General features: G+C 69.3%; 97 protein-coding genes, 1 pseudogene and 2 riboswitches (2 of these 100 cut by a window edge). Of the genes and pseudogenes, 56 read left to right on the top strand and 42 right to left on the bottom strand.

The window, feature by feature from the left end; genetic code table 11:
- The 4 genes in view from glgA to E3U25_RS08310 are tightly spaced (at most 10 nt apart) and all read left to right on the top strand, a layout consistent with a single transcriptional unit that may run on beyond the window.
- On the top strand, positions 1-1231 hold the 3' portion of the coding sequence (glgA, locus tag E3U25_RS08325; RefSeq protein WP_036753389.1) for a glycogen synthase GlgA. The gene continues 173 nt to the left of window position 1, outside the view; 1231 of the gene's 1404 nt are visible here — the last part of the coding sequence; its start codon lies off the left edge, out of view; the stop codon is at positions 1229-1231.
- Positions 1231-3324 (top strand): glycogen debranching protein GlgX, encoded by a 2094-nt coding sequence (gene glgX, locus E3U25_RS08320; RefSeq protein ID WP_116220668.1) that lies wholly within the window; start codon positions 1231-1233, stop codon positions 3322-3324. The genes glgA and glgX overlap by 1 nt, the downstream gene beginning before the upstream one ends.
- Positions 3317-5152: a 4-alpha-glucanotransferase gene (locus E3U25_RS08315; RefSeq protein ID WP_116220669.1), complete on the top strand. Its 1836-nt coding sequence runs from the start codon at positions 3317-3319 to the stop codon at positions 5150-5152. Before glgX ends, E3U25_RS08315 begins: the two co-directional genes overlap by 8 nt.
- A 10-nt stretch (positions 5153-5162) precedes the next feature.
- Positions 5163-6794, top strand: a complete 1632-nt coding sequence (locus E3U25_RS08310) for an alpha-D-glucose phosphate-specific phosphoglucomutase (protein WP_116220670.1) — start codon at positions 5163-5165, stop codon at positions 6792-6794.
- Between the two features lie 21 nt (positions 6795-6815).
- On the opposite strand, the gene E3U25_RS08305 is transcribed toward E3U25_RS08310, so the two are convergent.
- The 5 genes from E3U25_RS08305 to E3U25_RS08285 all read right to left on the bottom strand — a co-directional run bounded on the left by E3U25_RS08305 (position 6816) and on the right by E3U25_RS08285 (position 9927).
- Positions 6816-7154, bottom strand: coding sequence for a carboxymuconolactone decarboxylase family protein (locus E3U25_RS08305; RefSeq protein WP_036753378.1), 339 nt, complete (start codon positions 7152-7154; stop codon positions 6816-6818).
- Between the two features lie 99 nt (positions 7155-7253).
- Complete coding sequence (locus tag E3U25_RS08300; protein WP_116220671.1) at positions 7254-8399, bottom strand: alpha-D-ribose 1-methylphosphonate 5-triphosphate diphosphatase; 1146 nt, start codon at positions 8397-8399, stop codon at positions 7254-7256.
- Positions 8400-8580: 181 nt separating this feature from the next.
- A complete protein-coding gene (locus tag E3U25_RS08295) occupies positions 8581-9261 on the bottom strand; it encodes an NAD-dependent deacylase (protein WP_116220672.1) in 681 nt (226 codons plus the stop codon).
- A gap of 7 nt (positions 9262-9268) precedes the next feature.
- Positions 9269-9574 (bottom strand): hypothetical protein, encoded by a 306-nt coding sequence (locus E3U25_RS08290; protein ID WP_072462232.1) that lies wholly within the window; start codon positions 9572-9574, stop codon positions 9269-9271.
- A 167-nt stretch (positions 9575-9741) separates the two neighbouring features.
- Positions 9742-9927, bottom strand: a complete 186-nt coding sequence (locus E3U25_RS08285) for a heavy-metal-associated domain-containing protein (protein WP_036753366.1) — start codon at positions 9925-9927, stop codon at positions 9742-9744.
- A gap of 104 nt (positions 9928-10031) precedes the next feature.
- Here E3U25_RS08285 and E3U25_RS08280 point away from each other — a divergent pair, with 104 nt between their 5' ends.
- The 5 genes from E3U25_RS08280 (at position 10032) to E3U25_RS08260 (ending at position 15326) form a co-directional block, all read left to right on the top strand.
- Entirely contained in the window at positions 10032-10937 is a 906-nt protein-coding gene (locus E3U25_RS08280; RefSeq protein ID WP_116220673.1) for a DMT family transporter, read from the top strand.
- A gap of 41 nt (positions 10938-10978) precedes the next feature.
- On the top strand, positions 10979-12778 hold the full coding sequence (gene lepA, locus E3U25_RS08275) for a translation elongation factor 4 (RefSeq protein ID WP_036753359.1): 1800 nt from the start codon (positions 10979-10981) through the stop codon (positions 12776-12778).
- Between the two features lie 51 nt (positions 12779-12829).
- Entirely contained in the window at positions 12830-13333 is a 504-nt protein-coding gene (locus E3U25_RS08270; RefSeq protein WP_036753356.1) for a hypothetical protein, read from the top strand.
- Positions 13334-13762, top strand: a complete 429-nt coding sequence (locus tag E3U25_RS08265) for a hypothetical protein (protein ID WP_116220675.1) — start codon at positions 13334-13336, stop codon at positions 13760-13762.
- 130 nt (positions 13763-13892) lie between these two features.
- Positions 13893-15326 (top strand): NAD-dependent succinate-semialdehyde dehydrogenase, encoded by a 1434-nt coding sequence (locus tag E3U25_RS08260; RefSeq protein WP_116221665.1) that lies wholly within the window; start codon positions 13893-13895, stop codon positions 15324-15326.
- On the opposite strand, the gene E3U25_RS08255 is transcribed toward E3U25_RS08260, so the two are convergent.
- On the bottom strand, positions 15323-15901 hold the full coding sequence (locus E3U25_RS08255; RefSeq protein WP_036753347.1) for a cupin domain-containing protein: 579 nt from the start codon (positions 15899-15901) through the stop codon (positions 15323-15325). The two genes, E3U25_RS08260 and E3U25_RS08255, sit on opposite strands and share 4 nt — an antisense overlap.
- Before the next feature lie 143 nt (positions 15902-16044).
- Here E3U25_RS08255 and gabT point away from each other — a divergent pair, with 143 nt between their 5' ends.
- Positions 16045-17325, top strand: coding sequence for a 4-aminobutyrate--2-oxoglutarate transaminase (gene gabT, locus E3U25_RS08250; protein ID WP_116220676.1), 1281 nt, complete (start codon positions 16045-16047; stop codon positions 17323-17325).
- Between the two features lie 177 nt (positions 17326-17502).
- On the opposite strand, the gene E3U25_RS08245 is transcribed toward gabT, so the two are convergent.
- A complete protein-coding gene (locus E3U25_RS08245; RefSeq protein WP_166435483.1) occupies positions 17503-18405 on the bottom strand; it encodes a LysR family transcriptional regulator in 903 nt (300 codons plus the stop codon).
- 110 nt (positions 18406-18515) lie between these two features.
- Here E3U25_RS08245 and E3U25_RS08240 point away from each other — a divergent pair, with 110 nt between their 5' ends.
- Positions 18516-19709 carry an acyl-CoA dehydrogenase gene (locus E3U25_RS08240; RefSeq protein ID WP_116220678.1) on the top strand — a complete coding sequence of 398 codons (1194 nt, stop codon included), beginning with the start codon at positions 18516-18518 and terminating at the stop codon, positions 19707-19709.
- Positions 19709-20854, top strand: coding sequence for a CaiB/BaiF CoA transferase family protein (locus E3U25_RS08235; RefSeq protein WP_116220679.1), 1146 nt, complete (start codon positions 19709-19711; stop codon positions 20852-20854). The genes E3U25_RS08240 and E3U25_RS08235 overlap by 1 nt, the downstream gene beginning before the upstream one ends.
- Before the next feature lie 185 nt (positions 20855-21039).
- Here the strand turns inward: E3U25_RS08235 and E3U25_RS08230 are convergent, their stop codons facing one another.
- Complete coding sequence (locus E3U25_RS08230; RefSeq protein WP_116220680.1) at positions 21040-21996, bottom strand: AraC-like ligand-binding domain-containing protein; 957 nt, start codon at positions 21994-21996, stop codon at positions 21040-21042.
- Positions 21997-22302: 306 nt separating this feature from the next.
- Between E3U25_RS08230 and capB the strand changes: the two genes are divergently transcribed.
- The 9 genes from capB to E3U25_RS08185 all read left to right on the top strand — a co-directional run bounded on the left by capB (position 22303) and on the right by E3U25_RS08185 (position 35162).
- The gene (gene capB / locus E3U25_RS08225; RefSeq protein WP_036753335.1) at positions 22303-24051 is read left to right on the top strand and encodes a caprolactamase subunit beta; all 1749 of its coding nucleotides are present in this window, start codon (positions 22303-22305) and stop codon (positions 24049-24051) included.
- Between the two features lie 94 nt (positions 24052-24145).
- Positions 24146-26269: a caprolactamase subunit alpha gene (gene capA / locus E3U25_RS08220; protein WP_072462225.1), complete on the top strand. Its 2124-nt coding sequence runs from the start codon at positions 24146-24148 to the stop codon at positions 26267-26269.
- Between the two features lie 89 nt (positions 26270-26358).
- Positions 26359-27681: a purine-cytosine permease family protein gene (locus tag E3U25_RS08215; RefSeq protein WP_116220681.1), complete on the top strand. Its 1323-nt coding sequence runs from the start codon at positions 26359-26361 to the stop codon at positions 27679-27681.
- Positions 27682-27799: 118 nt separating this feature from the next.
- Entirely contained in the window at positions 27800-29629 is a 1830-nt protein-coding gene (locus E3U25_RS08210; protein ID WP_244294869.1) for a sensor histidine kinase, read from the top strand.
- A complete protein-coding gene (locus E3U25_RS08205) occupies positions 29626-30972 on the top strand; it encodes a sigma-54-dependent transcriptional regulator (protein WP_036753328.1) in 1347 nt (448 codons plus the stop codon). Before E3U25_RS08210 ends, E3U25_RS08205 begins: the two co-directional genes overlap by 4 nt.
- 191 nt (positions 30973-31163) lie before the next feature.
- Positions 31164-32138 carry a tripartite tricarboxylate transporter substrate-binding protein gene (locus E3U25_RS08200; protein WP_036753325.1) on the top strand — a complete coding sequence of 325 codons (975 nt, stop codon included), beginning with the start codon at positions 31164-31166 and terminating at the stop codon, positions 32136-32138.
- Positions 32139-32194: 56 nt separating this feature from the next.
- Positions 32195-32659 (top strand): tripartite tricarboxylate transporter TctB family protein, encoded by a 465-nt coding sequence (locus E3U25_RS08195; protein ID WP_036753322.1) that lies wholly within the window; start codon positions 32195-32197, stop codon positions 32657-32659.
- A 7-nt stretch (positions 32660-32666) separates the two neighbouring features.
- Positions 32667-34175, top strand: a complete 1509-nt coding sequence (locus E3U25_RS08190) for a tripartite tricarboxylate transporter permease (RefSeq protein WP_036753319.1) — start codon at positions 32667-32669, stop codon at positions 34173-34175.
- A 21-nt stretch (positions 34176-34196) separates the two neighbouring features.
- Entirely contained in the window at positions 34197-35162 is a 966-nt protein-coding gene (locus E3U25_RS08185) for a Bug family tripartite tricarboxylate transporter substrate binding protein (RefSeq protein WP_116220683.1), read from the top strand.
- Positions 35163-35199: 37 nt separating this feature from the next.
- Here E3U25_RS08185 and E3U25_RS08180 read toward each other — a convergent pair whose 3' ends face one another.
- Positions 35200-36012 (bottom strand): FCD domain-containing protein, encoded by an 813-nt coding sequence (locus E3U25_RS08180; RefSeq protein WP_036753313.1) that lies wholly within the window; start codon positions 36010-36012, stop codon positions 35200-35202.
- A 148-nt stretch (positions 36013-36160) separates the two neighbouring features.
- Here E3U25_RS08180 and E3U25_RS08175 point away from each other — a divergent pair, with 148 nt between their 5' ends.
- Genes E3U25_RS08175 through glcF form a run of 3 tightly spaced genes read left to right on the top strand, consistent with a single transcriptional unit; the run spans position 36161 to position 40042 of the window.
- Entirely contained in the window at positions 36161-37615 is a 1455-nt protein-coding gene (locus E3U25_RS08175) for an FAD-linked oxidase C-terminal domain-containing protein (RefSeq protein WP_072462221.1), read from the top strand.
- Positions 37612-38745: an FAD-binding protein gene (locus tag E3U25_RS08170; RefSeq protein ID WP_116220684.1), complete on the top strand. Its 1134-nt coding sequence runs from the start codon at positions 37612-37614 to the stop codon at positions 38743-38745. Before E3U25_RS08175 ends, E3U25_RS08170 begins: the two co-directional genes overlap by 4 nt.
- A gap of 1 nt (position 38746) precedes the next feature.
- Positions 38747-40042 carry a glycolate oxidase subunit GlcF gene (gene glcF / locus E3U25_RS08165; RefSeq protein WP_116220685.1) on the top strand — a complete coding sequence of 432 codons (1296 nt, stop codon included), beginning with the start codon at positions 38747-38749 and terminating at the stop codon, positions 40040-40042.
- A gap of 92 nt (positions 40043-40134) precedes the next feature.
- Here glcF and cysN read toward each other — a convergent pair whose 3' ends face one another.
- Both cysN and cysD read right to left on the bottom strand, forming a co-directional pair.
- Positions 40135-42057 (bottom strand): sulfate adenylyltransferase subunit CysN, encoded by a 1923-nt coding sequence (gene cysN, locus E3U25_RS08160; RefSeq protein WP_036753300.1) that lies wholly within the window; start codon positions 42055-42057, stop codon positions 40135-40137.
- A gap of 1 nt (position 42058) precedes the next feature.
- Positions 42059-42994: a sulfate adenylyltransferase subunit CysD gene (cysD, locus tag E3U25_RS08155; RefSeq protein WP_036753297.1), complete on the bottom strand. Its 936-nt coding sequence runs from the start codon at positions 42992-42994 to the stop codon at positions 42059-42061.
- 454 nt (positions 42995-43448) lie between these two features.
- On the opposite strand from cysD, the gene glpD reads away from it, so the two are divergent.
- The 8 genes from glpD to glpK all read left to right on the top strand — a co-directional run bounded on the left by glpD (position 43449) and on the right by glpK (position 52668).
- Positions 43449-45041, top strand: a complete 1593-nt coding sequence (gene glpD, locus E3U25_RS08150; RefSeq protein WP_116220686.1) for a glycerol-3-phosphate dehydrogenase — start codon at positions 43449-43451, stop codon at positions 45039-45041.
- Between the two features lie 14 nt (positions 45042-45055).
- On the top strand, positions 45056-46135 hold the full coding sequence (locus E3U25_RS08145; protein WP_116220687.1) for an ABC transporter ATP-binding protein: 1080 nt from the start codon (positions 45056-45058) through the stop codon (positions 46133-46135).
- A gap of 1 nt (position 46136) precedes the next feature.
- The gene (locus tag E3U25_RS08140) at positions 46137-47225 is read left to right on the top strand and encodes an ABC transporter ATP-binding protein (RefSeq protein WP_116220688.1); all 1089 of its coding nucleotides are present in this window, start codon (positions 46137-46139) and stop codon (positions 47223-47225) included.
- Positions 47225-48112 carry a carbohydrate ABC transporter permease gene (locus E3U25_RS08135; RefSeq protein ID WP_036753283.1) on the top strand — a complete coding sequence of 296 codons (888 nt, stop codon included), beginning with the start codon at positions 47225-47227 and terminating at the stop codon, positions 48110-48112. The genes E3U25_RS08140 and E3U25_RS08135 overlap by 1 nt, the downstream gene beginning before the upstream one ends.
- Complete coding sequence (locus E3U25_RS08130) at positions 48112-48915, top strand: carbohydrate ABC transporter permease (RefSeq protein WP_036753280.1); 804 nt, start codon at positions 48112-48114, stop codon at positions 48913-48915. Before E3U25_RS08135 ends, E3U25_RS08130 begins: the two co-directional genes overlap by 1 nt.
- On the top strand, positions 48915-49340 hold the full coding sequence (locus E3U25_RS08125; protein WP_166435384.1) for a DUF2160 domain-containing protein: 426 nt from the start codon (positions 48915-48917) through the stop codon (positions 49338-49340). Before E3U25_RS08130 ends, E3U25_RS08125 begins: the two co-directional genes overlap by 1 nt.
- A 38-nt stretch (positions 49341-49378) precedes the next feature.
- Positions 49379-51100, top strand: coding sequence for an ABC transporter substrate-binding protein (locus tag E3U25_RS08120; RefSeq protein ID WP_114536599.1), 1722 nt, complete (start codon positions 49379-49381; stop codon positions 51098-51100).
- Between the two features lie 80 nt (positions 51101-51180).
- A complete protein-coding gene (gene glpK / locus E3U25_RS08115; RefSeq protein WP_116220689.1) occupies positions 51181-52668 on the top strand; it encodes a glycerol kinase GlpK in 1488 nt (495 codons plus the stop codon).
- Between the two features lie 16 nt (positions 52669-52684).
- Here glpK and E3U25_RS08110 read toward each other — a convergent pair whose 3' ends face one another.
- From E3U25_RS08110 to E3U25_RS08090, 5 genes are read right to left on the bottom strand one after another with little or no spacing between them, the layout of a single operon-like run.
- Positions 52685-53689 carry a DUF6925 family protein gene (locus tag E3U25_RS08110; protein WP_208861510.1) on the bottom strand — a complete coding sequence of 335 codons (1005 nt, stop codon included), beginning with the start codon at positions 53687-53689 and terminating at the stop codon, positions 52685-52687.
- Positions 53686-54447, bottom strand: a complete 762-nt coding sequence (locus E3U25_RS08105; protein WP_166435385.1) for an ABC transporter ATP-binding protein — start codon at positions 54445-54447, stop codon at positions 53686-53688. The genes E3U25_RS08110 and E3U25_RS08105 overlap by 4 nt, the downstream gene beginning before the upstream one ends.
- Positions 54444-55442 carry a FecCD family ABC transporter permease gene (locus tag E3U25_RS08100; RefSeq protein WP_116220691.1) on the bottom strand — a complete coding sequence of 333 codons (999 nt, stop codon included), beginning with the start codon at positions 55440-55442 and terminating at the stop codon, positions 54444-54446. Before E3U25_RS08100 ends, E3U25_RS08105 begins: the two co-directional genes overlap by 4 nt.
- Positions 55439-56287: an ABC transporter substrate-binding protein gene (locus E3U25_RS08095; protein WP_116220692.1), complete on the bottom strand. Its 849-nt coding sequence runs from the start codon at positions 56285-56287 to the stop codon at positions 55439-55441. Before E3U25_RS08095 ends, E3U25_RS08100 begins: the two co-directional genes overlap by 4 nt.
- Positions 56281-58185, bottom strand: coding sequence for a TonB-dependent receptor plug domain-containing protein (locus E3U25_RS08090; protein ID WP_116220693.1), 1905 nt, complete (start codon positions 58183-58185; stop codon positions 56281-56283). The genes E3U25_RS08095 and E3U25_RS08090 overlap by 7 nt, the downstream gene beginning before the upstream one ends.
- A gap of 135 nt (positions 58186-58320) precedes the next feature.
- A riboswitch (cobalamin riboswitch) is annotated at positions 58321-58538 on the bottom strand.
- A gap of 139 nt (positions 58539-58677) precedes the next feature.
- Here E3U25_RS08090 and E3U25_RS08085 point away from each other — a divergent pair.
- The gene (locus E3U25_RS08085) at positions 58678-60453 is read left to right on the top strand and encodes an SLC13 family permease (protein ID WP_116220694.1); all 1776 of its coding nucleotides are present in this window, start codon (positions 58678-58680) and stop codon (positions 60451-60453) included.
- Positions 60454-60487: 34 nt separating this feature from the next.
- On the opposite strand, the gene E3U25_RS08080 is transcribed toward E3U25_RS08085, so the two are convergent.
- On the bottom strand, positions 60488-61708 hold the full coding sequence (locus E3U25_RS08080) for an aminotransferase-like domain-containing protein (protein WP_116220695.1): 1221 nt from the start codon (positions 61706-61708) through the stop codon (positions 60488-60490).
- Positions 61709-61826: 118 nt separating this feature from the next.
- On the opposite strand from E3U25_RS08080, the gene E3U25_RS08075 reads away from it, so the two are divergent.
- Complete coding sequence (locus E3U25_RS08075) at positions 61827-62795, top strand: bile acid:sodium symporter family protein (protein WP_116221667.1); 969 nt, start codon at positions 61827-61829, stop codon at positions 62793-62795.
- Here E3U25_RS08075 and nrdF read toward each other — a convergent pair.
- From nrdF to nrdH, 4 genes are all read right to left on the bottom strand, one after another.
- Positions 62792-63763, bottom strand: a complete 972-nt coding sequence (gene nrdF / locus E3U25_RS08070; protein WP_036759269.1) for a class 1b ribonucleoside-diphosphate reductase subunit beta — start codon at positions 63761-63763, stop codon at positions 62792-62794. The two genes, E3U25_RS08075 and nrdF, sit on opposite strands and share 4 nt — an antisense overlap.
- Positions 63764-63825: 62 nt before the next feature.
- Complete coding sequence (gene nrdE, locus E3U25_RS08065; protein ID WP_036759266.1) at positions 63826-65952, bottom strand: class 1b ribonucleoside-diphosphate reductase subunit alpha; 2127 nt, start codon at positions 65950-65952, stop codon at positions 63826-63828.
- The gene (gene nrdI, locus E3U25_RS08060; RefSeq protein WP_116220696.1) at positions 65934-66350 is read right to left on the bottom strand and encodes a class Ib ribonucleoside-diphosphate reductase assembly flavoprotein NrdI; all 417 of its coding nucleotides are present in this window, start codon (positions 66348-66350) and stop codon (positions 65934-65936) included. Before nrdI ends, nrdE begins: the two co-directional genes overlap by 19 nt.
- Before the next feature lie 8 nt (positions 66351-66358).
- Positions 66359-66580 carry a glutaredoxin-like protein NrdH gene (gene nrdH, locus E3U25_RS08055; RefSeq protein ID WP_036759261.1) on the bottom strand — a complete coding sequence of 74 codons (222 nt, stop codon included), beginning with the start codon at positions 66578-66580 and terminating at the stop codon, positions 66359-66361.
- Between the two features lie 92 nt (positions 66581-66672).
- A riboswitch (cobalamin riboswitch) is annotated at positions 66673-66863 on the bottom strand.
- A gap of 670 nt (positions 66864-67533) precedes the next feature.
- Here nrdH and E3U25_RS25025 point away from each other — a divergent pair.
- A pseudogene (locus E3U25_RS25025) lies at positions 67534-67983 on the top strand (alpha-hydroxy acid oxidase); the annotation flags it as partial.
- On the opposite strand, the gene E3U25_RS08045 reads toward E3U25_RS25025, so the two are convergent.
- Entirely contained in the window at positions 67973-68803 is an 831-nt protein-coding gene (locus E3U25_RS08045; protein ID WP_116220698.1) for a DUF6635 family protein, read from the bottom strand. The pseudogene E3U25_RS25025 and the gene E3U25_RS08045 sit on opposite strands and share 11 nt — an antisense overlap.
- Positions 68804-68870: 67 nt before the next feature.
- Positions 68871-69890 (bottom strand): YeiH family protein, encoded by a 1020-nt coding sequence (locus E3U25_RS08040; RefSeq protein ID WP_116220699.1) that lies wholly within the window; start codon positions 69888-69890, stop codon positions 68871-68873.
- 102 nt (positions 69891-69992) lie between these two features.
- Here E3U25_RS08040 and E3U25_RS08035 point away from each other — a divergent pair, with 102 nt between their 5' ends.
- Positions 69993-70925 (top strand): LysR family transcriptional regulator, encoded by a 933-nt coding sequence (locus E3U25_RS08035; RefSeq protein WP_116220700.1) that lies wholly within the window; start codon positions 69993-69995, stop codon positions 70923-70925.
- Between the two features lie 103 nt (positions 70926-71028).
- Here the strand turns inward: E3U25_RS08035 and E3U25_RS08030 are convergent, their stop codons facing one another.
- Entirely contained in the window at positions 71029-72348 is a 1320-nt protein-coding gene (locus tag E3U25_RS08030; protein ID WP_036759250.1) for a C4-dicarboxylate transporter DctA, read from the bottom strand.
- Between the two features lie 172 nt (positions 72349-72520).
- On the opposite strand from E3U25_RS08030, the gene E3U25_RS08025 reads away from it, so the two are divergent.
- The 3 genes from E3U25_RS08025 (at position 72521) to E3U25_RS08015 (ending at position 76274) form a co-directional block, all read left to right on the top strand.
- On the top strand, positions 72521-73417 hold the full coding sequence (locus E3U25_RS08025; protein WP_052096186.1) for a LysR family transcriptional regulator: 897 nt from the start codon (positions 72521-72523) through the stop codon (positions 73415-73417).
- A 51-nt stretch (positions 73418-73468) separates the two neighbouring features.
- Positions 73469-74029, top strand: coding sequence for a DinB family protein (locus E3U25_RS08020; RefSeq protein WP_116220701.1), 561 nt, complete (start codon positions 73469-73471; stop codon positions 74027-74029).
- A 145-nt stretch (positions 74030-74174) separates the two neighbouring features.
- Positions 74175-76274, top strand: a complete 2100-nt coding sequence (locus E3U25_RS08015; RefSeq protein ID WP_116221668.1) for a DEAD/DEAH box helicase — start codon at positions 74175-74177, stop codon at positions 76272-76274.
- Here E3U25_RS08015 and E3U25_RS08010 read toward each other — a convergent pair.
- From E3U25_RS08010 to E3U25_RS07990, 5 genes are all read right to left on the bottom strand, one after another.
- Positions 76271-77509, bottom strand: coding sequence for an Hsp70 family protein (locus E3U25_RS08010; RefSeq protein WP_116220702.1), 1239 nt, complete (start codon positions 77507-77509; stop codon positions 76271-76273). The two genes, E3U25_RS08015 and E3U25_RS08010, sit on opposite strands and share 4 nt — an antisense overlap.
- 82 nt (positions 77510-77591) lie before the next feature.
- Complete coding sequence (locus E3U25_RS08005) at positions 77592-78017, bottom strand: GlcG/HbpS family heme-binding protein (RefSeq protein ID WP_072463759.1); 426 nt, start codon at positions 78015-78017, stop codon at positions 77592-77594.
- A 29-nt stretch (positions 78018-78046) separates the two neighbouring features.
- Entirely contained in the window at positions 78047-79234 is a 1188-nt protein-coding gene (locus tag E3U25_RS08000; protein WP_116221669.1) for an MFS transporter, read from the bottom strand.
- A gap of 17 nt (positions 79235-79251) precedes the next feature.
- Positions 79252-79725, bottom strand: coding sequence for a nucleoside deaminase (locus tag E3U25_RS07995; RefSeq protein WP_116220703.1), 474 nt, complete (start codon positions 79723-79725; stop codon positions 79252-79254).
- A gap of 11 nt (positions 79726-79736) precedes the next feature.
- Positions 79737-80405, bottom strand: coding sequence for an ankyrin repeat domain-containing protein (locus E3U25_RS07990; protein WP_116220704.1), 669 nt, complete (start codon positions 80403-80405; stop codon positions 79737-79739).
- Between the two features lie 293 nt (positions 80406-80698).
- Here E3U25_RS07990 and E3U25_RS07985 point away from each other — a divergent pair, with 293 nt between their 5' ends.
- Positions 80699-82087, top strand: a complete 1389-nt coding sequence (locus E3U25_RS07985; RefSeq protein WP_072463756.1) for an L-cystine transporter — start codon at positions 80699-80701, stop codon at positions 82085-82087.
- 84 nt (positions 82088-82171) lie between these two features.
- Here E3U25_RS07985 and E3U25_RS07980 read toward each other — a convergent pair whose 3' ends face one another.
- Entirely contained in the window at positions 82172-83125 is a 954-nt protein-coding gene (locus E3U25_RS07980; protein ID WP_036759231.1) for a LysR family transcriptional regulator, read from the bottom strand.
- A gap of 123 nt (positions 83126-83248) precedes the next feature.
- Here E3U25_RS07980 and araD1 point away from each other — a divergent pair, with 123 nt between their 5' ends.
- From araD1 to E3U25_RS07965, 3 genes are read left to right on the top strand one after another with little or no spacing between them, the layout of a single operon-like run.
- Positions 83249-84238, top strand: coding sequence for an AraD1 family protein (araD1, locus tag E3U25_RS07975; protein WP_116220705.1), 990 nt, complete (start codon positions 83249-83251; stop codon positions 84236-84238).
- A gap of 9 nt (positions 84239-84247) precedes the next feature.
- On the top strand, positions 84248-86005 hold the full coding sequence (gene araD / locus E3U25_RS07970; RefSeq protein ID WP_116220706.1) for an L-arabinonate dehydratase: 1758 nt from the start codon (positions 84248-84250) through the stop codon (positions 86003-86005).
- Entirely contained in the window at positions 86005-86916 is a 912-nt protein-coding gene (locus E3U25_RS07965) for a Gfo/Idh/MocA family protein (RefSeq protein ID WP_116220707.1), read from the top strand. The genes araD and E3U25_RS07965 overlap by 1 nt, the downstream gene beginning before the upstream one ends.
- A gap of 252 nt (positions 86917-87168) precedes the next feature.
- On the opposite strand, the gene purL is transcribed toward E3U25_RS07965, so the two are convergent.
- Together purL and E3U25_RS07955 are read right to left on the bottom strand one after the other, a co-directional pair.
- On the bottom strand, positions 87169-89340 hold the full coding sequence (gene purL, locus E3U25_RS07960) for a phosphoribosylformylglycinamidine synthase subunit PurL (protein WP_116220708.1): 2172 nt from the start codon (positions 89338-89340) through the stop codon (positions 87169-87171).
- 307 nt (positions 89341-89647) lie between these two features.
- On the bottom strand, positions 89648-90568 hold the full coding sequence (locus E3U25_RS07955; protein WP_116220709.1) for a LysR family transcriptional regulator: 921 nt from the start codon (positions 90566-90568) through the stop codon (positions 89648-89650).
- Positions 90569-91057: 489 nt separating this feature from the next.
- On the opposite strand from E3U25_RS07955, the gene E3U25_RS07950 reads away from it, so the two are divergent.
- The 7 genes from E3U25_RS07950 (at position 91058) to E3U25_RS07920 (ending at position 96890) form a co-directional block, all read left to right on the top strand.
- Positions 91058-91870, top strand: coding sequence for a glutamate racemase (locus E3U25_RS07950; protein WP_036756470.1), 813 nt, complete (start codon positions 91058-91060; stop codon positions 91868-91870).
- 18 nt (positions 91871-91888) lie between these two features.
- A complete protein-coding gene (gene ccmE / locus E3U25_RS07945) occupies positions 91889-92332 on the top strand; it encodes a cytochrome c maturation protein CcmE (RefSeq protein WP_036756472.1) in 444 nt (147 codons plus the stop codon).
- 76 nt (positions 92333-92408) lie between these two features.
- Positions 92409-93020: a holin-associated N-acetylmuramidase gene (locus E3U25_RS07940; RefSeq protein ID WP_116220710.1), complete on the top strand. Its 612-nt coding sequence runs from the start codon at positions 92409-92411 to the stop codon at positions 93018-93020.
- Complete coding sequence (locus E3U25_RS07935) at positions 93011-93544, top strand: holin family protein (RefSeq protein WP_243785851.1); 534 nt, start codon at positions 93011-93013, stop codon at positions 93542-93544. The genes E3U25_RS07940 and E3U25_RS07935 overlap by 10 nt, the downstream gene beginning before the upstream one ends.
- A 90-nt stretch (positions 93545-93634) precedes the next feature.
- Positions 93635-95596: a heme lyase CcmF/NrfE family subunit gene (locus E3U25_RS07930; RefSeq protein WP_036756478.1), complete on the top strand. Its 1962-nt coding sequence runs from the start codon at positions 93635-93637 to the stop codon at positions 95594-95596.
- 3 nt (positions 95597-95599) lie between these two features.
- Positions 95600-96052, top strand: a complete 453-nt coding sequence (locus tag E3U25_RS07925; protein ID WP_116220711.1) for a cytochrome c-type biogenesis protein — start codon at positions 95600-95602, stop codon at positions 96050-96052.
- A gap of 67 nt (positions 96053-96119) precedes the next feature.
- Positions 96120-96890, top strand: coding sequence for an enoyl-CoA hydratase-related protein (locus tag E3U25_RS07920; RefSeq protein WP_036756483.1), 771 nt, complete (start codon positions 96120-96122; stop codon positions 96888-96890).
- A gap of 19 nt (positions 96891-96909) precedes the next feature.
- Here the strand turns inward: E3U25_RS07920 and E3U25_RS07915 are convergent, their stop codons facing one another.
- The 3 genes from E3U25_RS07915 to E3U25_RS07905 form a co-directional block, all read right to left on the bottom strand.
- Positions 96910-97626: an NUDIX hydrolase gene (locus E3U25_RS07915; RefSeq protein WP_116220712.1), complete on the bottom strand. Its 717-nt coding sequence runs from the start codon at positions 97624-97626 to the stop codon at positions 96910-96912.
- Between the two features lie 5 nt (positions 97627-97631).
- Positions 97632-98066, bottom strand: coding sequence for a DUF983 domain-containing protein (locus tag E3U25_RS07910; RefSeq protein ID WP_036756488.1), 435 nt, complete (start codon positions 98064-98066; stop codon positions 97632-97634).
- A 103-nt stretch (positions 98067-98169) separates the two neighbouring features.
- Positions 98170-99558 (bottom strand): diguanylate cyclase, encoded by a 1389-nt coding sequence (locus tag E3U25_RS07905; protein ID WP_116220713.1) that lies wholly within the window; start codon positions 99556-99558, stop codon positions 98170-98172.
- Positions 99559-99672: 114 nt separating this feature from the next.
- Between E3U25_RS07905 and E3U25_RS07900 the strand changes: the two genes are divergently transcribed.
- Complete coding sequence (locus E3U25_RS07900) at positions 99673-99942, top strand: DUF3572 domain-containing protein (protein WP_114536948.1); 270 nt, start codon at positions 99673-99675, stop codon at positions 99940-99942.
- A 15-nt stretch (positions 99943-99957) separates the two neighbouring features.
- Here the strand turns inward: E3U25_RS07900 and E3U25_RS07895 are convergent, their stop codons facing one another.
- The 6 genes from E3U25_RS07895 to E3U25_RS07870 form a co-directional block, all read right to left on the bottom strand.
- Positions 99958-101319: an aminotransferase gene (locus E3U25_RS07895; RefSeq protein ID WP_036756611.1), complete on the bottom strand. Its 1362-nt coding sequence runs from the start codon at positions 101317-101319 to the stop codon at positions 99958-99960.
- A gap of 234 nt (positions 101320-101553) precedes the next feature.
- Positions 101554-102909 (bottom strand): cytochrome P450, encoded by a 1356-nt coding sequence (locus E3U25_RS07890; RefSeq protein ID WP_116221671.1) that lies wholly within the window; start codon positions 102907-102909, stop codon positions 101554-101556.
- The gene (locus E3U25_RS07885; protein WP_116220714.1) at positions 102906-104105 is read right to left on the bottom strand and encodes a hypothetical protein; all 1200 of its coding nucleotides are present in this window, start codon (positions 104103-104105) and stop codon (positions 102906-102908) included. The genes E3U25_RS07890 and E3U25_RS07885 overlap by 4 nt, the downstream gene beginning before the upstream one ends.
- 53 nt (positions 104106-104158) lie before the next feature.
- A complete protein-coding gene (locus E3U25_RS07880; protein WP_036756498.1) occupies positions 104159-104845 on the bottom strand; it encodes a M48 family metallopeptidase in 687 nt (228 codons plus the stop codon).
- A 27-nt stretch (positions 104846-104872) separates the two neighbouring features.
- Positions 104873-106054, bottom strand: coding sequence for a vWA domain-containing protein (locus tag E3U25_RS07875; RefSeq protein WP_036756501.1), 1182 nt, complete (start codon positions 106052-106054; stop codon positions 104873-104875).
- Positions 106054-106278, bottom strand: a complete 225-nt coding sequence (locus E3U25_RS07870; protein ID WP_140846490.1) for a hypothetical protein — start codon at positions 106276-106278, stop codon at positions 106054-106056. The genes E3U25_RS07875 and E3U25_RS07870 overlap by 1 nt, the downstream gene beginning before the upstream one ends.
- Positions 106279-106348: 70 nt before the next feature.
- Between E3U25_RS07870 and E3U25_RS07865 the strand changes: the two genes are divergently transcribed.
- The 3 genes from E3U25_RS07865 to gshB all read left to right on the top strand — a co-directional run bounded on the left by E3U25_RS07865 (position 106349) and on the right by gshB (position 109328).
- On the top strand, positions 106349-107473 hold the full coding sequence (locus tag E3U25_RS07865; RefSeq protein WP_072463064.1) for a Ppx/GppA phosphatase family protein: 1125 nt from the start codon (positions 106349-106351) through the stop codon (positions 107471-107473).
- A 2-nt stretch (positions 107474-107475) separates the two neighbouring features.
- Entirely contained in the window at positions 107476-108228 is a 753-nt protein-coding gene (locus tag E3U25_RS07860; protein ID WP_036756507.1) for an RlmE family RNA methyltransferase, read from the top strand.
- 149 nt (positions 108229-108377) lie between these two features.
- Positions 108378-109328, top strand: a complete 951-nt coding sequence (gene gshB / locus E3U25_RS07855) for a glutathione synthase (RefSeq protein ID WP_116220715.1) — start codon at positions 108378-108380, stop codon at positions 109326-109328.
- Positions 109329-109697: 369 nt separating this feature from the next.
- Here the strand turns inward: gshB and E3U25_RS07850 are convergent, their stop codons facing one another.
- A complete protein-coding gene (locus E3U25_RS07850; protein WP_036756512.1) occupies positions 109698-111212 on the bottom strand; it encodes a YifB family Mg chelatase-like AAA ATPase in 1515 nt (504 codons plus the stop codon).
- A 146-nt stretch (positions 111213-111358) separates the two neighbouring features.
- On the opposite strand from E3U25_RS07850, the gene coaBC reads away from it, so the two are divergent.
- On the top strand, positions 111359-112633 hold the full coding sequence (gene coaBC, locus E3U25_RS07845; RefSeq protein WP_116220716.1) for a bifunctional phosphopantothenoylcysteine decarboxylase/phosphopantothenate--cysteine ligase CoaBC: 1275 nt from the start codon (positions 111359-111361) through the stop codon (positions 112631-112633).
- Positions 112630-112893, top strand: partial view of a cysteine desulfurase family protein gene (locus E3U25_RS07840; protein WP_116220717.1) — the 5' portion only. It continues 810 nt past the right edge of the window; 264 of the gene's 1074 nt are visible here — the first part of the coding sequence; the start codon lies at positions 112630-112632; its stop codon lies beyond the right edge, outside the window. Before coaBC ends, E3U25_RS07840 begins: the two co-directional genes overlap by 4 nt.

Raw genomic sequence — 112893 nt, 5'->3', positions numbered from 1 at the left:
GCGCGAGATCCCGGAGCTGTTCGGCGGCCCGGCCCGCATCCGGCGCGGCGCGCTGGGAAAGGCGGTGCTCTACATCCTGGACGCGCCGCATCTTTTCGACCGGCAGGGCGGCATCTACCTGGGCCCGGACGGCCGCGACTGGCCCGACAATCCGCAGCGTTTCGCCGCGCTGTGCAAGGCCGCCGCCCTGATCGCCGCCGATGGGGTCGAGGGCTGGCGGCCGCAGGTGCTGCACCTGCACGACTGGCAGGCGGGGCTGACCCCGGTCTATCTGCGCCAGGCGGGCGTGCGGGACGTGCGGACGCTGCTGACCATCCACAACATCGCCTTCCAGGGCCTTGCGCCGGCGCATATGCTGTCGGCGCTGCAACTGCCGGCGCATCTCTTCAACCCGCGCGGCTTCGAATATTGGGGCCGGATCTCGGCGCTGAAGGCGGGGATCGTCTTTGCCGACAAGGTCTCGACCGTCAGCCCCACCTATGCCGAGGAGCTGATGACCCCCGAATACGGCATGGGGATGGAGGGGGTGCTGGCCGACCGCGCCGCCGACTTCACCGGCATCCTGAACGGCATCGACCTGGACGCCTGGAAGCCGCCCTATGCCACGCCCGAGGGCAAGGCGCCCCACCGCGCCGCGCTGCGCGACGAGTTCGGCCTGCCGGATGCGGATGGGCCGCTTTGCGTCGTCGTCTCGCGCCTGACCGGGCAGAAGGGGCTGGACCTGCTGATCGAGGCGCTGCCCACGCTGCTCGACAACGGCGGCCAGCTGGCGGTGCTGGGCTCGGGCGACCCTGGGCTCGAGGCCGCCTTTTCCCAGGCTGCCGCCCGCCATCCCGGCGTGGCCTTGCGGCTGGGCTATGACGAGCCGCTGTCGCGCCGCATGATCGCCGGCGGCGACGCCATCCTGGTGCCCTCGCGCTTCGAACCCTGCGGGCTGACCCAGCTTTACGGGCTGCGCTTCGGCACCCTGCCGCTGGTGGCGCTGACCGGCGGGCTGGCCGATACCGTCATCAACGCCTCGGCCGCCGGGCTGGCCGCGGGGGTGGCGACCGGGGTGCAGTTCCACCCGGTCGATGCCCAGGCGCTGTCGCGCGCGCTGTCCCGGCTTTGCGCGCTCTGGCGCCAGCCGGCGGTCTGGAGTCGCATGATGGAAAACGCCATGGCGCATCCGGTTGGCTGGGACGCCTCGGCCCGCGCCTATGCCCAGCTGTTCGGGGCGATGGCCGCCTGATGACCCTGCTGCGCATCCTCGAGGGCCGGGCGGAACCGCTGGGCGCGACCTTCGACGGCGAGGGGGTGAACTTCGCCGTGTTTTCCGAACATGCGCGGCGGGTGACGCTGTGCCTGTTTTCCCCCGACGGCCGGACCGAGACGCACCGGCTGGACCTGCCGGAACGCGACGGCGACGTCTGGCACGGCTATGTCCCCGGCCTGCGCCCCGGCCAGCTTTACGGGCTGCGCGCCGACGGCCCCTATGCGCCCGCCGAGGGGCACCGCTTCAACTATCACAAGCTGCTTCTCGATCCCTATGCCAAGCGGCTGACCCGGCACCCGGTCTGGCACGACGCGCTGATGGGCTATACCGTCGGCGCGCCCGAATCCGACCTGAGCTTTGACCGCCGCGACAGCGCCCGCTTCATGCCGCGCTGCGTGGTCGAGGATCCCTCCTTCGCCTGGGGCCCCGACCAGCCGCCGCGCCGCGACATCGCCGAGACGGTGATCTACGAGGCCCATGTCAAGGGCCTCACCGAAGCGCACCCCGATGTCCCGTATCGCGGCAGCTTCCTGGGCCTCGCCTCGGACCCGGTGCTGGAGCATCTGCAATCCTTGGGCATCACCGCGCTGGAGCTGCTGCCGGCGCAGGCCTTCCTCAACGACCGCTTCCTGCTGGAAAAGGGGCTGGTGAACTATTGGGGCTACCAGACGCTCGGCTTCTTCGCCCCCGATCCGCGCTACCTGGCCAAGGATCAGATCGCCGAGTTCCAGCACATGGTCGCCCGCATGCATGCCGCCGGCATCGAGGTCATCATGGACGTGGTCTACAACCACACCGGCGAGGGCAACGAGCTTGGCCCGACGCTGAGCTTCCGCGGCCTCGACAACCGCAGCTATTACCGGCTGCAGGAGGATCCGCGCTATTACATCAACGACACCGGCACCGGCAACACGCTGAACGTGAACCATCCGATGGTGCTGCGCATGGTCATGGACTCCTTGCGCTATTGGGTCGAGGTCATGCATGTGGACGGATTCCGCTTCGACCTCTGCGCGACGCTGGGGCGGCGGGCGCGCGGCGGCTTCGACCGCAGCGCCTCGTTCTTCGACGCGATCCGGCAGGATCCTGTGCTGACGCGGGTCAAGCTGATCGCCGAGCCCTGGGACATCGGCCCCGGCGGCTATCAGCTGGGCGGCTTCCCCCCGCCCTTCCTGGAATGGAACGACAAGTATCGCGACGGCATCCGCCGCTTCTGGCGCGGCGACGCCCGGCAGGTGCCCGAGCTTGCCGACCGCATGGCGGGTTCCGCCCGGCAGTTCGACCATTCCGGCCGGCCCGCCACGGCCTCGGTGAACTTCCTGACCGCGCATGACGGCTTCACGCTGATGGACGTGGTCAGCTATTGCGAAAAGCACAACGCCGCCAATGGCGAGGAGAACCGCGACGGCCATTCCGAGAATTTCTCGGACAACATGGGCGCCGAGGGGCCCAGCGACGATCCCGCGATCCTCGATGCCCGCGCGCGGCGGCGCCGCAACCTGCTGGCGACGCTGCTTTTGTCGCAGGGCACGCCCATGCTGCTGGCCGGGGACGAGCTGGGCAATTCGCAGGCCGGCAACAACAACGCCTATTGCCAGGACAACGAGATCGGCTGGGTGCAATGGGACGGCGCCGACCCGGCCTTCCTGGACTTCACCCGCAAGCTCATCGCCTTTCGCCGCGCCCATCCGATCCTGCGGCAGAAACGCTTCCTGCATTCGCGCCCGCGCCTGACCGACGGGCTGCCCGACCTGTTCTGGCTGCGCCCGGACGGGGCCGAGATGACGCCGGCCGACTGGGGCAACCCCGAGCTGCGCGTGCTTTGCGCCGAGCTGCGCATGGCCGCCGGCACCCCCGAATATGCGCAGCGCGAAGAGGCGCTGTTCCTGGTCTTCAACAACGGCGACCCGCTGGAGGTGGTGCTGCCCGAACGCCCCGCGGGCTGGCGCTGGCGGCTGCACCTGGACACCAGCCGCCCCGACCTGGCCCCGCATGTGGTCGAGGCCGAGCGGCTGGCGGTGGATGGCCAATCCGTCCTGGCCTTCGATCTGGAGCGCGAGGATGACTGACCCGCGCCTGGCCCTGGCGGAGCGGATGGGGGTGCTGCCGGGTTTTCACGACCTTGCCGGGCAATGGCGCGCGACCTCGGTCGAGACGGCGGTGGCGCTGCTTGCCGCCATGGGCCTGGCCGTGCCGACCGCGGCCGAGGCGCAGGCGGCGCTGGACGACCATGCCGACCGCCTGCCGCAGGACGTGATCTGCGCCGCTGGCGCCCGCCCCGACCTGTCCTTCGGCGACTGGCAGCTGACCTTCGAGAATGGCGCCGAGGCCGAGGGCAACGGCCCCTTGCCCGAGCTGCCGCTGGGCATCCATCGCCTGCGGGCTGAGGGGCGCGAGCTGACGCTGCTCGCCGCGCCGCCGCGCCTGCCCGAGCCGGCGCGCTGCTGGGGGCTGGTCGCGCCGCTTTACGGCATCTCGGAAACGGGGATCGGCAGCTATGCCGACCTTGCGGCCCTGGCGCGGGGCATGGGCGGGAAGGGGGCGGCGTTTCTGGGCATCAACCCGGTCCATGTCGGCTTCCCGACCGTGCCGCAGCTTTTCAGCCCCTATACCCCCTCGCACCGCCGGCGGCTGAACGTGATTCACCTGTCCGGCGGCGCGGGCACGCCCGGCCCGCGCGTCGATTACGCCCGCGACATTCCGGCCCGCATGGCGGCGCTGCGGGCGGAATACGACGCCTTCCCCGGCGATCCCGGTTTCGACGCCTGGCAGGCGGCCGAGGGCGAGGGCCTGCAACGCTTTGCCCTGCATCAGGCGCTGTCGGCGCGGCTGGGTGCCTTCTGGGGCGATTGGCCGGCGACGCTCGCCTCGCCCGACACGCCCGCTGCCATCGCCGCGCGGGCGGAACTGGCCGCAGAGATGCGCTTTCACGCCTGGCTGCAATGGCGGGCCGAGCGGGCCTTGGCGGCGGCCGGGCAGGCGGCGCGCGACGGCGGCATGGCGCATGGGCTTTACCTGGACCTCGCCGTCGGCACCCATCCCTTCGGCGCCGAGACATGGGAGGATCGCGCGAGCTTCGCCTTCGGCGCCTCGCTGGGCGCTCCGGCCGACGCCTTTGCGCCCGAGGGGCAGAACTGGTCGCTCGCACCCTTCAGCCCCTTGGGCCTGCGCGCGCGGGCCTATGCGCCGCTGGCGGAAACCCTGCGCTGCCAGCTGCAATTCGCGGGCGTGCTGCGCATCGACCACATCCTGGGCTTCGAGCGCGCCTATTGGGTGCCCGACGCGGCCCCCGGCGCCTATGTCGCCATGCCGCGCGACGCCATGCTGGCCGTGGCCCGGATCGAGGCGGCGCGCGCCGGCAATGCGGTCATCGTCGGCGAGGATCTGGGCAATATCCCCGAGGGGCTGCGCGAGGCGCTGGCGGCCTCGGGCATCCTTGGTTGCCGCGTGGCGATGTTCGAGCGCGACGGCTGGCATCCGCCCGCCTTTCGCGCGGCCGAATCCTATGACCGCGGCGCCATCGCCAGCTTCTCGACCCACGACCTGCCGACCTGGCGCGGCTGGCGGCAGGGCGCCGACATCACCGCCCGCGCCCGCATTGCCGGGCAGGAAACCGCCGCCGGGCAGCAGGAACGCGCCGAGGAAGTCGCCGCCTTCGACCGGCTGCTGCCCGATCCCGGCGTCGATGCGCTGCACGATTTCCTGGCCCGCACGCCGTCGCTTCTGGTGGCGGTGCAGGCGGAATTGCTGCTCGATATGGCCGACCAGCCGAACCTGCCCGGCACGGTCGGCGAATATCCGAACTGGCAGCTGCGCCTGCCGGCGGCGGCCGGGGATTTCCCGGCATTGCCCTCGGTCGCGCGGACTGCCAGCATCATGCGCGACCACGAACGCTAAGGAGAGGTCCATGACCGTTCACACCGTCCCGACCCAGCCCATCGCGGGCCAGAAGCCCGGCACCTCGGGCCTGCGCAAGAAGACCCCGGTCTTCATCGAGCCGCATTACCTGGAAAACTTCGTCCAGGCGATCTGGAACGGCACCGGCGGCGCCGCGGGCAAGACCTATGTGCTGGGTGGGGACGGGCGCTATTTCGGCGACCGCGCCGCACAGGTCATCCTGCGCATGGCGGCGGCCAGCGGGGCGAAGAAGGTGATCGTCGGGCAGAACGCGCTGCTGTCCACCCCCGCCGCCTCGCACCTGATCCGGCTGCGCGGCGCGGACGGCGGCATCATCATGTCCGCCAGCCACAACCCCGGCGGCCCGACCGAGGATTTCGGCGTCAAGTACAACACCGCCAACGGCGGCCCCGCGCCCGAGCCCGTGACCGAGGCGATCTTCGAGGCGACCAAGGCGCTGACGGAATACCGCATCCTCGACGCGCAGGACGTGGACCTGTCCAGGCCGGGCACCACCACCCTGGGCGGCATGGAGGTCGAGGTCGTCGATCCCGTCGCCGACTACCAGGCGCTGATGGCGCAGATCTTCGATTTCGCCAAGATCCGCGCGCTGTTCGCGGACGGCTTTCGCATCCGCTTCGATGCCATGCATGCCGTGACCGGCCCCTATGCCAGGGCGATCCTGGAAGGGGCGCTGGGGGCGCCCGCGGGCTCGGTGGTGAATGCCGAGCCGAAACCCGATTTCGGCGGCGGCCACCCGGACCCGAACCCGATCTGGGCCAAGGATCTGATGCAGGCGATGTTCGGCGAGGGCGCGCCGGATTTCGGCGCCGCCTCGGATGGCGACGGCGACCGCAACATGATCGTCGGGCGGGGCTGCTACGTCACGCCCTCGGACAGCCTTGCGGTGCTGGCGGCCAATGCCACGCTGGTCCCGGCCTATGCCGGCGGGCTGAAGGGGGTGGCGCGGTCGATGCCGACCTCGCGCGCGCTGGACCGGGTGGCCGAGAGCCTTGGGATCGCCTGCTACGAGACGCCGACCGGCTGGAAGTTCTTCGGCAACCTGCTCGATGCCGGCCGCGCCACGCTCTGCGGCGAGGAAAGCGCCGGCACCGGCTCGGACCATGTGCGGGAAAAGGACGGGCTCTGGGCGGTTCTGTTCTGGCTGAACCTGCTGGCCGAGCGCCGGCAGTCCGTGGCCGAGATCATGGCCGACCATTGGGCCCGATACGGCCGCAACTATTACTCGCGCCACGATTACGAGGCGGTGGATGCGGCGGCCGCGGCCGAGCTGATGGCGGCCCTGCGCGACCGGCTGGCCGAATTGCCGGGCCAGAGTGCCGCCGGGCTGCGGATCGAGGCGGCGGACGAGTTCGCCTATGACGACCCGGTGGACGGCTCGCGCAGCGAGGGGCAGGGCCTGCGCATCATGACCGAGGGCGGCGGCCGCATCGTGCTGCGCCTGTCGGGCACCGGGACCGAGGGGGCGACGCTGCGCGTCTACCTGGAGCGGGTCGAGACCGACTCGGCCCGGATGCAGGACGACCCGCAACAGGCGCTGGCCGCGGTCATCGCCGCCGCCGAGGAGATCGCCGGCATCCGCGCCCGCACCGGCCGCGCCGCGCCCGACGTCATCACCTGAGCGCGCCTTGCGGCGGCGGGATCAGCCCGCCGCCAGCTCGTCCCAGCAGGCCAGCGCCCGGCCGGCATACATCAGGCCGGGCCCGCCGCTCATCTGGATCGCCATGGACAGCACGTCGCCCAGTTCCTCGCGGGTGGCGCCGGCCTTCATCAGCGCCTCGACATGGAACAGGATGCAGGGCTCGCAGCGCTGGACGATGGCCATGCCGACGGCGATGAACTCCTTGGTCTTGGCGTCCAGCACGCCGCCGTCATGCACCGTCCTGGTCAGCGCGCCGAAGCCCTTTGTGGTGTCGGGGATGGCCTTGTTCATCACCCGCAATTCGCCGCGCATCTCGTCGATCTTTGCCTTGTAGCTCATGGTTCGCACTCCTTCTGGGCCGGGCATGGCTAGCCCGGTGCCGGCCGGAACGGCTTGATCCAGGTCAAGGAAATTGCGAATTTTCGCAGGTTCGCGGCATCAGACCCGGCGCCCGCGCACCCAGGTCTCGCGCATGACCGGCGTCACCTCGTCCAGCATGGCAAAGCGGATCAGGTCGGCGCGCAGCCCCGGCGCCAGGCGGCCGCGATCGTTCAGCCCGGCCGCCTGCGCCGGATTGGCCGTCACCGTCGCCATGGCGCGCGGCAGGTCGTCCCAGATCCGCGCCAGGATCAGCGCCCCGGCCAGGAGCCCCGAGGGCACGTAATCCGAGGACAGGATGTCCAGGTGCCCGGCCCGCGCCAGCTCCGCCGCCGAGACATTGCCGGAATGGCTGCCGCCGCGGATCAGGTTGGGCGCGCCCATCATCACCATGATGCCGTGGTCGTGGCAGGCGGCCGCCGCCTCGGGCGTGGTCGGGAACTCGGCCAGCCGCACGCCATGGCCGGCCGAAAGCGCGACATGGGCGGCCGTGGTGTCGTCATGGCTGGCCAGCACCGCGCCCAGCCGATGTGCGATCTCGACTGCCGCCGCCTCGTGCCGGTCGCCGAAGCGGGCGCGCAGGTCTTGCAGCCGGGCGACATGCTCGGCGAAGGCCGCGTCCGAGAGCTTGTACTTGCCCTGCACGTATTGCGCGAGCTTCGAGATGTCGCGGAACTGGCGCTGGCCGGGGGTGTGGTCCATCAGGCTGATGATGCCGACCCGGTCCTCGGGGCCGAATTCGTCCAGCTCGGCCAGCAGGGTTTGCGAGCAGATCTCGGCGCGCAGGTGCAGGAAATGGCTGATGCGCAAGGCGCCCCGCGCCCGTAGCGCGGCGAGTTCATGCGCCAGCTCGCGGGCATATTTGTCGTAATCCTGGTCCGGCCCCTCGTTCGGGATCGAGCCCACGCGCATGGCGTCGAAGACCGTGGTGATGCCGCAGCCCGCCAGTTCGGCGTCATGGGCGAGGATGGCGCCGGCATGGGGCCAGTCTACGCCGGGGCGGGGGCGGATGTGGCGCTCCAGGTTGTCGGTATGCAGCTCGACCATGCCGGGCGCGATGAAGTCGCCCTGCATGTCCAGCGCGCCGGCCGGCACGGCGTTGCCCGGCTGGATCGCGACGATGGCGCCGTCTTCCAGCACCAGCGCGCCGGGGGTCACGGTCTCGGGCAGGATCAGGCGGGCATTGGCAAGGATGGTGCGGGTCATGGCGGGCCTTGGGGTTGCGGGGCGCAGGCCAGGGGTGGCCGATTGCGCCGCCCTGGTCAAGCGCGGTGCGGGTTGCAGGGGGCGCCTGGGGGCGCTGCCCCCACGCCGGGCCGACCCCTCGATGGGGTCGGCCCGGCGTTCCCCCGGGGTATTTTCGCAACGGAGAAAAACGCGGGAGGGGTCAGCCGCAGAGCGCATCGACCCATTCCGGCACCACCAGGGTGGCGGGGCCGGTGCGGCGGTCGGAGAAGTCGCGGCTGACGGCCGAGGTCGCCAGGTTCAGTTCGATCGTCTCGGCGCCGTTGCGGCGGGCGTGCTGGGCAAGGCCCGCGGCCGGATAGACCAGGCCCGAGGTGCCGATGGCGGCGAAGAGTTCGGCGCTTTCGACCGCCTGCCAGATCCGCTCCATGTGATAGGGGATCTCGCCGAACCAGACGATGTCGGGCCGGGCCAGCGCCTGGCCGCAGGCCGCGCAGGGATCGGGCGGGCGCATCACCAGCGCCGCCGGCCAGCGGTGCCCGCAGCCGGCGCAGAGCGCGCCGAGCAGGCTGCCGTGCATGTGGATCACCTCGGGCGAGCCGCCGCGTTCGTGCAGGTCGTCCACGTTCTGCGTGACCAGGGTCAGCTCGTGGCGCTGCGCCAGCCGCGCCAGCGCCCGATGCGCCGCATTGGGCCGGGCGCGGGCGGCATCGGCGCGGCGCTGGTTGTAGAAGCGATGCACCAGCGCCGGGTCGCGGCGGAAGCCCTCGGGCGTCGCGACATCCTCGATGCGATGCTCTTCCCACAGCCCGTCGGTGGCGCGGAACGTCCTGATCCCGCTTTCGGCCGAGATGCCGGCCCCCGTCAGCACGGTGATGCGCATCCCCGCCTCAGCGCGTGCAATAGGCCTCGGCCGCGGCGGCGAAACTCTTGTAGCGCGCCCAGAAGGCGTTGTCGGCATCGCTTTTCGACATGCGCACTTCTTGCGCCGCATCGGCGTCGCGGAAGAAGCGCGCCGCGCGCCGCTGGTCCGAGCGCGACAGCGTCTGGTCGGCGACCTGCTGGATGCAGCGGCAGGCCTGGCCGTTGCGGGCGCCGCGTTCCGAACGGACGCAGGCGGAATCGATCGGGCCCGCCACGGCGAGCGGCGTGGTCAGCACCACCGCGGCGGCGGCGATCATCAATCGGTTGAACATCTCTGTCTCCTCGGCTCCTGCCACGGCAGCGGGGCTGGGCACCCTCTTTCGGCCGCGTTCTTGTCCGGCGCAGCTTAGCAGAAGCCGCCCCTCGCCTCAATTGCGGCGGGGCGGCGCAGGGGATCCAAGGATGGCGGCTGCGGGCGCGCGCGCCCCAAGATATGCGCTCAGGCCGGTTCCGGCGTATAGCCGGCTTCGCGAATCACCTCGGCCGCGCGGGCGGCATCCAGCCCCTCGACCGTGACGCTGCGGCCGGCGAGGTCGGTCGCGGCCCTGCCGCCCGCCTCGGCCACCGCCTTTTCGATGGCGGCGGTGCAATGGCCGCAGCTCATGTCCTCGACGCGGAATTTCATCGGTGCATCCTTTCGCCTGCCCGGACCTTTCGCCTGCCCGGCAACGCGGCTATGATCGCGCCAAGGCGCCGCGGGCGCAACTCCCCCACATGAGGCTGCGACCGATGGTCACTGAAAACTTCCGTGGCGCGATCCTGATGGTCCTGTCCATGGCGCTGTTCGCCTTCGAGGACATGTTCGTCAAGCTGATGACCATGGGCCTGCCCTATGCGCAGGTTCTGGCCATGGTGGGCGGCATGGGTTTCCTGGCCTTCTGGGCCTCGCTCCTGCGTCGGCGGCGACGCTTCTGGACGCGCCAGCTGCTGCATCCGCTGCTGCTCTTGCGCAACCTGGGCGAGGTGGTGGGCGCCATCGGCTTTACCGTGGCGCTGGCGCTGAGCGAGCTTTCCTCGACCTCGGCGATCCTGCAGGCGCTGCCGCTTTTCATCGTCCTGGGCGCGGCGCTGTTTCTGGGCGAGCCGGTGGGCTGGCGCCGCTGCAGCGCGATCGCCGTGGGCTTCGCGGGCGTGCTGCTGATCGTGCGGCCGGGATTTGCGGGCTTCCAGCCGGTCTCGCTGATGGCCCTGCTTGCCGTGGTGGCGCTGGTGGTGCGCGACCTGGCGACGCGCCGCATCCCCGACAGCATCCCCTCGGACCAGATCGCCGGCTCGGCCTTTCTGGCGATCATGCTGGGCGGGCTGGCCATGTGGGCCGCCCTGGGCCAGCCGCTTGCGCGGCCCGGCGCGGTGCAGCTGGGCCAGCTGGCGGGCTGCATGGTCGTCGGCGTCGGCGGCTATGCCCTGCTGGTCGCCGCCACCCGCATCGGCGAGGCTTCGGCCATCGCGCCCTATCGCTATTCCCGGCTGGTCTTTGCGCTGATCCTGGCCTTCCTGGTCTTCGACGAACGTCCCGACCTGCCCACGCTTCTGGGCGCCGGGCTGATCGTCGTCTCGGGCTGCTATACCATGTGGCGCGAGGCCGCGCTGCGCCGGCGCCGGCTGCGCGAGGCCGGCTTTGTCACGGCCGCATGAACCCCCTTTCCGCAACGCCAAAGCCCTTGTATAGCCCGGCCATGACCGACCTTGACCTCATCCGCAATTTCTCGATCGTGGCCCATATCGACCACGGCAAATCCACCCTGGCCGACCGCCTGATCCAGTTGACGGGCACGGTCGCCGAACGCGACATGAAGGCCCAGCTGCTCGACAGCATGGATATCGAGCGCGAGCGGGGCATCACCATCAAGGCCAACACCGTGCGCATCGAATACCCGGCGAAGGACGGGCGCACCTATGTGCTGAACCTGATCGACACGCCCGGCCACGTGGACTTCGCCTATGAGGTCAGCCGGTCGATGCGCGCGGTCGAGGGCTCGCTTCTGGTCGTGGACGCGACCCAGGGGGTCGAGGCGCAGACGCTGGCCAATGTCTACCAGGCCATCGACGCCGGGCACGAGATCGTGCCGGTGCTGAACAAGATCGACCTGCCCGCGGCCGAGCCCGACCGCGTCAAGGAACAGATCGAGGACGTGATCGGCATCGACGCCCAGGACGCCATCGAGATCTCGGCCAAGACCGGGCTTGGCATCCCCGACGTGCTGGAGGCCATCGTCACCCGCCTGCCGGCCCCCAAGGGCGACCGCGACGCACCGCTGAAGGCGATGCTGGTCGATTCGTGGTATGACCCCTATCTGGGCGTCGTGGTGATGATCCGGGTCATGGACGGGGTGATCCGCAAGGGCGACCGCATCCGCATGATGCAGACCAACGCCGTCTACGGCATCGACAAGCTGGCGGTGCTGCGCCCGCAGATGCAGGACATCGCCGAGCTGGGGCCGGGCGAGATCGGCGTCTTGACCGCCTCGATCAAGCAGGTGCGCGACACCCGTGTCGGCGACACCATCACGCATGAGCGCAAGGGCACCGACAAGCCGCTGCCGGGCTTCAAGCCGGCGCAGCCGGTGGTCTTCTGCGGCCTCTTCCCGGTCGATGCCAACGACTTCGAGGCGCTGCGCGATGCCATCGAGAAGCTGGCGCTGAACGACGCGAGCTTTTCCTACGAGATGGAGACCTCGGCCGCGCTGGGGTTCGGCTTCCGCTGCGGCTTCCTGGGCCTTCTGCACCTCGAGGTGATCCGCGACCGGCTGGAGCGCGAATACGACCTTGACCTGATCACCACCGCGCCCTCGGTGGTGTTCCGCCTGCACATGCGCGACGGCGAGGTGCGCGAGCTGCACAACCCCGCCGACATGCCCGACCTGACCCATGTCGACCATATCGAAGAGCCGCGCATCAAGGCCACGATCATGGTGCCGGACGAATACCTGGGCGACGTGCTCAAGCTCTGCCAGGACCGCCGCGGCATCCAGATGGACCTGACCTATGCCGGCAACCGGGCGATGGTGGTCTATGACCTGCCGCTGGCCGAGGTGGTGTTCGATTTCTACGACCGGCTGAAATCCGTGACCAAGGGCTATGCCAGCTTCGATTACCAGCTCTCGGAATATCGCGAGGATTATCTGGTCAAGATGTCGATCCTGGTGAATGACGAGCCGGTGGATGCGCTGTCGATCATGGTCCACCGCGACCGCGCCGAAAGCCGCGGCCGGGCGATGGTGGAAAAGCTGAAAGAGCTTATCCCGCGCCACATGTTCAAGATCCCGATCCAGGCCGCCATCGGCAGCCGGGTGATCGCGCGCGAGACGCTGTCGGCGATGCGCAAGGACGTGACGGCGAAATGCTATGGCGGCGACGCGACGCGCAAGAAGAAGCTGCTGGAAAAGCAAAAGGCCGGCAAGAAGAAGATGCGCCAGTTCGGCAAGGTCGAGATCCCGCAGACGGCATTCATCCAGGCGTTGAAGATGGATGGATGACACATTCCCCGGATTGTGGCAGCATGGATTCGCGCCACATCGGGGAATGGTATGCGTGTTGCATTCGTTTTACTGGCGGGTTTTTCCCTGGGCACGGGAGCTTTCGCCCAAGAGGGCGACGATTTCGGCTTCCCGGTCCCGATCAATGTGCAGACCCAGCGGCAGCTGCTGAGCGAAGCCTTTCCGCAAGTCGATAACAGCCTGAAAAAGCTGGACAGCCTGATCAAGTATCGCCGGGATCTGGAGCTTTACCGGGTCACCTATCTCGAGGCGTTCAACGAGTCGATAGACCAGATCTGCCGGGATCTGCTTATTGTCGAGGCCAGGGTGAATGCCGCCGCCGGCAGGGGCGACCTTTCCCCGAACGAGAAAAGCAATTACGACTACCGGATCGCCGAGGAACGCGGGCAATGCTCGGTGTCGAACAAGTCCTCCAGCCGGTATTACAGGCTTTATGACCAGTTCATGGGCATCTATCGGGACGAGGCCGCCAGTTCCAGGGATCGCCTGAACAGTTGCTATGCCAGCGATCCTTGCCGGCTGGGGCAGGAATAGATGGCGTTGAACTGGGGCAACATCGCCGAACGGGCCGAACTTTCGCTTTTCAATTTCCTTTTGGCGCTTTCGGACCTGCTGCCCGCCATATTCTTCGCGATCGCCTTTCCGCTGGTGCTGCTGCTTTTCATCCGCTTCGATGAAGGGGAAAAGGTTCTCGCCCCATTCGAGCTGACATTCTTTTCCTTTATCGGGCTGCTGGTCGCCTATCTGACCTATCTGAGCAAGGATACCTTGCTGGAAAACCTGCTGCCGTCCTTTGTGGTGATCCTGGCATTCTTCTTTCAGCTGTTCGGCCGGACCAGGACCGGGGCAGAGGTGCCGCTGGGAACCAAGATGACGCTGGCGGCGGGGATTGTCACCGTCGGCTCGTTCGTCATCGGCTCGCGATTCTTCAACCTGCTGTTCGGCGGCGGTGGCGGAGGCTAGGGCAGGGCCCCTGCCGATGCGCAATCATGCTGCAAGCTACCGTTCAGGATATTGAGCAAGCGGATTGAAAACCGCCCCGCCTTGCCCTATGACCGAAGCGGCCGACGGCCGATTCCAGCAGGGGGACAGGATGAGCTATCCGAACACGCAGCTTTTCATCGACGGAACCTGGCGCCCCGCGCGGGACGGGCGCAGCCTGCCGGTGCTGAACCCGGCCACCGGCGCCGAGATCGGCCGCGTCGCCCATGCCGGCATCGCCGACCTGGACGAGGCGCTGGCCGCCGCCGACCGCACCTTTGCCGAATGGAAGCGCAGCTCGCCGCTGCAGCGCTCGGACCTGATGCGCAAGGCGGCGGCGCTTTTGCGCGAGCGCGCCGAGGCCATCGCCGCGCTGATGGTGGCCGAGCAGGGCAAGCCCTTGGCCCAGGCGCGGGTCGAGACCATGGCCGGCGCCGAGATCATCGAATGGTTCGCCGAAGAGGCCCGGCGCACCTATGGCCAGGTCATCCCGCCCCGCGTGCCCGGCGTCACCCAGCTGACGATCCGGGAGCCGCTGGGCCCGGTCGCCGCCTTCACGCCGTGGAATTTCCCGATCAACCAGGCGGTTCGCAAGGTCTCGGCTGCGCTGGCGGCGGGCTGCACCATCATCGTCAAGGCGCCCGAGGAAACCCCGGCCTCGCCCGCCGAGCTGATCCGCTGCTTTGCCGATGCCGGGGTGCCGGCGGGGGTGGTGAACCTGGTCTATGGCGACCCGGCCGAGATCTCGGGCTACCTGATCCCGCATCCGGTGATCCGCAAGGTGTCCTTCACCGGCTCGACGGCGGTGGGCAAGCAGCTGGCCTCGATGGCCGGGCTGCACATGAAGCCCGCCACCATGGAGCTGGGCGGGCACGCGCCGGTGCTGGTCTTCGACGATGCCGATGTGGATGCGGCGGTCTCGGCCATGGCGGCCGCGAAGCTGCGCAATGCCGGGCAGGTCTGCATCTCGCCCACCCGCTTCCTGGTGCAGGAAGGCGTGGCGGATCGCTTTACCGAAGGCTTCACCGCCGCGCTGGCCGCCGCCAAGGTCGGGCCGGGCACGGACCCGGACAGCGCCATGGGACCGCTGGCCAACGCCCGCCGCATCCCCGCCATCGAGCGGCTGATCCGCGATGCGCTGGACCGCGGCGCGCGGCTGGCGACCGGCGGCGCGCGCATCGGCAACGAGGGCTGGTTCTTTGCTCCGACCGTGCTGGCCGACGTGCCTGCGGATGCGGCGGTGATGAACGAGGAACCCTTCGGTCCCATCGCCGTGGTCAACAGGTTCCGCAGCGATGACGAGGCCTTTGCCGAGGCGAACCGGCTGCCCTATGGCCTGGCCAGCTATGCCTGGACGGGCAGTTCGGCCCGCGCGCAGCGGTTGCAGGACGAAATCCAGGCCGGGATGCTGACCATCAACCACGTCGGCCTGTCGCTGCCGGAACTGCCCTTTGGCGGGATCGGCGATTCCGGCATGGGCACCGAGGGCGGTTCCGAGGCGATCGGCGCCTATCTGCAAACCCGCCTGGTCACTCGCAAGGGCTAGAGATAGGGCGGCGTGCAGGCGCTGACCACCACCGCCTCGCGATCCGAGACATTGCGGAAGCGATGCGGCTGGTTCGAAGCAAAGAGATAGCTGTCGCCGGCCTTCAGCACCCGGCTCTGGTCGCCCACGGTCAGCTCGATCTCGCCGGCGATGACGATGCCGCCCTCGCTGCCGTGATGGGCCAGCATGGTCTCGCCGGTGTCGGCACCCGGCTCATAGCGTTCGTGCAGGACCTGCAGGTTGTGCAGCCGCGCGTCGCCGACCTGGCGCAGGGTCATGCGCCCGACCGGCCCCTGCGTCGCCGAGTAAAGCCGCGAGGTCAGGTCGCGCAGCTCGGCCGGGGTAAAGAAGGGCTGCGGGCTTTGCGGCAGGTCCGGCTCGAAGAACTCGGACATGGTGACGCCCAGCCCGCCAAGGATCTTGCGCAGCGAGGCGACCGAGGGGCTGGAGCGCCCGGTCTCGATCATCGAGACCTGGCCATGCGGCACGCCGGAAGCCTCGGCCAGCTGCCGCTGCGACAGGCCCGCGCCGCTGCGCAATTCCTTCAGCCGTGCGCCTACGTCGAAATCGCTCATCCTTGCCCCGATGCCGTTTTGCGCAGGTTATCAGGGCTGGCGACTGCGCACCAGCATTGCGGGCATGCGAGGATTCCAAGAAACCTGTTGCTCAAGATATTGAGCATCGTGTATTGCGATTGCGTCAGCATGGAGGTGTGCACATGGAATCGAGACAGTTGATCGACCGGCGCAAGGCGGCGGTGGCGCGCGGCGTCGGCACGCGGGACATCTATGCCGTCCGGGCCGAGAATGCCGAGCTTTGGACCGCGGACGGCCGGCGGATGCTGGATTTCGCCGCCGGCATCGCGGTGAACAACACCGGCCATCGCCATCCCAGGGTGATCGAGGCGGTCCAGCGCCAGATGCAGGACTTCACCCATACCTGCTTCCATGTCGCGCCCTATGAAACCTATGTCGCCCTGGCCGAGCGGCTGAACGCGCTGACCCCCGGCGATTTCGCGAAAAAGACCATGTTCGCCACCACCGGCGCCGAGGCGGTCGAGAATGCGGTGAAGATGGCGCGGGCCTTTACCGGGCGCTCGGGCGTGATCGCCTTCAACGGCGCCTTCCATGGCCGCACGCTTCTGGGCATGGCGCTGACCGGCAAGGTCGCGCCCTACAAGGCCGGTTTCGGCGCCATGCCGCCCGAGATCCATCACGCGATCTTCCCGAACGCCATGGCGGGCGTGACCACGGCGCAGGCGATTGCGCATCTCGAGACGCTGCTGGCCTCGTCCATCGACCCGCGGCGCGTGGCGGCGATCATCGTCGAGCCGGTGCAGGGCGAGGGCGGCTTCAACGTCGCCCCGCCCGAGTTCCTGGCCGCGCTGCGCCGGATCTGCGACAGCCACGGCATCGTGCTGATCGGCGACGAGATCCAGGCCGGCATGGCCCGCACCGGCCGCATGTTCGGCTTCCAGCATTCCGGCGTCGCGCCCGACCTGGTGACCATGGCCAAGGGGCTCGCCGGGGGCTTTCCGCTGTCGGCGGTGACGGGGCGGGCCGAAATCGTGGACGCGCCGGCGCCCGGCGGGCTGGGCGGGACCTATGCCGGCAACCCGCTGGCTATCGCCGCCGCGCTTGCCGTGCTGGAGGTGGTCGAGGACGAAGACCTTTGCGCCCGCGCCGAGGAAATCGGCCTGGCCATCCGCGCGCGCCTGCAGAAGCTGGCGGGACGCTTCCCGGCCATCGGCGACGTGCGCGGGTTGGGGGCGATGAACGCCTTCGAGCTGGTGCAGGCCGGCGACCGCAGCCAGCCCGACCCGCAGCTGACCGCCGCCATCGTGGCCGAGGCCGAGGCGCGGGGGCTGGTCCTGCTGTCCTGCGGCACGCGCTATAACGTCATCCGCCTGCTGCCGCCGCTGACCATCCCCGACGCGCAGCTGTCCGAGGCGCTGGTGATCCTGGAAGCGGCCATCGAGGCGGCGCTGGTCCCGGCCTGAAAGCGGGCGGCCCCTTAACAGGCTGCTGAAAAAGGATTTTGAGAGAGCGACGCAGCGGAAATCGTTCTGGATCCAGCTAATATTGGCCAGAAAATGGGGTGTTTTCGACAAATTTGAGGCGGATTTCCCGGTTCCCTGCCCACGCTGTCCTGTCCCAAGGACTTTTTCAGCAGCCCCTTAACCCATGCCGTCCCGCGCCATGCGGGCGGCGATCCAGTCGCGAAAGGCCGCCAGCGGCTTCAGCCCGGCCTTGCGCGCGGGCCAGGCCAGCCAATAGGCGCCGCTACCCGGCACCCCCTGCCGCAGCACCGGCGCCAGCCGGCCCTCGGCGATCTCGACCTGGGCCAGGTAGTCGGGCAGCAGCGCGATCCCCAGCCCCGAGATCGCCGCCTGGATCATCATCGAGAACTGGTCCATCATCATGCCCTCCAGCGGCGCCGGCGGCTCGGCCCCCTGGCCCCGGAACCAGGCCTGCCAGGCATCGGGGCGGGTCGGCAATTGCAGCAGCACCATCCCGGCCAGGTCGGCGGGCGCCGTCACCGGCCGCCGCGCCAGCAGATCGGGCGCGGCGCAGGCGGTCAGCCTTTCGTCGAACAGCTTCAGGTGCTTGGCCCCTGGCCAGTCGTCCCGGCCGTAGAAGATCATCGCGTCGAACGGCTCTTCGTCGAAGCTGAAGCGGCGAAAGCGCGTCGTCAGGTTGATCGACACGCCCGGATGCGCCGACAGGAAATCCGGCAGCCGTGGCGCCAGCCAGCGCGTGGCAAAGGTCGGCAGCACGGCCAGGTCCAGGCTGCCGCCGTCGGGGTTGGCGATCAGCGACATGCTGGCGCGCTGGACCAGGTCCAGCGCCGCGGAAACGTCGCGGAAATAGCGCTCGGCCGCTTCGGTCGGGGTCAGGCGCTTCTTGTGGCGGATGAACAGTTCCTGCCCCAGTTGCGCCTCAAGGCTTTGCAGCAGCCGGCTGACCGTGCTTTGCGTCAGCCCCAGGTCCTGCGCCGCGCCCGTGACCGAGCCGGTGCGCATCACCGCGTCGAAGGCCAGCAGCAGGCTGAGGTTCGGAAGAAAGCGCCTTTGCCGCAAGAACATTCATCCCATGCATGAAGTAATGAGGATTATCCATTTTCCGGCCCGGTTTGAAAGCGGTAATGAATGAACCGACAAGCATCAGCGCATGAGGCATCACCGTGACGATGAAATCGCACAAGGGCGGCCCTTTCTCGTGGTCCGACCCGTTCCTGTTCGACGACCAACTGACCGAGGAAGAGCGGATGATCCGCGACAGTGCCGCGGCCTTCGCCGCCGACCGGCTGGCACCGCGCGTCGAGGCCGCCTATCTGAACGAAGAGACCGATCCCGAGATATTCCGCGAAATGGGTGCCTCGGGCCTGCTGGGCGTCACCGTGGACGAAGCCTATGGCGGCGTCGGTGCCTCTTACGTCGCCTATGGGCTGGTCGCGCGCGAGATCGAGCGCATCGATTCGGGCTATCGCTCGATGGCTTCGGTGCAAAGCTCGCTGGTCATGTTCCCGATCGAGGCCTATGGCAGCGAAGAGCAGAAGCAGAAATACCTGCCGAAACTGGCCTCGGGCGAGTTCATCGGCTGCTTTGGCCTGACCGAGCCGGACGCGGGCTCGGACCCCGCCGGGATGCGCACGGTGGCCCGCAAGACCGGGGACGGCTATGTGCTGAACGGGTCCAAGATGTGGATATCGAACGCGCCCATCGCCGATGTCTTCGTGGTCTGGGCCAAGTCCGAGGCGCATGGCGGCAAGGTGCGCGGCTTCGTGCTGGACAAGGGCACGTCCGGCCTTTCGGCGCCCAAGATCGAGGGCAAGCTGAGCCTGCGCGCCTCGATCACCGGCGAGATCGTGATGGAGAATGTCGAGGTCGGCGAGGATGCGCTGCTTCCGAATATCGAGGGCATGGGCGGTCCCTTCGGCTGCCTGAACCGCGCGCGCTACGGCATCAGCTGGGGCGCCATGGGCGCGGCCGAGGATTGCTGGTTCCGCGCCCGGCAATACGGGCTGGATCGCCACCAGTTCAACCGCCCGCTGGCCGCGACGCAGCTTTACCAGAAGAAGCTCGCCGACATGCAGACCGAGATCGCCTTGGGCCTGCAAGCCAGCCTGCGGGTCGGGCGGCTTTTCGACGAGGGCAAGTTCGCGCCCGAGATGATTTCCATCGTCAAGCGCAACAATTGCGGCAAGGCGCTGGAGATCGCGCGGCAGGCCCGCGATATGCATGGCGGCAACGGCATCCAGATCGGCTATCACGTCATGCGCCACGCGCAGAACCTGGAAACGGTGAACACCTATGAGGGCACGCATGACGTTCATGCGCTGATCCTGGGCCGGGCGCAGACCGGCATCCAGGCGTTTGCGTGATGGATCAGCCGGCGCTGAAGGGGCTGCGCGTCGTCGAGCTGGCGCGCATCCTGGCCGGCCCGTGGATCGGCCAGACGCTGGCCGACCTGGGCGCCGAGGTGATCAAGGTCGAGGCGCCCGAGGGCGACGACACCCGCCGCTGGGGTCCACCCTTCATCGAGCGGCCGCGCGCGGACGGGATGACCGAACGGGTCGCGGCCTATTTCCACGCCGCCAATCGCGGCAAGCGCTCCGTCACCTGCGACTTCAACGACCCCGCCGATCTGGAGCGGCTGCGGGCGCTGATCGACCAGGCCGACGTGGTGATCGAGAATTTCAAGCTGGGGGGCCTGCGCAAGTTCGGGCTGGACTACGAGACGCTTTCGGCGCGCAATCCGCGGCTGGTCTATGCCTCGATCACCGGCTTCGGGCAGGACGGGCCGCGCGCGGCGCAGCCGGGCTATGATTTCCTGATCCAGGGCATGTCGGGCATCATGGACCTGACCGGCGATCCGGCGGGCGAGCCGCAGAAGGTCGGCGTGGCCTGGATCGACATCTTCACCGGGCTTTACGGGGTGATCGCCGTGCAGGCGGCGCTGGCCGAGCGGGCGCGCTCGGGCCTGGGCCAGCATCTGGACCTGTCGCTGCTGGATTGCGGCGTCGCCGTGCTGGCCAATCAGGCGACGAATTACCTGCTGGGCGGCACGGTGCCGCACCGGCTGGGCAATGCGCACCCGAATATCGTGCCCTATCAGCTGTTCCCGGCCTCGGACGGGCATCTGATCGTCGCCTGCGGGAATGACCGTCAGTTTGCAGCGCTGTGTCGAGTGCTGGAACTGCCCACACTGGCGGATGACCCGGACTTTGCCACCAACCCCGCGCGGGTGGCGAACCGCGCGCGGTTGGCGCCGCTCTTGGCCGATGCCACGCGCCGCTTCACCCGGAGCGCGCTGATCGCCGCGCTGGAGGGGGCGGGGGTGCCCGCCGGCCCGGTCAACGACGTGGCCGAGGCCCTGGCCGAACCGCAGGTGCAGGCCCGCGACCTGCGCATCGCCCCCGAGGGCATTGCCGGCCTGCGCAGCCCGCTGCGCTTTTCGCGCAGCCCGCTGGTGACGGAACGCGCCGCCCCGGCGCTTGGCGATGGCGAATGGTGCTTCCAAGGGTGAGCCCTGGGTGTTTGTTCCGATGATTTGATGGGGCGATTCCCGCCAATGAATGGAGCGGTTCGTCGCAGCCTGCAGCCTTGCCCGCAGGGGCAAGACGCTGAACGGCCTCATGCCATGGGAATGCTTCGGCAAGGACCACACCGATTCATCGGTGATCCGATCCGCCAGATGCAGAAACCGAACGGCTAGCCCTGCCGCCCGGCGCGGCAGGCGGCGCGATAGCTGCTGGGGGTCTGGCCGAACATGGCCCGGAACAGCCGCGAGAACTGCGCCTGATCGCTGAAGCCGAAGCGATAGGCGATGGCGGCCAGCGACAGGTCGCCCGGCATCTGCAACATGTCCCGCGCCGCCTTCAGCCGCGCCTCGCGGATGAATTGCGCGACCGTCGTCTCGGTATCGCCGAACAGGTCGTGCAGATAGCGTTTCGAGATGCCGCAGGCCGCCGCCACCGTCTGGGGCGACAGGGCCGGATCGGTCAGGTTGCGCAGGATCGTGTCCTGCGCGCGCTTCAGATGCGCGGCGCGGATCACCGTGGCGGCGCCGGCATCGGTCTCCGCCTGCCGGTCCAGCGCCAGCGCCAGCAACTCGACCAGCTGCCGGCCCAGCACCTCCGAGGCGGCGGGGTCCGCCGGCATGGCATGGGCGCGGCGCACCGTCTCGGCGAACAGCCCGCCCAGCCCCTCGCGCCCGTCGAAGACCGTGGCGCACAGCCGGTCGGGCTGGCGCAGCCTTTCGGCCAGCGCGCCGCGGGCGATCTTCATCACCAACAGGTCGTTGCGCGCCTGATAGGCGAAGCGATAGGGCTCGTCGCCGCGCTCGACGATGAAGCCGCCGGGGGCGCAGGTGATGTCGCGGCCCAGCTGGCGAAACAGCACCGGGGCAAGGCTGGGGATGGTGACCAGGTATTCCTCGGCCTCGCCCTGCCGGATCAGGCCGGGCACCCGTTCATAGCGCGCCGGCTCGGTGCGCAGCCGCGACAGCGACACCCGCCCCATGCCGCGCCGCTCCAGCCGGCCCTGGAAGGTGGCGGGGTCGCGATAGCTCAGGTGCAGCGGGAAATAGGTATCCGCGATGATCGCCGACCAATGCGCCGCGCGCTCGGGCGGGGCGATGGCGGCCGTGCCGTAGCTTTCCAGGGTCATGATGCGCCTCCCCGCATCGCTTGGGCGATTCGTAGCGCGCCGCGAGCAATCGGGCAAAAGAAAACTGGCGCGGCGGGCAGGAGGCTGCGCCGCGGCGGCCGATCCTGCCGCTTGGATCGGCAGGACTGCACCCGGCGACAAGTTTATCCGCACCCAGCGCCAAGACCGGCCGCCGCCCAGGCCGCACCATGGTCCGACCGAAAAGATGCCGCGCCAGGCGGCACGCCGCAGGGAGAAGACCGTGACCAGCCGATTCCCGGCTGCCCTGCCCGTGTGCGCCCATGCGGCCCCAGACAGGGAAAAGCCATGACCAGACCCAAACCCGACCCCATCACGCTTTCGGTGGTGCGCGGCGTGCTGGAGACCACGCAGCGCGAGATGACGCTGACTCTGGAACAGACCGCCCGCAGCTCGGTCTTCAACCTCGCGCATGACTATTCGACCGCGCTCTTCAACCACACGCCCGAGATGATCCTGCAAGGCCAGGACATCCCCATCCACTTGGGCAGCCTGATCCCGGCGATGAAATCGGTGGCGCAGTTCTTCCAGGGCGACATCCACGAGGGCGACCTGATCCTGCACAACGACCCGGCCCATGGCGGCAGCCATATCATCGACACCTGCATGTATTACCCGGTCTTCTACCAGGGCGAGCTGGTGTTCTGGACCGTCTGCAAGGGCCACCTGACCGATATCGGCGGCCCGGTGCCCGCCGGCTACAACCCCAACGCGACCGAGATCTATGCCGAGGGGCTGCGCATCCCGCCGGTCAAGCTCTGGGACCGCGGCAGGCCGCGCCATGACGTGATGAACCTGATCCTGACCAACATGCGCGCCCGCCGCGACCAGGAGGGCGACTTCAACGCCCTGATCGGCGCCTGCCAGGTCGGCGCCCGCAACCTGGTCCGGCTGATGGACAAATACGGCAAGCAGGTGGTGCAGGACTGCATCGCCGAGCTTCTGGACATGGCCGAGGCGCATATGAGAAAGCTCATCGCCCAGGTGCCCGACGGCACCTATACCGGCACGGCGGTGCTCGAGGATGCGGGCCACGGCTTCGGCGACATGGACATCACCGCAACGGTGACGATCCAGGGCGACGGCTGCCACATCGCCATCAGCTCGCCGCCGCAGGTGCCCTATTTCATCAACAGCTACGAAGGCAACAGCCATTCCGGCGTCTACCTGGGGCTGATGATGTTCGCGCAGCTGCCGCCGCCCTATAACGAGGGGCTCTATCGCTGCGTGACCACCGACATGGGGCCCAGGGGCACGCTCTGCAACGCGAAATCCCCGGCGCCGCACATGAACTGCACCACGACGCCGATGGAGACGCTGACCGATGCGGTGCGGCTGGCCTTCGAACAGGCCGCACCCGCCAAGGTATCGGCCAGCTGGGGCCATGCCAACGGCTGCAACATCGCCGGCTGGGACAAGCGCCATGACGAGGAATACGTGACCATGGTGCTGGCCTCGATCATCTCGGGGGCGGGGGCCACGGCCAGCCAGGACGGCTGGCACGCCTGCGGGCCGGAATGCTGCTTCGGCGCGCTGACCTCGGGCGACATCGAGATGCTGGAGCACAGCTATCCGATCATCATCCACCGCTATTCCCTGATGCAGGATTCGGGCGGCGCCGGCCAGTTCCGCGGCGGCTCGGGCACCTGCTGGGAGGTCGAGCCGCTGGACAGCCCGATGACGCTCGTCACCTTCGGCGAGGGCCGCCGCATCCCGGCCATGGGCGCGGCCGGGGCGAAATCGACGCTGATCCCGCCCAAGGTCGGCCGGCTGGAAGTGACCCGCAATGGCCAGACGCAGGTCATCACCGAAAACGTCATCGAGACCATCCAGCCGGGCGAACGCGCCGCGAACCGCAACCCCGGCGGCGGCGGCTACGGCAACCCCTACCAGCGCCCGGTCGAGAAGGTGGTCGAGGATGTCAGGAACGGCCTCGTCAGCCTGGAGGGGGCGCGGCTCGACTACGGCGTCGTCATCGCCGATGCCGCGACCCTTGCCGTCGATCACGCCGCCACCGCGCGCCTGCGCGCCGCGTAAGGCTTTCTCCGTTTTCCAAATACCCCGCGGGGGTCCGGGGGCGCGAAGCCCCCGGCGCCGGACCCGCGGACCGCAGCCACAGATGGAACCCGCCATGAAACACCAATATCGCCTCGGCATCGACGCCGGCGGCACCTTCACCGATTTCATCCTCGCCGACCGCAAGGGAGAGCTGCGCATCTTCAAGGCGCTCTCCACCCCGCAAGACCCGACGCAAGCCATCCGCAACGGCCTCGCCGTGATCGAGGAAGAGACGGGGATCGCCCCGCGCGAACTGGTCTCGAACGCCGATCTCTGCATCAACGGCACCACGGTCGGGCTCAATGCGCTCATCACCCATACCGGCGCCAAGACCGGCCTGATCGCCACCAAAGGCCACGAGGACAGCATCGAGATCCGCCTCGGCCACAAGGAGGACGGCTATCGCTACGACCCGGACTATCCGCCCGCGACCATGCTGGTGCCGCGCTACCTACGGCGCGGGATCAGCGAGCGGGTGATCTCGACCGGCGCCGTCCACACCCCGCTGGACGAAGACGAGCTGCGCGAGGCCTGCCGGCATTTCCTGCGCGAAGGCGTGCAGTCGGTCGCGATCAGCTTCGTCTGGTCCGTGCTGCATCCCGATCACGAATTGCGCGCCGCCCAGATCGTGCGCGAGATGATGCCGGGCGTGCCGCTGACCGTCGGCAGCCAGCTCTATCCGCAGCTGCGCGAATACACCCGGACCTCGACCGCGGTGGTGAACGCCTATCTGGCGCCGATCCTGTCGTGCTACGTGCAGGCGGTGGACGGCTATTTCCAAAGCCTCGGCGCGCGCCAGCCGGTGCGCTACTTCCAGTCGAACGGCGGGCTGGCGCTGGGCTCGGTGGTCTCGGACCGTTCGGTCTATGCGATCAACTCGGGCCCGGCCTCGGCGCCGCGGGCGGCGCTTTACCTGGGCGAGCCCTATGGCCTGAAGGACATCATCACCGTCGACATGGGCGGCACCAGCTTCGACATCACCCTGACCCGCGACGGCCAGGCCAATGTCTCGAAGAACATCGACTTCCTGCGCTATCGCATCGGCATCCCGATGATCCAGGTCGAGACCCTGGGCGCGGGCGGCGGCTCGATCGGCTGGATCGACTCGATGGGGCTGATGCAGATGGGGCCGCAATCTGCGGGGTCCGAGCCCGGCCCGGCCTGCTACGGCAAGGGCGGCGAGATGCCGACCACGACCGACGCCAACCTGGTGCTGGGCTACCTGAACCCGCAGGGGCTGGTCGGCGGCCGCCTGCCGCTCGGTGTCGAAAAGGCGCGCGAGGCGATCCGCAAGCACCTGGCCGAGCCCCTGGGCATCAGCGTCGAGACGGCCGCCTACGGCATGTTCACCATCGTCAACAACAACATGGTGAACGCGATCCGCCGCGTCTCGGTCGAGCGTGGCTACGATCCGCGCGACTTCGTGCTGAATTGCGCGGGCGGCGCGACCGGCGCGCATATCACCGCGCTCGCCCGCGAGATGGGGATCGGCAAGGTGCTGGTCTCCAAGCTCGCCTCGGGGCTTTGCGCCTTCGGCCAGATCATCTCGGACGTGAAATACAACTACATGGCCCCCATCGCCGCGCGGCTGGAAGGGGCCGAGGCGGCCAAGCGCCTGGACCAGACCTTCGCCCGGCTGGAAGACAGGGGCCGGGCCGAGCTGATGGCCGACGATTTCGCCCCCGAGCGGATCGGCATCCGCCGCAGCCTCGACATGCGCTATGTCGGGCAGGTGCATGAATGCACGGTCAGCGTCGATCCCTTCCCGATCGACGAGGCGGCGCTGGACCGGCTCAAGGCCGCCTTCCACGCCCGCCACGAGGAGCTTTACACCTATGCCGAGCCGCACAGCCCGGTCGAGGTGGTGAACGTGGAAAGCGCTGTCTCGGGCGCGGTCGAGCGTCCGGCGCGGATGCGCATCGCGCAGGGCGCAGGCGCCCATGCGGCGCTGTCGGGCACGCGCGAGATGATCTTCGACGCCTCGGGCCGCAAGCACGAAACCCCGGTCTATGACGGCGCCAAGCTGGGCGCGGGCGATGTCGTCACCGGCCCGGCGGTCATCCAGGAGGTGACGACCACCATCGTCATCGAGCCGGGCTGGGTCGCCGAACTGGACGGCAACGGCGTCTATGTCGTGACCGCGACCAGCGGCGCGGCGCCGGCGCACAAGCAGGCCAGGGCGCTGGCCGAGGCCTGACCCCAAGGCCGGGCCCAAGGCCGGGCGGGGCCGCGCAAGGCCCCGCCCATCCCCATCCAATCACAAAAATCATGCAGGGAGCTTCAGCCATGGCTGGATCTTTGGACAATTCGGAAGAACTGGAATTTTCGGACCGGCCGGTGCCGCGCGACCAGCGCATGGGCCGGCTGCCCCTGACCATGGCCTGGTGGTCGGTCTGCTCGGCCATGTTCTATCTCGTCATCGCCGCCTCGCTGGCGCTGGCCTATGGGGCGCGCAACGCCATCATCGGGCTGGTGCTGTCGGTCATCGCCTATGCGGCGGTGAACGCGGTGCTGGTGCGGCACGCGATCCGCACCGGGCTCAGCGTATCGCTGTTCTCGCGCATCCTGCTGGGCCGCAGCGGGGCGGCGGTGGCGACGCTGATCTTCTTTGCCACCGCGATCTATTACGCGGTGTTCGAGGGCTCGGTGATCGCCGTCGCCCTGCGCGAATATGCCGGCATCTCCTATCCGCTGGCGGCGCTGGTGGTGGCGGTCTATTCGGTGGCGCTGATCTTCGGCTCGATCCAGAACTGGCTGGACAAGTTCAACGGCGTGCTTCTGCCCTTCTACCTGCTGGGGCTGGTCGCGGCGGTGGCGCTGGCGGTGGCGGAATACGGCTATTCGGACGCCTGGCTGAACCTTGGGCCACAGGGCGGCGCGCCCGCCGGCGGCTGGTGGGATTGCTTCGTCGCCTATATGGGCGTCTGGATCCTGATGATGTTCACCTATGACTATGCCCGCTTCGGCCGGCCCGAGGACGCGCGTTTCCACGCCACCATCAACTTCGGCGCGCCCTTCTATGCCGTGGCCTTCCTGCTCAACGGGCTGGTCGGCATCTTCCTGGCCGCCAGCCTGCCGACCGAGGGCGGGGTTTCCGAGGTCTCGGTCGTCTTCGCGCTGGTGCAGCTGATGGGCGTGGGGGGCCTCGCCTTCGTCTGGATCTCGCAGACCCGGATCAATACCGCGAACTATTACCTCGCCGCGGTGAACATGGAGAGCTTTGCCCAGACCGTCTTTCGCCTGCACCTGCCGAAATGGGTCTGGGCCTGCGTGGTCGGCGCCGTCACCTATGCGCTGATGCTGGCCGATGTCTTTGCCTATATCCTGCAGGCGCTGGCCTATCAGGGCATCTTCGTCGTGGCCTGGGTCGGCATCGCGCTGGTCCATATCGCGACGGATCGCGGCGCCGGCGACGCCGATCTGGCGCAGGCGCGCGCGGTCAACCCGGCGGGGCTGGGGGCCTGGCTTCTGGCCTCGGGCGCGGGGCTGGCGCTGCATTTCGTCGGCGGCACGGCGGCTTCGCTTTCGGCGCCGTCGACCTTCCTGGTCGCGGCGGCGGGCGATGCGACGCTGGCGGGCCGGGCGGCGGCGCGCCGGGCGCTGTCCTGACCCCTGGCACAAGGCCGGTTGCGCGCAGCCGGCCTTGCTGTCAGATTCCGCCGCGGAGGAAGGAAGGGGGCGGAGCCATGCCTTGGATGCACGGGCCCAGATGCGGATAGGGCCGGCCTTGCGCAAGCCGGTTGCGGGCTGCTGGCCGCTGGCGCTGTGCCTGGCCTGCGTGGCGGCCGTCCTGTGGCTGGGGGCGCAGCTGGCGCATCAGCATTACTTCCACGAAGGCCACGCCCGCGCCACCACCGCGCTGCGGCTGACGGTGAACGCGCTCAACGCCGACCTGGCCCGCTACGAGGTGGTGCCGCAGCTGGTCGCCGACCTGGACCTGATCCGCCAGCTTGCCGCCGATCCCGGCAATGCCGCGCTGCGCCGGCAGACGAACCGCTGGCTGGCCGAGCAGAACGAGGCCGTGCAGGCCTCGGACATCTACCTGATCCTGCCCGATGGCGAGACCATCGCCCATTCCGGCTACCTGGGCCCGGCCAGCTTCGTCGGGCAGAACTTCAGCTACCGGCCCTATGTCATCGACGCCATGGCGGGCGGGCAGGGGCGGTTCTACGGCATCGGCACCACCTCGGGGGTGCGGGGCTATTTCTTCTCGGCCCCGGTCGAGGACGATGCCGGCCGGATCAGCGCCGTCGTCGCGGTCAAGATCGGCGTCGACCGGATCGAGGCCTCCTGGCGCGGCAACCAGTATCGCGTGCTGGTGACCGACCCCGAGGGCACGGCCTTCCTGTCCTCGGAGCCGAGCTGGCTTTACCACAGCATCCGGCCGCTGACGCCCGAGCGGCTGGCGCGCACCGAATCCTCGCGCCGCTATGCCGGCACGCCGCTGGCCGAATTGCCGATGCAGCGGCTGGCGCTGCATGGCGCGCCGGTGTTCCGCCTGCCGCCCGCGCTTGGGGGCGAGGAGGCGCGCAGCCACGACTATATCGCCGCCTCCGAGGACATGCCGGGGGCGGGCTGGACCGTGCATGTGCTGCTGGACAGCGCCGACTTGCGGGCCGAGGCGCGGCTGGCGGTGCTGAGCCTGGCGCTGCTGATCGCCGTCGCCGGCATCGGGCTGATGATGTGGCGCCAGCGCCGGGCGCGGATCGCCGACCGCCTGGCCGCCACCGCCGAGCTGGAGCGCCGCGTGGTCGAGCGCACCGCCGACCTGGCGCGGGTCAACAGCCAGCTGGAGCAGGAGATCGCCGAGCGCCGCGCCACCGAGGCCGAGCTGCGCGCCGCCCAGGCCAGCCTGGTGCAGGTCGGCAAGCTGGCGGCGCTGGGGCAGATGTCAGCCTCGCTCTCGCACGAGATCAACCAGCCGCTGGCGGCGGCGCGCAACTATGCCGACAGCGCCGCCATCCTGATCGAGCGCGGCGACCTGGCCCGCGCGCGCGAAAACATCGCCCAGATCCTGGCGCTGGTGGACCGCATGGCCGCCATCGGCAAGCACCTGCGCCATGCCGCGCGAAAGCCCGACGACCGGCTGGGCGCGGTGGCGCTGGCCGGGCTGCTGGACGAGACCCGCACCATCGTCGCCGCCCGGCTGGCCAGCAGCGGCGCGGTGCTGGAGCTGGACGTGCCGCCCGACCTGCCGCCGCTGCGGGCGGGGCCGACGCGCCTGCAGCAGGTGCTGGTGAACCTGATCACCAATGCCGCCGATGCGGTCGAGGGCGGGGCGGACCGCCGCATCACGCTGTCGGCGCGGGCCGAGGCGGGCCGCATCGCCATCCGGGTGCGCGACCGCGGCCCCGGCGTGCCCGCGGCCATCGCCGCGCGCATCTTCGACCCGTTCTTCACCACCAAGGGCATGGGGGCGGGGCTGGGCCTGGGCCTGTCGATCACCGCCAATATCGCGCGCGATTTCGGCGGCGAGATCGCCTGCCGCAACATGGACCCCGGCGCCGAGTTCTGCGTGACCCTGCCCGCTGCCGCGGCTGCCGAGGCCGCCGCATGACCCGGCGCGTGCTTCTGGTCGAGGATGACGAGCAGATGCGCAGCTCGACCGCGCAGGCGCTGGAGCTGGCGGGTTTCGCCGTCGAGCCGCTGGCCTCGGGCGAGGAGGCGCTGGCGCTGGCCGGGCCGGGCTTTGCCGGCGCGGTGGTCAGCGACATCCGCATGCCGGGCATGGACGGCATGACCCTGCTGGGCCGGCTGCACGAGGTCGATCCCGAGATCCCGGTGATCCTGGTCACCGGCCATGCCGAGGTGCCGCTGGCGGTCGAGGCGATCCGCGGCGGCGCCTATGATTTCATCGAAAAGCCCTTCGTGGTGCAGGAGCTGGCCACGGTGATCCGCCGCGCCATCGACCATCGCGGGCTGGTGCTGGAAAACCGCCGCCTGCGCGCCGTCGCAGGCAAGCGCGACGATGTCGAGGCGAGGCTGCCCGGCCGCACCCAGGTCATGGTCGACCTGCGCTATCGGCTGCGCGCCATCGGCGCCTCGGACGCCGATGCTCTGGTGATCGGCCCGACCGGCGCCGGCAAGGAGGTGGTGGCGCGCACGCTGCACGACATCTCGGCCCGCGCCGGGCGGCCCTTCATCGCCATCAACTGCGCCGCCCTGCCCGAGGCGCTGATCGAATCCGAGCTGTTCGGCCACGAGGCCGGCGCCTTTCCCGGCGCGCTGCGCCCGCGATACGGCAAGTTCGAACATGCGCGCGGCGGCACGGTGCTGCTGGACGAGATCGGCTCGATGCCTTTGGAGTTGCAGGCCAAGCTGCTGCGGGTGCTGCAGGAACGCACGATCACCCGGCTCGGCTCGAACGACCCGGTGGCGCTGGACGTGCGCTTCATCGCCGTCAGCAAGGCCGATCTGGAGGGGCTGGTCGCGCAGGGCCGCTTTCGCGAGGATCTGTTCTGGCGGCTGAATGTCGCCGTGCTGCACGTCCCGCCGCTTTCCGCCCGGCGCGAGGACATTCCGCTGCTGTTCCTGCAGCTCTTGCGCGAGGCCGCCGCCCGCCACAACCTGCCCGAGCGCCAGGCCCCCGCCGCCTTCCTGTCCGGCCTGGCAGCGCGGGAATGGCCGGGCAACGTGCGCGAATTGCGCAACCTGGCCGAGCGTTTCGTGCTGGGGCTGGAAGGGGTCGAGCTTGGCCCGGTGCAGGGCGCGCGCCTGGCCGACCGCGTGGCCGCCTTCGAGCGCAGCCTGATCGCCGGCGCCATCGCCGCCCATGACGGCAAGCTGCGCCCGGTCTACGAGACGCTGGGGATCTCGCGCAAGACGCTTTACGAGAAGATGCAGAAATACGGGCTAGACCGCCGGCTGATCCTGGATGCGCCCGAGGACGAGACGGGCTGAGCGAAAAATGGGTGGAAATCCACCCATTCCTGCAGGGCGATGTTCCCCTTTCCACCCATTTCCGGCGCATTGCGGCAATATGCGCCGCATGGTCTGCGTTTTTGATTTGTGCCGCGGTCCGGCCCGCCGCAGGCTTCACCCGGTAGCCGCGCCGGGCAAGGCGCCGGCCGGCATATCCTTGGGGAGGGAACATGGCTTATCCGAAGCTTCTGGGCGCGCTTTGCGCCGCGACATTGCTGGCCGCGCCGGCCTTTGCGCAGGACTGGCCGCAGCGCCAGATCACCATGGTCGTGCCGTTCTCGGCCGGCGGTCCGACCGATACGGTCGCGCGCATGGTGGCCGAGCGCATGTCGGCCGACCTGGGCCAGCAGATCATCGTCGAGAATATCGGCGGCGCCGGCGGCACCCTGGGCGCGGCCAATGTCGCCAAGGCCGATCCGGACGGCTATACGGTGCTTTTGCACCATATCGGCATGGCGACCTCGGCCACGCTTTACCGCAACCTGGCCTATGACACGCTGAACGCCTTCGAATATGTCGGGCTGGTGACCGAGGTGCCGATGGTGGTGACGGCGCGCAAGGATTTCGAGCCGGCCGATTTCACCGCCTTCAAGGACTACGTCAAGGCCAATGCCGACCAGCTGACGCTGGCCAATGCCGGCATCGGCGCGGCCAGCCACCTGTGCGGCATGCTGCTGATGCAGGCGCTGGAGGCGCCCTTGGTGACGGTGCCCTACAAGGGCACCGGCCCGGCGATGACCGACCTGCTGGGCGGGCAGACCGACATCATGTGCGACCAGACCACCAACACCACCCAGCAGATCAAGGGCGGCACGATCAAGGCCTATGCCGTGACCTCGCCCGAGCGGCTGGAGCTGTTCCCCGACCTGCCCACCGCCAAGGAAGGCGGGGTCGAGACGATGGAATTCGGCATCTGGCACGGCATCTATGCCCCCAAGGGCACGCCGGCCGAAGTGACCGAGCGGCTGTCGCAGGCCCTGCAGGTCGCGCTGGCCGACGAGGGCGTCGCCAAGGCGATGGCCGACCTGGGCACCGCGCCCGAGCCGGCGGAAAACGCCACGCCGGCCGCGCTCAAGGCCAAGCTGGAATCCGAGATCGCCCGCTGGAAGCCGGTGATCGAGGCCGCCGGCGTCTATGCCGACTGAAACGGAAAGCGGCCCCGCCCCTTGCGGCGGGGCCCGTCACTCGGGGGGAGGAACGCATGTCCGCAAAACCCAAGGATACCACCGACATCGTCGCCGGGCTTTCGATGATGGCGGCGGCGGCATTCTTCGGCTGGCACACGGCCGGGCTGGAAATCGGCACTTCGCTGCGGATGGGGCCGGGATATTTCCCGATGGTCCTGTCCGGCCTTCTGTTCGTTCTGGGGCTGATCATCCTGCTGAGATCCTTCGGGCGCGAGGATGACGAGCCCTTCGGCAAGGTCGCCTGGCGCGGGCTGCTGTTCATCCTGCCGGCGCCGATCTTCTTTGGCCTGACGGTGCGCGGCCTCGGCTTCGTGCCGGCGCTGTTCTTCACCACGCTGATCGCCTCGCAGGCCTCGATGCGCATGCGGCCGCTGGCGGCGCTGATCCTGGCGGTGGCGGTGACGATCCTGTCCACGCTGATCTTCAGCTACGGCCTTGGCCTGCCCTTCCGGCGCTTCGGTCCCTGGCTGGGCATGTGAGGGCGCGATGGAACTTTTCAGCAATCTCGCCCTTGGCTTTTCGGTCGCCTCCTCGCTGGAGAACCTGGCCTTCTGCCTGATCGGGGTGCTGCTCGGCACGCTGATCGGCGTGCTGCCCGGCATCGGTGCCACGGCGACCATCGCCATGCTCTTGCCGATCACCTTCCAGCTGGAGCCCGTCAGCTCGCTCATCATGCTGGCCGGCATCTATTACGGCGCGCAATACGGCGGCTCGACCACGGCGATCCTGATCAACATGCCGGGCGAAAGCTCGTCGGCCGTCACCGCCATCGACGGCTACCAGATGGCCCGCAAGGGCAAGGCCGGCACCGCGCTGGCGCTGGCGGCGCTGGGGTCGTTCTTCGCCGGCTCGGTCTCGACCTTCCTGGTGGCGCTGTTCGCCCCGCCGCTGACCGCGGTGGCGCTGAAATTCGGCGCGGCCGAGTATTTCAGCCTGATGGTGCTGGGCCTGGTGATGTCGGTGGCGCTGGCGCATGGCTCGGTTCTCAAGGCGCTGGCCATGGTGGTGCTGGGCCTGCTTCTGGGCATGGTCGGCACCGACATCTATACCGGCGCGCCGCGCTTCACCCTGGGGATCACGCAATTCGCCGACGGGCTGAACTTCGTCGCCGTCGCCGTGGGGGTCTTCGGCATCGCCGAGATCCTGCGCAATCTCGAGGACGAGCATGACCGCCAGGTCATGACCAAGAACATCAACCGGCTGTTCCCGACGCGCGAGGAGTTGCGCCAGATGATCGGTCCCGTCCTGCGCGGCACCGGCATCGGCTCGATCCTGGGCATCCTGCCGGGGGGCGGGGCGATTCTGGCCAGTTTCGCCAGCTACACGATCGAGAAGAAGGTCTCCCGCCACCCCGAGGAGTTCGGCAAGGGTGCGCTGGCCGGCGTCGCCGGGCCGGAGAGCGCCAATAACGCCGGGGCGCAGACCAGCTTCATCCCGCTCTTGACGCTGGGGATTCCGGCGAACCCGGTGATGGCGCTGATGATCGGCGCCATGATCATCCAGGGCATCGTGCCGGGGCCGAACGTGGTCAGCGAACAGCCCGCGCTGTTCTGGGGCATCGTGGCCAGCATGTGGATCGGCAACCTGATGCTGGTGGTGCTGAACCTGCCGCTGATCGGGCTGTGGGTCAAGCTGCTGAGCGTGCCCTATTACGTGCTGTTCCCGATCATCATGGCCATGTGCTCGATCGGGGTCTATTCGGTGAACTCGAACAGCTACGACCTGTTCGCCGTCGCCTTCTTCGGTCTGCTTGGCTATGTCATGTCCAAGCTGCGCTGCGAGCCGGCGCCGCTGCTGCTGGGCTTTGTCCTGGGCCCGCTGCTGGAGGAAAACCTGCGCCGGGCGATGATCCTGTCGCGCGGCGATCCCACGACCTTCCTGACCCGTCCGATCAGCGCCACCCTGCTGGTGATGTCGCTGATCGTGCTGGTGCTGGTCTTCATGCCGCAGATCCGCAAGCGCCGGGACGAGGTCTTTACCGAAAGCGACGCCTGAACATTCAACTGGGAGGAAACCATGACCGCATCCATCACCCGCCGCCTGCTGCTGGGCGCCACCATGGCGCTTGGCCTGGCCGGCGCCGCCGCCGCCGAATACCCGGATCGCCCGATCACCCTGGTCATCCCCTTTGCCGCCGGTGGCTCGACCGACGTGGTCGGGCGCATCGTCGCCGAACGGATGAGCCAAGAGCTGGGCCAGCAGGTCATCGTGCAGAACGTCGGCGGCGCCGGCGGCAGCCTGGGCGCGGCCCAGGTCGCCAAGGCCGATCCCGACGGCTATACGATCCTGATGGCCACCGTCGCCACCCATGCGCTGAACCCGCTGATCCTGAAGCAGAAACCCTACGATCCGGTCGCGGATTTCGCGCCTGTGTCGCTGTTGGTGCTGGTGCCGAACGTGCTGGCGGTGAACCCGGAGCTGCCGGTGAACACGGTGCAGGAACTGATCGACCTCGCCAAGGCCGAGCCGCTGGCCTATGCCTCGTCAGGCAACGGCACGCCGCTGCACCTGTCGGGCGAGCTGTTCAAGGCCATGGCCGGGGTGGACATCACCCATATCCCCTACAAGGGCTCGGGCCCGGCGCTGACCGACGTTCTGGGCAACCAAGTGCCGATCATCTTCGACAACCTGCCCTCGGCCTCGGGGCATATCGCCTCGGGCAAGCTGCGGGCGCTTGGCGTGACCACCGCCGAACGCGCGCCCAGCTTCCCCGACATCCCGGCCATCGCCGAGACCCTGCCGGGATACGAAACCTATACCTGGAACGCGCTTTTCGCCCCCGCCGGCACGCCGCCCGAGGCGGTCGAGGCGCTGAACAAGGCCGCGCTGGCCGCCATGGCCGACCCGGCGGTGGCCGAGCGGATGAAGGAGTTCTCGGCCACCATCGTCGCCTCGTCCCCCGAGGAACTGGCCGAGCATGTCAAGGCCGAGATGGCGAAATGGGAGCCGGTGGTCCGCGACGCCAATGTCAGCCTGGACTGAGCGGGGATAAAAGGGCCGGAAACCGGCCCTTTCGCCCCTAGCCCCCTGCGGCGGGGGCGGATGATCTGGCGCCGGCCGCGCGCGTGCCGGCGCCGCCGCCGTTCAGCCGGCGCAGCGACAGGTCCAGCCGCGCCTCGGCCTCGCGGATCTCGCGGCTGGCCTGGCGCAGATAGCCGATATGCTCGCCCGCTGCCTGCCGGGCGGCCTCGGCATCGCGGGCAAGGATCGCCTCGGCGATGGCGCGGTGCTGCTGGCGCAGCAACTCGCGGATGGCCGGCACCGCGAACAGCCGGCTGCGGTTCTGGATCACGTCTGAGCGCAGCACCCCCGCCAGCGCCTGCATGATCTGCAAGAGCGTCAGGTTATGGCTCGCCTCATAGATCAGCAGGTGCAACTCGGCATCCGCCTCGGCCTCCTCGCCGGTATCGGCGCGGGCATGGGCGCGGTCGATGCGGCCAAGGCAGTCGCGGATGCGCGCCAGCTCGATCTCGGTGGCGCGCTGCGCGGCCAGCCCGGCTGCCGCGCTTTCGACGATGCCGCGGAACTCCAGGTAATCGTCCGCCGCCTCGGCATGGCGGGCCAGCATGGCGATCAGCGGATCGGTGATCGCCGCGCTGCCCAGGGCTGCCACCCGGCTGCCGCGCCCGCCGGCGCTGGTCAGTAGCCCGCGCTCCTCAAGGATCTTCAGCCCGTCGCGCAGGGTCGAGCGCGAGACGTTCAGCCGCTCGGCCAGCTCGCGCTCGGGCAAGAGCCGCTCGTCGGGGCGCAGCGAGCCCTCAAGGATCAGCGATTCGAGATGCTGGGCCACGGCCTCGGCGGCGCGTTCGGATTTTACGGAAGCGTTGGTCATGGGCGCTCGTGCGATTTTGTCGGATCGCTGCCATGTAAGCACAAATCCGGCGCGTTGGTCCAGAAAAATACCGATTGACTAATGTGGTCTGAAAATTATACCAAGAATGCAGGGGCAGAGGACGGCCCCGCCACCAAGGGAGGAGAGCTTGTCCGGTATCGCCATGCCCAGCCCCGATGCGGCCATTCTTGCGCGCGCGCCGCAGATCGTCGCCGCCCTGCGCGACGTCCTGCCCGCGGATGCCGTGATCTCGGACCCCGAGGAGACGCGGGCCTATGAATGCGACGCGCTGACCGCCTATCGCTGCCCGCCGCTGGCCGTGGTGCTGCCGCGCACGACCGAGGAAGTCGCGGCCGCCATGCGCATCTGCCACGAGATGCGGGTGCCGGTGGTGCCGCGCGGTGCGGGAACCTCGCTGGCCGGGGGCGCGCTGCCCACGGCCGATTCGGTCATCATCGCCACCCTGCGCCTGCGCGAGGTGCTGGAGATCGACACCGCGAACCGCATCATTCGCGTGCAGACCGGCGTGACCAACCTGTCGGTCAGCGCCGAGCTGGAGCCGCATGGCTTCTTCTATGCGCCCGACCCGTCCTCGCAGCTGGCCTGCACCATCGCCGGCAATATCGCGATGAACTCGGGCGGGGCGCATTGCCTGAAATACGGCGTCACCACCAACAACCTGATGGGCGCCACCGTGGTGCTGACCACCGGCGAGGTGGTCGAGCTGGGCGGGCCCGAGATGGGGCCGATGGGCCTGGACCTGATGGGGCTGATCTGCGGCTCGGAAGGGCAGCTGGGCATCGTGACCGAGGCCACCTTGCGCATCCTGCCGCGCCCCGAGGGTGCGCGCCCGGTGCTGATCGGATTCGACGGCGCCGAGGTGGCCGGCGAATGCGTGGCGCGGATCATCCGCTCGGGCGTGCTGCCGGTCGCCATCGAATACATGGACGACGTCTGCCTGCGCGCGGTCGAGGCCTTTGCCCATGCCGGCTATCCCGATTGCGCCGCGGTGCTGATCGTCGAGGTCGAGGGCTCGCCGGCCGAGATCGACCACCAGATCGCCCGCATCCGCGAGATCGCGGGTGCCCTGAACCCGGTCGAGTTCCGCGAAAGCCGCAATGCCGACGAAGCCATGGCGATCTGGAAGGGCCGCAAGTCGGCCTTTGGCGCCATGGGCCGGCTGGGCGACTATATCTGCCTGGACGGCACCGTGCCGGTGGGCCAGCTGCCCTATACGCTGAAGATGATCGGCGAGCTTTCGCGCCAGCACGGGCTGGAGGTCGCGAATGTCTTTCATGCCGGCGACGGCAACATGCACCCGCTGATCCTGTTCAACGCCAACAAGCCCGGCGACCTGGAGCGGGCCGAGGCTTTCGGCAACGACATCCTGCGGCTTTGCGTCGATGTCGGCGGCTGCCTGACCGGCGAGCATGGCGTGGGCATCGAAAAGCGCGACCTGATGGGCAAGCAATATGACGGCCCCGACCTGGAGATCCAGATGGCGGTCAAGGACGCTTTCGACCCGCGCTGGCTGCTCAACCCGGCCAAGGTCTTTCCGCTGGACGCAAGCCAGCCCTGGCGCGAGGAGGCAGCCGCCCGATGACCCCCGACAACCCCAGCGGCGCGGGGCTGAGCCCCGCCAGCGAGGCCGAGCTTGCCGCCCTGATCGCTGAGCGTTTCGCCGCCCGTCTGCCCCTGCGCATCGCCGGCGGCGGCACGCGGGTCGAGACCGGCGCCGTGCCGGGCGAGCTGATGTCCACTGCCGCGATCAGCGGCGTCGTGACCTATGAGCCGGGCGAGATGACGCTGATCGCCCGCGTCGGCACGCCCCTGGACCAGATCCGGGCCATGCTGGCCGCCGAGGGCCAGGCGCTGGCCTTCGAGCCCGCCGACATGCGCGGCGTGCTGGGTCGTAACGGCACGCCGACCATCGGCGGCGTGGTCGCGGCCAATGCCAGCGGCCCGCGCCGGTTGCTGGCCGGGGCCTGCCGCGACCATCTGCTGGGGGTGCGCTTCGTCGACGGCCAGGGCCGGGTGCTGAAGAACGGCGGCCGGGTGATGAAGAACGTCACCGGCCTCGACCTGGGCAAGCTCTTTTGCGGCGCGCATGGCACGCTGGGCGTGCTGACCGAGGTGGCGCTGAAGACCCTGCCGCACCTGCCCGACCGCTGCACGCTGGGCTTTCACGGCGTCACGATCGAAGAGGCGGTGGCGATCTTCTCGGCCGCGCTGGCGACGCCTTTCGAGGTCTCGGGCGCCGCCTTCCGCGACGGCTCGGCCTGGCTGCGGGTCGAGGGGCTGGGGCCGCAGATGACCTATCGCCGCGACCGGCTGCTGGCGCTGCTGGCACCGCGCGAGGCCGAGGTGCTGGACGATGCCGCCACCCTGGCCCTGTGGTGCGAGCTGCGCGACCTGGCGCATTTCGCTGGCGCGGACGCGCCGCTCTGGCGGGTGCTGGTCAAGCCCAGCGACGCCCCGGCCGCGGCGCGGGCCTTGCAGGCGCTGGGGGGCGAGGCGTCGCTCGACTGGGGCGGCGGGCTCGTCTGGTATTGCGGGCCGGGGACGGTCCAGGCGGTGCGGCAGGTCGCGCCCCATGCCACGCTGGTCCGGCGCGGAGGGCTGGACGGCCCGGCCTTTCCGCCCGAAGCCCCGGCCGTCGCCCGGCTCTCGGCCGGGTTGCGCCACAGGTTCGACCCCGCCGGCATCCTCAATCCCGGCCTGATGGACAGCTGACATGCAGACCAATTTCACCGCCGAGCAACTGGCCGACCCCGGCACGGCCCGCGCCAACGAGATCCTGCGCAGCTGCGTCCATTGCGGCTTCTGCACCGCGACCTGCCCGACCTACAAGGTGCTGGGCGACGAGCTGGACAGCCCGCGCGGCCGCATCTACCTGATCAAGGACATGCTGGAGAACGGCAAGATCCCCGATGCCAAGACCGTCGGCCACATCGACCGCTGCCTCAGCTGCCTTTCCTGCATGACCACCTGCCCCTCGGGCGTGCATTACATGCACCTGGTCGATCACGCCCGCGAATATATCGAAAAGACCTATCGCCGCCCCCTGGGCGAGCGGGCGCTGCGCTGGCTCTTGGCGCGCATCCTGCCCTATCCGGGGCGCTTCCGACTGGCGCTGATGGGCGCGAAGATCGCGCGGCCCTTTCGCCGGCTGCTGCCGGATGCGCGGCTGCGGGCGATGCTGGACATGGCGCCGCGCGACATCCCGCCGCCCAGCCTGAACGACCGCCCGCAGGTCTTTGCCGCCGAGGTGCCGCGCCGCAAGCGGGTGGCGCTGCTGGTCGGCTGCGCGCAAAGGGCGCTGAACACCGACATCAACGACGCGACCATCCGCCTTCTGCGCCGGCATGGCTGCGAGGTGGTGATCCCGCGCGGCCTGGGCTGCTGCGGCGCGCTGACCCATCACATGGGCAAGACCGACGAAAGCCACGCCATGGCCGCCGCCAATATCCGTGCGCTGATGGCCGAGATCGCGGGCGAGGGGCTGGACGCGGTGGTCATCAACACCTCGGGCTGCGGCACCACGGTCAAGGACTACGGGCACATGTTCGCGCATGATCCGCTGGCCGCGGATGCCGCGCGGGTGGCCGGCTTGGCCAAGGACATCACCGAGGTCATGGCCGAGCTGGGCTTGCGCGAGCCCGGCCATGCCGAGCCGCTGCGCGTCGGCTATCACGCCGCCTGTTCGTTGCAGCACGGCCAGCAGATCCGCAGCGCGCCCAAGGAATTGCTGGCCGCTGCCGGCTTTACCGTGCTGGAGCCCAGGGACGCGCATATCTGCTGCGGCTCGGCCGGCACCTACAACCTGATGCAGCCGGTGATCTCGGCCGAGCTGAAGCGCCGCAAGGTCGAGACGCTGGAGGCGCTGACCCCGCAGGTGATCAGCGCCGGCAATATCGGCTGCATGATGCAGATCGGCTCGGGCACCGGGGTGCCGGTCGTCCATACGGCCGAACTGCTCGACTGGGCCACCGGCGGGCCAAGGCCGCGGGCGCTGGCGGACAGGGCCTAGCGCCGCCGCTAGGAAAAGCCCGACCCCGACATGCGAACGGCGGCCGCAACCCGGCCGCCGTTCTTTTGTCTCATCCGCGAAGGGGCGGGGCGTCAGCTCATCTCGCGCAGCACGTATTGCACGATGCGCTCGGCCGCGTCCTCGGGCGTCAGCTCGACCGTGTTCACAGTCAGCTCGGCATTCTGCGGCTGCTCATAGGGGCTGTCGATGCCGGTGAAGTTCTTCAGCTGGCCCGACCGCGCCTTTTTGTACAGGCCCTTGACGTCGCGCGCCTCGGCCACCTCCAGCGGCGTGTCGACGAAGACCTCGACGAACTCGCCCGGCGCCATCAGGTCGCGCACCATCTGCCGTTCCGAACGGAAGGGCGAGATGAAGGCGGTCAGCACGATCAGCCCGGCATCGGTCATCAGCCGCGCCACCTCGCCCACGCGGCGGATGTTTTCCACCCGGTCGGCATCGGTAAAGCCCAGGTCGCGGTTCAGCCCGTGGCGGATGTTGTCGCCGTCCAGCAGGAAGGTGTGCTTGCCCAGGGCATGCAGCTTCTTCTCGACGATATTGGCGATGGTCGATTTGCCCGAGCCCGACAGGCCGGTGAACCAGACCACGGCGGGCTTCTGGTTCTTCAGCGCCGCATGGGCATCGCGGTTCACGTCCAGCGCCTGCCAGTGGATGTTCTGCGACCGGCGCAGCGCGAAATGGATCATGCCCGCCGCCACCGTGGCATTGGTCATGCGGTCGATCAGGATGAAGCCGCCCAGGTCGGGGTTCTGGGCATAGGCCTCGAACGGGATCGGCCGGTCGGTCGAGATATTGACCACCCCGATGGCGTTCAGCCCCAGCGTCTTGCTGGCCAGATGCTCCAGCGTGTTGACGTTGACCTCATACTTGGGCTCGGTCACGGTCGCGGTGACGGTCTGGGTGCCGATCTTCAGCAGGTAGGGGCGGCCCGGCAGCATCTCCTGCTCGGCCATCCAGACCACCGTCGCCTCGAACTGGTCGGCGACCTCGCAGGGCTGGTCGGATTGCACGATCATATCGCCGCGCGAGCAGTCGATCTCGTCGGCGAAGGTCAGCGTCACCGACTGGCCGGCGACGGCCAGGTCCAGGTCGCCGTCATAGGTGACGATCGACTTGACCGTGGTGGTCTTGCCCGAGGGCAGCACCCGGATGGCGTCGCCCGGCCGCACCATGCCCGCGCCGATCTGGCCGGCAAAGCCGCGGAAGTCCAGGTTCGGCCGGTTCACCCATTGCACCGCCATGCGGAAGGGCTGGTCCAGCATGCGGGTGTCGCTGACCGGCGCCTCTTCCAGGTGGCCCAGCAGCGTCGGGCCCTGGTACCAATGCATGTTCGGGCTTTTCTCGACGATATTGTCGCCCTTGAGCCCCGAGATCGGGATCGGCAGGAAGCTGTCCATGCCGATCTGCTTGGCGAAATGCGAATAATCCGCGACGATGTCGTAGAACCGCTCGGCCGAGTAATCGACCAGGTCCATCTTGTTCACCGCCAGCACCACGTTCTGGATGCCCAGCAGGTTCACCAGGTAGCTGTGCCGCCGGGTCTGGGTCAGCACGCCCTGGCGCGCGTCGATCAGGATCACGGCAAGGTCGGCGGTCGAGGCGCCGGTGACCATGTTGCGGGTATATTGCTCGTGGCCGGGCGTGTCGGCGACGATGAACTTGCGCTTGTCGGTGGCAAAGAAGCGATAGGCCACGTCGATGGTGATGCCTTGTTCGCGTTCCGCCGCCAGGCCGTCGACCAGCAGGGCGAAGTCGATCTCGCCGCCCTGGGTGCCCACGACCTTGGAATCGCTTTCCAGGCTCGCCAGCTGGTCCTCGAAGATCATCTTGCTGTCATAGAGCAGCCGGCCGATCAGCGTGGACTTGCCGTCGTCGACCGAGCCGCAGGTGATGAAGCGCAGCATGGTCTTGTGCTGGTGCTTCAGCAGATAGGCGTCGATATCCTGGGAGATCAGCGTGTCCGTGACATAGACGGGGCTTTTCATCTCGTGGTTCATCTCAGAAATACCCCTCTTGCTTCTTCTTCTCCATCGAGGCCGACTGGTCGTGGTCGATGGCGCGGCCCTGCCGCTCGGACGTGGTGGTCAGCAGCATTTCCTGGATGACCTCGGGCAGGGTCTTGGCGTTCGATTCCACCGCGCCGGTCAGCGGATAGCAGCCCAGCGTGCGGAAGCGCACGGATTTCATCATCGGTTGCTCGCCCTCGCGCAGGCGGAAGCGGTCGTCGTCGACCATGATGAGCAGGCCGTCGCGTTCCACCACCGGCCGCAGGTCCGAGAAATACAGCGGCACGATGTCGATGTTTTCCAGGTGGATATACTGCCAGATGTCCAGTTCGGTCCAGTTCGACAGCGGGAAGACCCGGATCGATTCCCCCTTGCCCTTGCGGGTGTTGTAGAGCTTCCACAGCTCGGGGCGCTGGTTCTTGGGATCCCAGCGGTGGTTGGCCGAGCGGAACGAGAACACCCGTTCCTTGGCGCGCGACTTTTCCTCGTCGCGGCGCGCGCCGCCGAAGGCCACGTCGAAATTGAACTTGGTCAGCGCCTGCTTCAGCCCGTCCGTCTTCCACATGTCCGTATGCAGGCTGCCGTGGTCGAAGGGGTTGATGCCCTTTTCCATCGCCTCGGGGTTGTGGTGGACGATCAGCTCCATGCCCGCCTGCGCCGCGGCGCGGTCGCGCAGATCGTACATGGCGCGGAATTTCCAGGTGGTGTCGACATGCAGCAGCGGGAAGGGCGGCGGGGCCGGGTAGAACGCCTTCTTCGCCAGATGCAGCATGCAGGCCGAATCCTTGCCGACCGAATAGAGCATCACCGGGTTGTCGGCCGCCGCCACGACCTCGCGCATGATCTGGATGCTTTCGGCTTCAAGCCTTTGAAGATGGGTCAGCGTGGCCACCTGACCCCCGGTATGTATGACGGATTGGCTGTTCATCTGGATGGCCCTTGTTCTTAGGATGCGCCGTCCTTGCCAGATTTTCCCGCCGAGACCAAGCCCGGCGCGGCGGAAACGGCGTCCCTTTGCCGCATGGACGGCGAAATTGCTGCATTGCGGCAACGGCGGGCAGTCGCGGATGGCTGCGCGGCGGCGTGGAAATGCCTTTCTACCTGCGGTTGCCGCGCCCTCGGCGCTTCCGAATGTTCGTTTCAGTTCGATTTTACCCTTGACGGCGGCTCGCCGTTCTTGCGGCGCAAGAAAAACCGCGCGTCGCGGCTCGCGATCATTGCTGCATCTGCACTGTTTTCCCGCGAATCATGCTGCAATGCCGCGCATGTTCATTCGTTTTTTCCAAAAGCGATCATAAACGAAAATTTTCGCTTGACCGGGGTCACGAAGCCGTTACACCTTTCGGCTATCGACGGACGCGCAGCGACGGGGAGGGATCGGCGTGTCGGCACCAGCGCGGCCCCAGGCCGACCTTTTCATCATCGGCGGAGGAATCAACGGCTGCGGCATCGCGCGGGATGCGGCGGGGCGCGGGCTTGCGGTCACGCTGGCCGAGATGGGCGACCTGGCGCAGGCGACCTCATCGGCCTCGACCAAGCTGTTCCATGGCGGGCTGCGCTACCTGGAGTTCTTCGAGTTCCGGCTGGTGCGCGAGGCGCTGGAGGAACGCGAGACGCTGCTGGCCGCGATGCCGCATATCTCCTGGCCGATGCGTTTCGTGCTGCCCTGGTCGCCCGACATGCGCTTCGAGGCCGACACGCCGACCTCGCGCATCCTGTCGCTGGCGATGCCCTGGCTGCGCGGCCGCCGCCCGGCCTGGCTGATCCGGCTGGGGCTGTTCCTTTACGACAATCTGGGCGGCCGCAGGATCCTGCCGGGGACCAGGCGGCTGGACCTGTCCCGCGACCCGCTGGGCAAGCCGCTGAAGCCGGGCTTCCGGCGGGGCTGGGAATATTCCGACTGCTGGGTGCAGGATTCGCGGCTGGTGGTGCTGAACGCCCGCGACGCGCAGGCCCGCGGCGCCACCATCCTGACCCGCACCCGCGTCACCCATGCCGAGCGCGCGGACGGGCTGTGGCGCATCACCACCGAGGGGGCGGGGGGCACGCGCATCCACCACGCCCGCGCGCTGGTCAATGCCGGCGGGCCATGGGTCGAGGACGTGATCCGCAACGTCGCGCATATCCCCTCGACCGAAGGGGTGCGGCTGGTGCGCGGCAGCCACATCGTCGTGCCGCGGCTTTACGACCACGACCGCTGCTATTTCTTCCAGGGCACGGACGGGCGGATCATCTTCGCGATCCCCTTCGAAGAGGATTTCACCCTGATCGGCACCACCGACATGGACCATCGCGGCCCCCCCGGCGAGGCGCGCTGCACCGAGGAAGAGCGCGATTACCTCTGCGCCTTCGCCAGCCGCTATTTCGCCCGGCCGGTGACGCCCGATCAGGTGGTCTGGACCTATTCCGGGGTGCGGCCGCTTTACGACGACGGCGCGAAATCGGCCACGGCGGCGACGCGGGACTATGTCCTCAGCCTGCAGGACGGCGAGGCGGGCGGGGCGCCGCTGCTCAACGTCTTCGGCGGCAAGATCACCACCTACCGCCGGCTGGCCGAGGGCGCGCTGGCCAGGCTTGCGCCCTACTTTCCGCAGGCGGGCGGGGACTGGACCGCGCGGGTGCCGCTGCCGGGCGGCGACTTCCCGGTGGACGGGGTCGAGGATCTGCTGGCCCAGCTGCAGGCGCGCCACCCGTTCCTGTCGCCGCGCCTGTCGCGCCGGCTGGTGCGCACCTATGGCACCGAGGCGTTCCTGCTGCTCGACGGCGCCGGCAGCATGGCGGCGCTGGGGCGCGATTTCGGCGCCGGGCTGACCGAGGCCGAGGTGATCTGGCTGATCCGCCATGAATTCGCCGCCACTGCCGAGGACATCCTGTGGCGCCGCACCAAGCTGGGCCTGCACATGACCGAGGCGCAACGCCGCGAGCTGGCGGCCTTCGTGGACAGGCACCATGCCGCCCATTCGGCGGCGGAATAGGGGAGGGTAAGGCTTTGCTGGAACTGCAGGGCGTATCGCGGTCGGTCGGGGGCAGGGTGCATGTCCACCCCACCAGCCTGACCCTGCAAAGGGGCAGCATGAACGTGCTGCTGGGCCCGACGCTTTCCGGCAAGACCAGCCTGATGCGGCTGATGGCGGGGCTGGACCAGCCGACGACCGGCCGCATCCTCTGGGACGGGCGGGACGTGACCGGCCAGCGCGTGCAGGACCGCGGCATTGCCATGGTCTACCAGCAGTTCATCAACTATCCCGGCCTCTCGGTCTATGAAAACATCGCCTCGCCCCTGCGCATCCTGCGCCGGCCGCGGGACGAGATCGACCGCAAGGTGCGCGAGACCGCCGAGATGCTGCACCTGACGCCGATGCTGGCGCGCAAGCCGCTGGAGCTTTCGGGCGGCCAGCAGCAACGCTGCGCCCTGGCCCGCGCGCTGGTCAAGGGCGCCGGGCTGGTGCTGCTGGACGAGCCCTTGGCGAACCTCGACTACAAGCTGCGCGAAGAGCTGCGGGTCGAGATCCCGCGCATCTTCGAGGCGTCGGGCGCGATCTTCGTCTATGCCACCACCGAGCCCGAGGAGGCGCTGCTGCTGGGCGGCCATACCGCGACGCTGTGGCAGGGCCGGGTGACGCAATTCGGCCCGACGCCGCAGGTCTATCGCCAGCCGGTGGATGCGACCACGGCGCGGGTGTTCAGCGATCCGCCGATGAATTTCGTTGCCGCCCGCAAGCAGGGCGATGCCGTCACCTTCGGCGACAGCGTGCTGGCCGCAGGCAGTTTCGCCGACCTGCCGGACGGCGCCTATCTGGCCGGGTTCCGCGCCAACCACCTGTCGCTGGCCCGGCACGGCCCGGCGGCGGTGGCGTTCGCCTGCACGCTGGCCGGGACCGAGATCACCGGCTCGGAAACCTTCGTCCATGTCGAGCATGGCGCCGACCGCTGGGTCGGGCTGGTCGAGGGCGTGCATCTGCTGACCCCCGGCCAGCCGCTTTCGGTCTGGCTGGACCCGGCGCATGTCTACCTGTTCGACGCGTCCGGGCGGCTTGCCGCCCCGGCCGCCTATGCGAAGGCGGCCTGACATGGCGCGGATCACCCTGCAGAACCTGGCCCACAGCTACCTGCCCCATCCGCGGTCCGATGCAGATTTCGCGCTGAAACGGATGGACCATGTCTGGCAGGACGGCGGCGCCTATGCGCTGCTGGGCGCCTCGGGCTGCGGCAAGACCACGCTTCTGAACATCATCTCGGGGCTTCTGACCCCCAGCCAGGGCCGGGTGCTGTTCGGCGACCGCGACGTGACCGCGGCCCCTACGGCCGAGCGCAACATCGCCCAGGTGTTCCAGTTCCCGGTGGTCTACGACACCATGACCGTGCGCGACAACCTGGCCTTCCCGCTGAGGAACCGCGGCAAGGACGCCGCCTATGTCAAGGCGCGGGTGGACCGGATCGCGCGCATGATCGGCATGGAGGCATGGCTGAACCGCAAGGCGCAGGGGCTGACCGCCGATGCCAAGCAGAAGATCAGCCTTGGCCGCGGCATGGTGCGCGAGGACGTGAACGCGATCCTCTTCGACGAGCCGCTGACCGTCATCGACCCGCAGATGAAATGGGAGCTGCGCACCCAGCTCAAGGAACTGCACCGCCAGTTCGGCCATACCATGATCTACGTCACCCACGACCAGACCGAGGCGCTGACCTTTGCCCAGCAGGTCGTGGTCATGCACGAGGGCCGCGTGGTGCAGATGGGCACGCCCGAGGAGCTGTTCGAAAAGCCCGCCCACAGCTTCGTGGGCTATTTCATCGGCTCGCCCGGCATGAACTTCCTCGATGCCGAGGAGCTGCGGGGCGACCAAGCCCTGCTGCCCGGCGGCGAGGTGGTGGCGCTGGGGGCGCATTATCCCCCGGTCGCCGGCCGGGTGCAGATCGGCATCCGCCCCGAACATGCCAGGCTGGTCGCCAGCGGCGGGCTGCCGCTGACCATCCGCCGGATCGAGGATCTGGGCCGCCACCGGCTGGTGCGCGGCGAGGTCGCGGGCCGGCCGCTGAACGTGGTCGTGCCCGAGGGGATGGTGGTCGGCGGCCTGCCGCAGGTCGCCTTCGCGCCGGGCAAGATCAACGTCTATGCCGACGACTGGCGCGTCGCGCCGTTGGAACAGGGGGGCGGCTGATGGAAAAGACCCAGAACAACAAGGCCTGGTTCCTGGTCCTGCCGGTGCTGGTCGTCGTCGCCTTCTCGGCGGTAATCCCGCTGATGACGGTGGTGAACTATTCGGTGAACGACACGTTCGGCAACAACGCCTTCTTCTGGGCGGGTCTCGAATGGTTCGACGAGATGGTGCATTCGCGCCGCCTGCACGGGGCGCTGGGGCGGCAGGCGCTGTTTTCCGCCATCATCCTGGCGATCGAGGTGCCGCTGGGCATCTTCGTGGCGCTGAACATGCCGAAAAAGGGCTTCTGGTCCAGCCTGGTGCTGGTGCTGATGGCGCTGCCGCTGCTGATCCCCTTCAACGTCGTCGGCACCATCTGGCAGATCTTCGGCCGCACCGACATCGGGCTTCTGGGCCGCGGGCTCAAGGCGCTGGGGCTCGACTACAACTATACCAACGACCCGCTGGACGCCTGGATCACCGTGATCGTGATGGATGTCTGGCACTGGACCAGCCTGGTCGCGCTGCTTTGCTATGCCGGGCTGCAATCCATCCCGCAGGCCTATTACCAGGCCGCCAAGATCGACCAGGCCAGCCGCTGGGCGGTGTTCCGCCATATCGAGCTGCCCAAGATGAAGGGCGTGCTGCTGATCGCCGTGCTTCTGCGCTTCATGGACAGCTTCATGATCTATACCGAGCCCTTCGTCGTCACCGGCGGCGGTCCCGGCAACTCGACCACCTTCCTCTCCATCGACCTGGTGAAGATGGCGGTCGGGCAGTTCGACCTCGGCCCCGCCGCCGCCTTCTCGATCATGTATTTCCTGGTGATCCTGCTGGTCAGCTGGGTGTTCTACACCGTCATGACCAATATCGACCGCAGCCAGGCCGACATCCCGGAGGGCATGTGATGCGCCTGAAGCCCTCGGCCCTGGTGATGCTGATCTACCTGCTGTTCCTGCTGGTGCCGATCTACTGGCTGGTGAACATGAGCCTCAAGACCAATGCCGAGATCACCGGCACCTTCAGCCTTTATCCGCACAACCTGACCCTGCGGAACTATCGGGTCATCCTGACCGATCCCAGCTGGTACATGGGCTATGTGAACTCGATCATCTACGTGGTGATGAACACGGTGATTTCCGTCGCCGTGGCGCTGCCGGCCGCCTATGCCTTCAGCCGCTACAGCTTCATGGGCGACAAGCACCTGTTCTTCTGGCTGCTGACCAACCGCATGTCGCCGCCGGCGGTCTTTGCGCTGCCCTTCTTCCAGCTCTACTCCTCGGTCGGGCTTTTCGACACGCATATCGCCGTGGCGCTGGCGCATTGCCTGTTCAACGTGCCGCTGGCGGTCTGGATCCTGGAAGGCTTCATGCGCGGCGTCCCCAAGGAGATCGACGAGACCGCCTATATCGACGGCTACAGTTTCCCGCGCTTCTTCGTCAGGATCTTCATGCCGCTGATCGCCAGCGGCATCGGGGTCGCCGCCTTCTTCTGCTTCATGTTCAGCTGGGTCGAGCTGCTCTTGTCCCGCACGCTGACCTCGGTGAACGCCAAGCCCATCGCGGCGACGATGACGCGCACGGTTTCCGCCAGCGGCATGGACTGGGGCGTGCTGGCGGCGGCGGGGGTGCTGACCATCATCCCCGGCGCCTTGGTGATCTGGTTCGTGCGCAACTACATCGCCAAGGGCTTTGCCCTGGGGAGGGTCTGATGTCCGACGCCGCCATCCCGACGCACAAGCGCATCGCCTGGCCGGCGATCTATGCCCTGGCCGCCCTGCTGATGGGCGCCGTCCTGGCCCTGCTGGTCTGGGCCACGCCGGTCAAGGACGGGGCCAGGGACTGGACCGCGCCGATGGTTCCCGGCGGCTGGATGGCCTGGACCTTTCCGGTGGCGCTGTTCTTCTGGGTGATCGCGGGCCTGCTGGTGCTGTTCACCATCCTGGCCATCCGCTTCCCGGAAACCCCGCGCCGCGGCATCCTGCGCATCGAGACGACGCGCGGCGACCGGCTGTTCATCTCGCTTCTCGGCTCGGCCTTCATCTGCCTGGGCTGGCTGTTCTTCGCAGGCCCCCCGCTGTGGTGGGGGCTCGCGCTCTGCCTCGTCCATGCCGCGGCGGTGTTTCGCTGGGTCTGACGGGGATCGGGAAACGGTGTCTCATCAGGGAGGAAAACATGAGACCGATGCAAAGGACCACGGCCATGGCGCTTGCGCTTGTGGTCATGGGCGCGCCCGCCTGGGCGGACATGGAGGCGGCGAAGAAATTCCTCGACGCCGAGATCGGCGATCTGTCCTCGCTCTCGCGCGAGGACCAGGAAAAGGAGATGCAATGGTTCATCGACGCCGCGCAGCCGCTGGCGGGGATGGAGATCAAGGTGGTCTCGGAAACCATCACCACGCATGAATACGAGGCCAAGGTGCTGGCGCCCGCCTTCACCGCCATCACCGGGATCAAGGTCACGCACGACCTGATCGGCGAGGGCGACGTGGTCGAGAAGCTGCAGACCCAGATGCAGACCGGCGAGAACATCTATGACGCCTATGTCAACGACAGCGACCTGATCGGCACGCATTGGCGCTATCAGCAGGCGCGCAGCCTGACCAAGTGGATGGCCGAGGAGGGCAAGGACTTCACCAGCCCGACGCTGGACCTCGACGATTTCATCGGGCTGAAGTTCACCACCGCCCCGGACGGCGAGCTGTATCAGCTGCCCGACCAGCAATTCGCCAACCTCTACTGGTTCCGCTACGACTGGTTCAACGACCAGAAGACGCAAGAGGATTTCAAGGCGAAATACGGCTACGACCTGGGCGTGCCGGTGAACTGGTCGGCCTATGAGGACATCGCCGAATTCTTCACCGGCCGCGACATGTCCTACGTCGAGGGCGGCCCGGCGAAGGCCTGGGGCAACATGGACTATGGCAAGAAGGATCCCAGCCTGGGCTGGCGCTATACCGATGCCTGGATGTCCATGGCCGGCATGGGCGACAAGGGCGAGCCGAACGGGCTGCCGGTGGACGAATGGGGCATCCGCGTCGACGAGAACAGCCGCCCCGTCGGTTCCTGCGTGGCGCGGGGCGGCGCGACCAACGATGCCGCGGCGGTCTATGCCGTGACCAAGGCCATCGACTGGCTGCAGAAATACACCCCGCCCGAGGCCATGGGCATGACCTTCGGCGAGGCGGGGCCGGTCCCGGCGCGCGGCGACATCGCCCAGCAGATGTTCTGGTATACCGCCTTCACCGCCGATATGGTCAAGCCCGGCACCCCGGTGATGAACGAGGACGGCACGCCGAAATGGCGCATGGCCCCCAGCCCGCACGGCGCCTATTGGTCCGAGGGCACCAAGATCGGCTATCAGGACGTGGGCTCCTGGACGCTGATGAAATCGACGCCGGTGGACCGCGCGCAGGCCGCCTGGCTCTATGCGCAATTCGTGACCTCGAAGACCGTGGACGTGAAGAAATCCCATGTCGGGCTGACCTTCATCCGCGAATCGACCATCCAGGACCAGTCCTTCACCGAACGCGCGCCGCAGCTGGGCGGCCTGGTCGAGTTCTATCGCTCGCCCGCCCGCGTGCAATGGTCGCCGACCGGGACCAACATCCCGGATTATCCCAAGCTCGCGCAGCTGTGGTGGCAGAACATCGGCGACGCGCTTTCCGGCGCCAAGACCCCGCAGGAGGCGCTGGACGCGCTTTGCGCCGAGCAGGAGCGGGTGCTGGAGCGGCTGGAGCGCGCCGGCGTGCAGGGCGACCTGGGGCCCAGGATGAACGAGGAAAAGGATCCGCAGGAATGGCTGGCCGCCGAGGGCTCGCCCGTCGGCCCGCTGGAGAACGAAAAGCCGCAGGGCGAGACGATCTCCTATGACGAGCTGATCAAGTCCTGGCAGTGATGCCTTGCGGGGGCGGGGCCCTTGGGCCCCGCCCCCTTTCTGCCGAACCGCCAGCGACCAGGACAGGCCGGAGGCCGCCGATGCCCCATCTTCTTTCGATCGACCAGGGGACGACGTCGTCTCGGGCGATGGTCTTCGACGCTGGTTTGCGTCCGCTCGCCTCGGCGCAGCACGAATTCCCGCAGCACTACCCGGCCTCGGGCTGGGTCGAGCACGACCCCTCGGACCTGTGGGTCAGCGTGGCCGGCGTGGCGCGGGCCGCGGTCGAGAAGGCCGGGATCCCTGCCCGCGACATCGCCGGCATCGGCATCACCAACCAGCGCGAGACCACGCTGCTCTGGGACCGCAGGACCGGCCAGCCGCTGCACCGCGCCATCGTCTGGCAGGACCGCCGCACCGCCGACCTCTGCGCCCGGCTCAGGGCCGAGGGGCACGAGCCGATGGTCGCCGCCCGCACCGGCCTGCTGCTCGACCCGTATTTCTCGGGTTCCAAGCTGCAATGGCTGCTCGACCATGTCGACGGCGCCCGCGCCCGCGCCCGGCGCGGCGAGCTGGCCTTCGGCACCGTCGACAGCTGGCTGATCTGGAACCTGACCGGCGGCCGGGTGCATGCCACCGACGCCACCAACGCCGCGCGCACGCTGCTTTTCAACATCGCCGAGAACCGCTGGGACGAGGAGATCTGCGCGCTTTTCGACATCCCGATGCAGCTTCTGCCCGAGGTCAGGGACTGCGCCGCCGATTACGGCGCCACGCGGGCCGACCTGTTCGGGCGCGAGATCCCGATCCTGGGCGTGGCCGGCGACCAGCAGGCGGCGACGGTGGGCCAGGCCTGCTTTTCGCCCGGCATGATGAAATCGACCTATGGCACCGGCTGCTTTGCGCTGCTGAACACCGGCGCGGACCGGGTGGCCTCGAGCAACCGCCTGCTGACGACCATCGCCTATCGGCTGGGGGGCCGGACGACCTATGCGCTGGAGGGCTCGATCTTCATCGCCGGGGCGGTGGTGCAATGGCTGCGCGACGGCCTGGGGCTGATCCGGCACGCGTCCGAGACGCAGGCGCTGGCCGAGGCGGCCGATCCCGGCCAGGACCTGGTGCTGGTGCCGGCCTTCACCGGGCTCGGGGCGCCCTATTGGCGGCCGGAGTGCCGGGGGGCGGTCTTCGGGCTGACGCGGAATTCGGGCCCGGCGGAGCTGGCGCGTGCGGCGCTGGAGAGCGTGGGTTTCCAGACCCGCGACCTTCTGGAGGCGATGCGGGCGGACTGGCCGGATGCGGGCGGGGTGTTGCGGGTGGACGGCGGCATGGCGTCGAGCGGCTGGACGATGCAGTTTCTCTCGGACATCCTGGGGGCGCCGGTGGACCGTCCGGCGGTGACCGAGACGACGGCGCTTGGGGCGGGCTACCTGGCGGGGTTGCAGGCGGGGCTGTGCCCGCCGCCCGAGGAATTCGCCCGCGCCTGGTCGCTGGAGCGCCGCTTCGCGCCCGCCAGGCCCGCGCCCGAGCGCGAGGCCCGATACGCAAGGTGGAAAACCGCAGTCAAGGCGACGATGGAGGTGGCCGGCTGATCGGCCCGCGCCGCGGTCAATGACCCGGCGCGTCCTCATCCGCCGGAGCCGCCTCGCGGTCGAACGCCGCGCGCCATTGCGACAGCAGGGCCGAGGGCCCGTCCCGCCGCTCGGCCTGGCGCAGGGCGATGCGCAGCGCGGCGCGGGCATGGCGGTCGGCTGGCTCGGCCAGGGCCGAGGGCGGCTCGCCCGCCGCCAGCGCCGCCCAGACCCGCGCTTTCAGCGCATGGCGCTCGGCATCGCCCCAATCGGCCAGCATGGCCTGGAACCCGGCGAAGGCGGCGGCGTCGAAATCGCGGTCCTGGCCCAGGCTGTCCATGACCGGGCTGGCCGGGTGCAGCCCCGCGACCGGCACCAGGCCGGGCGGGATCGGCGTATTCGCCGAATGGGTGCGGCCGGCGCGCAGCAGCGGCGGCAGGATATGCGTATGCGGCCCGACGGGCGAGACGCCGCCGGTATCCGGCCCGCCGATCTTCTGGTAGACCTCGATCCGGCCGATGCGGCTCAGCGCCACGCGATGCGGATGGGCGGGCAGGATCGCCGCCATGGCGCGGCTTTCGGGGTCGAGGACCGAGCGGCCGCATTCCGCCCGCAGCCGCGCGACCAGCACAGGATCGTCGCTGCGGATGCAGAAATCGACCTGCGGCTGGTCCAGCCCCAGGTCGAACAGCACCGCCCCGCGATCCTGGTCGCGCAGCGCGCCCGCGTCGGGGCCAAGCTCGGTCAGCACCTGGCGCCGCGCCGTGCCCAGCCGCCCCTGGGGCAGGCAGAGCGAGACGCCCTGCTGCCAGCGATGCGGCCGTGGGCTCAGCGCCTCCCACGCCACCAGGATCACCTCGGCCAGGTCGTCCAGCCGCAGCCCGCCGCGGGCGGTGACGATGCCGCATTCGCCCAGGGGCTGGGGCGGCGGATCGCCCGCGACATGGTGGAACTCGGCAATGGCCCCGAACGAGCCCATGGACCAGCCGGCGCCGGTATCGGTCAGCGCCGCGGCAAGCCGGGCGGTCAGCATGTCGGTCATCGGTCTTCTCCCTCAATGGTGTCGAGCGGCTGGAACAGGATGCCGCCGGGGCCCTGCGCCAGATGGGCGGTGATGCCGAAGACGCGGGCCAGGTTCGCGGCGGTCAGCACCGCCTGAGGCGGGCCGTCGGCGGCGATCCGGCCCTGGTGCAGCAGGATCAGCCGCGTGCAATGCCGCGCCGCCAGCCCCAGGTCGTGCAGCGAGGCCAGCACCGCATGGCCCTGTCCGGCCAGCCGGCGAAACAGCCGCATCGCGTCGATCTGCGCCGCCGGGTCGAGCCCGGCGATGGGCTCGTCCGCGATCAGAAGCGGGGTTTCCTGGGCCAGGGCGCGGGCGATCAGGGTGCGGGCCTGTTCGCCCCCCGACAGTTCGGTGGCGCGGCGGTGGCGCAAGGGATCCAGGTGCAGCGCGGCGATGGCGCGCTCGATGGCGGCGCGGTCGGTTGCGCCGACGGAATGCGGATGGGCGATGCGGCCAAGCGCCACCAGCGCCTCGACCGGCATCGGCCAGGCGATCTCGCGGCCCTGCGGCATGTAGGCGGCGGCGCGGGCGCGTTCGCGCACCGAAAGCCGCGCCAGCGAGCTGTGCCCCCGTGCCGGCAAAAGCCCCAGCGCCGCGCGCAGAAGCGTGGTCTTGCCGGCGCCGTTCGGACCCAGAAGGCCCACGAACTCGCCTGCGCCGATGCTGAGGTCGATGCTGTCCAGCACCGCCTGGCCGCCGCGGTGGAACGAAAGGGCGCGAAGCTCGAGCATGGTCACAGCCCCTCGCGCCGGGTTTTCAGGATCAGGTGCAGGAAGAAGGGCGCGCCGACCAGCGCCGTCAGCACCCCGAGCTTGAGGTCGCGGCCCGGCGCGATCAGCCGCACCGCGATGTCGGCGGCCAGAACCACCGCCGCGCCCCCCAGCGCCGCCGCCGGGACCAGCCGAGCCGGGCTGGCGCCGACCGCGCGGCGCAGCACATGCGGCACCACCAGCCCGACGAAGCCCACGGTGCCGGCGACCGCCGTGGCGCCGCCGATCAGCGCGGCGATGCCCGCGACCAGCATCAGCCGCAGCCGGCCCAGATGCACGCCGCTGGATGCCGCCGCGTCCTCGCCCAGCGTCAGCGCATTCAGCGCGCGGCGCATGGGCCAGATCAGCACGAAGCCCAAGCCCATGAAGGGCGCCGCGATCCAGACATGCAGCATCGAGCGGTCGGCCAGCGAGCCCATCATCCAGAACACGATCTCGTTGATGGCAAAGGGGTTGGGCGACAGGTTCAGCACCAGCGAGGTCGCCGCCCCCGCCAACGCCGAGATGGCGATGCCGGCCAGGATCAGGGCCAGCGTGCCGCCGCGCGGCCCGGCAAGCATCAGTACCAGCAGCACCGACAGCGCCGCCCCCGCCAGCGCCGCCAGCGGCAGGCCCAGGGGAAAGGCGGCGGAAAGCCCGGTCTGGATCGCCAGCACCGCCCCCAGCGCGGCCGAGGCGCTGGTGCCGATCAGCCCCGGCTCGGCCAGCGGGTTGCGCAGGAAGCCCTGCAGCACCGCCCCCGCCATCCCCAGCGCCGCGCCCACCAGCAGGCCCAGGATGGCGCGCGGCAGGCGCAGCTCGCGCATGACCAGCGCCAGCAGGTCGTCGCCGCCGCGAAACAGCGCGGCCAGGCTTTCGCCGGGCCCGATCCCCGCCGGGCCGGTCAGCAGCGAGGCCAAGAACAGGGCCACGACCAGCGCGGACAGCGCGGCTATCAGCAGCGGGTAGCGCGGCCCGGTCATGGCCGGGCCTGCAAGGCAAGGCGCGCGTCGCGCAGCTGCGAGACGGCGCGCAGGATATGCGGATTGCCGCAGACCCAGTCGGGATCGGACATGAGCTCGGCAGGCCTGCCGCGGGCCAGCGCCTGCAGCGCCGGGTGGTCCAGCACCTCCTGCGCGCGGGCATGCCCGGCATAGCGGCGGCCCTCGACCAGCAGGTCGGGGTCGGATAGCAGCAGCGTTTCCAGCGGCAGCACCCCGCCCGAGGGCAGGCCGAGTTCGTCGGCGACATTGTCGAAGCCGGCCAGCGCCACGATCTCGCCCGCCAGGCTGTCCGAGCCCGAGCTGTAGCCGTTCGCGGCATAGAGCGCGGCGCGCGGCCGCGGGCCCTGCGCATCCGAAAGCCGCGCCAGATCGGCGTCGAAGCGCGCGAGCATGGCGCGGGCCTGGGCCTCGCGGCCCAGCACCGCGCCCATGCGGCGGATATTGGCGCGGATGCCCGCCAGGTCGCTTTCGATCGGAAAGACCTCGACCGGGATGTTCAGGCGGCGCAGCAGCCGGACGGTCTCGGGCGTGGTCCAGGCCCCGGCCAGCACCAGGTCGGGCCGCATCAGGAAGATTTCCTCGGCCAGGCCATGGTTGACGGGCAGGCGGCCGGCCTCGACCGCCATGGCCGAGGCGCTGGGATCCTGCGCCAGATAGGAAACCGAGACCAGCTGGCCCGGCGCCGCCAGCATCATCGCCAGCTGGTCGGTGCAGAGGTTCATCGACAGCACCCGGCGCGGCGGCTCTGCCGCGGCGGGTTGGAAAAGACCGGGCAGGATCAGGCCGGCCAGAAGGCCGGCGACAAGGCCGAGCCGCCTTACCATTTCGCCGTCAGGCCGGCGTAAAGGGTGCGGCCCTGCGAGGCATAGCCCCAGACATCGGAATATTCCTTGTCGAACAGGTTCACCACGCGTCCGGTCACGCGGAGATTCTCGGTCAGGTCGTAGCCCGCCGCCAGGTTGACCACGGTATGGGCGGGTATTTCCCCGACATCGTAGCTTTGCGAAGCGGGATCATAGGTCCAGTATTGGGTATCCCAATTGCCCGAGACATGCCGGATGTCGGCCGTGACGGTGCCGCGCCCTTCCAGGACGGCCAGCGTCGCCGACAGGCCCAGTTCGTGCCGAGGCCGGCGCACCTCGACCGCGCCGCTGGGTTCCTTGGCGTCCAGATAGGTGTAGTTCAGCGCGACATCCAGCGTGTCGGTCGCCTTGATGCGGGCGGTCACCTCGACCCCTTCGCGCGGGCTTTCGCCGGGCAGGTTGCGATAGCTGATATACTGCGTGCCGTTCTCGACGCGCATCACGTAATCCTTGATCTCGTCCTCCAGATCCTCCTTGAACCAGGTGACGTCGACCACGCCCATGCCATTGGGAAGTTGCGCCTCGACGCCCAGGTCGAATCCGCGGTTCCTTTCGGGCTTCAGGTTCGGATTGCCCAGGTAGACCGAAGAGCCATAATCCGCATTGGCGTAAAGCTCGAAATAGGACGGGTTGACCAGCCCGGTCCCGGCCGAGGCGTGCAGGCGGAAGGGCCGGTCCGGCACGTGCCAGGACAGGCCCAGGTTCCAGCTGGTGAAGTCCTCGAACACCTTGTTGCCGTCGTGGCGGACACCGGCCTGGACATCCAGCCCGTTGTCCAGAAAGCCGCGATACTCCAGCGCGACCGAGGTCATCTCGCGCCGGTTTTCCGGGGCCGAGGAGCTTTCGTCCCTTTGCCGCTCGGCCAGCACGTTCAGCAGGTGCGACGCCTCGGCCACCGTGCCGTCGATGCCGAAGCTGCCGCGGTATTTCAGCTTGCGCGTCTCGCCGCGCGTGACCGGGCCGCCCTCGTAGCTTTGCTTGTAGATCGTGTCCTGATAGTCCAGCCGATGCGTCAGCCGGCCGCCCAGCATGGAATATTCGGCCCAGATCCCGCCCTGGAACTCGTCGCGTTCGCTGTATTTGTGCGGGTCGTCCACCACATATTCCTGCGCGCTGGTCGCGGACCAGCTGGTGGAATCGTAATCGTATTTCTCCTTCGCGCGGCGCAGGGTGGTGCCCAGGCGCAGATCCTCGCCGATCTGCCAGTCGCCCGAAAGCCCGATGGTCTTGCGGTTGGTCCCGTCCTTTTCGCCGCCGTCGCCCGACTGGTCATAGCCGTGGTCGTCCCGCGCCGAGAGGGTCAGCGCGATCCCGCCCTGCGCGCCGCGCTGGCTGACATGGGCCGAGGCGGCGGCGCCGTTGCCCAGCTCGACCGAGCCGCCGTAATGCAGCCCCGGTTCCCCCTTGCGGGTGATGATATTGATGACGCCCGCCGAGGCGTTCGAGCCGTAATAGACCGATTGCGGCCCGCGCAGCACCTCGATGCGTTCGATATTGGCGGTCTCCAGCCCGGACAGGATGTATTCGTCGGCCCCGCCCGTCGCCTCGATCCCGTCGATCAGGATCAGCGTGTGGTTGCCCTCGCCGCCGCGGATGCGGACTTGGGTGAAGGTCGAGCCGGTGGCCGAGACCGAAACCCCCGGCACGGCGCGCAGCGCGTCCTGCACGGTGGCGATGCCCCTGGCCTCGATCTCGGCGGCGGTCAGCACGGTATGGGCGCGGGCATAGCCGCCCTCGGCCACGGCGGTCAGCCCGCCCGAGATCACCACCTCGTCCAGGCGATAGCCTTCCTGGCCGGTGGCGGCCGCCGGCAGCAGGGCGGCGGTGGCGGCCAGCAGGGAAACCGGAGTTCTGAACATTCCAAAGCCTTTCCAGCACGGGCCCGCGGCCCGCGATTTGCAGAAATGCCCTGCGGAAAGGCTGGCAGGCCCGACCGCAAGACGACGATCGTCACCTCTGCGGAACGGCCGCTTTCCAGACGCGCCCCGCGCCGGAAATGGGTGATCGCCACGGCAGGTCTCCTGGCTCGCGGATCGCTGCTCAGGCCGGCCTTCCCAGGAGATCCCAGTGGCACGTTCGACCGTCGCTCACCGCTTACAGTTGCGGGGGCAGCCCCGGCCTTGCCCTGGCCGCATCGCGGCCGGCGGGCGCACCGGTGTTCCCTTTTCATCCGGCGCGCAAGCCCGCCGGAACCGTAGCGGCCCCGCATTGCCGCAGCCGGGCGCCGGCTGTCAAGCGGCAATGCACCCGGCACCCGGCCGCCGCGACAACCTGTCCGGGAACGCGGCCGCGGAACCGCCCGCCGGGCCGCGGCATTGGGTCAGGTATCCGACGGAAGGGAAGGTCAAGCGATGGCCATGCCGCAGATCCTGGCCGTGCTGATCCTTTGCGCGATGATGGCGCTGTTCGTCTGGGGGCGGCTGCGCTACGACGTGGTGGCGATGATCGCGCTGCTGGCCTCGCTGCTGGCCGGCACGGTCAAGCCGGAGGAGGCGTTCCGCGGCTTCAGCGACGACATCGTCATCATCGTCGGCAGCGCGCTGGTGGTCAGCGCCGGCATCTCGCGCTCGGGCGTGATCGAGGCGGTGATGCGCCGGATGCTCGGGCGGTTGCGGACCCTGCGCTGGCAGCTTCTGGTGCTGGTCGGCTCGGTCACGGGCCTGTCGGCGCTGGTCAAGAACATCGGCGCGCTGGCCATGCTGATGCCGGCGGCGCTGAAGATGGCGCGGCGCTCGGGGCATTCGCCCTCGGCCTATCTGATGCCGATGGCCTTCGGCTCGCTCCTGGGCGGGCTGATCACGCTGGTCGGCACCTCGCCCAACATCATCGTCTCGCGGGTGCGCGAGCAGATGACGGGCCAGCCCTTCACCATGTTCGACTATGCGCCGGTCGGCCTCGGCCTGTCGCTGGTGGGGCTGGTCTTCCTGCTTTTCGCCCATCGGCTGCTGCCGCGCGACCGCCGTGCGACGGCCTCGCTGAGCGAGGCGGTGAACATCAGCGACTATCACACCGAGGCCACCGTCCCCGAGGGCGCCGGCATCGTCGGCATGACGGTGGGCGAGTATCTCAGCGCCGTCGATGGCGAGGTGGCCGTGACCGGGCTGATCCGCGGCGGCGCGCGCCGCGCGGTGACGCTGCCCGACACCGTGATCGAGATGGGCGACACCCTGCTGTTGCGCGGCGAGCCGAATGCGCTGGAACGCGCCGTGACCAAGCTGGGCATGGAGCTGACCCGGCAGGATGCGGGGGCCGAAGAGGGGCTGCCGGCCGACAAGATCGGCGTGATCGAGGCGGTGATCGCGCCGGCCTCGCTTCTGGTCGGCCAGACGGTGGGGCGGATCGCGCTGTTCGACCAGCATGGCGTGAACCTGATCGCGATTTCGCGCGCCGGGCATCGCATGACGCAGCGGCTCAGCCGGACGGTGCTGGCGGCGGGCGACGTGCTGCTGGTGCAGGGGCCGATCGAGCTGTTGCCCGAGCGGATGCGCGTGCTGGGCCTGCTGCCCCTGGCCGAGCGCCATATCCGGCTGGGCGGGGTGCGCAAGCAATTGCTGCCGGTGCTGATCCTGGCGGTCGCCATGGCGGCGACGGCGGCGGGGCTGGTGCCGGTCGCCGTCGCCTTCTTCGCCGCCGCCGTGCTGATGATCCTGACCGGCGCGATCAGCGCCGAGGCAGCCTATGAGGCCATCGAATGGCCGATCCTGATCATGCTGGGCGCGCTGATCCCGGTCAGCGAGGCGCTGCAAAAGACCGGCGTGACCGACCTGCTGGGCGCGTGGCTGTCGCAGGCGGCGACGGGCCTGCCGGTCTGGGGCGCGGTGACGCTGATCCTGGTCACGGCCATGGCGGTCACGCCCTTCCTGAACAATGCCGCGACCGTGCTGGTCATGGCCCCCATCGCCGCGACCTTTGCCGACCAGCTCGGCTATCGGCCCGATGCCTTCCTGATGGCGGTGGCGGTGGGGGCAGGCTGCGATTTCCTGACCCCCATCGGGCATCAGTGCAACACGCTGGTGATGGGGCCGGGCGGCTATCGCTTTGGCGACTACGCCCGGCTGGGGGCGCCGCTGTCGGCGCTGGTGGTGCTGACCGGCGTGCCGCTGATCCTGCTGGTCTGGCCGGTCTGACGGGCGGTCAGACGCGGCAGTGTGACGTCCCGGTTCAGCCCGTCTCGGCCAGCGCGGCGCGGATGGCGCGGGCCAGGCGGCGGCAGCCCTCTTCCAGCCGCTCGGGCGGGTTCAGGGTAAAGTTCAGCCGCAGCGAACGGCGGTCCAGCCCCTCGGGGTCGAAGACGCTGGAGGGCGAGATGCAGACCCCCTCGGCCATCGCATGATGCAGCAGCCGGTCGGTGTTCAGCCGCGGATCGCGCGCCGTGGCCCAGACGAACATGCCGCCCACCGGCACCTGCCAGTCCAGGTCGCCCGCCAGATGCGCCTGCATGGCGGCGCAAAGCGCGTCGCGCCGGGCGCGATAGATCGCCAGCACCTCGGGGCGGATGCGGTCGGTGATCCCCGCCTGCAGCGCGCGCAGCGCCAGCATCTGCGACAAGCCGCTGGAACACATGTCCGAGCCCTGCTTGGCGGTGGCCAGCGCCGCGATCATCTCGGGCGCGGCGATCACCCAGCCGACGCGCAGCCCCGGCGCCAGCTCCTTGGACAGCGACCCCATGTAGACCACCGGCCCGTCATAGGGGCCGGGCCGCGCCCCCGCCGACAGTTCGAGCAGCCGCGGCAGGGGCTCGCCTTCGTAGTAAAGCGCGCCGTAAGGGTCGTCCTCGATCAGCCAGGTGCCGGTGGCATGGGCGGCGGCGACCAGCGCCTGCCGCTCGGGCAGGGCCACCAGCCGGCCGCTGGGATTCGAGAAATTCGGCACCGTATAGGCGAATTGAGCCCCCGCCAGCGCGGCATGGGGGTCGAAATCGTTGCCCTCGATCCGCATCGGGCGATAGCGCGGCGCATGCGGCATCCAGGCGTCGAGCGCGCCTAGATAGGCCGGGCTCTGTGCCGCGACCAGCCCGCCGGGCTGCAGCAGCACCTTGCCCATCAGCTCCAGCGCCTGCATGCCGCCGGTGGTGATCAGCACGTTTTCGCGCGAAAGCCGCAGCGTATCGGTCGAGAAGCGCGTGGCGATCAACTCGCGCAGCGCCGGCAGGCCGGGGATCGGGCCATAGCCCAGCGTCTCGTCGGGGTGGCTGCGGATCGCCTCGGCCGCCAGTCCGGCCAGTTCCGCGACCGGCCAGACCGAGGGCTCGGGCAGCCCGCCGGCAAGGTTGACCAGGCCGGGCACCTGGCCCGCCGCCAGAAAGACCGAGGTCACGTCGTTGCTGCGGGACAGCCAGGGGGCAAAAGCGGGGCGCATGGTCGGAACGGTTTGGTCGGGCATGATCCTGCTGTGACCGTTTTTCGCTAACAGGGCAAGCCTCATGGCGCCCGGCCGGGCCCGGCTTGTGCCCGGCGGCGATGTATATCAGACAGGGGGCTGGCGCGCGACGGGGAAGACCATGCAGGCATTGAAACGGATCGGCATCGACACCTACATGCTGCTGCTGGTCGGCATGGTGCTGCTGGGGGTGTTCCTGCCCGCCCGCGGCATGGCGGCCGAGGCCCTGCGCGGCGCGACCTTCTGGGCGGTGACGCTGCTGTTCTTCCTCTACGGCGCCAAGCTCGATGCGGCTTCGGTCCGGGCGGGGCTCTTGAACCTCAGGCTCCAGGGCCTGACCTTCGGCGCGACCTATGCGCTGTTTCCCGTGCTGGGCATCGCGCTGGCCGCGCTGTTCGGCGGCGTCCTGGGCCCCGAGCTGACGCTGGGGCTGCTGTTTTTGGCCGTGCTGCCCTCGACGGTGCAAAGCTCGATCGCCTTCACCTCGATCGCGGGCGGCAACGTGCCGGCGGCGATCTGCGCGGCCTCGCTGTCGAACCTGGTGGGGGTGGTGCTGACGCCGCTGCTGGTCACGCATCTGCTGCACCACGACGGCGGCGGCGCCAGCCTCGACGCCATCCAGAAGATCGCCGTGCAGATCCTCTTGCCCTTCGTCGCCGGGCAATTGCTGCGGCGCTGGATCGGCGGCTTCGTCCAGCGCCACCGGCTGCTGACCATGGCGGTGGACCGCGGCTCGATCCTGCTCATCGTCTATTCCGCCTTCGGCGCCGGCACCGTGGCGGGCATCTGGTCGGCGATCCCGCTGCCGGGGCTGGTGCTGTGCTTCCTGGTCACGGCGCTGCTGCTGGCGCTGGTCATGGGCGCCATGCTCGGTGCCGGGCGGCTGTTCCGCCTGCCGCGCCAGGACCGGGCGGTGCTGTTCTTCTGCGGCTCGACCAAGAGCCTCGCCAGCGGGCTGCCCATCGCCACGGCGATCTTCCCGGCCGCGGCGGTGGGGGCGATCGTGCTGCCGGTGATGGTCTATCACATGACGCAGCTGCTGGTCTGCTCGGCCATCGCGCAGCGGCTGGCGCGCAACCCGCGTGCCTAGAAGTCCCAGTCCTCGTCCTCGGTCGCGACCGCCTTGCCGATGACATAGCTCGACCCCGAGCCGCTGAAGAAATCGTGGTTCTCGCTGTCGGGCGACAGCGCGGCCAGGATCGCCGGGTTGACCTCGCAGGCCTGGGGCGGGAACAGCGCCTCGTAGCCCAGGTTCTGCAGCGCCTTGTTGGCATTGTAATGCAGGAAAGCCTTCACGTCCTCGGTCAGGCCGATGCCGTCGTAAAGCTCGGCGGTGTATTTCGCCTCGACGTCGTAGAGATCGAAGATCAGCGAGAAGGCGAAATCCTTCAGCGCCGCGCGCTCGGCCTCGCCCAGCCGCTCCAGCCCGCGCTGGTACTTGTAGCCGATGTAATAGCCATGCACCGCCTCGTCGCGGATGATCAGCCGGATCAGGTCGGCAGTATTGGTCAGCTTGGCGCGGCTCGACCAGTACATCGGCAGGTAGAAGCCGGAATAGAACAGGAAGCTCTCCAGGAACACGCTGGCGATCTTGCGCTTCAGCGGGTCCGAGCCGGCCTTGTATTCCTCCAGCACCAGCCGCGCCTTCTGCTGCAGGTGCGGGTTCTCCTCGGCCCAGCGAAAGGCCGCATCCACCTCGGGCGTCAGGCACAGCGTCGAGAAGATCGAGGAATAGCTGCGCGCATGCACCGCCTCCATGAAGGCGATGTTGGACAGCACCGCCTCCTCATGCGGGGTGATCGCATCGGGCATCATCGCCGGCGCGCCCAGGGTGTTCTGGATCGTGTCCAGAAGCGTCAGCCCGGTAAAGACGCGGATGGTCAGCTCGCGCTCCTCGGGGCGCAGCGTGGCCCAGCTCTGCACGTCGTTCGACAGCGGCACCTTCTCGGGCAGCCAGAAGTTCACCGTCAGCCGGTTCCAGACCTCCAGGTCCTTCTCGTCCTCCAGCCGGTTCCAGTTGATGGCCCGCAGGGGCGTGCGCGGCGCATGGTCCTTCATCCGAAGACCCTTTCTTTCGTGTCCAAATATCCTCGGGGGTGCGGGGGCAGACAGCCCCCGCCTCAAAGCGTGCAGGAAACGCAGCCCTGCACCTCGGTGCCCTCCAGCGCGGTCTGGCGCAGCCGGATGTAATAGATCGTCTTGATGCCCTTCTTCCAGGCATGGATCTGGGCGCGGTTGATGTCGCGCGTCGTGGCCTCGGCCGGGAAGAACAGCGTCAGCGACAGGCCCTGGTCGACATGTTCGGTCGCCGCCGCATAGGTGTCGATGATCGCCTCGGGGCCGATCTCGTAGGCGTCGCGGTAATAGTCCAGGTTCTCGTTCGACATGAAGGCGGCGGGGTAATAGACCCGGCCGATCTTGCCTTCCTTGCGGATCTCGATCTTGGCGACGATCGGGTGGATCGAGCTGGTCGAGTTGTTGATATAGCTGATCGAGCCGGTGGGCGGCACCGCCTGCAGGTTGCGGTTGTAAAGCCCATGCCGCATCACCGCGTCCCGCAGCGCGGCCCAGTCCTCGCGCGTGGGCAGCGCGACACCCTCGAACACCCGCGCGACATCGGGCAGCGTCGGCAGCCAGTCGCGCGTCACGTATTTGTCGAAGAATGTGCCGTCGGCATATTTCGACGTCTCGAAATCCTTGAAGCTGCGCCCCTTTTCCTGCGCCAACAGGTTCGAGGCGCGGATGGCGTGATAGGCGACGGCGGCGAAATAGACCGAGGTGAACTCGATCCCCTCGGGGCTGCCGTAATGGATGCGCTCGCGCGCCAGGAACCCGTGCAGGTTCATCTGGCCCAGCCCCACGGCATGGGCCTCGTCGTTGCCGCGCCGGATCGAGGGCACGGCCTCGATCGCCGACATTTCCGACACCGCGGTCAGCGCGCGGATCGCCGCCTCGACCGTGGCGCCGAAATCCGGCCCGTCCATGGTCGCGGCGATGTTGAGCGAGCCGAGGTTGCAGGAAATATCCGTGCCGAGGTGGCGATAGCTCAGATCCTCGTCGAAGGTGCTGGCCTCGTTGACCTGCAGGATCTCGCTGCACAGGTTCGACATGCTGATGCGGCCGGCGACCGGGTTGGCGCGGTTCACCGTGTCCTCGAACATGATATAGGGATAGCCGCTTTCGAACTGGATCTCGGCCAGGGTCTGGAAGAAGGCGCGGGCGTTGATCTTTTTCTTGCGGATGCGCTTGTCGTCCACCATCTCGGCGTATTTCTCGGTGACGGAAATCTCCGAGAAGGCCATGCCATAGACCTTTTCCACGTCATGGGGCGAGAACAGGTACATGTCCTCGTTCTTCTTGGCCAGTTCGAAGGTCACGTCCGGGATCACCACCCCGAGCGACAGCGTCTTGATGCGGATCTTCTCGTCGGCATTCTCGCGCTTGGTGTCCAGGAAGCGCAGGATGTCGGGGTGATGCGCGTTCAGGTAGACCGCCCCCGCGCCTTGCCGCGCGCCCAGCTGGTTGGCATAGGAAAAGCTGTCCTCCAGCAGTTTCATCACCGGGATGACGCCCGAGGACTGGTTCTCGATCCCCTTGATCGGCGCCCCGGCCTCGCGCAGGTTGGTCAGCATCAGGGCGACGCCGCCGCCGCGCTTGGAAAGCTGCAGCGCCGAATTGATGCCGCGGCCGATGCTTTCCATGTTGTCCTCCAGCCGCAGCAGGAAGCACGAGATCAGTTCGCCGCGCGATTTCTTGCCGGCGTTCAGGAAGGTCGGCGTCGCGGGCTGGAACCGGCCCGACAGGATTTCCTCCATGAAGCGCATGGCGAGATCCTCGTCGCCGCGCGCCAAGGCCAGCGCGACCATGACCACCCGGTCCTCGTAGCGTTCCAGATAGCGCCGCCCGTCGCGGGTCTTCAGCGTGTAGCTGGTATAATACTTGAAGGCGCCCAGGAAGGTCGGAAAGCGGAACTTGCGCGCATAGGCCGCGTCCCAGATCCGGTGCAGGAAGGCGCGCGGATACTGGTCCAGGACTTCGGCCTCGTAATAGCCTTCGTCCACCAGGTAGCCCAGCTTCTCGTCCAGCGAGTGGAAGAAGACGGTGTTCTGGTTGACATGCTGCAGGAAATACTGCCGCGCGGCCTTGCGATCCGCGTCGAAGCGGATGCGGCCCTCGCCGTCGTAAAGGTTCAGCATCGCGTTCAGCGCGTGATAGTCCAGCTCGGCCTTTACGCCATCGTCAAGCATTCCGTCCCCCAGAATTTCTCAAGCCCCGCACGGACGCGGGAAATATCCAGATCAGTCCCCGCCAGCTCGAATCGATACAGCACGGGGACGTTGCACTTGTCAGAAATCACCCGGCCGGCCAAGGCATAGGTCGCCCCGAAATTGCGGTTGCCGGCGGCGATGACGCCGCGCAGGCCGGCGCGGCGGGCGGGATCGTTCAGGAAGCGGATCACCTGCTTGGGCACCGCGCCCCGGCCGGTCCCGTCGGCATAGGTCGGGCAGATCAGCACATAGGGCGTTGCCGCCTCGGGCAGCGGATCGCACGGCGAGACCGGGATGCGCCCGGCCGCCAGCCCCAGCCGCGCCACGAAGCGCGCGGTGTTCCCCGAGGCCGAGGAATAATAGACCAGCCCGCCCATGGCGCCGGTCAGGACAGCCGGCCGATCATGTCGGGCCGGAAGCCCGCCCAATGCGCATCGCCGGCGACGACCACCGGGGCCTGGCGATAGCCCAGCGAGACGACCAGTTCCATCGCCGCGTCGTCCTCGGTCAGGTCGATCAGCTGATAGGCCAGGCCGCGCGCGTCGAGCGCCCGCGTGGTGGCGGTGCATTGCACGCAGGCGGGCTTGGAGTAAACGGTGATGGACATGGCTCGGCTCCTTCTGTTCTGTCGGCAAGAGGGGGCCGGGCCGATGGGCGTGCCACCGGACCCTGTTCCAGCCCCGCGCCCGCCGCACGGTTTCGTCCTTTCGCGCCATGGCAGGTCTTCTGACTTGCGGGTCTCGGCTTAGCCGGCCTTCCCGGAGCCTTGGCCCCAGTGGCATTCCAGCGTCGCTCGCCGCTTACAGCTGCGGGGGCAGTGCCGGCTTTTCACCGGCTTCCCTTTTCATCCCCGAGTCGGCCCCAGGGCAACCATGACCCCGGCAGTTAGCCACGGGTCACGGGCCGGGTCAATCCATATTTAGTGGATGGCCGGGCTGTGCCCGGAATATCTGGTGGGTTCCCGGATCGCGCCAAGGGCTCGATTTGCCGCCGGGCCATGGTGGTGGGCAGGCTGCGGCCACGGGCCGCCGCACCTGCGCGGCTGTTGGATTATGGCAACAGGCGCGGGGACATGGCATGGAATGACGTCGCGTCGTTTGACAAAGCGCGACAATTCGCCCTCTTGCGTGGATCGCGCGCGCGTGAACCGGGGCTCCGTTCCCGTTCCCGTTCCCGTTCCCGTTCCCGTTCCCGTTCCCGTTCCCGTTCCGGCGCGCCAGAGCGCAAGCCATTGATAAGTCAACACTTCATGTCGTCTCTGCCTGCCGGTGGAAGGGGATGCATCTTTGTGCCGGGATAACCCATGAACAAAACCCATCCCAAACCGCCAGCCTCGGGGTCTGCCGCGCAATTGCTGCCGACCCTGGGCCTGCTTCCGGTCCTTGCCATTTCCGCGGGGGTCGGCGGCCCCGCCCAGGCGCAGGACACCGTGACGCTGGACACGGCGGTCATCCGCCGCCAGCAGGGCAGCGAGGCCGAGACCCGCTACAAGACCACCGAAAGCGCCTCGGACAAGATCACCGCGCCGCTGCTCGACACGCCACGGACCGTCACCGTCGTGACCGCGCGCCAGATCAAAGAGCGCGGCGGAAGTCGCAGACCCGGTTGCCGCTGCTGCTCAAGGGCATCATGTCGGCGCATGATGCCGAGCGTGCGGTCGCGGCTGGGGTGGACGGGGTGATCGTCTCGAACCACGGCGGGCGGGCGCTGGACACGCTGCCGGCGACGGCCGAGGCTCTGGCGGTCGTCGCCCGCCAGGTCGCCGGGCGCATTCCGGTGCTGTGCGACGGCGGCATCCGTCGCGGCACCGATGCGCTGAAGGCCCTGGCGCTGGGGGCATCGGCGGTGCTGGTCGGGCGGCCGCAGATCCACGCCCTGGCCGTGGGCGGCGCGGCGGGAGTCGCGCATATGCTGACCATCCTGCGCGCCGAGCTGGAGGTCGCCATGGCCCTGACCGGACGCTGCGACCTGGCCGGGATCGACGAAACCGTGCTTTGGCCTAGCCCTTGAAGCTGCGCCACAGGCTCAGCGCCGCATCCGACAGGTCGCCCAGTCGGGCCAGCACATGTTCGCGCCCCAGCCCCGGCCCGTCCTCGGCCCGGTCGAGCCGGCGCAGCAGCCGCAGCACCCGGCGCTTGTGGATGCCGGTCCAAAGCTGGACCGGATCGGCGACCAGCCCGGCAAAGGTCGTCAGGACCGAGGCGAGCATGGCCAGCACCACCCCGGTCAGCAGCAGATCCACGCTGGAAAGCTCTCGCGGGAAGGCGCCATACCACATGCGGCCGGCCCAGCTTCCCAGCGCGAAATCCTCGACCGCCTGTGCCTGCGCCCGCAGATGCGCGACCGGCCCGGCCAGCGAGATCACCCCCGGCGTGGCGCGGTGGAACAGCAAGAGCCCCGAGCCCAGCACCAGGACCGAGGTGGTGATCTCGGAGACCGCATTGCGGGTCTCGGCATAGTCCGAGACGGCGCGGGCGACGCTTTGCGGCGCGGCCTGGGGCGCCAGCCCCTTTTCGGCCAGGTCGTCGATGAAATGGGCCAGATCGGCCTCGATCCTTTGCGCCACGTCGGATTTCAGGAAGATCTGCCGGCGCGACAGCCAGTCGCCGGCGCGCCGCAGCCCGATCCGGCGCAGAAGCGGCGCGGCCAGCCGCACCAGCAGGAACAGCGGCGACAGCATGACGTTCACCGGCGCACGCAGCAGGTCGAGGCCGAGCGCGTGGCGATGCAGCGCCAGCGTGCCGCGCGGGCCATAGCGGGCGCGGACGAAGCGGTGGACCTCGGTCTCGCGCCGGGTCATCGGACGGGGGTCGGCGGGCTTTAGGGCCATGGGCGCGGTCCTTTGGCGGATCGCGCCCAATCTAGGCATCGCGGCGGGGCGGCTCAATGCCGCGCGGTCACAGCAGCGCGACCAGCCCCAGGCCCAGGGTCGAGATGAACAGCCAGGCCAGCGCGCCAAGCGCCAGCGGCCGGACGCCCTTGGCGCGCAGCTTGCGGATGTCGGTTTCGAGCCCCATCGCCGCCAGCGCCATGGTCAGCAGAAAGGCGGTCAGGCCGACCACCTCGGCATGCAGCGCCTCGGGCAGGGGCAGGGCGCTGTTCAGCAGCACGACGGCGATGAAGCCCAGCACGAACCAGGGCGTCGGCGCCGAGCCATGCGCGGCCTTGCCGCCGCGCCGCGCCAGCGCGCCCAGCACCAGGATCAGCGGCGCCAGCAGCATCACCCGGCTCAGCTTGGCCACGGTCGCGGCCTGCCCGGCCTCGGCGCCATGCTGGAAGCCGGCGCCGACGACCTGCGCCACCTCATGCACGGTTGCACCGACCCAGATGCCGTAATGCGAAGGCCCCATCGCCATCATCTCGCCCAGCAGCGGCATGGCGATCATCGAGAGCGAGCCGAAGACCGTCACGCAGGCGATGGCATAGGCCACGTCCTCGTCCGTTCCGCGCGTGACCGTGTTCGTCGCGATCACCGCCGAGGCGCCGCAGACCGAGGTGCCGGCCGCGATCAGCTCGGCCAGCCGCGCCTCGACCCCCAGCGCCCGCCCGGCCCATTTGGTGAAGACGAAGGTCGCGGCCAGCACCACCGCGATCACCGCCACCCCCGCCAGGCCCACGGCGCGCAACTGCTCCAGCGTTAGCTGGAAGCCCAGCAGCACGATGGCGAAACGCAAGACGCGGCGCAGCGAAAAGCCGATGCCCGGCCGCGCCGCCTCGGGCGTGCCGGCCAGGTTGCGCAGCGCCATGCCCAGCACCATGGCCACCACCAGCGGGCTGAGCGCCGGGATGCCCGAGAAGCGCTGCACCGCCGTCGCCAGGACCGCGATGCCGAAGGTCAGCCCCAGCCCCGGCAGCGTGGCGGAAAGCCAGGCCGTGATCGCGGAAGATGTTTGCTGGTTCTGCTCGGTCGAGGACATGATGGCGCTTCCTTGCTTGCAAGGCGGAACATGGTCCCGGATACACGTTCAATCCATCGCATTATATTTGCCATATCGTTCGATTTTGCTTATCAGTTGGCCATGACGCTGGAACAGCTCCGCATCTTCCTTGCCGTGGCCGAGCGGCAGCATGTCACCCGCGCGGCCGAGGCGCTGAACCTGACGCAATCGGCGGTCAGCGCTGCCGTCTCGGCGCTGGAGGCGCGGCATGGCGTGCGCTTCTTCGACCGGGTGGGGCGGCGCATCGTGCTGACCGAGACCGGCGAAGCCTTCATGGCCGAGGCGCGCGCGGTGCTGGACCGCGCCGAGACGGCCGAGATGGTGCTGGAGGATCTGGCGCGCGAGCCGCGCGGGCGGCTGCGGGTCCATGCCAGCCAGACCGTCGCCAGCTACTGGCTGCCGCCGCGGCTGGTCGCGCTGCGCGAGATGCATCCGGGGATCGAGCTGCGGCTGACCGTCAGCAACACCACCCAGGTCGCCGATGCGGTGCAGGAGGGCGGCGCCGACCTGGGGCTGGTCGAGGGCGCGGTGGCGCATGGCGATCTGCACCGGCAGGTGGTGGCGCGCGACCGGCTGGTGCTGGTCATGGCGACCGATCACCCCTGGGCCGGGCGCGACGCCGTGCCCCTGGCCGGGCTGGCGGCGCAGAACTGGATCCTGCGCGAGCCGGGCTCGGGCACCCGGTCCGAGTTCGAGACCTGGATGGCCGGGCAGGGGCTTTCCGTGGCCGGGCTGCCCCTGGCGCTGGAACTGCCCTCGAACGAGGCGGTGCTGAACGCGGTGGCCGCCAGCCAATGCCTTGCCGCGCTGTCGCAACGCGCGGTGGCGCGGCCCGCCGCCGCCGGCTGGATCCGCACCCTGCCGCTGCCGGGGGCAGAGCGGCCGTTCTCGCTGCTGACCAATCCGCAGCGCTATCGCACGCGGGCGCAGCAGGCGCTGATCGGGATCCTGACGGACGAGATCCTGACGGACGAGATCCTGACGGATGAGGGCTTCGCCGCCGGCCTCCCCTAACGCGAAATGGCCTGCGCCATCGGGAGGGAAGGCGCAGGCCGTCTTCTCGGAGGCTGGCGGGGCCGGTCGCGCGGGCCCCGTTCAGCCCCGCGAGGCGACTTCGTCAGCCATGCTGGGGCTGCGACATCGGCGCGTCCTCGTCCAGCACGTCCAGCGTCGGCACGTCCTCGCCCTCGAGGATGCGGCGGGCGCGGTCGCGGTCGATGTCCCCCACCCAGGAGGCGACGACCACGGTGGCGACGCAATTGCCCAGGTAGTTCCCCAAGGCGCGGGCGATGCCCATGAACCAGTCGACCGACAGCACCAGCACCAGCCCGATGGCGGGGATGGCCGGGATCGCGGCCAGTGTCGCGGCCAGGATCACGATGGCCGAGCCCGGCACCCCATGCGCGCCCTTGGACGTCACCAGCGCCACGCCCAGGATGGCCAGAAGGTCGGTGGTGGACAGCGGCGTGTTGGTGGCCTGGGCGATGAAGACCGCCGCCAGCGTCAGGTAGATCGAGAAGGCGTCGAGGTTGAAGGAATAGCCCGTCGGCACCACCAGCCCCACGGTCGAGTCCTTGATGCCCAGGTGTTCCAGCTTGCGCATGGTCTGCGGCAGCACGGCGTCGCTGCTGGCGGTGCCGGCGACGATGCCGACCTCGGTGCGCAGGTAGCGCAGCAGCTTGAAGATGCTGAAGCCCGCCAGCCGCAGCACGAAGCCCAGGATCACGAAGACGAAGATGGCGATGGTGACATAGAACAGCCCGACCAGGTAGCCCAGCTGCGCCAGCGAGCCGATGCCGTATTGCCCGACGGTGAAGGCGATGGCGCCGAACACGCCCAGGGGCGCCAGCCGGACGATGAAATACATGATCTTGAAGGTGACGTCCCCGGTCAGCTCGATCATGTGCAAAAGCGGCTTGCCGCGCTCGCCCACCAGCGACAGGGCGCAGCCGAACAGGATCGCGACCAGCAGAACCTGCAGGATGTCGCCCTGGGCGAAGCCGCTGATCATCGTGGTCGGGATCAGCTTCATCAGGAACTCGACGGTGCCGCCGCTGCTGACTTCATGCGCGCGGTCCACATAGGCCGACAGCGCCGAGGCGTCGAGCTGGCTCACGTCGATGTTCATGCCGTGGCCGGGGCCGAACAGATAGGCGACCGCGATGCCCAGGGCCAGGGCGATGGTGGTGATGATCTCGAAATAGACGATGGCGCGGACGCCGACCTTGCCGACCTTTTTCAGGTCGCCCGCGCCGGCGATGCCATGCACGACGACGCAGAACACGATGACGGGGATCAGCATCTTGATGAGCTTGATGAACCCGTCTCCCAGCGGCTTCATCTTGGCGGCGAATTCGGGCGCGAAGAAGCCGGCGACGATCCCCAGCACCAGCGCCACGCAAACCTGTCCAAACAAGGACCTGGACCAATTCGGCATGTGTTTTCTGTTCCTCCCTGTGACGGAAGGGGGGCCGCGATGCGCCCGATGCATCTCCTCGCGCATCGGGCGCATGGCCGCGGCCGGTCCCCTCATGCCGAAGAGTGTTGGCCAAGGGCACATCCGTGTCTAATATCGATTTACCGTTAATCCATAGGGTGACGATATGAGAATGCGCCAGCTTCGCTGCTTCGTCGTCCTGGCCGAAGAGCTGAACTTCACCCGCGCCGCCCGGCGGCTGAACATGTCGCAGCCGCCGCTGAGCACGCAAATCCAGACACTTGAGCGCGAGGTCGGCGCCGAACTCATCAGCCGTACCAGCCGCAAGGTGGCGCTGACGCGGGCGGGCGCGCTGTTCCTGCCCAGGGCGCGCAACATGCTGGACCAGTATGAACGCAGCCTGCAGGAGATCCGTGAAATCCAGCAGGGCCAGGACGGATTGCTGGAAATCGGGGCAACCGGCTCGATCCTGCGCGGCGGCCTGGCCGAGTTGCTGGCGCATTTCGCCCGGCTGCACCCGCGAATCACCCTGCGCGTCCACGAACAGACCCCGGCCGCGCAGCTGACCGAGGTGCTGAGCCGGCGCACCGACGTCAGCTTCAACCGCTCGGTGCCGCGCGACGAGGAACTGGCCTATGAATACGGCTGGCGCGAAGAGATGGTGGCGCTGGTGCGCAGCGACCACCGGCTGGCCGGGCGCACCTGCGTCTCGATCGACGACCTGCGCGAGGACCAGCATGTCGTGCTGCGCCCCGACAGTTCCGATTTCGCGGCCTATGTCATGGCCTGCATCGTCGCCTCGGGCTATCGGCCGCGGGTCTCGCAGCAGGTGGTGGACGCGCAGTCGGTCCCCAGCCTGATCGTGGCGGGCTTCGGGGTCAGCATCGTGCCGGCGGGCATCGCCAGGCTGACGGCGGGGCCGCTGACCTTCCTGCCGATCCGGCCCGACCCGCCGGTTTCCGAGGTCTATATCGTCTATCACCACCGCGACCCGGTGCCGGCGCTGCAGCTGTTCCTGGCCGAGATCCGCCGCAGCCTGGGCCACGATCCGGCCGGGCCGGCGCGCTGAGGGCTCGACCCGGCGGGGGCCGCGCGGCATCATCGCGACCGGAGGTGCCCGATGACCGAGATGCTGCGCATGCTGCGCAAGCTGGCGCAGATGAACCGGCTGGCCAATGCCCGGCTGCATCGCGCCTGCGCCGCCCTGCCGCCCGGCGGATACGAGGCGCCGCGCCCGTCCTTCTTCGGCTCGATCCGCGCCACGCTGAACCATGTCCTGCTGGTCGACCGCTTCTATATCGATGCGCTGGCGGGCCGGCCGCTGGACAAGGCCGCGCTGGCCGAGGCGGGGGACTGCCCGGACCTTGCGCGGCTGGCCGAATGGCAGGCGCACGAGGACGACCGCCTGCTGGCGCTGGTCGCGGCGCTGACGCCCGACACCCTGGCGGAAATCGTGCCGGTGGATCGCGGCTCGCGCATGCAGCACGACCGCTGCGACGACCTGCTGTCGCATCTGTTCCAGCACCAGACCCATCATCGCGGGCAGGTGCATGGCCTGCTGTCGCAGGCCGGCGTGGTCCCGCCGCAGCTGGACGAATTCATCGTCGGCGACGATGCGGCGGCGCGGGCCGAGGACATGGCGCGGCTCGGCTGGACCGAGGATCAGCTGATGCGGCCCTAGTTTCGCTTTGACTTGCGGGCCGGGACAGGATAGGCGGGCGGCTTGGCTCCGCATTCCGGGCCGGCGGGCCATGGGAGGGCCCGGCCGCAAAGGGGATGGTGCCTTTCACCGGATGCGCCCCCGCATCCCCTTTCTGGCGAAGAAGATGAACGAACATGATATTGCCGCGCCCTTGGCCGCGGCGCTGGCGGCCAAGGGCTATGCCAGCCTGACCTCGGTGCAGGAAGCGGCGCTCGCGCCCGAGGCGCGGGGTCGCGACGTGCTGGTCTCGGCCCAGACCGGCTCGGGCAAGACCGTGGCCTTCGGCCTGGCCATGGCCGGCGACATCCTTGCGGGCGACACCCTGCCCGACGCAGAGCAGCCGCTGGCGCTGGCCATCGCGCCCACGCGCGAGCTGGCCTTGCAGGTGGCGCGCGAGCTGGGCTGGCTTTACGAACAGGCGGGCGCGCGCATCGCCACCTGCGTCGGCGGCATGGACTATCGCACCGAGCGCCGGGCGCTGGAGCGCGGCGCCCATATCGTCGTCGGCACCCCCGGCCGCTTGCGCGACCATATCGAGCGCGGCTCGCTGGACCTGACCGCCCTGCGCGCCTGCGTGCTGGACGAGGCGGACGAGATGTTGGACCTGGGTTTCCGCGAGGATCTGGAGTTCATCCTGGGCAGCGCGCCCGAGGAACGGCGCACGCTGATGTTCTCGGCCACCGTGCCCCCGGCCATCGAGGCGCTGGCCCGCGACTTCCAGCGCGACGCGCTGCGCATCCAGGCCATGGGCGAGGCGCGCCAGCACGGCGACATCGACTATCGCGCCCTGTCGGTGACGACCCGCGACCGCGAGCATGCCATCTTCAACACCCTGCGCTTCTACGAGGCCAGCCGGGCGATCATCTTCTGCAAGACCCGCGCCAACGTGAACCACCTGCTGGCGCGCATGGGCAATCGCGGCTTCAAGGTGGTGGCGCTGTCGGGCGAGCTGTCCCAGCAGGAACGCAGCCACGCCCTGCAAGCGCTGCGCGACGGCCGGGCGCGGGTCTGCATCGCCACCGACGTGGCGGCGCGCGGCATCGACCTGCCGGGGCTGGAGCTGGTGATCCATGCCGACCTGCCGACCAATCCCGACACGCTGCTGCACCGTTCCGGCCGCACCGGCCGGGCTGGGGCCAAGGGCACCTCGGTGCTGATCGTGCCGGCGGCGGAATACAAGCGGGCGCAGCGCCTGCTCCAGCGCGCCAAGCTGGTCGCGGAATGGGGCAAGGCCCCCTCGGCCGACGAGGTGCAGGCCCGCGACGACGCGCGGATGCTGGACCATCCCGCCCTGGCCGAGGCGCCGGGCGACGAGGCGGGATTGGCCGCGGCGCTGCTCGACCGTTTCGGTGCCGAGCGTGTCGCCTCGGCCTTCGTGCGGCTGTGGCGCGAGGGGCGCCCGGCGCCCGAGGAACTGTCGGAAAACGTGGCACCCGCGCCTGCCGCGCCGCGCGAGCGGGGCGAGTTCGGGCCGGCAGTCTGGTTCCTGCTTTCGGTCGGCCATTCCGGCCGGGCCGAGGCGCGCTGGCTTTTGCCCAAGATCTGCGAGGCGGGCGGCATCACCCGCGACGCGATCGGCGCGATCCGGGTCAAGACCGACCAGACCTTCGTGCAGATCGCCGCGCCCGCCGCGCCGAATTTCGGCGAGCGGGTGGAGCTGGAGCCGGGCCTGACCATGCGCCGGATCGAGGGCGAGCCGGTTTTCGAGACCGGCCCCGTGCGCGACAGGCGGCCCGGCCGGCATGGGTATTTGGAGAACGGAGAAACATCCGACGCGCCCCTGCGGGACAGGAAGCCGCATCGCGGCCAGCCCGCGCGCCCCGCGTGGTCGGAAGATGGGCCCAGGTCCGAGCCGAAGCCCAAGCCGGCCCGGCGTCCGGCGCTGCTGGACCCGGAGCAGGTAAAGCCCGCCCCCCGTGCCGTGCCCGACCGCGACGCCGCGCCGGAAGCGGCGGCTGAAGCCCCGCGCAAGGCCCGCTGGAGCGCCGAGAAGAAGCAGGCGCACAAGGCCGCGCCGAAAACCGCTCCGCGTGCGGAGGGGAAATCGGCGGGCTTCAAGACACATGGCGGCGCGGCGCGCCACGACCGTCCCGCGCGTGGCGACGGCGCCGAGGCGCGTCCCCGGCGCGCCGCCGGCTTCAAGTCGCACAAGCCTGCGGCCGGCGGGTCGGGCAAGGGCGGCGACAGGCCCTTTCGCGCCGGGCCGAAGCCCGGCAAGCGCTAGGCCGCCGTCGCCAGCGCCAGCCCGTCCACCACCGCGGTGAACGCCCCCGCGCGCCGCAGCTGCGCGCCGGGGCAAAGCCGCAGCGCCTCGGCGGCGACGAAGCCCATCAGGCTGGAGCCGCCGACCAGGATCACGCTGCCCACCTGTCCGGGCGCGATGCCGGCCAGCCGCAGCGTTTCGGCCGCGGCTTGCGCGAGATCCCCGCGGCAATCCGACAGCGCCGCCTCCAGCGAGGCGGGCGAGATTTCCGGCGCCAGCCCTGGCTCGACGAAGCCCATGGCGATGCGCGCGCCCTCGCCGGCATTGGCGGCGATCTTGCCGCGCTCGACGGCAAAGGCCAGCTCATGGCCCAACTCCTCGTCCAGCACCGCGACCAGCCGGTCCATCGCCTTGCGGTCCACCGCCATGCGCGCCATCCCGGCGGCCATGCGCCGCGTCTCGGGCACGTAGAGAAAGGGGATCCTGGCCCAGGTCGCTAGGTCGACATAGATCGCATTCGGCACCGGCAGCAGCCCCGGCCCCATGGCGCGGCGCAGCTGCCCGCCGTGGCCCAGGGCCGGCATGGCATGGCAGAGCGAGACCTGCTGGTCGAAATCCGTGCCCCCCAGCCGGATGCCGTGATTGGCAAGGATCTGCACCCCCGCGCCGCTGCTGCGAAAGACCGAGAAATCCGAGGTGCCGCCGCCGATGTCGACGATCAGCCCGATCTCGCCCGCGCGGCCCAAGCCATGGCTGGCCAGCGCCGCCGCCTCGGGCTCGGGCAGGAAGGCGACCTCGTCGAAGCCGGCCGCCAGGTAGCAGCCGCGCAGGTCCGCCTCGGCCTGGGCGTCGCGGGCGGGGTCGTTCGAATGGAAATGCACCGGCCGGCCGGAAAGCGCGCGGCGAAAGCGCCGGCCCGCCGCCGCCTCGGCCCGCTCGCGCAGGGCGGCGAGGAAGGCGGCGACGATGTCGCAAAGCGTGCGGCGCTTGCCGGCGATCAGCCGCGATTCGTGGAAAAGCGCCGTCCCGAGCACGCTTTTCAGCGCCCGCATGTAGCGGCCCTCGGCGCCCTGGACCAGCGCCTCGGCCGCCGCCGCGCCGATGCGCATGGCGCCGCCCTGCGCCGGGAAGAAGACGGCGGTCGGCAGGGTCTCGGCCCCCGGCTCGATGGCGATGCGCCGGGGCCGGCCGTCGTGCAGGATCGCGGCGGCCGAGTTCGAGGTTCCGAAATCGATGGCAAGCCTGTCGTCCAGCATCCCCGTGCCCCTGTCCGCAAAGCCCGCGCTGCTAGCCTTTTGCGGGGCCGGGCGCAAGTGCAACCGGCCGGAAGGGGTGCGGTCAGGCGCGATGCGCCCGCCAATGGTCGATGCCGGCCTGCGCCACCGCCTGGTCCTGCGCGGGCGTTCCCGAGGATACGCCGATGCCGCCGACGGTCTGGCCGTCGTGATCGACCGGCAGGCCGCCGCCCACCACCATCAGCCGCCCGCCGATGGCCGAGGAGATGCCCCAGGCCGGGGCGCCCGGCTGGCTGGCGGCGCCGTATTCATGCGTGGCCTTGCGCGCGGCGGCGGCGGTGAAGGCCTTGTCGATGGCGATGGTCGCCGACGTGACCTTGCCGCCGTCCATGCGGCAAAAGGCCAGGAGCTGGCCGCTTTCGTCGGTGACGGCGATGCACATGGGCACGCCGATCTCGCGGGCATGGGCCTCGGCGCCGGCGATCAGCAGGCGGGCATCGGCCTGGTCCAGTCGGGTGATGGTCAGCATGGTTTCTCCTCCTCCTTGTCGAAAATCGTTCACTCGGCCGGCGCGCCGCCGCTGTGCTGCGGGCCGGGCCGGTGCAGGGCGCCGCGGTAGCTGGCCGGCGACAGGCGCAGCGCCAGCGCGCAGACCGCAAGCACGGCCGCCAGATGCAGCGCCCAGCCGAGGGTGAAGCTGCCGGTCAGGTCGTGCAGCAGCGCCAGGATCCAGGGCGGGATCGCGGCCAGCAGGAAGCCTCCGCCCTGCATCAGCGCCGCCAGCGCCCCGGCCTGGGCGGGATCGGGCAGGTGGTCCAGCGCCACGATCATCATCAGCGAAAAGCAGCCGCCAAGCCCGGCGCCCAGCAGGAAGGCAATGGGATAGGGCGCGGCCTCGGGGCGCAGGACCAGCATGGCGAAGCCGAGCGCCTGCATGGCCAGGCAGATCCCCAGCCAGGGCCGCCGGTCGCTGCCGCGGCTGGCCAGGACCGGCGTCGCCAGCGCCGAGACCGCCTGTCCCACCGCCAGCACCGCCAGCAGCCCGCCGCTGGCACCCGCCGACCAGCCCAGATCCTGGAACGCAGGCGCAAGCCAGGCGACGGACGAGGAATAGCCGCCGTTGATCAGCCCGAAACAGGCCATCAGCAGCCAGACCCGCGGCAGGCGCAGCCAGTGCCACAACCCCTGCCGGCTGCCCTGCGGCGCGCGCGCCTCGGGCGGCAGGGCCAGCGCCACCAGCAGCGCGGTCAGCGCGGCGGGCAGCGCCAGCCAGCCAAGCGCCAGCCGCCAGCTGCCCGACCAGGCGGCGATCAGCGGTGCGGCCTGCGCGCCAAAGGCGCCGCCGCCCATCATCATCGCGGCGTAAAGCCCCATGGCCAGGTTGATGCCGCGCGGGAATTCGCGCTTGATGATGGTGGGGAACACCGCCTGAACCACCGCCGCGCCCGCGCCCAGCAGCACGGCCGAGCCCAGCATGTCCAGCGCCGAATGCGCCCACAGCCGCAGGCCCGAGCCCAGGCCCAGCACCAGCAGCGCCAGCACGGCGGCGCGTTTCGCCCCCAGCCGCGCCTGGATCTCCGGCCCCAGGAAGGCACCCGCCCCCATCAGCAGGATCGGCAGCAGCGTCAGCGCCGAAAGGCCCTGCATGGTCAGGCCGGTCTCGGCCGAGATCGGCGCCGCCAACGGGCCGACCCCGGTCAGGAAGGGCCGCAGCGCCAGCCCGACCAGGGCCACCACGGCCAGCATCAGCGGCTGCCGGTTCGTCACGCCTGGTCCTGCCGTGCCTTCCAGCCTGCATATAGGTCGCCCGCGCCCTGGGGCCGCACGGGCAGGTAGCGAATGGCGATGGATTGCTGTTCCAGGGGCCTTGCCATCTCTTCGTAGAGCGCGGCCGTGGACAGGCCATAGGGCGCGCCGTCCTGGTTCGAATAGGCGTAATGCACATCGGCGACGCCCGCCAGCCGCATGGCGGCCAGGCACATCGGGCAGGGCTGGCCGCTGGCATAGACCGCGCAGCCGGCAAGATCGGGCGAGCCCAGCCGCAGCGCGGCAGCGCGCAGCGCCACCAGCTCGGCATGGGCGGTCGGGTCGTGGGTGGCGACGGTTTCGTTGACGCCGGTGGCCAGCACCTCGCCGCCCCGCACCACCACCGCGCCAAAGGGCCGCCCGCCCGCCTGCGCGTTGCGATGCGCCAGCATCACCGCCTGTTCCAGATAGTGCCTCGCCTTGTCGGTCATCGCCTTTCCCCTCATCTTGCGCCGGCGGCAACCAGCCGGGCCGCGATCGCGTCGAAGCCCATGCGGCGGGCATGGGCCAGCGCCGAGACCCCCTCGCCATCGGGCAGGTTCACATCGGCCCCGGCCGCGACCAGCAGGTCGACGACCTGCTGCTGGCGCGGGCCGCCATCGCCCAGGATGATCGCCTCCAGCAGCGCGGTCCAGCCCAGCCGGTTGACGTGATCGACCTCGACTCCGGCCTGGATCAGCCGGCGGACGGTCTCGACATGGCCGCGCTCGGCCGCCGGGATCAGCGCCGTGCCGCCGAAGCGGTTGGTGCTGGCCAGGTCGGCGCCATGGGCCAGCGTCAGCTCCAGGATCTCCAGATGCCCGCGCGCCCCGGCATAAAGATAGGGGCTGTCCTCGATGGCATCCCTGGCGTTCACGTCGGCGCCGGCCTCGACCAGAGCCCGCGCCGCCTCGACCCGGTTGGCATGGGTCGCCACCAGCAAGGGCGTGCGCCCCTTGGCGTCGCGCGGGTCCACGGGCACGCCGCGGGCCAGAAGCGCGCGGATGGCCGCGGCATCGCCATCGGCCGCGGCGGTGAACAGGGCGGTCTCTGGCATGGTCTGTGCCTGGACGGGCAAGGGGCTGGAGGCGCCCAGGACGAATGCGAACAGGATCGCCAGAAGCTTGTGCATGGCCTGCCTTGCTGTTGCGATTGGACCCGGCGCCGGCGGCGCGATCCCAAGCGGCCGCAGGGATCGGTTTCGCAAAGGGTATCGCGGCGGCGCAGCGAAAATAATCTCGAATATCCGAATGCTGTTTCAATATTTCGTGGAAAATAACCGCCCGAACCGCGGCCAAAGGGCCTTGCGGCGCGCGGCCGCCTGGCTTTATCGGCCAAGGACCGCGGAGCCGCGCGGCCGATGGGCTATACGCCGGACGTGCATTGTGGCTTGATGGGTCAATCTGAAATTGCCGGAGACGCGCGATGGCATCCGTCCTCATCAACCTTGTGATCTTTGCCGCGCTGATCGTCGTGCTGGTCCGCCTGCAGGGCGGGCAGCTGACGCTGTCGGTGCGGGTCTTCATCGCCCTTGTCCTGGGCACGCTGTTCGGGATCGGGCTGCAACTCGTCCATGGCACCGGCGCGCCGGCGCTGCAAACTACGATCGACTGGATCAACGTGGTGGGCAACGGCTATGTGCAGCTGTTGCAGATGGTGGTGATGCCGCTGGTCTTCGCGGCGATCCTCAGCGCGGTGGCGCGGCTGCACGACGCCTCGGCGCTCGGCCGGATCTCGGTGCTGACCCTGGGCACGCTGCTTGGCACCACCGCGATCGCGGCCTTCGTCGGCGTGGTCATGTCGCTGGCCTTCGGCCTCACCGCCGAGGGCCTGGCCCAGGGCGCGGCCGAGACCGCCCGGCTGACCGCGCTCGAGACCACCTATGCCCCGCGCGTCGCCGACCTGACGGTGCCGCAGCTGCTGTTGTCCTTCATCCCCAGGAACCCCTTTGCCGAGCTGACCGGGGCGAACCCGACCTCGATCATCGCGGTGGTGGTCTTTGCCGCCTTCCTCGGCGTCGCCGCCATCCGCCTGCTGCGCCGCGATCCCGAAAAGGGCCGCAGCCTGCTGAACCTGATCGACATCCTGCAGGCCTGGATCGGCCAGCTGGTGCGGCTGATCATGGTGCTGACCCCCTATGGCGTCATGGCGCTGATGACCAAGATGGCGGCGACCTCGAACGCGGCCGACATCCTGAACCTGGGCAAGTTCGTCGTCGCCTCCTACCTGGGCCTCGCGATCATGTTCGGGGTGCATGCCGTGCTGCTGACGCTGACCGGGGTGAACCCGCTGACCTTCTTTCGCAAGATCGTCCCGGCGCTGACCTTCGCCTTCTCCAGCCGCTCCAGCGCCGCGACCATCCCCCTCAATGTCGAGATCCAGACCCGCCGGCTGGGCGTGCCGCAGACCATCGCGTCCTTCTCGGCCTCCTTCGGGGCGACCATCGGCCAGAACGGCTGCGCCGGGCTCTATCCGGCGATGCTGGCGGTGATGGTGGCGCCGACGGTCGGCATCAACCCGCTGGACCCGGCCTGGATCATGACGCTGCTGGCCATCGTCACGCTGTCCTCGGCCGGGGTCGCGGGCGTGGGCGGCGGCGCCACCATGGCGGCGCTGATCGTGCTGCCGGCCATGGGCCTGCCGGTGACGCTGGTGGCGCTGCTGATCTCGGTCGAGCCGCTGATCGACATGGGGCGCACGGCGCTCAACGTCTCGGGCTCGATGACGGCAGGCACGGTCACCTCGCAGATCCTCGGCCAGACCGACAAGGCCGTCCTGCAAAGCCGGGAAGAGCGCGGCCTGCAAAACGCCTGACGACATCCCGGCGCCGCCCGCAGACGCTGCGCCGGACTTCTTCGTTCCCCAAATACCCATGCGACGGCGCGCGCTGTCGCCGGTTCAGCCGAATGCGTCCCGCACCGGGCTTTTCGACAGCGCCACCAGCTTCTCGCGCAGCCGCAGCGCCAAGGGCGACAGCGGCCGGCGCTTCAGGTCCAGGAGGTAATAGGGCGAGACGCGGATCTCATGCGGCACCTGCAGCATGGCGAAGCCCGCCCCGACCGGCGGCCGGATCAGCAGCTCCGCCACCTCCTCGGACATCGGCGCCACCGCGTCGCTTTGCGCCAGATAGGCGATGGTCAGCAGCAGCGAGGGGCTGTTGACGATGTTCTTCGGCTCGGACAGGCCGACATCGGCAAAGGCCGCCAGCGCCGCCTCGCGGATCGGCGCGCCGCGCTGCTGCATGATCCATTCCTGCCCGGCCAGTTCGGTCAGCGTGACCGGGGCGGCGCGGCCCAGCGGGTGGCTCGACCGCACGAGGAAGGCCACCTTCTCGTCCCGCATCGGCAGGATGTTGAAATCCTGGCTGTCGAATTCCGGCAGGATGCGGGCCAGGACGAAATCCATCTCTCCGGCCGCCAGGTGCAGCAGCAACTCGCGCGAGGGCATGACGTCCACGGTGATGTCGGCATCCGGCGCGCCCTGCTTGATCTCGCGGATGGCCGAGACCAGGTAGCTGACCGCCGGCCCCGTCACCGCCCCCACCCGCAGCGCGCCGCCGAAGCCCTCGCGCAGCGCCTGCACCTCCGAGGCCATGCTGAACATCTCGCGCAGGATGACGCGGGCGCGGCGCAGCACGGCGCGGCCGATCTCGGTCGGCTCCATGCCCTTGGGCTGGCGCAGGAACAGCTGCGCGCCGACCTGGTTCTCGATCTCGGCCAGCATGCGCGATGCGGCAGGCTGGGTCATGCCGACCCGCTCGGCCGCCAGCTGCAGCTGGCCGGTTTCGGCGATCTGCTGGATCAGCCGCAATTGCGCGGGCTTCAGCATCAGGCGGGCAGGGGGTAATGACATGACGATTCCGATATGCAGACTGCAGGCGATGTAATTTTACCATTATGTCGTTTCATGGCTAGATCAAGCGCAACCGCCAGGCTGCGCGGCGCCGCCTGGCCGATCTGCGCGGGGGACCATGCCATGTTTCTGTCGCAATTGCTTTTGCCGGGTGGCGGGCGCGGGGTTGCCTTGCGCGAAGGCGATGCCGCGCATCTGGTTCCGGGGGCCGAGAGCACCCGCGACCTGGCGCAGGCCGCCATCGCTGCCGGCCGCGGGCTGGCCGAGGAGGCTGCGCGCCGCGGCCGCGGCGCGCCGGTCGACCTGGCCCAGGCCCTGGCCGAGGGGCGGGTGCTGCCGCCCGTCGACCATCCCGACCCCGCGCATCTGCACCTGACCGGCACCGGGCTGACGCATCTGGGCTCGGCCGCGACGCGGGATGCGATGCATGGCGCACCCGATGCGGGCGAGCTGACCGACAGCATGAAGATGTTCCGCATGGGGCTCGAGGGCGGCAAGCCGCGTCCGGGCGAGGCGGGTGTGCAGCCCGAATGGTTCTACAAGGGCAACGGCCATGCCGCCGTGGCGCCGGGCGCGCCGCTTGCCTCGCCCGCCTTCGCGCTCGACGCGGGCGAAGAGCCCGAGATCGCCGGGCTCTACCTCATCGGCCCCGACGGCACGCCCTTTCGCCTGGGCTTTGCGCTTGGCAACGAGTTCTCGGACCATGTGACCGAACGGGGCAACTACCTCTGGCTCGCCCATTCCAAGCTGCGCCCGGCCAGCTTCGGCCCCGAGATGCTGCTGGGCGCGCTGCCGCAGCATGTCGAGGGCAGCAGCCGCATCCTGCGCGACGGGGCGGTGCTTTGGGAAAGGCCCTTCCTGTCGGGCGAGGCGAACATGAGCCACAGCATCGCCAACCTGGAACACCATCATTTCAAATATGCGCTGTTCCGCCAGCCGGGCGACGTGCATGTGCATTTCTTCGGCACGGCGACGCTGTCCTTTGCCGACGGCGTCCATGCCCGGCCGGGCGACGTGTTCCAGATCGAGGCCCCCGCGCTCGGCCTGCCGCTGCGCAACCCGCTGGTCCAGCTGCCCAACGATGCGGCGCCGGTCGCCGTCGCCACTCTCTAGAGGTCGCCCATGTCGTCCAGCACCCCGTCCTTTACCCCCGCCCCATGGCCGCGCAAGCTGCGCTCGCAGCATTGGTATGGCGGCAATTCGCGCGACACGATCTATCACCGCGGCTGGATGAAGAACCAGGGCTATCCGCATGACCTGTTCGACGGCCGCCCGGTGATCGGCATCCTGAACACCTGGTCGGACCTGACGCCCTGCAACGGCCACCTGCGCGAACTGGCGGAAAAGGTGAAGGCGGGCGTGTGGGAGGCCGGCGGCTTTCCGGTCGAGGTGCCGGTGTTCTCGGCCAGCGAGAACACCTTCCGCCCGACCGCGATGATGTTTCGCAACCTCGCGGCGCTGGCCATCGAAGAGACGATCCGCGGCCAGCCCATCGACGGGGCGGTGCTGCTGGTGGGCTGCGACAAGACCACGCCCAGCCTGCTGATGGCGGCGGCCTCGACCGACATTCCCTCGATCGTCGTCACCGGCGGGCCGATGCTGAACGGCTGGTTCCGGGGCGAGCGCATCGGCTCGGGCACGCATCTGTGGAAGTTTTCCGAGGCGGTGAAGGCCGGCGAGATGACCCAGGCCGAGTTCCTCGAGGCCGAGGCGAGCATGTCGCGCTCATCCGGGACCTGCAACACCATGGGCACCGCCTCGACCATGGCCAGCATGGCCGAGGCGCTGGGGATGGCGCTGTCGGGCAATGCCGCGATCCCGGCGGTGGATTCGCGCCGCCGCACCATGGCGCAGCTGTCGGGCCGGCGCATCGTGCAGATGGTCAAGGACGACCTGAAGCCCAGCGACATCCTGACCAAGCAGGCCTTCGAGAACGCGATCCGCACCAATGGCGCCATCGGCGGCTCGACCAACGCAGTGGTGCATCTGCTGGCGCTGGCCGGCCGGGTCGGGGTCGATGTGACGCTGGCGGACTGGGACCGGCTGGGGCGCGACGTCAAGACCATCGTGAACCTGATGCCCTCGGGGAAATACCTGATGGAGGAGTTCTTCCATGCCGGCGGCCTGCCGGTGGTCATCAAGCGGCTGGGCGAGGCCGGGCAGCTTCACAAGGACGCGCTGACCGTCAGCGGCGCCACGATCTGGGACGAGGTCAAGGAGGTGGTGAACTGGAACGAGGAGGTGATCCTGCCCGCCGACCGGCCGCTGACCGACCAGGGCGGCATCGCCGTGCTGCGCGGCAACCTGGCGCCGAACGGGGCGGTGCTGAAGCCCTCGGCCGCCAGCCCGCACCTGATGGTGCATCGCGGCCGGGCGGTCGTCTTCGAGGACATCGACGACTACAAGGCCAGGATCGGGGACGAGGCGCTGGACATCGACGAGACCTGCGTCATGGTGCTGAAGAACTGCGGGCCCAGGGGCTATCCCGGCATGGCCGAGGTCGGCAACATGGGCCTGCCGCCCAAGGTGCTGCGCAAGGGCATCACCGACATGGTGCGGGTGTCCGATGCGCGCATGTCGGGCACCGCCTATGGCACCGTGGTCCTGCACACCTCGCCCGAGGCGGCGGCGGGCGGGCCGCTGGCCGTGGTGCGCGACGGCGACATGATCGCGCTCGACGTGCCGAACCGCCGGCTGCACCTGGACATTTCGGACGCGGAACTGGCGGCGCGGCTGGCCGAATGGCGGCCGCTGCCCGACCAGCCCGCCAGCGGCTATGCCTGGCTGCACCAGCAGCATGTCATGGGCGCGGATACCGGCGCGGACCTGGATTTCCTGCGCGGCTGCCGCGGCAACCCGGTCGGAAAGGACAGCCACTGATGCGGATCGCGCTCGTCGGCATCGGCAAGATCGCGCTGGACCAGCACGTCCCGGCGCTGGCGGCCAGCCCCGACTGGGAACTGGCAGCGACCGTCAGCCGGCATGGAAGGGTCGAGGGGGTCGAGGGTTTTGCGCGCATCGAGGACATGCTGGAGGCCCGCCCCGATATCGGCGCGGTCAGCCTGTGCCTGCCGCCCGTGCCGCGCTTTCAGGCGGCGCAGGCGGTCTTGCGCGCCGGCCGGCACCTGATGCTGGAAAAGCCGCCCGGCGCGACGCTCTCCGAAGTCCATATCCTGCGTGACCTGGCGCAGGCGCAGGGCGTGACGCTGTATGCCAGCTGGCATTCGCGCATGGCCCATGCGGTGGCGGCGGCCAAGGCCTGGCTGGCCGGCCGCGTGATCCACGAGGGCCGGATCACCTGGCGCGAGGACGTGCGCAAATGGCATCCCGGCCAGGACTGGATCTTTCAGGCCGGCGGCATGGGCGTCTTCGACCCCGGCATCAACGCGCTGTCGATCCTGACCGAGATCCTGCCGATGCCGGTGCATGTCACCGCGGCCGAGCTGGACTTCCCGCAGAACCGCCAGGCCCCCATCGCCGCGCGGCTGAACCTGTCGCATGGGATCGCGGCCGATTTCGACTTCCGCCAGCAGGGCCCGCAGACCTGGGACATGGAGTTCCAGACCGACGCCGGCCAGCTGGCGCTGCGCCTGGGCGGCAACCTGCTGGAGATCGACGGCCACCCGGCGACGGGCGAGGCCAGCATCATGGGCGAATACCCGGCGCTCTACGCCCGCATGGCGGCGCTGGTGCGCAAGGGCGCCTCCGACGTCGACCTCTCCCCCATGGTCCTGACCGCCGACGCCTTTACCCTCGGCAGCCGCCGGATCGTCGAGCCCTTCGTTTTCTAGTAGGCCGCTGAAAAAAGGGTTTTGACGGGGCCCCGTGGCGGAATTCGTTCTGGATTCGGCGGCGACCGGCCTGAAAACCGGGCATTTTCGGCAGGATTGAGGCGACTTTCCCGGTTCCCGGCCCAAGCTCTCCTGTCGCACGCAGCAGCCTGCCAGGGGCCGGCGCCGGCACGGCGAAACCGCCGGCTAGCGCTTTCTCTGTTCCCCAAATACTCCCCGCCGGAGGCAGCGGCCAAGGGCCGCTTTCCGGGCTCAGGCGAGTTCCAGGTTCAGGCTTTTCTCGAAGGCGGTGCGATAAAGCTGCGACAGCTCGGCCAGGGGCGCGGCATCGCCGCCAAGGACCACCGTCTCGCCGCCGAAGCTGCCGGCCGTCGCCAGCGGCACGCCGGCCGCCGCGGCCGCATCGGCCAGCTTGGCCGCGTTCCCGGCGGTGCAGGCGACCAGGTAGCGCGCCTGGTCCTCGCCGAAAAGCTGGGCGATCCCGGCGCTGTCCAGCGTCACGCCCAGGCCTGCCGCCTCGGCCAGTTCGAAGGCCGCCAGCGCCAGCCCGCCATCCGACAGGTCGGCCGCGGCCCGGACCAGCCCGCCATGCGCGCGCAGGAATTCGCCATTGCGGCGCTCGGCGGCCAGGTCCACGGGCGGCGCGTCGCCGGCCTCGATGCCGAAGGCCTCGGCGGCCAGCGCCGACTGGCCCAGGTGGCCCCGCGTCTCGCCGATGACCAGCGCCAGGTCGCCCTCGGCCGGCAGGCCGGCGATCAGCCCGTCCAGGTCGGCGATCAGCCCGACGCCGCCGATGGTGGGCGTGGGCAGGATGCCCTTGCCGTCGGTCTCGTTGTAAAGCGAGACGTTGCCCGAGACGATGGGGAAATCCAGCGCCGCGCAGGCCTCGCCGATGCCCTTGATGGCGCCGACCAGCTGGCCCATGATCTCGGGCTTTTCCGGGTTGCCGAAGTTCAGGTTGTCGGTGGTGGCCAGCGGCAGGGCGCCGCAGGCGGTCAGGTTGCGGTAAGCCTCGGCCACCGCCTGCTTGCCGCCCTCATAGGGGTTCGCCCGGACATAGCGCGGCGTCACGTCGCTGGTGAAGGCCAGCGCCTTCTTCGTGCCATGCACCCGCACCACCCCGGCGCCCAGGCCGGGGCGGCGGATGGTATCGGCGCCGACCTGGGTGTCGTATTGTTCCCAGACCCAGCCCTTGTGGGCGTAGCTGGGGCTGCCGATCAGCGCCTTCAGCGCCGCGATCGGGGCAAGGGCGGGCAGGGCGGGCATCTCGGGAGCGGCAGGCGTTTCCACCCAGGGGCGGTCGTATTCCGGCGCGCTGGAGGAAAGCTTGGACAGCGGCAGGTCGGCCTTGACCTCGTTGCCGTGGACGATCAGGAAACGGTCCTCGGCGATGGTCTCGCCGACGATGGCGAAGTCCAGGTCCCATTTCTCGAAGATCGCCCGCGCCTCGGCCTCCTTCTCGGGCTTCAGCACCATGAGCATGCGTTCCTGCGACTCGGACAGCATCATCTCATAGGCGGTCATGGCGGTTTCGCGCTGCGGTACGGCGTCCAGCACCAGCTTGATGCCCAGGCCCCCCTTGTCGCCCATCTCGACCGCCGAGCAGGTCAGCCCGGCCGCGCCCATGTCCTGGATCGAGATCACGCTGTCGGTCTGCATCAGCTCCAGGCAGGCTTCCAGCAGGCATTTCTCGGTAAAGGGGTCGCCGACCTGCACGGTCGGGCGCTTTTCCTCGATGGTGTCGTCGAACTCGGCCGAGGCCATGGTGGCACCGCCGACGCCGTCGCGCCCGGTCTTGGCGCCCAGGTAGACCACCGGCATGCCCACGCCCGAGGCGGCCGAATAGAAGATCTTGTCGCTGTCGGCCAGGCCCGCGGCAAAGGCGTTCACCAGGCAGTTGCCGTCATAGCTGCGGTGAAAGCGCACCTCGCCGCCCACGTTCGGCACGCCGAAGGCATTGCCATAGGCGCCGATCCCCTCGACCACGCCCTTGACCAGATGCGCGGTCTTGGGATGCTCGGGCCGGCCGAAGGACAACGCGTCCATGGCGGCGATGGGGCGGGCGCCCATCGTGAAGACGTCGCGCAGGATGCCGCCGACGCCGGTCGCGGCGCCCTGGTGCGGTTCGATATAGCTGGGGTGGTTGTGGCTCTCCATCTTGAAGACCACGGCCTGGCCGTCGCCGATGTCCACGACGCCCGCGTTCTCGCCCGGACCGCAGATCACCTGCGGGCCGGTGGTCGGCAGGGTGCGCAGCCATTTCTTGGACGACTTGTAGGAGCAATGCTCGTTCCACATGGCCGAGAAGATGCCGAGTTCGGTGAAGCTCGGCTCGCGACCGATGATCTCGAGGATGCGCTGGTATTCGTCGGGCTTGAGCCCGTGCGCGGCGATCAGTTCCTCGGTGATCTGCGGTTCGTTCATGTCCTGGCGCCTTTCCCCCGGTTTTGCGGCCTTTTAAGCGGCGGCGAAGGGTTAGGAAAGGGGCCCGCGCGCGGGGCCGGGAAAAACCGCGGCCGGCGGGGCAAAAAAAAAGCCGGGCATGAAGCCCGGCTCAAGTCCAACAGGGAGGTTGAAGGTGATGAGAGTTTCCTCAAACCATCGCCTTCGAGATCGGAAATATGTGCAGTCGGCGAACGGTTCAAGGATCATTTCCGCATTGCAGCACATGCCCGATATGCATTCTGCGAATGCCTCGGGCAAAGCCGTGCGGCATCTGCCCGTTTCGCGCTCATCCCGCGGAGGGGTCGGCGGCCTGTTCCTCGGTCTGCTGGCGGCGCAGGGACTGGATCTCCTCCAGCACGAAATCGCGGAAGGCGGCGACGCGGCGCGAGGCGCGCAATTCCTCGGGGAAGGCCAGGAAGACCGGCACCTCGCCCGACTGGATGTCGGGCAACACGCGGGTCAGGCTGAGGAAATCCGACGACAGGTAATCCGGCAGGACGCCGATGCCGACATGGTTCAGCACGCCTTGCAGCACGCCGAAGTAATTGTTCACCATCAGGGTCGAGCTGACGTTGCGCGCCAGCAGCATCTGCGACAGCACCGCGCCCGAGCTGACCTGCGGCGTCTGCGGGTTCTGGCAGATCAGCCGGTGCGGCCCCAGATCCTCCAGCGTCTCGGGGGTGCCGGCCTTGGCCAGATATTCCGGCGTGGCATAAAGCCGCATGCGAATGTTCAGCAGCCGGCGGCGGATCAGATCCTGCTGGTTCGGCTCTTTCATGCGGATGGCCACGTCGGCCTCGCGCATGGGCAGGTCCAGCACGCGTTCTTCCAGCATCAGGTCGATCTTGAGATCGGGATAGCGATCGTAAAGCTTGGCCAGCCGCGGCACCAGCCACATGGTGCCGAAGCCGGTGGTGGTCGTGACCTTGAGTTCGCCGAAGACGCTTTCCTCGCTGTCGCGGATGCGGGCGGCGGTGGTGTCGAGCTTGCGGACCATGGAAGAGGTCGCCTCGAACAGCAGTTCCCCCTGTTCGGTCAGGATCAGCCCGCGGGCATGACGGTGAAAAAGGGTGGTGCCCAGCGAATCCTCCAGCGCGCGGATCTGGCGGCTGACGGCGGACTGGGACAGGTGCAAAACATCGCCCGCGTGGGTCAGGCTGCCCGCGTCGGCGACGGCGTGAAATATTCTTAACTTATCCCAGTCCATAACAGTGCTTTCTTGCGGCATCAGCCATGCAATCCGTGCAACCCTTATCACAGAAGGTTAGCGGAACAAGCCTGCAAAACGCCAAGAAAACCCTTTCTCGGACAGTGTTGCTTACCCACAATGCGCAGCGAATGGCCACCCGGCGAGCAGGGGCAGGCCAGGCCTGTGCAAATCCCGTCCGGGGTGCCGATTCGGACCGGCGAAACGTCACGCGCTTTTGAACTGCGCCGGGTGGTCTGGGGCAGGGTCCGGGCGGGTGCCCCCGACCGGGCGCGGGACCGGGCCGCGCGACCTTCTGCCGCAAGGGCGGCCCGCCGCTGCCGCCCCTGCGTCCCGCCGGCAGGGGAATCGGCCGGGAAAACCCGTGCTGGGGCGGCCCCAAAGGCCTTGCCTCGCCGCACTCCCCGGCCCGGCGGCGGGGTGACATAAATCATGGCATTCCGGCGCGGCGCATCCTAAAAAAGGCCATTCGCGAGCAGGAGGCTAGTCATGGCGGTGGGCGTATTCGATTCGGGTCTGGGCGGGCTGACTGTTCTGGCCGCCATCGCCGCCCGGATGCCCGACCTGCCGCTGGTCTATCTGGGCGACAATGCCCATACCCCCTATGGCGTGCGCGACGCCGAGGACATCTTCGGCCTGACCTGCGCCGGGGTCGAGCGGCTTTGGGCCGAGGGCTGCGATCTGGTGATCCTGGCCTGCAACACCGCCTCAGCCGCCGCGCTCAAGCGCATGCAGGAGACCTGGCTGCCCGCGGATAAGCGCGTGCTGGGGGTCTTCGTGCCGATGATCGAGGCACTGACCGAGCGCGGCTGGGGCGACAATTCGCCCCCGCGCGAGGTGGCGGTGAAGCATGTGGCGCTGTTCGCCACGCCCGCCACCGTGGCAAGCCGCGCCTTCCAGCGCGAGCTGGCCTTTCGCGCCATCGGCGTCGATGTCGAGGCCCAGCCCTGCGGCGGCGTCGTCGATGCCATCGAGATGGGCGACGAGATCCTGGCCGAGGCGCTGGTGACATCCCATGTCGAGGCGCTGTTGCGCCGGATGCCGCATCCCGAGGCGGCGATCCTGGGCTGCACGCATTACCCGCTGGTGCAGGCCGCCTTCCAGAAGGCGCTGGGGCCGGGGGTCAAGGTCTATTCCCAGCCCGACCTGGTCGCCGAAAGCCTTGATGACTATCTTGAGCGCCATCCTGAAATGCTGGGCGCGGGCACCCGTTCGCGCTTCCTGACCACGGGCGATCCCGAGCGCGTCTCGGGCAAGGCCACGCAATTCCTCCGCCATCCGATCAGGTTCGAAAGCGCCTGAACAAGGAAAGCTTGCAACATGAAGTCATTGAAGAAAAGACGCCGGATCCAGATCCTGATAGCCGCCGCCGTGGCCCTTGTGCTGGCCGTCGGGCTGATCGGCTACGGGTTTCGCGACGGCATCAACCTTTACCGCTCGCCCAGCCAGATGACCGAGAACCCGCCCGAGGTGGGCGAGGTGTTCCGCCTGGGCGGCCTGGTCGAGGACGGCAGCCTGGTGCGCGGCGCCAGCGAGACGGTGACCTTCCGCGTGACCGACGGCGGCGCCACCATCCCGGTGCGCTTTACCGGCGTGCTGCCCGACCTGTTCTCGGAAGGCCAGGGCATGATCGGCACCGGGCGAATGGAGGGCGAGACCTTCGTCGCCTCGGAAATCCTGGCCAAGCACGACGAGAACTACATGCCGCGCGAAGTCATGGATTCGCTGAAGGAGCAGGGCGTCTACCAGGAGCCGAACTCCTGACGCAACGCGCGCCCGGTTAACGGCCGGTTAACCGGATTTCTCCAGCCTTGGTCCGCTTCAGGATTGGGGGCTGGACATGAAGACAGTAACGCAGATCGCGGCCGAGATCGTCGCGCGTGAGGGGGGCTACGTCAACGACCCCGACGATCCGGGCGGGGCGACGAAATTCGGCGTCACGCTGGCGACCCTGCAGCGGCTGGGGATCGACAAGACCGGCGACGGGCGGGTCGACGTGGCGGATGTCAGGGCGTTGACCCGCGCCGATGCCGAGCGCATCTTCGTCGAGCATTATTTCCGCCGCCCGCGGCTGGCGGAACTGCCGGTCTCGGTGCAGGCCTCGGTCTTCGACATGTATGTCAATGCCGGTGCCAATGCGGTGAAGATCCTGCAACGGCTGGCCACGCGCATGGGCTTTGCGGCCACGGACGACGGCGTGGTCGGGCCGCGCACCATCCAGGCTGCGCAGCAGGCCGATGCGGCGGCGCCGGGCTATTTCGCCGATGCCTACGGGATCGCGCGGCGCAACTATTACTACGCATTGGGCGATGCGCGCCCGGCCAGCCGCAAATACGCCCGCACCAGAACGGGGGGCAAGGGCGGCTGGATCCTGCGGGCCGAGGAGTTCATCTCGGCCAAGTATCACCTGACGGCGGCCGAGCATCGGGCGAGGGTGGCGAAATGGGGCTGATGGACCGTTTCCTGGGCGCCAGCGGCGCCGTCACCACCGTCGCCAATGCCGCGACCGGCGTGGCCGAGGTGTTCCGCGAGAACGCGACGCGGCGCATGGAACTGGACGAAGAGGCCTATGCCCGCGCCATCGCCCAGCTTTCCGGCGAGTTCGCCGCCCAGCCGTGTGGTTGGTTCGACGCGATGATGAACGGGCTGAACCGGCTGCCGCGGCCGCTGATGACGCTGGGGACGGTGGGGCTGTTCACCTATGCCATGGCCGATCCCGAGGGTTTCGGCCTGCGGATGGAGAACCTGAACCTGGTGCCCGAGCCGCTCTGGTGGCTGCTGGGCGCCATCATCAGCTTCTATTTCGGCGCGCGAGAGGCGCATTACTTTCGCAGCCGGCCCATGCTGCCCGTCCCGCCGCGCAAGGCAGGCGCCGAGGACGCGCCGGCCGCATCCCAGGCGCCGCTGATGACGGCCGAGCCCTTCGAGGACAACCCGGCCCTGCGGGATTGGGCCGCGGCCGGCGCGGCGCGCTAGCGATGCTGTGACAATCTGGCAGGTGCGGGGGGCTGGTTTGCCGCCCGCACCGCGGCTATCCTGCGGCGCAGCCACCCCCGGAGGAAGCCCATGATCGCTGAACTTGGCCATTTTGCACTGATCCTGGCCTTTGTCGTGGCCCTGTTCCAGATGGTCGTGCCGATGATCGGTGCCAGCAAGGGCTGGAGCGGCTGGATCGACTCCGCCCGCCCTGCCGCGCTGGCGCAGTTCGGGCTGGTCGGCATTTCCTTCGCGGCGCTGACCATGGCCTTCGTGACCTCGGATTTCTCGGTCGCGCTGGTCTACCAGAACTCGCACACCGCCAAGCCGATGATCTACAAGATCAGCGGCGTCTGGGGCAACCACGAGGGCTCGATGCTGCTGTGGGTGCTGATCGTGGCGCTGTTCGGCGCCATGGCGGCCGTCTTCGACGCCAACCTGCCGCCCAAGCTGCGGGCGCGGGTGCTGTCGGTGCAGGCCTCGATCGGCGCGGCCTTCCTGGCCTTCACCCTGTTCACCTCGAACCCCTTCCTGCGCATGGAAAGCCCGCCCTTCGACGGGCGCGACCTGAACCCGCTGCTGCAGGATCCGGGCCTCGCCTTCCATCCGCCCTTCCTTTACCTCGGCTATGTCGGGCTCAGCATGGCCTTCAGCTTTGCCGTCGCCGCGCTGATCGAGGGGCGGGTCGATGCCGCTTGGGCGCGCTGGGTCCGGCCCTGGACGCTGGCGGCCTGGGTGTTCCTGACCATCGGCATCGCGCTGGGGTCCTGGTGGGCCTATTACGAGCTGGGCTGGGGCGGCTTCTGGTTCTGGGATCCGGTGGAAAACGCCAGCTTCATGCCCTGGCTGATCGCCGCCGCGCTGCTGCATTCCGCCATCGTGGTGGAAAAGCGCGAGGTGCTGAAAAGCTGGACCATCCTGCTGGCGATCATGGCCTTCGGCTTTTCGCTGATCGGCACCTTCATCGTGCGCTCGGGCGTCATCACCTCGGTCCACAGCTTCGCCAGCGATCCGCAGCGCGGCGTGTTCATCCTGGCGATCCTGGCCTTCTTCGTCGGCGGCGCGCTGCTGCTTTACACCTTCCGCGCCGCCTCGATGCAGGCGCGGGGCGCCTTCGCCCCCGTCTCGCGCGAGGGGGCGCTGGTCCTGAACAACATCCTGCTGGCGGTCTCGACCTTCGTGGTCTTCATCGGCACGGTCTGGCCGCTGGTGGCCGAGATGCTGTGGGACCGCAGGCTGTCGGTCGGCGCGCCCTTCTTCGAACAGGCCTTCACGCCCTTCATGGTGGCGCTGGCGATCATCCTGCCGGTCGGCGCCATCCTGCCGTGGAAGCGCGGCAGGCTGAAGCGCGCGCTTTACCCGCTGCGCGGCGCGCTGGTCTTTGCCGGGGCGGTGATGGCGCTGGTCTTTGCCGTCTCGACCGGCCATTCGGCGCTGGCGGTGATCGGCGCGGGCCTGGGCGCCTGGCTGGTCGCGGGCGCGGCCGCCGACCTGTGGCTGCGCACCGGCAATTCCGGCCTTGCGCGCCTGCGCCGGCTGCCGCGCGCCGATTGGGGCAAGGCCGTGGCCCATTCCGGGCTGGGCGTCACCTTCATTGGCATCAGCCTGCTGATGGCCTGGCAGGTCGAGGACATCCGCGTGGCCCGGATCGGCGAGACCTTTACCGTCGCCGGCTACGACATCACCCTGGACAGCGTCGAAGAGCGTCCGGGCCCCAACTACAACTCGATCATCGCCGCGATGAGCGTCGATCGCGACGGGCGGCAGGTCGCACTGCTGCATCCCGAAAAGCGGGTCTATCCGGTGCAATCCATGCCCACGACCGAGGCGGCGATCCAGAACGGGCTGTTCCGCGACCTCTACCTGGTCATCGGCGACGAGCAGCAGGACGGCGGCTGGGCGGTGCGGGTCTATATCAAGCCCTTCGCCAGCTGGATCTGGCTGGGTTCGGCGCTGATGGCGCTTGGCGGCTTCATCAGCCTGTCGGACCGGCGCTATCGCGTCGCCGCCGGTGCCCGCCATGCCCGCGTCGCGCCCCAGCCGGCGGAGTAGCCCATGCGCGCCCTGATCCTGTGCCTGTCGCTGCTGCTTGCGCTGCCCGCCCTGGCCGTCCAGCCCGACGAAGTGCTGTCCGACCCGGCGCTGGAGGCGCGGGCGCGCGAGATCTCCAAGACCCTGCGCTGCCCGGTCTGCCAGGGCGAGACCATCGACGAATCGAATGCCGCCATCAGCCGCGATCTGCGGCTTTACCTGCGCGAGCGCCTGGTCGCCGGCGACAGCGACGGCGAGGCGGTGCAGGCCATCGCCGACCGTTTCGGCGAATATGTCCTGTTCGAGCCGCCGGCGCGCGGGGCGAACTGGCTGCTTTACCTGGCCGGGCCGGTCATGGCGCTGCTGGCGCTGCTGGTGGGCTGGCGCTTCATCCGCTCGCGCGGCCTGGCCGAGGAAGGGCCGGCCAAGCTCAGCGACGAGGAAAAGGCCCGGCTGGAGCGGATCCTGCGCGACTGACGCAGGGTCGGGGCTTTCCCGCCGCGCCCCGCCCCGGCAGGATGGCCGAAACCGGGGGAGGGGCAGGATGAGCTTTCAGACCATCGAATTCACGCATCGAGACGGCATCGCAAGGCTGGCGCTGAACCGGCCCGACGTGGTCAACGCGCTCAACCGCGCCATGCGGGCCGAGATCGTCGCGGCGCTGACGGACCTGCCGCCGGGCACGCGCTGCGTGGTGCTGACCGGGAACGGGCGCGGCTTCTGCTCGGGCCAGGATCTGACCGATGCCACCGGCGGGTTCGACGTGGAAACCATTCTGCGCGAGGAATACGAGCCGATGCTGGCCGCCATCTCGGACGCGCCGGTGCCGGTGATCGCCGCGGTGAACGGCATCGCGGCGGGGGCGGGGGCCAACCTGGCGCTGGCCGCCGATGTGGTCATCGCCGCGGAAAGCGCCAGTTTCGTGCAGGCGTTCAGCCGGATCGGCCTGATCCCGGATGCGGGCGGGACGTTCATCGTGCCGCGTTCGGTCGGGGTGCCGCGCGCCATGGGGATGATGCTCTTCGCCGACCGCATCCCGGCGGCGAAGGCGGCGGAATGGGGGCTGATCTGGGAGGCGGTGCCGGACGCCGAGTTCGAAACCGTGGTGGCCGCGCGGGCCCAAGCCCTGGCCCAGGGGCCGACCGCGGCCTTCCTGGCGATCCGGCAGGCCCTGCGCGCCTCGGGCGGCAACGACATGGCCGGGCAGTTGCGGCTGGAGGCTAGGCTGCAAGGCGACATGGCCCGCACGGCGGATTTCGCCGAGGGCGTCGCCGCCTTCCTGGAAAAGCGCGCGCCCCGCTTCAACGGGCGCTGAATCGGGGGGCTGAGCCCGCCTAGCCGATGCGCTTGAAGCGCGGCACCCCCAGGCGGTTGTCGAAGAAGGGCACCGTCGGCGGCGGGGCCAGCGGCCCGTCGCCGGCCCCGGCCAGCAGGCTTGCCACCTCGGCCAGCACCACCTCGGTGATGAAGGGCAGGTCCAGCGCCCGCGCCTCGGGCAGGGGCACCCAATGCAGATGCGAAAGCTCATCGCAGGCGGCGCTGAAATCGTGGCGGTCGCCGTGCAGCCGCTCGGCGTCCAGCAGCAGGAAGCGCGCGTCGAAGCGGCGGGGCCGGCCGGGCGGGGTGATGGCGCGGAACATGTAGATCAGCGCCGAGGCATCCGGCGCCAGCCCGGCGCCGGCGTAATGGTCCCAGCCCTCGGGCGCGGGGCCGGGGGGGCCGGTCAGCAGGCCGGTTTCCTCGGCCAGTTCGCGCAGGGCGGCGGCGGCCAGCGCCAGGGGCGTGACCTGTGATCCGTTGCGCGGCTCGGCCGCCAGCAGCGCCGAGGTCCGGGGCGGCAGTTCGCCGGCCAGGCGCACCTGCGCATCGCCCGCATCCACCGCGCCGCCGGGAAAGACGTATTTCGAAGGCATGAACACGGCCGAAGCCCCGCGCTGCCCCATCAGCACCGAAGGCCCGCCCTGGGCGTTGCGGTCCAGCACGATGACGGTGGCGGCATCGCGGATCGGCTGCTCGGCGGCGTCGCGCGTCGGGGCGGGGGTTCCGGCCATGGTGCTCACGACGCGGCGGCCTCGATCGCGGCAGGCTCGATCGAGGCGGGCTCGGCGCCGAAGCCATGCATCCGGCGCGCCCATTGGAAGCCGATCATCCCGCCCTTGATCCGCGGCAGCAACAGCAGCGACAGCACCACCGCGCCCAGGCCGAAGCCGATCAGCATGGCCATGGCCGAGGGGCGATACATCATGAAGATCGCCAGCAGCAGCGGCGCACCCAGATGCGAGACCAGCAGGATGGTCAGATAGGCCGGGCCGTCGTCGGCGCGCTGGTGGTGCAGTTCCTCGTGGCAATGCGGGCAGGTGGGGCTGACCGACAGATAGCCCCGAAACAGCCGGCCCTGCCCGCAAGAGGGGCAGCGCCCAAGCGCGCCGCGCAGCATGGCCGGCTTGACGGGACGTTCGGGCAGGGCGGTGTCGGAATAGGCATGAGGCATGGGCGCGTTCCTTTCCTGTTCCGCCTTTATCTAGGGGATGCGGCCCATAAAGAAAAGCGCGCCGTAAGTCGGGAATTGCCGCGACAAAGGGACGCAGCGGCAATCAGGCCGCAATTCCGGGCGCGGCCATGACGATTCGATTGCGCCCCGAGGACTTGGCATTGAGCAGCGCGCGGTCGGCGCTGGCCAGCAGCGCCTCGGGGTCCAGCGGCAGCAGATGCGGGGCGCCCTGGCCGGTGGCCACGCCGACCGAGATGGTGACGCCCAGCTCGGCGTTCTGGCAACCCTGCGGCAGGGCGACCGGCGCGGCCATCACCGCGCGGCGCAGATCCTCGGCCACGCGGCGGGCGGCGCGGGCCGGGCAATCGGGCAGGACGGCCAGGAACTCCTCGCCGCCGAAACGGGCGAGCAGCGCGCCCTCGGGCAGGGTGGCGGCCAGGCGGGCGGCGATCTCGGCCAGCACGGCGTCGCCGGCTGGATGGCCGTGGATGTCGTTCACCTGCTTGAAGCGGTCCAGGTCCAGCAGCATGACGGCCAGGTCGCCCTGGCGTTCCTGCATCTCGGCCGCCAGTTCGCCCAGGCGAGGCAGGGCAAAGCGGCGGTTGTGCAGCCCGGTCAGCGGATCGGTCATCGCCCAGCGCATGTTGCGCTGGGTCTCGTGCCGGCGGCGGTCGGCCTCGTGCTTGCGGGCCAGCTGGGCCTGCAGGCGCATCGCCGTCTCGGGCGCCGCATCGGGGCGGGCCAGATCCCAGGGCAGCACGTCGCCGGCGCCAAGATCCAGCGCCACCGGCATCATCTCGGCCCGTTCGGGGCGCAGCGCCACCACCACCGCCGCCTCGCGCGAGCGTGGGCGCGAGCGCAGTTCCGACAGCAGCCGCAGCCCGTCGCCGGGTTGCTGGATGTCGGCGGCGATCAGGTAGAGATCGGCGACCCGGCTGGATGCCGCCTCGGCCAGCGCATGTTCGGGTTCGTGGACCGCGATGGCGAAGTCCACCCGGTCGCGCAGGGCGTGCCGCCAGCCCAGCGCCGTGGCAGTCCGGTCGGCGACGAAGACCGCGCGCGGGCGGTTGTCCGCGGCAAAGCCCGCCGCCGCCTCGGCCATGCCGGGGGCGGGATGATCGAGCCCGCCGTATTCATGCCGCATCAGCCCGCGAATGCGCGCAAGCAGCGTCAACTCGTCGCTGCATGCGTCGATCAGCGCCGCCGCGCCCGCCCGCAGCGCCGCCACCCGATCCGTGCCGCTGGCCTGGACCAGGACCGGCAGGTCGGCGGCCCAGGGCTGGGCGCGCAGCGCGCTGCACAGCGCGGCCCCGTCCATGTCGGGCAGGCTGGCGCCGACCAGCACGATCTGCGGATGGATCAGCCGCGCGATGCGCAGGGCCTCGGCCCCCGAGGTGGCGGTCGTGACCTCGTAGCAGGCCGAGGACAACCGCACCTTCATGGTGATGCGATTCGTCGGCACGCCGTCAACGACAAGAATGCGCCCTGCCATGGTTACGCCTGCTTTACACCCCGAGCCCAGAGCCGCATCTTGCGCGGCAATGGTTAACAAATCCTTTCCGGCCGCGAAGAAATTCGCGCCGGGCTTCACGAAAGCGAGAGCGGAATGACACGAAACGAGGCGCGCGACATTGCCGATGCGGGCTTTGCCCATATCGCCGGGGATGCGGAACTGGTGGGGGCGCTGCTGGCGCAATCGGGCAGCGACGTGGCGGGGTTGCGCGCGATGGCGGCGCGGCCGGAGTTTTCCGTCTTCGTGCTGGATTTCCTGCTGGAACATGACCAGCGCGTGCTGGACTTCGCGCAGGCGGCGCAGATCGCGCCGCAGCGGGTGCTGCTGGCGCGCGCCGTGCTGGGCGGGGGCGACCCCTGGTAGGGGCCGCCCGAGGGCTCAGGCGACCTCGGCGAAGACCTTGTCGAGCGCCTTTTCCAGCTTCTCGAACATCTCGTCCATCTGCGGCTCGGTCAGGATGAAGGGCGGGCACAGCACGATGGACTGGCCCAGCGGCCGGCAGATCAGACCCAGGTCGGTGCAGGTGTTGGCGATGCGCTCGCTGACCGAGAGATTGGCGTCGAAGGGGGTCTTGGTCGGCTTGTCCCTGACCGCTTCCAGCGCCCACATGAAGCCGATGCCGCGGTATTCGCCGATGTTCGGGCGGTCGGCGATGCGCTTCAGCCCGGCCTCGAAGCGGGGGGCGAGGCGGCGCACGTTCTCGGCCAGCCCCTCGTTCATCACCACGTCGATGGCCTTCAGCGCGATGGCGCAGCCGACCGGGTGGCCCGAGGCGGTGAAGCCGTGCGGGAATTCCTCGATCGCCTCGACGGCGGCTTCCAAGCGCTTGCCGAGGTCGGGGCCGAGGATCACCGCGCCCATCGGGAAGAAGCCCGCCGTCAGGTTCTTGGACGAGATGATCGCATCGGGCATGAAGTCATAGGTCAGGCAGCCCCAGGTATTGCCGGTGCGCCCGAAGCCGCAGATCACCTCGTCCGAGATCATCGGGATGTCGTGCTTTTTCAGGATCGGCAGGATGGCCTGGAAATAGCCGCTTGCCGGCGGGATCACGCCGCCCGCGCCCATCACCGGCTCGGCGAAGAAGCCGGCGATGGTGTCGGCGCCCTCGCGCTCGATGGTGTCCTCGAGTTCGCGGGCCAGGCGGGCGACGAACTGTTCCTCGGTCTCGCCCTCCTCGCCATAGCGCCAGTAATGCGGGCAGGTCAGGTGGATGAAGCCGGGCAGCGGCAGGCCGAAGACCGAGTTGTAGGGCTTGCCGGTCATCGAGGCGGAAACCGCGGTCACGCCATGATAGGCGTTCCAGCGCGTCAGGATCTTGCGCTTTTGCGGCTTGCCCTCGGCGGCATGCAGGAACCACAGCATCTTGACCATGGTGTCGTTCGCCTCGGAGCCGGAGTTGGTATAGAAGACCCGGCCGCTGTCGAAGGGCGAGACCTCGACCAGCTTTTCCGACAGCATCACCGTCTGGTCGGACATGCGGCCGAAAAAGGCGTGATAGCCGGGAAAGCGGTCGTATTGCGCCTTGGCGGCCTCGATCAGGCCCTTGTGGTCGAAGCCGGCGACCATGTTCCACAAGCCGGAATTGGCATCCAGGTAGCGGCGGCCATGCACGTCGACGATATAGGGCCCCTCGCCATGGGTCACGACGACCGTGCCCCGCTGATGGACCGAGGGCATGTCGGTGAAGCCGTAGAGCGAATAGGTCTCGGCCCTGGCTTCCCAGCTTTGCGGTTGGTTCATGACGTCAGCCTCCATCTGCTTTGGCGGAAGGCTAGCCGGGCGCCGGGGGCGGTTCAATGGGGGCCGCGGCCAAGTGACGGCTGGCGGGCGGCGGGACGGGCGAATTGCCGGGGCGGGCGGTGGAAATGCCGGTGCGGGGTGCGGCGGTTTGCGCCGGTTGGCGGCGTCGCATGAGTATTTGTGGAACGAAGAAATGTCCTGGCGTCGGTGCCTTGGGGGTGCTGCGGGCGCGGGTCATCCCCCTTGCCTTGGGGAAAGGCGCAGGCGGATGCCGTCTTTGCCGCGCAGCGTCAGCCGCATCACCGGCACCGGGCGTTCGCGGGCCGGTTCCAGGCGATAGGCGCGCAGCAGCGCCGCGAGGATCAGCGGCCCCTCGATCATGGCGAAGCCGGCGCCGGGGCAGGCGCGGGGGCCGGCCGAGAAGGGGATGAAGGCCTCGCGCTGGCAGGTCTTGCCGTTTTCGGTTTCCCAGCGCGCGGGGTCGAAGCGGTCGGGGTCGTCCCAGAGCCGCTGGTGCCGGTGCAGGTGCCAGGGCGACAGCACCAGTTGCGCCCCTTTCGGTGCCTTGCGGTCGCGCAGGGTCTCGGGCCGGCGGCATTGCCGCACGGTCATCGCCACGGGCGGGTAGAGCCGCAGCGCCTCGCGGAAGACGGCGCGGGCCAGCGGCAAGTGGCGCATGGCGGCGAAATCGGGGGCGAGGTTCTGCCGCGCCTCTTCGGCCAGCCGGTCCTGCCAGTCGGGGCTTTCGGCGAGCAGGTAGAGCGCCCAGGCCAGGGCCGAGGCGCCTGTCTCGTGCCCGGCCAGGAAGAAGGTCGCGACCTCGTCGATCATCTCGGCCTCGGTGAAGGTGCGGCCGGTCTGCGGGTCGGGGGTGGTCATGATCTTGGTCGCAAGGTCCGGCGGCGCGGTGCCGGTGGCGATCTCGTTGGTGCGGGCCGCGACCAGCTGGCGGATCAGGGTGCGGATGCGGCTTGCGGTCCGGCGCACCCGGCGGCCGTGCAGCCGCGCCCAGCGGGGCAGCGCCATCAGCCCGCCGAGGTTCACCATCGGCTGCGCCTCCTGATGCTCGCGGAAGGCCTGGAAGACCTGGGCGGCGGTCGCATCCTCGATCGGGATCGAGAACAGCGTGCGGAAGATCACGTCGGCGGCGATATGGCTGGTCTGCGGCTCGATGTCGATCTCGGCGCCGTCGGCCAGCGGCTGCAGGCGCGCGACGCCGGCCTGGGCCGCGTCCCACATCGCCGGGAAAGCCTCGCGCAGGCGGCCGCCCTCGAAGGCGGGGTCGATGATGCGGCGCTGGTGGAGCCAGGTCTCGCCATTCGAGATGAAGCTGGAATTGCCCAGCAGCGGCTGCAAGCCCGCGGCCATGCGCGGCGATTTCGGGAAATCCATCGGCCGCTTCTTCAGGATCAGATCGACCAGCGCCGGGTCGTTGCAGGTGAAGCTGTGGACGAAGGGGCCGCGGAACTCGGCCATCCAGGCGCGATAGAGCCGGTCGGATTGCGCCGACAGGATGTCGCGGCGGAAATCGCGGATGAAGCGCCAGACCGAGGCTTTTCCCGGCCGGGCCGGCGGTTTGGGCGGGATCATGGCGCGCACCAGCGGTTGACGGCGCGCGCGATCCGCCCCGGCGAATGGCTGCGCCCAGCGAAGCGCTGTCCCAGCGTCAGCGGCCCGGCGGTGATGGCGAAGTAATCGTAGTCGCCCGGCCGGTCGAAGGCGCAGAGATACTGGAAATGCAGCCGGAACCAGCGCCTGCGCAGCGCGCGCCGCTTTTGCGGGGAAAGCGTCTGGGTGAAGGCCGCCGACAGCACCAGCGGGTGGCGGCGGCCGGGCGGCTCGACGCCCGAGACCGCGACCGGATCGCACAGGCCGAAGCAGCAGGCGTCGCCCGGCGCGGTCACGTCGATCCAGTCGAGTTCCCCGCGCGCCGAGAGAAAGCGCAGGTCGGCGCGCAGCCGGTTCGCGTGCGGCAGGAAGGACGCCATGGGCACGACATGGCCCAGCGACAGGTAGGAAAGCCGCGGTCCCTGCGCGGGAACCCGGCCCGAGCGGATCAGCTCGGCCAGAACCGAGACGCCCAGATAGGCGCCGGAACTGTGGCCGACGACCAGCACCTCGTCCCAGTCGCCCGCCAGCACCTCGGCGATGCGGTCGGCGAAACGCGCCAGCCGCACCTTGAGCGCCGGGGGATAGGCGCCGCGGTCCTGGGCGGTGAAGGCATAGTCGTGCATCAGATACCAGGCGAATATCTTGCCGTCGATGCGCCGCCACAGGTGCAGCCCGGCCCAGGTCAGCGCCAGCGCGACGGGTCCGCCCAGCCACCAGCCGAACCCGGTCAGCCGTCCCAGCGCCCAGCCGACCAGCGCCCCGGCCAGCGCCGAGGCCAGCAGCTGCGCCAGCAGCACCGCCACCGGGTAGAGCGCCGCGATCACGGGCCCACGGCGCAGCCGCATCAGCCGGAACAGTGCGCCCGAGCCGACATAGGCCCAGGCGGTGCGGAAAAGCTGGCCATAGGTCGCAAGGATGCCCTGGCCCATCGAGCCCTGCACGATGTCGGCCCAGACCAGCACCTCGAACTCGGCCTCGGCGGCGGTGCCGGCGAAATCGCCGGTCACGCCCCAGCCGAAGCCCGTGCGGTCGCGGCGCGAGCCGAAGGCCAGGCCGTAGCCGGAGATGCGGGCCTGTTCCGCCCCCTCGCGCCGGTAAAGCTCGCGATAGCGGCGGGGCGGGATCGGATCATAGCCCGGAATGTAGAGGACGCGGCGACGAAAGGGGCGGGTCATGGAAAATCAACTGCTTGCCCGCGCAGCATACGCGATCCGCGCGCGCAGACAAGTTAGGCTAATTCCCAGCGCGCCTCGAGCTTTTCGATGGCGGCGATGCGTGCCGCGGCGGGCGGATGCGACATCAGCCAGGCCGGCGCCCCGGCGCGTCCCGCGCCCGCCAGCCGGTCGAGCTTGCGAAACAGGCTTTTCTGCGGCTCGGTGCCCAGCCCGGCCTTGACCATCAGCGCGCTGGCGAAGGCGTCGGCCTCGAACTCGTCCTGGCGCGACAGGCGCGCGGCGATGGCGCTGGCGGCGAGATTGGCGATCCAGACGCCGATGCCGGGCAGGAAACGGCCCAGGACGCCCGCCAGCACCATGCGCACCACGTTCTGGCCGGCGAAATCCACCATGCGGCGCCGGGTATGGCCATGGGCGACATGGCCCAGCTCATGCGCGATGACCGATGCCAGCTCGGCCTCGGTCACTTCGCCGCGGTCCAGCCGGTCGAGGAAACCGCGGGTCAGGAAGATGCGGCCATCCGGCGCGGCCAGCCCGTTCACATGGCCGACCTCGTAGACATGCGCCTGCACCCGCGGCAGGTCCATGGCCCGGCCCAGCCGTTCCAGCATCGGCACCAGCCGGGGGTGCTGCAGCGGCGTGGACTTCTGGTTCAGCTCGGCCTTGAGCCGCCATGCGGAAAAGAACCACATCGCGGCGGCATAGAGCAGGATCAGCAGGATCGGCGTGAATTTCAGCATAAGCGCAATATGGGCATGGCGCGGCGCTCAGCCAAGGATGCGCATGGCCTGGGTCAGCCCCTCCAGCGTCAGGGGCTGCATGCGATCCTCGAATATCTCGCGAATCATGTCGATCGAGCGGGTATGCGGCCAATGCGCGCGGGGCACCGGGTTCAGCCAGACATGGTCGGGCCAGGTCTCGCGCAGGCGCCGCAGCCATGTCTCGCCCGATTCGGGGTTCCAGTGTTCGTTGGCGCCGCCGGGGATGGCGATCTCATAGGGCGACATCGCGGCGTCGCCGACGAAGATCGCCTTGTAGTCGCGGCCGAAGCGGTTGATGACCTCCCACGTCGGCGTGGTTTCGGTCCAGCGGCGGCGGTTGTCCTTCCACAGCGCCTCGTAGACGCAATTGTGGAAATAGAAATGCTCCAGGTGCTTGAACTCGGCGCGGGCGGCCGAGAACAGCTCGTCCACCAGCCGGGAATGGTCGTCCATGCTGCCGCCCGCATCCAGGAATAGCAGCACCTTGACGGCATTGTGGCGCTCGGGCCGGGTCTGGACGTCGATATAGCCATGCTCGGCGCTGGCGCGGATGGTGCCGGGCAGGTCCAGCTCCTCGAGCGCGCCGTGGCGGGCCCATTGCCGCAACCGCTTCAGCGCCACCTTGATGTTGCGGGTGCCGAGTTCCACCGAATCGTCGAAATCGCGGAACTCGCGCTTGTCCCAGACCTTGACGGCGCGGCGGTGGCGGCTTTCGTGCTGGCCGATCCGCACGCCCTCGGGGTTGTAGCCATAGGCGCCGAAGGGCGAGGTGCCGGCGGTGCCGATCCACTTGTTGCCGCCCTGGTGGCGGCCCTGCTGCTCGGCCAGCCGCTCGCGCAGGCGCTTCATCAGCTCCTCGAAGGAACCGGCGCCCTCGACGGCGGCGCGTTCCTCGGGGGTCAGCAGCTTCTCGGCCAGCTTTTCCAGCCATTCGCGCGGGATCGAGACCTCGTTCACCAGCGCCTCGACCGGGATCTCGTCCAGACCCGCGAAGGCTTCGGCAAAGGCGCGGTCGAATCGGTCGATATGCGCCTCGTTCTTGACCAGCGTGGCGCGGGCGAGGTGATAGAAGCCCTCGGGCGACCAGTCCGACAGCCCGGCCTGCAGCCCCGCCAGCAGGTCCAGGTATTCCCGCAGGCTGGCCGGCACCCCATGGCGGCGCAGACTGTCGAGGAAGGGCCGGAACATCAGCCCATCCGGCTGAGCAATATGGTCAGGAACAGCCCCAGCACGGTCAGCGCCAGAGCATGGGCGGCGGCATATTGCAGCTTGTCGGCGCGGCTGCCGCCGGCTTTCGCGGCGCGCATCCAGCCGATCGCTGCGCCAATCAGGAAGGCGGCGATCACGATCATGGGCAGGGCATAGCCCGCCCCCGCGCCCCTGTCGAGAGGCACGCCCCACGCACGCCCCAACGCGCGCCCCCTTGAAGGCGTGGCGGCCGCAGGTTACTTTCGGTCCAACTTGTTATCGGAGGGCGTGACCATGGCGCCCAGGCGTCCTGCGGGTGCGGACGCGTTCCCGAGAAAAACGGTCGAGCCTTTCGTCACCCGCCCGGCCGAGGACGGGCCGCTCTATGCGGCCTTGGATCTTGGCACCAACAGCTGCCGGATGCTGATTGCCCGTCCCGCGGGCAGCCAGTTCCAGGTGGTGGACAGTTTCTCGAAGCCGGTCCAGCTTGGGCACGGCCTCGAGGCATCAGGCAGGCTGTCGCGTCCCTCGATGGCGCGGACGGTGCATGCCTTGCAGGTGTGCCGGCGCAAGCTCGAGGCGCACAAGGTCGCGCGCATGCGCCTTGTCGCCACCGAGGCCTGCCGGCGGGCCAGGAACAGCCGCGACTTCCTGCGCATGATCCGGCGCGAGACCGGCCTGCCGGTCGAGATCATCGACGCCGAGGAAGAGGCGCGGCTGGCCGTGATCTCTTGCGCGCCGCTGGTCAGCCAGCGCACCGAGCAGTTGCTGGTGGTGGACATCGGCGGCGGCTCGACCGAGCTGGTCTGGATCGACCTCGAGGATGTCGAGCCCAAGGAACGCTCGCGCGCGATCATGCGGCTGGGCAATGGTTTCACTGACCCGCAGCCGGGCGGCGCGCGGGTGGTGGACTGGATCAGCGTGCCGCTGGGCGTGGCCACGCTGCGCGACCAGTTCGAGGATGTCGAGGACGACCAAGGCCGCTTTGCCCTGATGTCCTGGCATTTCGAGGAGATGCTGGCGGATTTCGCCCCCTATGCGCTGGCCCAGACCATGCGGGAGGGGTTCCAGATCATCGGCACCTCGGGCACCGTGACCACGGTGGCGGCCAGCCATCTGGGCCTGCGCCGCTATGACCGGACCAAGGTGGACGGGCTGACCATGACCACGGCCCAGATCGACCGGGTGATCCGCGACTATCTGGCGCTTGGCCCCGAGGGGCGGCGCGCCGATCCGCGCATCGGGCGGGAACGCCATGCGCTGATCATGTCGGGCGCGGCGATCCTGCAGACGCTGATGCGGGTCTGGCCGACGACGCGGCTTTCGGTCGCCGACCGCGGCCTGCGCGAGGGGCTGCTTTATGTGCAGATGGTCAAGGACGGGGTGCTGGCCCCGGATGGAATGAACGGGGTGGCTTGAAGATGAGCGAAGGCAAGAAGCCGGGCGAGGGGCGCAAAAGCTCGGGCCGCGGCCAGCGCGACCTGCGGGTGCGGGTGAAATCGGCCAAGGGGCGCAAGCTTTCCAGCACGCTGTGGCTGGAGCGGCAGTTGAACGACCCCTATGTCGCGCGCGCCAAGCGCGAGGGCTATCGCGGCCGCGCCGCCTACAAGATCCTGGAGCTGGACGACAAGTATCGCTTCCTGGTGCCCGGCGCGCGGGTGGTCGATCTGGGCTGCGCGCCCGGCGGCTGGTGCCAGGTGGCGGTCGCGCGCGTGAACGCGCTTGGCGACAAGCCCGGCAAGAAGGTCGGCCGGGTGCTGGGCGTCGACCTGCAAGAGGTCGATCCGATTCCGGGGGCCGAGATCCACCAGCTCGACTTCCTGTCCGACGGCGCCGACGCGCAGGTCAAGGCCTGGCTTGGCGGGCGGGCCGATGTGGTGATGTCGGACATGGCGGCGGCCTCGTCGGGGCACAAGGGCACCGACCACCTGCGCATCGTGGCGCTGGTCGAGGCGGCGGCGCAGCTGGCCTTCGACGTGCTGGAGCCGGGCGGCACCTTCGTCGCCAAGGTTCTGGCCGGCGGGGCCGAGACCGAGATGCAGGCCATGCTCAAGCGCAATTTCCGCAAGGTGGCGAATGTGAAGCCGCCGGCCAGCCGCTCGGATTCCTCCGAGAAATTCGTGGTGGCGCAGGGGTTTCGCGGCCAGGACGCGGACGAAACCGACCAGGGCTGAGCCGCCCCTGGGCGTCCCCCAGGCCGGCCACCGCGCAGGGCGGCGGTGCCGGCGCGCCGGTCCTGCCGCGGGCGGGCCGCGGCGCTGCCGCTTGCAAACCCCGCCCATGCTTGCCAGAACTTCGGGCGAAACTGGCTGGGAATGATAGCATGAGTCTTTACGTGGCCCTTCAGATGGACCCGGTCGAGCATGTCTCGATCGACGGCGACAGCACCTTCCGGCTGGGACTGGAGGCCGAGGCCCGCGGCCACCGGCTGTTCCAGTATACCGCCGACCGCCTGAGCTATTGCGAGGGGCGGGTCATGGCCCGCGGCCGCCCGATCAGCCTGCGCCGCGAACAGGGCAACCATGTGACCTTCGGCGACTGGGCCGACGTGGACCTGTCGGAATTCGACGTGGTCTGGCTGCGCCAGGACCCGCCCTTCGACATGGGCTATATCACCACCACGCATCTGCTGGACCGGGTGCATCCCTCGACCTATGTCGTCAACGACCCCTTCTGGGTGCGCAACAGCCCCGAGAAGCTGCTGGTGCTGGATTTCCCCGAACTGACGCCGCCCACGCTGATCACCCGCGAACTGGCGCAGATCCGCGCCTTCCGCGAGCGGCACGGCGATTTCATCCTCAAGCCGCTCTACGGCAACGGCGGCGTGGGCATCTTCCACATGCGGCCCGACGATCCGAACCTGTCCTCGCTGGTCGAGACCTTCCTGTCGAACAGCCGCGAGCCGATCATCGCGCAGAAATACCTGCCCGCCGTGGTCCGCGGCGACAAGCGCATCATCCTGGTCGATGGCGAGCCGGTCGGCGCGATCAACCGCGTCCCGGCTGCGGGCGAGGCGCGCTCCAACATGCATGTCGGCGGCCGGCCGGAAAAGATCGGCCTGACCGAGCGCGAATACGAGATCTGCGCCCGCATCGGCCCGGTGCTGCGCGAAAAGGGGCTGATCTTCACCGGCATCGACGTGATCGACGGCTGGCTGACCGAGATCAACGTGACCTCGCCCACCGGCATCCAGGAGCTTGAGCGTTTCGACGGCATCAATGCCGCAGGGCTGATCTGGGACGCCATCGAGCGGCGGCTGGCCGAGCGGGGCTGACCCGCGGCCGCGGGGTCGGCGCAGGGGCGGATTGGCCTGTCGCGATGCCGGCCCGGTGTGGACCGGCCCGGCGTGGAAAGGTGCCGCGCCGCCATGCCCTGGCGGCGGGCGAGCCGGTTTTCGGCAAGAGGGAGCCAGCCCCGCGGCTTGCCCTTTCTCCCAGCCGCATGGCTCGAACCTGGCCGCCGGCCTTGCGGCGCCGCCTGTTCTGGCAACCATCCTTCCTGCCGTCTGCCGTCTGCCGTCTGCCGTCTGCCGTCTGCCGTCTGCCGTCTGCCGTCTGCCGTCTGCCGTCTGCCGTCTGCCGTCTGCTGTCTGCCGTCTGCCACCTGCCGCCTGCCGCCTGCCGCCATGGCGACGCTCCGCCCCTCAATCCGGGCGGCCGAAGGGCAGGCGATAGGACAGCGCCTCGGCCAGGTGCGGCTGGCGGATCGCGGCGGATGCGTCCAGGTCGGCGATGGTGCGCGCGCTGCGCAGGATGCGGTGATAGCCGCGCGGGGTCAGCCCCAGCCGCTCGGCCGCCAGCGCCAGCAGCGACCGGCATTCGCCGTCGAGCGGCGCGATCTCCTCCAGCAGCCGGCCCGAGGCGTCGGCGTTCACCCGCGCCGTCGGGTGATCGGCAAAGCGGGCGGCTTGCAGCGCGCGGGCGGCGGCCACGCGCAGGGCGACGCTGGCCGAGCTTTCGCCGGTGGCGGGCAGCCCCAGATCCTCGATCGCGACCTGCGGCACCTCGATGCGCAGGTCGAACCGGTCCATCATCGGCCCCGAGATGCGGCCCAGGTAATCCGCCCCGCAGCGCGGCGCCTTGGAACAGGCGCGGCTGGCATCCGCGATCTCGCCGCAGCGGCAGGGGTTGGCGGCCGCGACCAGCAGGAAACGCGCCGGATAGCGGATATGGGCATTGGCGCGCGAGACGTGGATCTCGCCGGTCTCGATCGGCTCGCGCAAGGCGTCGATCACCCGGCGCTCGAACTCGGGCAGCTCGTCCAGGAACAGCACGCCGTTATGCGCAAGGCTCGCCTGGCCGGGCCGGGCGTTGCGCCCGCCGCCCACCATCGCCGCCATCGAGGCGGTGTGATGCGGCTGGCGAAAGGGGGCGGTGCGCGAGATGCCGCCCTCGGCCAGCAGGCCGGCGACGGAATGGATCACCGAGGTCTCCAGCGCCTCCTGCGGGCTCAGCGGCGGCAGGATGCCGGGCAGGCGGGTTGCCAGCATCGACTTGCTGGCGCCGGGCGGGCCGATCATCAGCAGGTGGTGGCGGCCGGCGGCGGCGATCTCCAGCGCCCGGCGGGCGCGTTCCTGGCCCTTGACCTCGGCAAGGTCGGCCTCGAACACGGCTTCTGCCAGCTCGCCCGGTGCGGCGCGGGCCAGGGGCGCGCGGTCGGTCAGGTGATCGACCACCTCGCGCAGGCTCTGCGGCGCCAGGACCGGCACGGTGCCGACCCAGGCCGCCTCGGCCCCGCAGGCGCGCGGCACCAGCAGCGCGCGGCCGTCCTCGGCCGCGGCCACGGCGGCGGGCAGGGCGCCTGCGACCGGCGACAGCCGCCCATCCAGCGCCAGTTCCCCCAGCGCCACCACCCGCTCCAGCGCCTCGGCCGGGACGATCTCCAGCGCGGCCAGCACCGCAAGCGCGATGGGCAGGTCGAAATGCGAGCCCTCCTTGGGCAGGTCGGCGGGCGACAGGTTCACCGTCACCCGGCGCGAGGGCATGGCGATGGACAGCGCCCCGAAGGCGGCCTTCACCCGTTCCCGCGCCTCGCTGACGGATTTGTCGGGCAGGCCGACGATGCCGAATCCCGGCAGGCCCGGCGAGACCGAGCATTGCACCTCGACCAGTCGCGCCTCGACCCCGTCGAAGGCCACGGTATAGGCAATCGCCGCCATCGGCACTTCTCCCCTGCACCGGGGCAGGCTTAACCCGCAGGGTTTAAAGAATGGTTAACGGGTTCGGCTTGCTTGTTCCGGGCCGCGCTTGCGCCTATGTGCAGGGCGGATGACACGGGGCACATACGGGGCACAGGGAAACGACCATGCAAGGCAGCCGCATATTGCTGATCGTCGGCGGGGGCATCGCCGCATTCAAGATACCCGAGTTGGTCCGCATGATCCGGCGCGAGGGCGGCTCGGTCGTGCCGGTGCTGACCCAGGCGGGGGCCGAGTTCGTGACGCCCCTGACCCTCTCGGCCCTGGCCGAGGCGCCCTGCCATACCGAGCTGTTCGACCTGACGCGCGAATCGGAGATGGGCCATATCCAGCTGTCGCGCGCCGCCGACCTGGTGGTGGTCGCCCCGGCCACGGCGAATCTGCTGGCGCGGATGGCGGCGGGGATGGCGGACGACCTGGCCTCGACCCTGCTGCTGGCGACCGACAAGCCGGTGCTGGCGGCGCCGGCGATGAACGTGCGCATGTGGCAGCATCCGGCGACGCAACGTAACCTTGAGACGCTGGAGAACGACGGCATCCGCTTCGTCGGCCCGGACGAGGGCGACATGGCCTGCGGCGAATACGGCCCCGGCCGCATGGCCGAGCCGCAGACGATCCTGGCGGCGATCCGCGCGGCGCTGGGGCGCGACCGGCCGCTGCGCCTGCCGCCCGAGGCGGTGGTCTCGCTGCCCGCCCGCGTGCTGGCGGGGCGGCATGTCATCGTGACCTCGGGGCCCACGCATGAGCCCATCGACCCGGTGCGCTATATCGCCAACCGCTCCAGCGGGGCGCAGGGCGCGGCCATCGCCGCGGCGCTGCGCGACCTGGGCGCGCGGGTCAGCTTCGTCACCGGCCCGGCCGAGGTGCCGCCGCCCCAGGGCGTCGAGGTGATCGCCGTCCAGACCGCGCGCGAGATGCGCGAGGCGGTCGAGGCGGCCTTGCCCGCCGATGCCGCGATCATGGCGGCGGCGGTCGCCGACTGGCATGTCGCCAATGCCCGTCCGGGCAAGATCAAGAAGGACGGCTCGGGCAAGCTGCCCGAACTGAAATTCGCCGAGAACCCCGACATCCTGGCCTGGATCAGCCGGCTCGACCGCGACCGGCCGGCGCTGGTGGTGGGCTTTGCCGCCGAGACCGACGACGTGCTGGACAATGCCACCCGCAAGCGCAAGCGCAAGGGCTGCGACTGGATCGTCGCCAATGACGTGAACCCCGAGACCGGGATCATGGGCGGGACCGAGAATGCGGTCACGCTGATTTCGGAGGAAGGGGCGGAAAGCTGGCCGCGCCTGACCAAGGACGAGGTGGCGCGCCGCCTGGCCGGCCGCATCGCCGAGGCGCTGAGCCCTGCCGGCCAGGGCCTGCCGGAGGACCACGGATGAGCAGCGGCCGGGTCTACCTGGACTGGAACGCCACCGCGCCGCTGCGCCCCGAGGCGCGCGAGGCGATGCTGGCGGCGATGGAAATCGTCGGCAACCCTTCCTCGGTCCATGCCGAGGGGCGGGCGGCGAAATCCGCGCTGGAGCGCGCGCGCGAGGACGTCGCCGTGGCGCTTGGCGCCGAGGGGGCGGACGTGATCTTTACCTCGGGCGCGACCGAGGCGGCTGCGCTGGCGCTGGAGGGCCGGGGCTTGGCCTGTGCG

The sequence above is a fragment of the Paracoccus versutus genome (assembly GCF_029909795.1).
GTDB classification, from domain to species: Bacteria; Pseudomonadota; Alphaproteobacteria; order Rhodobacterales; family Rhodobacteraceae; genus Paracoccus; species Paracoccus versutus.
Note: the sequence above shows the minus strand (reverse complement) of the source record. Positions and strands in the feature narration are given on the sequence as shown.

What these genes read in the sequence shown, in the direction of transcription:
- E3U25_RS08015 (WP_116221668.1), top strand. Translation starts at nt 74,175, where the DNA reads ATGAACGAACATGATATTGCCGCGCCCTTGGCCGCGGCGCTGGCGGCC.
- E3U25_RS08235 (WP_116220679.1), top strand. Translation starts at nt 19,709, where the DNA reads ATGGATCAGCCGGCGCTGAAGGGGCTGCGCGTCGTCGAGCTGGCGCGC.
- E3U25_RS08020 (WP_116220701.1), top strand. Translation starts at nt 73,469, where the DNA reads ATGACCGAGATGCTGCGCATGCTGCGCAAGCTGGCGCAGATGAACCGG.
- E3U25_RS08180 (WP_036753313.1), bottom strand. Translation starts at nt 36,012, where the DNA reads ATGACCAACGCTTCCGTAAAATCCGAACGCGCCGCCGAGGCCGTGGCC.
- E3U25_RS07950 (WP_036756470.1), top strand. Translation starts at nt 91,058, where the DNA reads ATGGCGGTGGGCGTATTCGATTCGGGTCTGGGCGGGCTGACTGTTCTG.
- capA (WP_072462225.1), top strand. Translation starts at nt 24,146, where the DNA reads ATGAAACACCAATATCGCCTCGGCATCGACGCCGGCGGCACCTTCACC.
- E3U25_RS08090 (WP_116220693.1), bottom strand. Translation starts at nt 58,185, where the DNA reads ATGTTCAGAACTCCGGTTTCCCTGCTGGCCGCCACCGCCGCCCTGCTG.
- araD1 (WP_116220705.1), top strand. Translation starts at nt 83,249, where the DNA reads ATGTTTCTGTCGCAATTGCTTTTGCCGGGTGGCGGGCGCGGGGTTGCC.
- capB (WP_036753335.1), top strand. Translation starts at nt 22,303, where the DNA reads ATGACCAGACCCAAACCCGACCCCATCACGCTTTCGGTGGTGCGCGGC.
- nrdE (WP_036759266.1), bottom strand. Translation starts at nt 65,952, where the DNA reads ATGCTTGACGATGGCGTAAAGGCCGAGCTGGACTATCACGCGCTGAAC.
- E3U25_RS08095 (WP_116220692.1), bottom strand. Translation starts at nt 56,287, where the DNA reads ATGGTAAGGCGGCTCGGCCTTGTCGCCGGCCTTCTGGCCGGCCTGATC.
- glgX (WP_116220668.1), top strand. Translation starts at nt 1,231, where the DNA reads ATGACCCTGCTGCGCATCCTCGAGGGCCGGGCGGAACCGCTGGGCGCG.
- E3U25_RS07905 (WP_116220713.1), bottom strand. Translation starts at nt 99,558, where the DNA reads ATGGCAGGGCGCATTCTTGTCGTTGACGGCGTGCCGACGAATCGCATC.
- cysD (WP_036753297.1), bottom strand. Translation starts at nt 42,994, where the DNA reads ATGAACAGCCAATCCGTCATACATACCGGGGGTCAGGTGGCCACGCTG.
- lepA (WP_036753359.1), top strand. Translation starts at nt 10,979, where the DNA reads ATGACCGACCTTGACCTCATCCGCAATTTCTCGATCGTGGCCCATATC.
- E3U25_RS08035 (WP_116220700.1), top strand. Translation starts at nt 69,993, where the DNA reads ATGACGCTGGAACAGCTCCGCATCTTCCTTGCCGTGGCCGAGCGGCAG.
- E3U25_RS08120 (WP_114536599.1), top strand. Translation starts at nt 49,379, where the DNA reads ATGAGACCGATGCAAAGGACCACGGCCATGGCGCTTGCGCTTGTGGTC.
- E3U25_RS08135 (WP_036753283.1), top strand. Translation starts at nt 47,225, where the DNA reads ATGGAAAAGACCCAGAACAACAAGGCCTGGTTCCTGGTCCTGCCGGTG.
- E3U25_RS07995 (WP_116220703.1), bottom strand. Translation starts at nt 79,725, where the DNA reads ATGACCGACAAGGCGAGGCACTATCTGGAACAGGCGGTGATGCTGGCG.
- E3U25_RS08085 (WP_116220694.1), top strand. Translation starts at nt 58,678, where the DNA reads ATGGCCATGCCGCAGATCCTGGCCGTGCTGATCCTTTGCGCGATGATG.
- E3U25_RS07965 (WP_116220707.1), top strand. Translation starts at nt 86,005, where the DNA reads ATGCGGATCGCGCTCGTCGGCATCGGCAAGATCGCGCTGGACCAGCAC.
- glcF (WP_116220685.1), top strand. Translation starts at nt 38,747, where the DNA reads ATGCAGACCAATTTCACCGCCGAGCAACTGGCCGACCCCGGCACGGCC.
- E3U25_RS07980 (WP_036759231.1), bottom strand. Translation starts at nt 83,125, where the DNA reads ATGTCATTACCCCCTGCCCGCCTGATGCTGAAGCCCGCGCAATTGCGG.
- E3U25_RS07910 (WP_036756488.1), bottom strand. Translation starts at nt 98,066, where the DNA reads ATGCCTCATGCCTATTCCGACACCGCCCTGCCCGAACGTCCCGTCAAG.
- E3U25_RS07875 (WP_036756501.1), bottom strand. Translation starts at nt 106,054, where the DNA reads ATGTTCCGGCCCTTCCTCGACAGTCTGCGCCGCCATGGGGTGCCGGCC.
- E3U25_RS08045 (WP_116220698.1), bottom strand. Translation starts at nt 68,803, where the DNA reads ATGGCCCTAAAGCCCGCCGACCCCCGTCCGATGACCCGGCGCGAGACC.
- E3U25_RS08240 (WP_116220678.1), top strand. Translation starts at nt 18,516, where the DNA reads ATGAAATCGCACAAGGGCGGCCCTTTCTCGTGGTCCGACCCGTTCCTG.
- E3U25_RS07930 (WP_036756478.1), top strand. Translation starts at nt 93,635, where the DNA reads ATGATCGCTGAACTTGGCCATTTTGCACTGATCCTGGCCTTTGTCGTG.
- E3U25_RS07915 (WP_116220712.1), bottom strand. Translation starts at nt 97,626, where the DNA reads ATGGCCGGAACCCCCGCCCCGACGCGCGACGCCGCCGAGCAGCCGATC.
- E3U25_RS08215 (WP_116220681.1), top strand. Translation starts at nt 26,359, where the DNA reads ATGGCTGGATCTTTGGACAATTCGGAAGAACTGGAATTTTCGGACCGG.
- E3U25_RS07865 (WP_072463064.1), top strand. Translation starts at nt 106,349, where the DNA reads ATGGCGCCCAGGCGTCCTGCGGGTGCGGACGCGTTCCCGAGAAAAACG.
- E3U25_RS08075 (WP_116221667.1), top strand. Translation starts at nt 61,827, where the DNA reads ATGCAGGCATTGAAACGGATCGGCATCGACACCTACATGCTGCTGCTG.
- E3U25_RS08100 (WP_116220691.1), bottom strand. Translation starts at nt 55,442, where the DNA reads ATGACCGGGCCGCGCTACCCGCTGCTGATAGCCGCGCTGTCCGCGCTG.
- purL (WP_116220708.1), bottom strand. Translation starts at nt 89,340, where the DNA reads ATGAACGAACCGCAGATCACCGAGGAACTGATCGCCGCGCACGGGCTC.
- E3U25_RS08080 (WP_116220695.1), bottom strand. Translation starts at nt 61,708, where the DNA reads ATGCCCGACCAAACCGTTCCGACCATGCGCCCCGCTTTTGCCCCCTGG.
- E3U25_RS07880 (WP_036756498.1), bottom strand. Translation starts at nt 104,845, where the DNA reads ATGCTGAAATTCACGCCGATCCTGCTGATCCTGCTCTATGCCGCCGCG.
- gabT (WP_116220676.1), top strand. Translation starts at nt 16,045, where the DNA reads ATGGAATCGAGACAGTTGATCGACCGGCGCAAGGCGGCGGTGGCGCGC.
- E3U25_RS08170 (WP_116220684.1), top strand. Translation starts at nt 37,612, where the DNA reads ATGACCCCCGACAACCCCAGCGGCGCGGGGCTGAGCCCCGCCAGCGAG.
- E3U25_RS08185 (WP_116220683.1), top strand. Translation starts at nt 34,197, where the DNA reads ATGACCGCATCCATCACCCGCCGCCTGCTGCTGGGCGCCACCATGGCG.
- E3U25_RS08200 (WP_036753325.1), top strand. Translation starts at nt 31,164, where the DNA reads ATGGCTTATCCGAAGCTTCTGGGCGCGCTTTGCGCCGCGACATTGCTG.
- E3U25_RS08300 (WP_116220671.1), bottom strand. Translation starts at nt 8,399, where the DNA reads ATGACCCGCACCATCCTTGCCAATGCCCGCCTGATCCTGCCCGAGACC.
- E3U25_RS07925 (WP_116220711.1), top strand. Translation starts at nt 95,600, where the DNA reads ATGCGCGCCCTGATCCTGTGCCTGTCGCTGCTGCTTGCGCTGCCCGCC.
- E3U25_RS07890 (WP_116221671.1), bottom strand. Translation starts at nt 102,909, where the DNA reads ATGATCCCGCCCAAACCGCCGGCCCGGCCGGGAAAAGCCTCGGTCTGG.
- E3U25_RS08305 (WP_036753378.1), bottom strand. Translation starts at nt 7,154, where the DNA reads ATGAGCTACAAGGCAAAGATCGACGAGATGCGCGGCGAATTGCGGGTG.
- E3U25_RS08310 (WP_116220670.1), top strand. Translation starts at nt 5,163, where the DNA reads ATGACCGTTCACACCGTCCCGACCCAGCCCATCGCGGGCCAGAAGCCC.
- E3U25_RS07940 (WP_116220710.1), top strand. Translation starts at nt 92,409, where the DNA reads ATGAAGACAGTAACGCAGATCGCGGCCGAGATCGTCGCGCGTGAGGGG.
- araD (WP_116220706.1), top strand. Translation starts at nt 84,248, where the DNA reads ATGTCGTCCAGCACCCCGTCCTTTACCCCCGCCCCATGGCCGCGCAAG.
- glpK (WP_116220689.1), top strand. Translation starts at nt 51,181, where the DNA reads ATGCCCCATCTTCTTTCGATCGACCAGGGGACGACGTCGTCTCGGGCG.
- E3U25_RS08195 (WP_036753322.1), top strand. Translation starts at nt 32,195, where the DNA reads ATGTCCGCAAAACCCAAGGATACCACCGACATCGTCGCCGGGCTTTCG.
- E3U25_RS07860 (WP_036756507.1), top strand. Translation starts at nt 107,476, where the DNA reads ATGAGCGAAGGCAAGAAGCCGGGCGAGGGGCGCAAAAGCTCGGGCCGC.
- E3U25_RS08270 (WP_036753356.1), top strand. Translation starts at nt 12,830, where the DNA reads ATGCGTGTTGCATTCGTTTTACTGGCGGGTTTTTCCCTGGGCACGGGA.
- E3U25_RS08255 (WP_036753347.1), bottom strand. Translation starts at nt 15,901, where the DNA reads ATGAGCGATTTCGACGTAGGCGCACGGCTGAAGGAATTGCGCAGCGGC.
- E3U25_RS07955 (WP_116220709.1), bottom strand. Translation starts at nt 90,568, where the DNA reads ATGGACTGGGATAAGTTAAGAATATTTCACGCCGTCGCCGACGCGGGC.
- E3U25_RS08110 (WP_208861510.1), bottom strand. Translation starts at nt 53,689, where the DNA reads ATGACCGACATGCTGACCGCCCGGCTTGCCGCGGCGCTGACCGATACC.
- coaBC (WP_116220716.1), top strand. Translation starts at nt 111,359, where the DNA reads ATGCAAGGCAGCCGCATATTGCTGATCGTCGGCGGGGGCATCGCCGCA.
- nrdF (WP_036759269.1), bottom strand. Translation starts at nt 63,763, where the DNA reads ATGAAGGACCATGCGCCGCGCACGCCCCTGCGGGCCATCAACTGGAAC.
- nrdH (WP_036759261.1), bottom strand. Translation starts at nt 66,580, where the DNA reads ATGTCCATCACCGTTTACTCCAAGCCCGCCTGCGTGCAATGCACCGCC.
- E3U25_RS07895 (WP_036756611.1), bottom strand. Translation starts at nt 101,319, where the DNA reads ATGAACCAACCGCAAAGCTGGGAAGCCAGGGCCGAGACCTATTCGCTC.
- E3U25_RS08290 (WP_072462232.1), bottom strand. Translation starts at nt 9,574, where the DNA reads ATGTTCAACCGATTGATGATCGCCGCCGCCGCGGTGGTGCTGACCACG.
- E3U25_RS08040 (WP_116220699.1), bottom strand. Translation starts at nt 69,890, where the DNA reads ATGTCCTCGACCGAGCAGAACCAGCAAACATCTTCCGCGATCACGGCC.
- E3U25_RS08030 (WP_036759250.1), bottom strand. Translation starts at nt 72,348, where the DNA reads ATGCCGAATTGGTCCAGGTCCTTGTTTGGACAGGTTTGCGTGGCGCTG.
- cysN (WP_036753300.1), bottom strand. Translation starts at nt 42,057, where the DNA reads ATGAACCACGAGATGAAAAGCCCCGTCTATGTCACGGACACGCTGATC.
- E3U25_RS08295 (WP_116220672.1), bottom strand. Translation starts at nt 9,261, where the DNA reads ATGCGCATCACCGTGCTGACGGGGGCCGGCATCTCGGCCGAAAGCGGG.
- E3U25_RS07885 (WP_116220714.1), bottom strand. Translation starts at nt 104,105, where the DNA reads ATGACCCGCCCCTTTCGTCGCCGCGTCCTCTACATTCCGGGCTATGAT.
- E3U25_RS08010 (WP_116220702.1), bottom strand. Translation starts at nt 77,509, where the DNA reads ATGCTGGACGACAGGCTTGCCATCGATTTCGGAACCTCGAACTCGGCC.
- E3U25_RS08190 (WP_036753319.1), top strand. Translation starts at nt 32,667, where the DNA reads ATGGAACTTTTCAGCAATCTCGCCCTTGGCTTTTCGGTCGCCTCCTCG.
- nrdI (WP_116220696.1), bottom strand. Translation starts at nt 66,350, where the DNA reads ATGGGCGGGCTGGTCTATTATTCCTCGGCCTCGGGGAACACCGCGCGC.
- E3U25_RS08130 (WP_036753280.1), top strand. Translation starts at nt 48,112, where the DNA reads ATGCGCCTGAAGCCCTCGGCCCTGGTGATGCTGATCTACCTGCTGTTC.
- E3U25_RS08285 (WP_036753366.1), bottom strand. Translation starts at nt 9,927, where the DNA reads ATGAAATTCCGCGTCGAGGACATGAGCTGCGGCCATTGCACCGCCGCC.
- E3U25_RS08205 (WP_036753328.1), top strand. Translation starts at nt 29,626, where the DNA reads ATGACCCGGCGCGTGCTTCTGGTCGAGGATGACGAGCAGATGCGCAGC.
- E3U25_RS07985 (WP_072463756.1), top strand. Translation starts at nt 80,699, where the DNA reads ATGGCATCCGTCCTCATCAACCTTGTGATCTTTGCCGCGCTGATCGTC.
- gshB (WP_116220715.1), top strand. Translation starts at nt 108,378, where the DNA reads ATGAGTCTTTACGTGGCCCTTCAGATGGACCCGGTCGAGCATGTCTCG.
- E3U25_RS08315 (WP_116220669.1), top strand. Translation starts at nt 3,317, where the DNA reads ATGACTGACCCGCGCCTGGCCCTGGCGGAGCGGATGGGGGTGCTGCCG.
- E3U25_RS07850 (WP_036756512.1), bottom strand. Translation starts at nt 111,212, where the DNA reads ATGGCGGCGATTGCCTATACCGTGGCCTTCGACGGGGTCGAGGCGCGA.
- E3U25_RS07920 (WP_036756483.1), top strand. Translation starts at nt 96,120, where the DNA reads ATGAGCTTTCAGACCATCGAATTCACGCATCGAGACGGCATCGCAAGG.
- E3U25_RS07935 (WP_243785851.1), top strand. Translation starts at nt 93,011, where the DNA reads ATGGGGCTGATGGACCGTTTCCTGGGCGCCAGCGGCGCCGTCACCACC.
- E3U25_RS08125 (WP_166435384.1), top strand. Translation starts at nt 48,915, where the DNA reads ATGTCCGACGCCGCCATCCCGACGCACAAGCGCATCGCCTGGCCGGCG.
- E3U25_RS08260 (WP_116221665.1), top strand. Translation starts at nt 13,893, where the DNA reads ATGAGCTATCCGAACACGCAGCTTTTCATCGACGGAACCTGGCGCCCC.
- E3U25_RS08230 (WP_116220680.1), bottom strand. Translation starts at nt 21,996, where the DNA reads ATGACCCTGGAAAGCTACGGCACGGCCGCCATCGCCCCGCCCGAGCGC.
- ccmE (WP_036756472.1), top strand. Translation starts at nt 91,889, where the DNA reads ATGAAGTCATTGAAGAAAAGACGCCGGATCCAGATCCTGATAGCCGCC.
- E3U25_RS07990 (WP_116220704.1), bottom strand. Translation starts at nt 80,405, where the DNA reads ATGCACAAGCTTCTGGCGATCCTGTTCGCATTCGTCCTGGGCGCCTCC.
- E3U25_RS08265 (WP_116220675.1), top strand. Translation starts at nt 13,334, where the DNA reads ATGGCGTTGAACTGGGGCAACATCGCCGAACGGGCCGAACTTTCGCTT.
- E3U25_RS08280 (WP_116220673.1), top strand. Translation starts at nt 10,032, where the DNA reads ATGGTCACTGAAAACTTCCGTGGCGCGATCCTGATGGTCCTGTCCATG.
- E3U25_RS07900 (WP_114536948.1), top strand. Translation starts at nt 99,673, where the DNA reads ATGACACGAAACGAGGCGCGCGACATTGCCGATGCGGGCTTTGCCCAT.
- E3U25_RS08140 (WP_116220688.1), top strand. Translation starts at nt 46,137, where the DNA reads ATGGCGCGGATCACCCTGCAGAACCTGGCCCACAGCTACCTGCCCCAT.
- E3U25_RS08005 (WP_072463759.1), bottom strand. Translation starts at nt 78,017, where the DNA reads ATGCTGACCATCACCCGACTGGACCAGGCCGATGCCCGCCTGCTGATC.
- E3U25_RS08025 (WP_052096186.1), top strand. Translation starts at nt 72,521, where the DNA reads ATGCGCCAGCTTCGCTGCTTCGTCGTCCTGGCCGAAGAGCTGAACTTC.
- E3U25_RS08000 (WP_116221669.1), bottom strand. Translation starts at nt 79,234, where the DNA reads ATGCTGGCCGTGGTGGCCCTGGTCGGGCTGGCGCTGCGGCCCTTCCTG.